The 109,603-nt window shown below is 62.9% G+C and carries 108 protein-coding genes and 1 pseudogene; 45 read left to right on the plus strand and 64 right to left on the minus strand.

What is annotated here, in order from left to right:
• The 5 genes from FFS60_RS12475 to FFS60_RS12495 all read right to left on the minus strand — a co-directional run.
• On the minus strand, positions 1–1,262 hold a 1,262-nt coding region (locus tag FFS60_RS12475), incomplete at its 3' end, for a bifunctional DNA primase/polymerase (protein ID WP_137822142.1).
• A complete protein-coding gene (locus tag FFS60_RS12480) occupies positions 1,259–1,891 on the minus strand; it encodes a hypothetical protein (RefSeq protein WP_137822143.1) in 633 nt (210 codons plus the stop codon). The genes FFS60_RS12480 and FFS60_RS12475, both read right to left, overlap by 4 nt.
• Entirely contained in the window at positions 1,878–2,135 is a 258-nt protein-coding gene (locus FFS60_RS12485; RefSeq protein ID WP_137822144.1) for a TraR/DksA C4-type zinc finger protein, read from the minus strand. Before FFS60_RS12485 ends, FFS60_RS12480 begins: the two co-directional genes overlap by 14 nt.
• Positions 2,128–2,616 carry a phage regulatory CII family protein gene (locus tag FFS60_RS12490; protein ID WP_137822145.1) on the minus strand — a complete coding sequence of 163 codons (489 nt, stop codon included), beginning with the start codon at positions 2,614–2,616 and terminating at the stop codon, positions 2,128–2,130. Before FFS60_RS12490 ends, FFS60_RS12485 begins: the two co-directional genes overlap by 8 nt.
• A gap of 164 nt (positions 2,617–2,780) precedes the next feature.
• Positions 2,781–3,038, minus strand: a complete 258-nt coding sequence (locus tag FFS60_RS12495) for a YdaS family helix-turn-helix protein (protein ID WP_137822146.1) — start codon at positions 3,036–3,038, stop codon at positions 2,781–2,783.
• Positions 3,039–3,144: 106 nt separating this feature from the next.
• Here FFS60_RS12495 and FFS60_RS12500 point away from each other — a divergent pair, with 106 nt between their 5' ends.
• From FFS60_RS12500 to FFS60_RS12545, 10 genes are all read left to right on the plus strand, one after another.
• Positions 3,145–3,906, plus strand: coding sequence for a S24 family peptidase (locus tag FFS60_RS12500; protein WP_256658077.1), 762 nt, complete (start codon positions 3,145–3,147; stop codon positions 3,904–3,906).
• A gap of 142 nt (positions 3,907–4,048) precedes the next feature.
• Positions 4,049–4,231, plus strand: a complete 183-nt coding sequence (locus tag FFS60_RS12505; protein WP_036997018.1) for a hypothetical protein — start codon at positions 4,049–4,051, stop codon at positions 4,229–4,231.
• Complete coding sequence (locus tag FFS60_RS12510) at positions 4,228–4,521, plus strand: hypothetical protein (RefSeq protein WP_028627491.1); 294 nt, start codon at positions 4,228–4,230, stop codon at positions 4,519–4,521. Before FFS60_RS12505 ends, FFS60_RS12510 begins: the two co-directional genes overlap by 4 nt.
• Positions 4,518–5,090 (plus strand): deoxynucleotide monophosphate kinase, encoded by a 573-nt coding sequence (locus FFS60_RS12515; RefSeq protein ID WP_137822147.1) that lies wholly within the window; start codon positions 4,518–4,520, stop codon positions 5,088–5,090. The genes FFS60_RS12510 and FFS60_RS12515 overlap by 4 nt, the downstream gene beginning before the upstream one ends.
• 10 nt (positions 5,091–5,100) lie before the next feature.
• Positions 5,101–5,385, plus strand: coding sequence for a hypothetical protein (locus FFS60_RS12520; protein WP_137822148.1), 285 nt, complete (start codon positions 5,101–5,103; stop codon positions 5,383–5,385).
• Positions 5,382–5,762 carry a hypothetical protein gene (locus FFS60_RS12525; RefSeq protein WP_137822149.1) on the plus strand — a complete coding sequence of 127 codons (381 nt, stop codon included), beginning with the start codon at positions 5,382–5,384 and terminating at the stop codon, positions 5,760–5,762. Before FFS60_RS12520 ends, FFS60_RS12525 begins: the two co-directional genes overlap by 4 nt.
• Positions 5,759–5,998 (plus strand): pyocin activator PrtN family protein, encoded by a 240-nt coding sequence (locus FFS60_RS12530; protein ID WP_028627487.1) that lies wholly within the window; start codon positions 5,759–5,761, stop codon positions 5,996–5,998. Before FFS60_RS12525 ends, FFS60_RS12530 begins: the two co-directional genes overlap by 4 nt.
• Positions 5,999–6,056: 58 nt before the next feature.
• Positions 6,057–6,401 (plus strand): hypothetical protein, encoded by a 345-nt coding sequence (locus FFS60_RS12535; protein WP_028627486.1) that lies wholly within the window; start codon positions 6,057–6,059, stop codon positions 6,399–6,401.
• 42 nt (positions 6,402–6,443) lie between these two features.
• Complete coding sequence (locus FFS60_RS12540; RefSeq protein WP_137822150.1) at positions 6,444–7,268, plus strand: DUF2303 family protein; 825 nt, start codon at positions 6,444–6,446, stop codon at positions 7,266–7,268.
• A gap of 72 nt (positions 7,269–7,340) precedes the next feature.
• On the plus strand, positions 7,341–7,841 hold the full coding sequence (locus FFS60_RS12545; RefSeq protein ID WP_028627484.1) for a hypothetical protein: 501 nt from the start codon (positions 7,341–7,343) through the stop codon (positions 7,839–7,841).
• A gap of 95 nt (positions 7,842–7,936) precedes the next feature.
• Here FFS60_RS12545 and FFS60_RS12550 read toward each other — a convergent pair whose 3' ends face one another.
• Entirely contained in the window at positions 7,937–8,527 is a 591-nt protein-coding gene (locus FFS60_RS12550) for a hypothetical protein (protein WP_137822151.1), read from the minus strand.
• 79 nt (positions 8,528–8,606) lie between these two features.
• On the opposite strand from FFS60_RS12550, the pseudogene FFS60_RS29040 reads away from it, so the two are divergent.
• From FFS60_RS29040 to FFS60_RS12575, 6 genes and pseudogenes are all read left to right on the plus strand, one after another.
• A pseudogene (locus FFS60_RS29040) lies at positions 8,607–9,041 on the plus strand (DNA cytosine methyltransferase); the annotation flags it as partial.
• A gap of 22 nt (positions 9,042–9,063) precedes the next feature.
• Positions 9,064–9,369 carry a hypothetical protein gene (locus tag FFS60_RS29045; RefSeq protein ID WP_256658079.1) on the plus strand — a complete coding sequence of 102 codons (306 nt, stop codon included), beginning with the start codon at positions 9,064–9,066 and terminating at the stop codon, positions 9,367–9,369.
• Complete coding sequence (locus FFS60_RS12560) at positions 9,366–9,836, plus strand: hypothetical protein (RefSeq protein ID WP_137822153.1); 471 nt, start codon at positions 9,366–9,368, stop codon at positions 9,834–9,836. Before FFS60_RS29045 ends, FFS60_RS12560 begins: the two co-directional genes overlap by 4 nt.
• A gap of 16 nt (positions 9,837–9,852) precedes the next feature.
• Positions 9,853–10,053 (plus strand): excisionase, encoded by a 201-nt coding sequence (locus tag FFS60_RS12565; protein ID WP_028627479.1) that lies wholly within the window; start codon positions 9,853–9,855, stop codon positions 10,051–10,053.
• A 172-nt stretch (positions 10,054–10,225) separates the two neighbouring features.
• A complete protein-coding gene (locus FFS60_RS12570; RefSeq protein ID WP_028627478.1) occupies positions 10,226–10,426 on the plus strand; it encodes a hypothetical protein in 201 nt (66 codons plus the stop codon).
• Positions 10,417–11,682: a site-specific integrase gene (locus FFS60_RS12575; RefSeq protein ID WP_256658078.1), complete on the plus strand. Its 1,266-nt coding sequence runs from the start codon at positions 10,417–10,419 to the stop codon at positions 11,680–11,682. Before FFS60_RS12570 ends, FFS60_RS12575 begins: the two co-directional genes overlap by 10 nt.
• On the opposite strand, the gene FFS60_RS12580 is transcribed toward FFS60_RS12575, so the two are convergent.
• A complete protein-coding gene (locus FFS60_RS12580; RefSeq protein WP_137822155.1) occupies positions 11,666–12,874 on the minus strand; it encodes a PIN-like domain-containing protein in 1,209 nt (402 codons plus the stop codon). The genes FFS60_RS12575 and FFS60_RS12580 overlap by 17 nt on opposite strands.
• A 261-nt stretch (positions 12,875–13,135) precedes the next feature.
• On the opposite strand from FFS60_RS12580, the gene mutS reads away from it, so the two are divergent.
• Positions 13,136–15,703 carry a DNA mismatch repair protein MutS gene (mutS, locus tag FFS60_RS12585; protein ID WP_137822192.1) on the plus strand — a complete coding sequence of 856 codons (2,568 nt, stop codon included), beginning with the start codon at positions 13,136–13,138 and terminating at the stop codon, positions 15,701–15,703.
• Positions 15,704–15,843: 140 nt separating this feature from the next.
• Positions 15,844–16,167 carry a ferredoxin FdxA gene (gene fdxA, locus FFS60_RS12590; protein ID WP_028627474.1) on the plus strand — a complete coding sequence of 108 codons (324 nt, stop codon included), beginning with the start codon at positions 15,844–15,846 and terminating at the stop codon, positions 16,165–16,167.
• A gap of 535 nt (positions 16,168–16,702) precedes the next feature.
• Here fdxA and rpoS read toward each other — a convergent pair.
• The 8 genes from rpoS to FFS60_RS12630 form a co-directional block, all read right to left on the minus strand.
• Complete coding sequence (gene rpoS, locus FFS60_RS12595) at positions 16,703–17,707, minus strand: RNA polymerase sigma factor RpoS (protein WP_028627473.1); 1,005 nt, start codon at positions 17,705–17,707, stop codon at positions 16,703–16,705.
• Between the two features lie 107 nt (positions 17,708–17,814).
• A complete protein-coding gene (locus FFS60_RS12600; protein ID WP_081667941.1) occupies positions 17,815–18,687 on the minus strand; it encodes a peptidoglycan DD-metalloendopeptidase family protein in 873 nt (290 codons plus the stop codon).
• A 160-nt stretch (positions 18,688–18,847) separates the two neighbouring features.
• Positions 18,848–19,483, minus strand: a complete 636-nt coding sequence (locus tag FFS60_RS12605) for a protein-L-isoaspartate(D-aspartate) O-methyltransferase (RefSeq protein ID WP_171016522.1) — start codon at positions 19,481–19,483, stop codon at positions 18,848–18,850.
• Positions 19,484–19,524: 41 nt separating this feature from the next.
• Positions 19,525–20,274 (minus strand): 5'/3'-nucleotidase SurE, encoded by a 750-nt coding sequence (gene surE / locus FFS60_RS12610; RefSeq protein WP_028627470.1) that lies wholly within the window; start codon positions 20,272–20,274, stop codon positions 19,525–19,527.
• The gene (gene truD, locus FFS60_RS12615) at positions 20,262–21,320 is read right to left on the minus strand and encodes a tRNA pseudouridine(13) synthase TruD (RefSeq protein ID WP_028627469.1); all 1,059 of its coding nucleotides are present in this window, start codon (positions 21,318–21,320) and stop codon (positions 20,262–20,264) included. The genes surE and truD overlap by 13 nt, the downstream gene beginning before the upstream one ends.
• Entirely contained in the window at positions 21,317–21,790 is a 474-nt protein-coding gene (gene ispF / locus FFS60_RS12620) for a 2-C-methyl-D-erythritol 2,4-cyclodiphosphate synthase (protein ID WP_028627468.1), read from the minus strand. The genes truD and ispF overlap by 4 nt, the downstream gene beginning before the upstream one ends.
• 53 nt (positions 21,791–21,843) lie before the next feature.
• Complete coding sequence (gene fghA, locus FFS60_RS12625) at positions 21,844–22,689, minus strand: S-formylglutathione hydrolase (RefSeq protein WP_028627467.1); 846 nt, start codon at positions 22,687–22,689, stop codon at positions 21,844–21,846.
• Between the two features lie 66 nt (positions 22,690–22,755).
• On the minus strand, positions 22,756–23,868 hold the full coding sequence (locus tag FFS60_RS12630; RefSeq protein ID WP_028627466.1) for an S-(hydroxymethyl)glutathione dehydrogenase/class III alcohol dehydrogenase: 1,113 nt from the start codon (positions 23,866–23,868) through the stop codon (positions 22,756–22,758).
• Between the two features lie 103 nt (positions 23,869–23,971).
• Between FFS60_RS12630 and FFS60_RS12635 the strand changes: the two genes are divergently transcribed.
• Complete coding sequence (locus tag FFS60_RS12635) at positions 23,972–24,886, plus strand: LysR substrate-binding domain-containing protein (protein ID WP_028627465.1); 915 nt, start codon at positions 23,972–23,974, stop codon at positions 24,884–24,886.
• Here FFS60_RS12635 and ispD read toward each other — a convergent pair.
• The 23 genes from ispD to rpsB all read right to left on the minus strand — a co-directional run bounded on the left by ispD (position 24,862) and on the right by rpsB (position 50,655).
• Positions 24,862–25,572, minus strand: a complete 711-nt coding sequence (gene ispD, locus FFS60_RS12640; protein WP_137822156.1) for a 2-C-methyl-D-erythritol 4-phosphate cytidylyltransferase — start codon at positions 25,570–25,572, stop codon at positions 24,862–24,864. The two genes, FFS60_RS12635 and ispD, sit on opposite strands and share 25 nt — an antisense overlap.
• Complete coding sequence (gene ftsB / locus FFS60_RS12645) at positions 25,569–25,853, minus strand: cell division protein FtsB (RefSeq protein WP_028627463.1); 285 nt, start codon at positions 25,851–25,853, stop codon at positions 25,569–25,571. The genes ispD and ftsB overlap by 4 nt, the downstream gene beginning before the upstream one ends.
• A 163-nt stretch (positions 25,854–26,016) precedes the next feature.
• Positions 26,017–27,306: a phosphopyruvate hydratase gene (gene eno / locus FFS60_RS12650; RefSeq protein ID WP_137822157.1), complete on the minus strand. Its 1,290-nt coding sequence runs from the start codon at positions 27,304–27,306 to the stop codon at positions 26,017–26,019.
• Positions 27,307–27,450: 144 nt separating this feature from the next.
• Positions 27,451–28,296, minus strand: a complete 846-nt coding sequence (gene kdsA, locus FFS60_RS12655; RefSeq protein ID WP_028627461.1) for a 3-deoxy-8-phosphooctulonate synthase — start codon at positions 28,294–28,296, stop codon at positions 27,451–27,453.
• Positions 28,297–28,299: 3 nt separating this feature from the next.
• Positions 28,300–29,931, minus strand: a complete 1,632-nt coding sequence (locus tag FFS60_RS12660; RefSeq protein ID WP_028627460.1) for a CTP synthase — start codon at positions 29,929–29,931, stop codon at positions 28,300–28,302.
• A gap of 176 nt (positions 29,932–30,107) precedes the next feature.
• The gene (gene tilS, locus FFS60_RS12665) at positions 30,108–31,421 is read right to left on the minus strand and encodes a tRNA lysidine(34) synthetase TilS (protein WP_137822158.1); all 1,314 of its coding nucleotides are present in this window, start codon (positions 31,419–31,421) and stop codon (positions 30,108–30,110) included.
• A 73-nt stretch (positions 31,422–31,494) separates the two neighbouring features.
• Positions 31,495–32,445: an acetyl-CoA carboxylase carboxyl transferase subunit alpha gene (accA, locus tag FFS60_RS12670; RefSeq protein WP_028627458.1), complete on the minus strand. Its 951-nt coding sequence runs from the start codon at positions 32,443–32,445 to the stop codon at positions 31,495–31,497.
• A gap of 127 nt (positions 32,446–32,572) precedes the next feature.
• Positions 32,573–36,097: a DNA polymerase III subunit alpha gene (gene dnaE / locus FFS60_RS12675; RefSeq protein ID WP_028627457.1), complete on the minus strand. Its 3,525-nt coding sequence runs from the start codon at positions 36,095–36,097 to the stop codon at positions 32,573–32,575.
• Positions 36,098–36,203: 106 nt separating this feature from the next.
• Positions 36,204–36,806, minus strand: a complete 603-nt coding sequence (rnhB, locus tag FFS60_RS12680) for a ribonuclease HII (protein WP_028627456.1) — start codon at positions 36,804–36,806, stop codon at positions 36,204–36,206.
• Entirely contained in the window at positions 36,806–37,939 is a 1,134-nt protein-coding gene (lpxB, locus tag FFS60_RS12685; RefSeq protein WP_028627455.1) for a lipid-A-disaccharide synthase, read from the minus strand. The genes rnhB and lpxB overlap by 1 nt, the downstream gene beginning before the upstream one ends.
• Before the next feature lie 4 nt (positions 37,940–37,943).
• Positions 37,944–38,720 (minus strand): acyl-ACP--UDP-N-acetylglucosamine O-acyltransferase, encoded by a 777-nt coding sequence (gene lpxA, locus FFS60_RS12690; RefSeq protein WP_028627454.1) that lies wholly within the window; start codon positions 38,718–38,720, stop codon positions 37,944–37,946.
• On the minus strand, positions 38,717–39,157 hold the full coding sequence (fabZ, locus tag FFS60_RS12695) for a 3-hydroxyacyl-ACP dehydratase FabZ (protein WP_028627453.1): 441 nt from the start codon (positions 39,155–39,157) through the stop codon (positions 38,717–38,719). The genes lpxA and fabZ overlap by 4 nt, the downstream gene beginning before the upstream one ends.
• A 48-nt stretch (positions 39,158–39,205) precedes the next feature.
• The gene (gene lpxD, locus FFS60_RS12700) at positions 39,206–40,264 is read right to left on the minus strand and encodes a UDP-3-O-(3-hydroxymyristoyl)glucosamine N-acyltransferase (RefSeq protein ID WP_371926418.1); all 1,059 of its coding nucleotides are present in this window, start codon (positions 40,262–40,264) and stop codon (positions 39,206–39,208) included.
• A 2-nt stretch (positions 40,265–40,266) separates the two neighbouring features.
• Positions 40,267–40,770 (minus strand): OmpH family outer membrane protein, encoded by a 504-nt coding sequence (locus FFS60_RS12705; protein ID WP_028627451.1) that lies wholly within the window; start codon positions 40,768–40,770, stop codon positions 40,267–40,269.
• 42 nt (positions 40,771–40,812) lie between these two features.
• On the minus strand, positions 40,813–43,176 hold the full coding sequence (bamA, locus tag FFS60_RS12710) for an outer membrane protein assembly factor BamA (protein ID WP_028627450.1): 2,364 nt from the start codon (positions 43,174–43,176) through the stop codon (positions 40,813–40,815).
• 74 nt (positions 43,177–43,250) lie between these two features.
• Positions 43,251–44,603, minus strand: coding sequence for a sigma E protease regulator RseP (rseP, locus tag FFS60_RS12715; protein ID WP_028627449.1), 1,353 nt, complete (start codon positions 44,601–44,603; stop codon positions 43,251–43,253).
• Between the two features lie 40 nt (positions 44,604–44,643).
• A complete protein-coding gene (gene ispC, locus FFS60_RS12720; RefSeq protein ID WP_028627448.1) occupies positions 44,644–45,834 on the minus strand; it encodes a 1-deoxy-D-xylulose-5-phosphate reductoisomerase in 1,191 nt (396 codons plus the stop codon).
• Positions 45,831–46,646 (minus strand): phosphatidate cytidylyltransferase, encoded by an 816-nt coding sequence (locus FFS60_RS12725; protein WP_028627447.1) that lies wholly within the window; start codon positions 46,644–46,646, stop codon positions 45,831–45,833. The genes ispC and FFS60_RS12725 overlap by 4 nt, the downstream gene beginning before the upstream one ends.
• The gene (gene uppS / locus FFS60_RS12730; protein ID WP_028627446.1) at positions 46,640–47,401 is read right to left on the minus strand and encodes a polyprenyl diphosphate synthase; all 762 of its coding nucleotides are present in this window, start codon (positions 47,399–47,401) and stop codon (positions 46,640–46,642) included. Before uppS ends, FFS60_RS12725 begins: the two co-directional genes overlap by 7 nt.
• A gap of 14 nt (positions 47,402–47,415) precedes the next feature.
• On the minus strand, positions 47,416–47,973 hold the full coding sequence (gene frr, locus FFS60_RS12735; RefSeq protein ID WP_028627445.1) for a ribosome recycling factor: 558 nt from the start codon (positions 47,971–47,973) through the stop codon (positions 47,416–47,418).
• Entirely contained in the window at positions 47,970–48,713 is a 744-nt protein-coding gene (gene pyrH / locus FFS60_RS12740) for a UMP kinase (protein WP_028627444.1), read from the minus strand. The genes frr and pyrH overlap by 4 nt, the downstream gene beginning before the upstream one ends.
• Positions 48,714–48,917: 204 nt before the next feature.
• On the minus strand, positions 48,918–49,787 hold the full coding sequence (tsf, locus tag FFS60_RS12745; protein ID WP_028627443.1) for a translation elongation factor Ts: 870 nt from the start codon (positions 49,785–49,787) through the stop codon (positions 48,918–48,920).
• Positions 49,788–49,914: 127 nt separating this feature from the next.
• Entirely contained in the window at positions 49,915–50,655 is a 741-nt protein-coding gene (gene rpsB, locus FFS60_RS12750) for a 30S ribosomal protein S2 (RefSeq protein WP_028627442.1), read from the minus strand.
• A 264-nt stretch (positions 50,656–50,919) separates the two neighbouring features.
• Between rpsB and map the strand changes: the two genes are divergently transcribed.
• The 7 genes from map (at position 50,920) to FFS60_RS12785 (ending at position 58,900) form a co-directional block, all read left to right on the plus strand.
• Positions 50,920–51,702 carry a type I methionyl aminopeptidase gene (map, locus tag FFS60_RS12755; RefSeq protein ID WP_028627441.1) on the plus strand — a complete coding sequence of 261 codons (783 nt, stop codon included), beginning with the start codon at positions 50,920–50,922 and terminating at the stop codon, positions 51,700–51,702.
• A gap of 29 nt (positions 51,703–51,731) precedes the next feature.
• Positions 51,732–54,434: a [protein-PII] uridylyltransferase gene (locus FFS60_RS12760; RefSeq protein ID WP_137822160.1), complete on the plus strand. Its 2,703-nt coding sequence runs from the start codon at positions 51,732–51,734 to the stop codon at positions 54,432–54,434.
• A 76-nt stretch (positions 54,435–54,510) separates the two neighbouring features.
• Positions 54,511–55,707: a succinyldiaminopimelate transaminase gene (gene dapC, locus FFS60_RS12765; protein ID WP_137822161.1), complete on the plus strand. Its 1,197-nt coding sequence runs from the start codon at positions 54,511–54,513 to the stop codon at positions 55,705–55,707.
• Positions 55,708–55,726: 19 nt separating this feature from the next.
• The gene (locus FFS60_RS12770) at positions 55,727–56,074 is read left to right on the plus strand and encodes an ArsC family reductase (RefSeq protein WP_028627438.1); all 348 of its coding nucleotides are present in this window, start codon (positions 55,727–55,729) and stop codon (positions 56,072–56,074) included.
• Positions 56,075–56,182: 108 nt separating this feature from the next.
• Positions 56,183–57,217, plus strand: a complete 1,035-nt coding sequence (gene dapD, locus FFS60_RS12775; protein WP_028627437.1) for a 2,3,4,5-tetrahydropyridine-2,6-dicarboxylate N-succinyltransferase — start codon at positions 56,183–56,185, stop codon at positions 57,215–57,217.
• Between the two features lie 76 nt (positions 57,218–57,293).
• Positions 57,294–58,499 carry an aminotransferase class V-fold PLP-dependent enzyme gene (locus FFS60_RS12780; RefSeq protein WP_137822162.1) on the plus strand — a complete coding sequence of 402 codons (1,206 nt, stop codon included), beginning with the start codon at positions 57,294–57,296 and terminating at the stop codon, positions 58,497–58,499.
• Positions 58,496–58,900: a SufE family protein gene (locus FFS60_RS12785; protein WP_137822163.1), complete on the plus strand. Its 405-nt coding sequence runs from the start codon at positions 58,496–58,498 to the stop codon at positions 58,898–58,900. Before FFS60_RS12780 ends, FFS60_RS12785 begins: the two co-directional genes overlap by 4 nt.
• A gap of 115 nt (positions 58,901–59,015) precedes the next feature.
• Here the strand turns inward: FFS60_RS12785 and tcdA are convergent, their stop codons facing one another.
• Entirely contained in the window at positions 59,016–59,819 is an 804-nt protein-coding gene (gene tcdA, locus FFS60_RS12790; RefSeq protein WP_028627434.1) for a tRNA cyclic N6-threonylcarbamoyladenosine(37) synthase TcdA, read from the minus strand.
• 152 nt (positions 59,820–59,971) lie between these two features.
• Between tcdA and FFS60_RS12795 the strand changes: the two genes are divergently transcribed.
• The 5 genes from FFS60_RS12795 to FFS60_RS12815 all read left to right on the plus strand — a co-directional run bounded on the left by FFS60_RS12795 (position 59,972) and on the right by FFS60_RS12815 (position 66,356).
• Positions 59,972–61,123, plus strand: a complete 1,152-nt coding sequence (locus tag FFS60_RS12795; protein WP_028627433.1) for an iron-containing alcohol dehydrogenase — start codon at positions 59,972–59,974, stop codon at positions 61,121–61,123.
• A gap of 207 nt (positions 61,124–61,330) precedes the next feature.
• Entirely contained in the window at positions 61,331–63,925 is a 2,595-nt protein-coding gene (locus tag FFS60_RS12800) for a glycosyltransferase (protein ID WP_028627432.1), read from the plus strand.
• A 103-nt stretch (positions 63,926–64,028) separates the two neighbouring features.
• On the plus strand, positions 64,029–65,171 hold the full coding sequence (gene dapE, locus FFS60_RS12805) for a succinyl-diaminopimelate desuccinylase (RefSeq protein ID WP_137822164.1): 1,143 nt from the start codon (positions 64,029–64,031) through the stop codon (positions 65,169–65,171).
• Entirely contained in the window at positions 65,171–65,974 is an 804-nt protein-coding gene (locus FFS60_RS12810; protein WP_137822193.1) for a putative RNA methyltransferase, read from the plus strand. Before dapE ends, FFS60_RS12810 begins: the two co-directional genes overlap by 1 nt.
• A 10-nt stretch (positions 65,975–65,984) precedes the next feature.
• Positions 65,985–66,356 carry a hypothetical protein gene (locus FFS60_RS12815; RefSeq protein WP_137822165.1) on the plus strand — a complete coding sequence of 124 codons (372 nt, stop codon included), beginning with the start codon at positions 65,985–65,987 and terminating at the stop codon, positions 66,354–66,356.
• Positions 66,357–66,430: 74 nt separating this feature from the next.
• On the opposite strand, the gene FFS60_RS12820 is transcribed toward FFS60_RS12815, so the two are convergent.
• The 5 genes from FFS60_RS12820 to FFS60_RS12840 form a co-directional block, all read right to left on the minus strand.
• Positions 66,431–66,640, minus strand: a complete 210-nt coding sequence (locus tag FFS60_RS12820) for a cold-shock protein (RefSeq protein WP_028627428.1) — start codon at positions 66,638–66,640, stop codon at positions 66,431–66,433.
• Between the two features lie 327 nt (positions 66,641–66,967).
• The gene (locus tag FFS60_RS12825; RefSeq protein ID WP_137822166.1) at positions 66,968–67,963 is read right to left on the minus strand and encodes a DUF4340 domain-containing protein; all 996 of its coding nucleotides are present in this window, start codon (positions 67,961–67,963) and stop codon (positions 66,968–66,970) included.
• 10 nt (positions 67,964–67,973) lie between these two features.
• Positions 67,974–69,809: a Gldg family protein gene (locus tag FFS60_RS12830; RefSeq protein WP_028627426.1), complete on the minus strand. Its 1,836-nt coding sequence runs from the start codon at positions 69,807–69,809 to the stop codon at positions 67,974–67,976.
• A 2-nt stretch (positions 69,810–69,811) separates the two neighbouring features.
• Positions 69,812–70,546 (minus strand): ABC transporter permease subunit, encoded by a 735-nt coding sequence (locus tag FFS60_RS12835; RefSeq protein WP_028627425.1) that lies wholly within the window; start codon positions 70,544–70,546, stop codon positions 69,812–69,814.
• Positions 70,543–71,466 (minus strand): ABC transporter ATP-binding protein, encoded by a 924-nt coding sequence (locus FFS60_RS12840; protein ID WP_028627424.1) that lies wholly within the window; start codon positions 71,464–71,466, stop codon positions 70,543–70,545. The genes FFS60_RS12835 and FFS60_RS12840 overlap by 4 nt, the downstream gene beginning before the upstream one ends.
• Before the next feature lie 231 nt (positions 71,467–71,697).
• On the opposite strand from FFS60_RS12840, the gene plsB reads away from it, so the two are divergent.
• From plsB to FFS60_RS12870, 5 genes are all read left to right on the plus strand, one after another.
• A complete protein-coding gene (gene plsB, locus FFS60_RS12845) occupies positions 71,698–74,196 on the plus strand; it encodes a glycerol-3-phosphate 1-O-acyltransferase PlsB (RefSeq protein WP_137822167.1) in 2,499 nt (832 codons plus the stop codon).
• Between the two features lie 181 nt (positions 74,197–74,377).
• The gene (locus FFS60_RS12850) at positions 74,378–74,644 is read left to right on the plus strand and encodes a hypothetical protein (RefSeq protein WP_028627422.1); all 267 of its coding nucleotides are present in this window, start codon (positions 74,378–74,380) and stop codon (positions 74,642–74,644) included.
• Positions 74,641–75,858 (plus strand): hypothetical protein, encoded by a 1,218-nt coding sequence (locus tag FFS60_RS28685; RefSeq protein ID WP_171016520.1) that lies wholly within the window; start codon positions 74,641–74,643, stop codon positions 75,856–75,858. Before FFS60_RS12850 ends, FFS60_RS28685 begins: the two co-directional genes overlap by 4 nt.
• A gap of 126 nt (positions 75,859–75,984) precedes the next feature.
• Complete coding sequence (locus tag FFS60_RS12865; protein ID WP_028627420.1) at positions 75,985–76,383, plus strand: YbaY family lipoprotein; 399 nt, start codon at positions 75,985–75,987, stop codon at positions 76,381–76,383.
• A 42-nt stretch (positions 76,384–76,425) separates the two neighbouring features.
• Entirely contained in the window at positions 76,426–77,103 is a 678-nt protein-coding gene (locus FFS60_RS12870) for a DUF4197 domain-containing protein (protein WP_137822169.1), read from the plus strand.
• Between the two features lie 108 nt (positions 77,104–77,211).
• Here FFS60_RS12870 and FFS60_RS12875 read toward each other — a convergent pair whose 3' ends face one another.
• From FFS60_RS12875 to FFS60_RS12885, 3 genes are all read right to left on the minus strand, one after another.
• On the minus strand, positions 77,212–78,369 hold the full coding sequence (locus FFS60_RS12875; RefSeq protein ID WP_137822170.1) for an aromatic ring-hydroxylating dioxygenase subunit alpha: 1,158 nt from the start codon (positions 78,367–78,369) through the stop codon (positions 77,212–77,214).
• Between the two features lie 150 nt (positions 78,370–78,519).
• The gene (locus tag FFS60_RS12880) at positions 78,520–81,636 is read right to left on the minus strand and encodes an efflux RND transporter permease subunit (protein ID WP_137822171.1); all 3,117 of its coding nucleotides are present in this window, start codon (positions 81,634–81,636) and stop codon (positions 78,520–78,522) included.
• A gap of 6 nt (positions 81,637–81,642) precedes the next feature.
• Positions 81,643–82,746 (minus strand): efflux RND transporter periplasmic adaptor subunit, encoded by a 1,104-nt coding sequence (locus tag FFS60_RS12885; RefSeq protein WP_137822172.1) that lies wholly within the window; start codon positions 82,744–82,746, stop codon positions 81,643–81,645.
• 92 nt (positions 82,747–82,838) lie between these two features.
• Here FFS60_RS12885 and FFS60_RS12890 point away from each other — a divergent pair, with 92 nt between their 5' ends.
• Entirely contained in the window at positions 82,839–83,474 is a 636-nt protein-coding gene (locus tag FFS60_RS12890; RefSeq protein ID WP_028627415.1) for a TetR/AcrR family transcriptional regulator, read from the plus strand.
• 37 nt (positions 83,475–83,511) lie between these two features.
• Here the strand turns inward: FFS60_RS12890 and FFS60_RS12895 are convergent, their stop codons facing one another.
• From FFS60_RS12895 to ppc, 7 genes are all read right to left on the minus strand, one after another.
• Positions 83,512–84,285, minus strand: coding sequence for a class I SAM-dependent methyltransferase (locus FFS60_RS12895; protein ID WP_137822173.1), 774 nt, complete (start codon positions 84,283–84,285; stop codon positions 83,512–83,514).
• 90 nt (positions 84,286–84,375) lie between these two features.
• Complete coding sequence (locus FFS60_RS12900; protein WP_137822174.1) at positions 84,376–85,203, minus strand: isocitrate lyase/phosphoenolpyruvate mutase family protein; 828 nt, start codon at positions 85,201–85,203, stop codon at positions 84,376–84,378.
• Positions 85,204–85,250: 47 nt separating this feature from the next.
• Positions 85,251–86,105: a DUF72 domain-containing protein gene (locus tag FFS60_RS12905; protein ID WP_137822175.1), complete on the minus strand. Its 855-nt coding sequence runs from the start codon at positions 86,103–86,105 to the stop codon at positions 85,251–85,253.
• On the minus strand, positions 86,105–86,449 hold the full coding sequence (locus FFS60_RS12910) for a hypothetical protein (RefSeq protein ID WP_137822176.1): 345 nt from the start codon (positions 86,447–86,449) through the stop codon (positions 86,105–86,107). Before FFS60_RS12910 ends, FFS60_RS12905 begins: the two co-directional genes overlap by 1 nt.
• Positions 86,450–86,553: 104 nt before the next feature.
• Positions 86,554–87,234 (minus strand): tRNA (adenosine(37)-N6)-threonylcarbamoyltransferase complex dimerization subunit type 1 TsaB, encoded by a 681-nt coding sequence (gene tsaB, locus FFS60_RS12915; protein ID WP_137822177.1) that lies wholly within the window; start codon positions 87,232–87,234, stop codon positions 86,554–86,556.
• A gap of 86 nt (positions 87,235–87,320) precedes the next feature.
• Complete coding sequence (adk, locus tag FFS60_RS12920) at positions 87,321–87,968, minus strand: adenylate kinase (RefSeq protein ID WP_028627409.1); 648 nt, start codon at positions 87,966–87,968, stop codon at positions 87,321–87,323.
• A 161-nt stretch (positions 87,969–88,129) separates the two neighbouring features.
• The gene (ppc, locus tag FFS60_RS12925) at positions 88,130–90,766 is read right to left on the minus strand and encodes a phosphoenolpyruvate carboxylase (protein WP_137822178.1); all 2,637 of its coding nucleotides are present in this window, start codon (positions 90,764–90,766) and stop codon (positions 88,130–88,132) included.
• A 202-nt stretch (positions 90,767–90,968) separates the two neighbouring features.
• On the opposite strand from ppc, the gene FFS60_RS12930 reads away from it, so the two are divergent.
• On the plus strand, positions 90,969–91,313 hold the full coding sequence (locus tag FFS60_RS12930) for a pilin assembly protein (RefSeq protein ID WP_028627407.1): 345 nt from the start codon (positions 90,969–90,971) through the stop codon (positions 91,311–91,313).
• A gap of 16 nt (positions 91,314–91,329) precedes the next feature.
• Here FFS60_RS12930 and cadR read toward each other — a convergent pair whose 3' ends face one another.
• Positions 91,330–91,797 carry a Cd(II)/Pb(II)-responsive transcriptional regulator gene (gene cadR / locus FFS60_RS12935; protein ID WP_028627406.1) on the minus strand — a complete coding sequence of 156 codons (468 nt, stop codon included), beginning with the start codon at positions 91,795–91,797 and terminating at the stop codon, positions 91,330–91,332.
• 75 nt (positions 91,798–91,872) lie between these two features.
• Between cadR and FFS60_RS12940 the strand changes: the two genes are divergently transcribed.
• Positions 91,873–94,053: a heavy metal translocating P-type ATPase gene (locus FFS60_RS12940; RefSeq protein ID WP_137822179.1), complete on the plus strand. Its 2,181-nt coding sequence runs from the start codon at positions 91,873–91,875 to the stop codon at positions 94,051–94,053.
• 102 nt (positions 94,054–94,155) lie between these two features.
• Here the strand turns inward: FFS60_RS12940 and FFS60_RS12945 are convergent, their stop codons facing one another.
• The 9 genes from FFS60_RS12945 to FFS60_RS12985 form a co-directional block, all read right to left on the minus strand.
• Positions 94,156–94,656, minus strand: coding sequence for an O-acetyl-ADP-ribose deacetylase (locus FFS60_RS12945; protein ID WP_137822180.1), 501 nt, complete (start codon positions 94,654–94,656; stop codon positions 94,156–94,158).
• Positions 94,657–94,686: 30 nt separating this feature from the next.
• Positions 94,687–95,010, minus strand: a complete 324-nt coding sequence (locus tag FFS60_RS12950; protein ID WP_028627403.1) for a hypothetical protein — start codon at positions 95,008–95,010, stop codon at positions 94,687–94,689.
• Positions 95,007–95,900: an alpha/beta hydrolase gene (locus FFS60_RS12955; RefSeq protein ID WP_137822181.1), complete on the minus strand. Its 894-nt coding sequence runs from the start codon at positions 95,898–95,900 to the stop codon at positions 95,007–95,009. Before FFS60_RS12955 ends, FFS60_RS12950 begins: the two co-directional genes overlap by 4 nt.
• 111 nt (positions 95,901–96,011) lie before the next feature.
• Positions 96,012–97,301: a flavohemoglobin expression-modulating QEGLA motif protein gene (locus tag FFS60_RS12960; protein WP_137822182.1), complete on the minus strand. Its 1,290-nt coding sequence runs from the start codon at positions 97,299–97,301 to the stop codon at positions 96,012–96,014.
• Positions 97,302–97,308: 7 nt separating this feature from the next.
• Positions 97,309–97,863 (minus strand): hypothetical protein, encoded by a 555-nt coding sequence (locus FFS60_RS12965; RefSeq protein ID WP_028627400.1) that lies wholly within the window; start codon positions 97,861–97,863, stop codon positions 97,309–97,311.
• Between the two features lie 56 nt (positions 97,864–97,919).
• The gene (locus FFS60_RS12970) at positions 97,920–98,633 is read right to left on the minus strand and encodes a TetR/AcrR family transcriptional regulator (protein ID WP_137822183.1); all 714 of its coding nucleotides are present in this window, start codon (positions 98,631–98,633) and stop codon (positions 97,920–97,922) included.
• A gap of 196 nt (positions 98,634–98,829) precedes the next feature.
• Positions 98,830–100,335 carry a lysine--tRNA ligase gene (gene lysS / locus FFS60_RS12975; protein ID WP_137822184.1) on the minus strand — a complete coding sequence of 502 codons (1,506 nt, stop codon included), beginning with the start codon at positions 100,333–100,335 and terminating at the stop codon, positions 98,830–98,832.
• A gap of 128 nt (positions 100,336–100,463) precedes the next feature.
• A protein-coding gene (prfB, locus tag FFS60_RS12980) for a peptide chain release factor 2 (RefSeq protein WP_137822185.1) occupies positions 100,464–101,559 on the minus strand; the annotation gives its coding sequence in 2 pieces (ribosomal slippage) (positions 100,464–101,486 and positions 101,488–101,559; 1,095 coding nt in all).
• Positions 101,560–101,727: 168 nt separating this feature from the next.
• Positions 101,728–102,426, minus strand: a complete 699-nt coding sequence (locus FFS60_RS12985) for a tellurite resistance TerB family protein (RefSeq protein WP_137822186.1) — start codon at positions 102,424–102,426, stop codon at positions 101,728–101,730.
• Positions 102,427–102,630: 204 nt separating this feature from the next.
• On the opposite strand from FFS60_RS12985, the gene FFS60_RS12990 reads away from it, so the two are divergent.
• The 6 genes from FFS60_RS12990 to FFS60_RS13015 all read left to right on the plus strand — a co-directional run bounded on the left by FFS60_RS12990 (position 102,631) and on the right by FFS60_RS13015 (position 109,406).
• On the plus strand, positions 102,631–103,542 hold the full coding sequence (locus FFS60_RS12990; protein WP_137822187.1) for a LysR family transcriptional regulator: 912 nt from the start codon (positions 102,631–102,633) through the stop codon (positions 103,540–103,542).
• Between the two features lie 105 nt (positions 103,543–103,647).
• Complete coding sequence (locus FFS60_RS12995) at positions 103,648–105,153, plus strand: gamma-aminobutyraldehyde dehydrogenase (RefSeq protein WP_171016521.1); 1,506 nt, start codon at positions 103,648–103,650, stop codon at positions 105,151–105,153.
• 75 nt (positions 105,154–105,228) lie between these two features.
• A complete protein-coding gene (gene ydcS, locus FFS60_RS13000) occupies positions 105,229–106,380 on the plus strand; it encodes a putative ABC transporter substrate-binding protein YdcS (protein WP_137822188.1) in 1,152 nt (383 codons plus the stop codon).
• A gap of 252 nt (positions 106,381–106,632) precedes the next feature.
• Positions 106,633–107,658, plus strand: a complete 1,026-nt coding sequence (locus tag FFS60_RS13005) for an ABC transporter ATP-binding protein (protein WP_137822189.1) — start codon at positions 106,633–106,635, stop codon at positions 107,656–107,658.
• A gap of 1 nt (position 107,659) precedes the next feature.
• Complete coding sequence (locus FFS60_RS13010) at positions 107,660–108,610, plus strand: ABC transporter permease (protein ID WP_137822190.1); 951 nt, start codon at positions 107,660–107,662, stop codon at positions 108,608–108,610.
• Positions 108,600–109,406 carry an ABC transporter permease gene (locus FFS60_RS13015; protein WP_028627390.1) on the plus strand — a complete coding sequence of 269 codons (807 nt, stop codon included), beginning with the start codon at positions 108,600–108,602 and terminating at the stop codon, positions 109,404–109,406. Before FFS60_RS13010 ends, FFS60_RS13015 begins: the two co-directional genes overlap by 11 nt.
• The last annotated feature ends 197 nt before the right edge of the window (positions 109,407–109,603 follow it).

Raw genomic sequence — 109,603 nt, forward strand, 5'->3', positions numbered from 1 at the left:
TCCCCCGCCCCCCCGTTTTCGGAGCGGCCGTGCTCTGCGCCGGAGTCATCGGCGGATGGGGCCGGGGGAAGGTCCTGCTGCGCGGCGGCGTCGATCAGCTGCTCGACCTCATCCAGCGAATAGTCACGGGCCGGTGGCACAGGCGCACGCACCTCGCCCTCCGGCGGCGGGCTGGGCGCCCTGGGCGAACGCTTCACCTCCAGGCCCAACAGCTTCGCCGCGGCCTTCACCGCGGCGCCCTGGTCGCCACCATGCACGAGGATGCAGAACACATCGAACGGGTCATTCATATGCCCATTGGCCAGCGGGTCGGAGCCGTGGTGCGAGTACACCTTGCCCTCTTCGCTCACAGTCACCCCGGGCAAGCCCGTGGTGCTCTGCGGGCACAGCCACTTCTTCCCGCGCCGCACATAGCCGTGGGCCTTCAGCAGCGACTCGGCGTCGTAGGCCTGGTTGTACGCATCGATCACCGACGGCTTGTCACCGGCCGACGCAGAGGGGCGCTTGGGCTTGGTCTTCACCGGCGGTTTCGCCTTCGGCGCCCAGGGGCAGGCCTCCAGCGCCATGCGCTTGAACACATCCCAGTTGCGCCAGATGTTCACCAGGTCGCGGGGCAACTCCGGCAGGCCATCGGTCGAGGGCGCCGTGCGCCAGTGATAAGGCTGGCCCGTGTCCGGGTGGATCGAGGGCGGCAACACGTCCTGCACCAGGCCCGCGCGCAGCTCGAACACCGTGATGGGCGACAGCCCCTTGGCCTTCGCCCGCATCTCGGTTTCCAGCGCGGTATCGCCGGTCTCCTTCGCACGCTTGGCGGCCGCCATGGCCAGCTTGAACTTGCTGCCGTCCGGGTCATCCGGGTGCGGCCAGCTCAGCGAGTGCCGGCTGAAGTCAGCGCCCTCGGGCAGGCGGAACATCACCCGGAACCGCGCCGGGTTACCCACCACCGTGGGGTAGTCCACCGCCATGCTGTCCACGTCCAGGTCCAGCACATCGCGCAGCACCTGACGGCTGTACTCCACATGGTCCACATCCAGCGAACACAAGCGGCTGGGCCCATGGACCACGCCTATGTTGTGCTTGGGGTGCTTCTGCCAGAACGCTTCGGCCTGGTCGGCATCGACGAAGTAGCCGCCGGGCTGGTTCCAGCCGTTGCCCTTGGGGGCCTTCTCGCCCGGTTCGATGGGGACCAGAGCGAGGTTGAAGGTTTTGATGTAGCGCCGCGCCCAGGCGGCAATTGGGGTGGCGTTCCCTGCCTGGGTCATGCTGATCTCCCTCGCAACTGAAGACCTTGCGTGCTCAAGAACGAAAACACGATCATTTCCGTTTTAGCGGCGAGAGGAGTTTTACCGCAATGGAACTGGTCCAATGGTTCGAGGCCCATCAAGGCACAGCAGCCTGGGTACAAACGGCGGGTGCACTGCTGGCACTCGCTGTAGCGGTGGGCTATCCCATCGCTCAGCAAAGGCAAGCAAATAAGAAAGAGATACACGAAAAACGAGAGCGCCTCCGCCATCAGGTTGGTTTCATTCTCGCAGGGGCGCTCATCATTCGGGATCAAATGCGGACAGCGCGCAAGATTGCAGATGATGCGACTAAACCACTCATCGCTAAGCCCTATGACGAACAGGCCATAACACTTGCCTTCCATGGTCTCGATGGGTTCCCCATGCACGATCTGCCAGGCACTCAACTGGTAATAGATGCGGTAGAGCTGAAAGGTATGTGTCATCACCTCGTCCAAATTGCGGACGACATGGTAGGGACGGATCAGAAGGAGCCCATCCGCCCCATCAGCCTTTCCATTCGGTTTTTCGACGACTTGTTCGAGACGTTTGAGATGCTTCTCAACAAATGGGAAGGCCGACATTTCGATCTGATTAGCGAGATTCATTCTCGCCCCTCTTTCTGGCGCTTCCGCCGCCGCCAAAAGTGATGTGCCGACCCTCTAGATTCCCCTGGCACTCCACACAGAAACGACAACCCGGCACCGCAAGGCGCCGGGCTTCGGGAATCTCAGCCCCACACGAGTCGCAGTCCTCGGCGCTCTCGCCCTGATACCGAACCCGATTGTCGATGGCCCGTTGCAGGGCCTCGGCCTGAGCAGCCTCCGCCAGCTCGATAAAGCGCTCATCCATGCTTGCGACCCTCCATCGCGGCGCGGGCGCCGGCCATGATGCCGAGCACGGCACGGATCACCTCATTCCCGTGGAACTCCAGCTCTGCCACCTCGTAGGCCTGCCAGCGGTTGTCGTCAGCGCCCTCGTGCAAGCTGCGAACGAACATGCCCTCCTTCACCAGCAGCTCGCCCACGGCCTTCAGAGCATCGGGCGTCGCGCTCACAGGTTCTGGCCGGTACCACACCGCCCCAGCCGGACGATTCAGCGCGTCCAACAGACGTGCATCCTTGGTGGCACCAATGATCTCTTCCAGCTCGTCGGGCGTCGGCCAGCGGCGCTCCTCGTCGAGCTTCAGCTTCTTCTGCAGGGTGTCGAGATCCATGACCAGGTCATGGGCCAGGGCGGTGATCCCGCCGTGATAGTCGCGCCCGGCGCGATACAACGCCTGGCGGAGAGAAAATACCGGACCCGAGTCCGGCAAAAGGTCAACGCGGCTCATAACCGTAAAAGCCCCCTTTACGGTGTAGCCATCGAGCGGGACGCGCCCTACTCTATGACCACGACCGATGCATGTGCTGTGTCGTCGTAAGCCGAAGCAAGGAGGTCAGAGTCCTTGCCAGGCACCCCGCCGGCGCGGGAGGTCAGAGTCCCGCGCCGGCAACTTCAAGCAGCGTGAGGAGACTGAAGTCCTTCAGGCATACAGAACACATCTGGCCGGAGTTCTTCGCGCGGAACACCGCAAAGCATTTCCACTCGCAGCACGAACTCCGCAGGTAGCTCCCCCTTCTTTAGCCAGTAGGAAACCAACTGCTGGGAGATAGGCCGCTCGGGGGTCGATACCAGTTGCGCAAAGGCAGTCTGTCCGCCTGCTTCCTGAATCGCCTTCGCGAACGCCTCCCGCTTTTGATCGGAGATGTTCATAGGAACCTCAACTCAACGTGCTCGCCATCAATTTACGTGCTTTTTTGTAGACACTCAACAAATTTATGCGTTTGAAGGTTAACAAAGGATTTTGTAGCCTCCCTGCATGATCAATCTCGATTACACCCCCAGCCCCGCAGCCCTGCTCTTCAAACAGAAGCGCGAGGAGCTAAAGCTCACTCAGGCCGAAGTCGCCGATCTGACCACGAAGCGATTACCTGCTGGCGAAAAGCTCACTCAGCAGTCGTATGCCGCCTTGGAGAAAGGAAAGTCGCAGACATCGCGCTTCGGTCTCGCAATCGCCACCGTGCTAGGCGTGCTGCCTGAGTACATGCGAATAACCGGCGGCACACTTGAACCGCAAGAAAATCCCGACAGAGACACCGAGGCTGCAATGCTGGGCCCGGTCTCCGTTTGGGATGACAGCACACCTCTGGAAGACGATGAAGTAGAGGTTCCCTTGCTCAAGGAAGTAGAGCTGGCGGCGGGATCAGGCCGCACCGCAATTCGAGAATCCAGCGGCGCAAAGCTGCGATTCGGAAAGTACACACTGCGACGCCTGGGCGTGCAGCCGGAGAGCGCCGTATGTGTTTCGGTGTACGGCAACAGCATGGAACCCGTGCTGCCACATGGAAGCACCGCTGGCGTGGACAGAGCTAACACCTCCATTAAGGACGGCGATATCTACGCTCTCAGCCACAACGGCCACTTGCGCGTGAAGCTGCTTTACAGGCTGCCAACAGGAGGTATCAGGATGCGTAGCTACAACCGCGAAGAGCATCCAGATGAGGAGTACAGCCAGGCTGATATTGCAGCCCAAGAGATTCAGATCATCGGACGGGTGTTCTGGTATTCGGTGCTCCGCTAGGCCAGCCAACAAGCCAACAAGCCCGCTAATGCGGGCTTTTTTGTTGCCCTACAAAAAGAACAAACAAAAAATGCTGTTGTATTTAACGTGTTTTCTTGTAATCTGGACGCGTACCCACCTCTGACCCCTGGAGTACGCGACGATGCAAACGACACAGCACAGCTCCACCCGTTGCCAGGTCCACCTGCACCCGGCAGCCACCAACCCCAGCTTGATCTTCGAGATCCGCCGCCAAGCGCGTGACGCTGGCCTGCCCTTCATTGGCACTCAGCAGCGCCGCAACCGCACCTCCGGTACCGGCCCGTTCGGGGGCGATGCGGCATGAACGCCACCATCCCCGAAGCTATCCAGGCCGGCTGGCGGTCGACGCTGAGTTACTACCTCCGCGAGTGCCGTACTTCGCGTTTCGATTCCGCCTCCAGCAACGCCTTCTACATCGTACTGGGCATGGTCTCGTCTGCCCGCTCGCTCAACGCCATTACCGAGCAGGAACGGGACCGCCTCTGCGAGCTGAATCTGAACGCCTCCAACTTTCGCAGCCACGAACTGCGCGAGAAAAAGTTTCCCTACACCCATCGCCCCACCCCGACCATCGCGCAGGAGCAATCCGCATGAACCAACTGATCATCGGCCTGCATGGCCGCGCCCGTTCCGGCAAAGACACCGTGGCCCGTTACCTGGCCGTCCACCTCTCCCTGCTCAGCTACGCCTTCGCGGAGCCGCTGAAGCAGGTCCTGGCCGAGCTCTTCCACCTGACCCAAGCCCACCTGGAGGGCGACCTCAAGGAGCTGGCGCTGCCCGGCATCGGCAAGTCACCGCGTGAATTGATGCAGTTGCTCGGCACCGAGTGGGGGCGCGACCGGGTCCACCCGCAGCTCTGGCTGCTGCTGGCCGAGCAAAACCTGCAACTGCTGGCTGAGCATCACCAGGATATGAAGGGCGTGGTGATCCGCGACGTGCGTTTCGAGAACGAGGCCGACTGGCTGCGCAGCAAGGGCGGCATCATCGTCCACCTCCAGCGCCCCGACGCCCAGCAGGTGGCCGGCCACAGCTCCGAGAACGGGCTCGCCATCGCACCGGACGACCTGGTTATCCACAACGACGGCAGCCTGTCCGAGCTGTACGACAAGCTCGATGCCCTGATCACCCGGCTGCACCACCGCGCCATCCAGCAGGCAGCCTGAGGCCACGGCCATGAACCGGACCATCCGAGAAGCTGCCCAGGTGCTGGGGGTGCGCGAGCGCGACCTGCGCAACCACCTGCGCGACTCCAAGGCGCTGAACCGTGACGGCAGCCTCGCCGCCAAGCACATCGGCGGCGGGAACCTGTTCATGGACCCGCGTTCCCGCTGGGTTGAGGCCACCAAGAGCTACCAGCACTACGCCGTACTGATGGTCACCGAGGCGGGTATCGCCTGGCTGGCCAAGCGTCTCGGCATCGAGATCACCATCACCAAGGACAAGGACGCAGCGGCATGAGCCAGCCACGACCAACCGCCGTCGACCACGCCGTGGGCGTGCTCAAGCTCGTCGGCCTGCACATCGACCACCCCACCGTCATCAACCAGAAGCTGGTGCGGGACGCCAGCACTGAGGCCATCGAGCGCCTGCAGCAGCAAGTCGCCCCGGCCGCCCACCACCTGGCTCTGCTGTACGCCCGGTTGGTGGAGCGCACCCCGCCAGGCTACCTGCCCTACGTCACGCTCACCCAGGACCCACTGCGCCCCTACGGCGCCGTGATCACCGACGCCAACGACAACGTGGTCGCCCGCCAGCTGGGCAAGAGTGTCGACAGTCTCGTCGAGCTCATTTCAGCCCAGCTCCCAAGGAAGGGGCGCGGGGAGACCCATGGATGAGCGACACCCTCAGCCAACTGATGCAGCAGTGGAAAGCCAGCAGCCTGACGCTCACCCAGGTCAGGGAGCACTACTTCCCGCACATCAAGACCGACAAGCACCTGCGCAAGCTCATCCGCCAGCAGAAGGTGGACCTGGCGGCCTACCAGCACAGCGAGTCCAGGCTCGCATGCTGGTGGGTGCGCCTGAAGGACCTGGCCGACTTCCTCGACAAGCAATCCGAGAAGGCGGCGTAACCGGCGCCCGACCGCTCCGGGCAACTCTCTGACGATCCACAACCACGAGGCACAGCACATGAAAGCCACTGATACCGCCGAGTTCATCAACTCACTCAACGCGGGCGTGTTCGCCCAGCAGGTCGGCAAGGCCCTCTCCGACGTCGCCTTGGGCGTTGTCGAGTTCGGCAAGCAGGGCCAGGTGACCCTGACTTTCAAGCTCAAGCAGATCGCCCAGAGCCAGCAGGTAGCCGTGACCCACACCCTGGACTACGTGCAGCCGACCAAGCGAGGCAAGAAGCGCGAGGACACCACCCTGGACACCCCGCTTTACGTGACGGCAGAAGGCCTCCAGCTGTTCCTGACCAATCCCACGGCGCAACTCTTCACCGAGAGGGATGCGCCGGTCCACGCCCGCACCTGATCCCTGTTCCACCCAATCTCTGACATCACAAGGAACTGAACCATGCTGCAAAAAGACACCCTGCAACTGATCCTCGCCAACGCCCTCGCCGCAGCAGGCCAGCAGATCACCATCGCCGACGGCGCCACCCTGGCCGTGCTACCGGAGGCGGTGAAGCTGAACAACCTGGAACCGTTCCAGCCCGGACGCAATCGCTTTCGAGGTGCGCTGACCACACACTCCATCACGGACTTCACCAAGTATGTGTCGGCTCACACCACCGAGACTCAGCGCCCGGCCGGCTTCGTCGACCAGGACCAGATGAGCGCCGCCATCATCTTCAACCTGGGCAATGACAAGGTACCTGGCCACGGCGACGACTCCGCCACCCTGACGCTGAAGCAGACCGCCGCCTACGCCGGCCTGCTGGCAATCCTCGGACGCGGGCTGTCGCAGCAGGCCCTGGCCGAATGGCTGGAAGACTGGATGCCGCACCTGGTGGCCAGCGCCGGTGACGACTCCATCGGCATGCCGGCGGCGATAAACGCCGTGCGCCGCATGAGTATCAAGGCTTCCAGCCAGCGCGACAGCGTGGTGGGTGACTTCGCCGCTAGCCGCAGCGCGATGGACGAGATCGAAGCCCGCAGCCTGGACACCCTGCCCACCACCTTCGTGTTCACCACCGCGCCCTTCGATGGCCTAAGCGCAGCCAGCATCACCCTGCGCCTGTCCGTCATCACCGGCCGCGACGAACCCCTGCTGAAACTCCGCTGGGTGGGTGAAGAAGCCCAACGCGAAGAGTTCGCCAAGGAGTTCAAGGACGTGCTCGAGCAACAGGTAGGCGGCCTGGTACCGCTGACCATCGGCACCTTCAACCTCGGCAAGTAAGCCACCGTTCAAGCCCCGCTGCCGGACTCTGACAGCTATTCCCGGCGGCGGGCACCTACGAGGACACAGCACATGCAAGAAGCAACCATCATCCAACTGTTGGCCGCCGCACTGGTCATCACCCTATTCGCCTGGCCCCTGATCGCCACTCGCATGGCTGCCACCGCCCGGGCCAATGGCTACGACGAAGGCCACAAGATCGCCCGCGAAGCCAACGCCGAACGCATCCACCTGCTCAACATTGACCTCGTCGAACTGGCCCGCAAGCGCGAAGCGGACAAGACCGGCCACCGCCTCGAGCGCGACCAGCTCATCCAAGACGCAGACCAACGCATCGCTGAATACGCGCGTCGCTCCAATCCATTCAACGACCAAGACCTGGCCACGCTGGCCGCCGCCGTGAGAAGCCTGGAACTGGCCCGCGACACCTTTGCCGGCCTACAAGCGCTGGATAAGCAGGCCGAGTCGGCTCGCCAAGCAGTCAGCATGCGCAACATGCACGACCGGTTGAAGTCTGCCCTGGAGGCACAAGCCCACCCGGCAGAACACATCAACATGGAGGCCGCAGCATGATCATGGGTAACGTCGACGATGCAAGGAATGACTTGGCGATTGCATTTCTTGACTGCACCAAATGGCTATTCGGGGGGAGCCAACAACTTCTGTTTTCATTCCAATGGAATGTGGGCCTCCTCATAGTGACGGATGAGGCGCCCCACCACATCCAGAAGTACGCCCATGCCCTTGGTCACCAGCTGAAGATCATGGTGCGTGAGATCGGTCCCACTCACCAAGCGCCTTTGAACCCTGATAATGTCCTTTGCCGCGCGTTTGAACTCAAGCCAAGCCAGAGCAACCTCTGCAACGGAAATCTGTTTGAACTCAACCTGTTCAAGCAAACTCGCCGACTCATCCAATATCTCAAATGCGTGCGAAGTGTCAGCTCCCCTAAGGAATCCCTCAATCAAGATGTTCCCGACCCCCCTCTGCGCTTCGGTTACAAATCGAACGACCCCGATCACCTTTTTCAGAGTTTCCCGGTCCTGTTGACGAGCTTCGCGCGCGCGCGCTTTGCTTTCATGATTTGCGACCACAACTGCAACAATAATCGCCAGCACAGAGCCAACAGCTTGAACCCAAGCGGCACCAACCTCGGAATACGGCGCGCCAAGATAAACCAAGTATCCCAAGGCAAGCAGCGAAACCACCCCGGGGACCGAAAGCACAAACTTCACCATCCAGCTAAAGCTAATGCCCACAAATTTGCCCTCGCATTCAGTCGAAGCCTCATAGAACTCGGCGCAGCACTCCCGTACTCAAGTAATAGCGGAGGGTACCGTGAATGAGCTGGCTCTTTTCGCGGGCGGTGGTGGAGGAATTCTCGCCGGCCAACTCCTCGGCTATCGGACCATCTGTGCCGTTGAGCGTAATGCCTACGCCGCACAAATTCTGGCGCAGCGACAAAACGATGGAGCCCTCCCAGCTTTCCCAATTTGGTCTGACGTGTGCAGTTTTGACGGCAGACCGTGGAGAGGAATTGTTGACGTCATATCTGGCGGCTTTCCGTGCCAGGACATCTCCGCCGCAGGCCCAGGTGGTGGAATCCTTGGGCCGCGCTCAGGGCTCTGGAAACAAATGGCACGAATCATCGACGAAGTACGACCCTACGAGGTCGACCTGGAGAACTCACCGCTGCTTGTGGGACGAGGACTTGCCGTGGTCCTCGGTGATCTTGCCGACATGGGGTATGACGCTCACTGGTGTGTTATGGGAGCCAGGCACCTCGGAGCCCCCCATGCCCGCGATCGAATCTGGCTGGTCGGGAGAGCTGTTCCCCACCCCCTCCGTCGCCATGGTGAAAGGATCATCGAAGAAATCACTCACCCGGGTGAATGGCAAAACGAGGCTGCGCAATCGCTTGGATTATTGGGTGGAGCGAGATGGCCTGCGTGGCCGCCTGAACCCTATTTTCGTCGAGTGGGTCATGGGCTGGCCGCCCGGGTGGACCGACTTACAGCCCTTGGAAATGGACAAGTTCCGAGAGTGGCAGCAGCAGCATTCGCCTATCTCGCAACAAGTAGGCAGTGAGGTGGCAGCATGAGCAAGCGCAAGCCATACAACCACCGCGCCCGGCTTCACGCCTACTTCAAGGCAATGCTGAGCAGCAACCACGTGGCGGTGGTCGATGCCGAGGGCAGCGGCGTCCAGACGCTGATCAACTGGAAGAAGGCGGCCCTGATCACCTCGAAGGGCCGCACCGCCATCGTCGACGCGGTATGCGATATCCCGCACCACTGGTGCATCTACTTGGCCGCGCTCTGCCGCGACCACGAGGGCAAGCGCTACATGAAGGCGGTCGAGGTGACGCCGCAAGGTGTCTACCTCGCCAAAGACCTTGAGCAGGTCATTGAGACCTACAGCGTCGAACTGCGAGACGGCTGCAACCCCAAGCACCTGCAAGGCATGGCCTGGATCGCGATCCCCGGCCCGGTGTCGCTGGAAGAGGCCCAGGCCGACCGCATCTTCGACGCCGTCAGCGCCTGGCCGGCATCCTCACAAGCCGCATGAACAGGAGCCGCCAATCATGAGCACACCACGTTGGGTCCTGATCAAGCGCGCCGCGGAGCTGACCGGCTACAGCGAAGACGCCATCCGGCACAAGGTAAAGAACGGTACCTGGGCACAGGGCCGGATCTGGAAGAAGGCACGCGACAACCGCGTATTCATCAACCTGGAAGAGGTGGACAAATGGGTGGACAGCTCACCGCAAGAAGCGGCGGCCTGACACCGTACCACGAGCCCCAAGAATGCAACCCCTCCAGCAATGGCCGCTCCAGGGGTTGCATATTTCAAAAAGAGTGCAGGCTGTTAATCCGACGAACGGTCGCGGCGCCCCTTTAGAACGGTGCACCGGCCGTTATCACTGAATAGGTAGCAGTGAAAAAAAAGGACCGCACATGCCGCACGTTCCCCATATCCAACAGCAGTTAAAGCAGCACACCGCCAGGCTGGAATCATTGGCACATGCCATTCAGCTCTTACCTTCCAATGATCCCCGGCACCCAATCCTGTGCTCGGTCTTGAAGACTGAAATCGAGAACATGGAAGACCACCTGCTGGACCTACTGGACTCAGCGATGAGGGATAAATCCAATTGAGTAATCCACTACAGACGGAACTCGCCAAGCACAAGGGCGTCGAGATCCACGGCAACAGCCTTCGCATCACTTTCATGTGGCGCCGCATGCGCTGCCGGGAGACTCTGGGCCTGCCGGTCACCAAAGCTAACATCCGACACGCCGCCCAACTGCGCGCGGCTGTGCTCCACGACATCAAGATGGGGACTTTCGACTACGCCCGGCACTTCCCCGAGTCGAAACACGCTGCCAACTTCAGCAATACCCGCAACGAGCGGCTAAAGGCCCTGGCCGAGCGGTACCAGGCGCTGAAGGCAGTGGACATTACCCCGGACACCGAAAGCCGCTACGCCACCGCAATGAATGTTTGCCTGGATCTGCTGGGCCCGGATCGGCTGGCCAGCGTTCTGTTGCCCGAGGACATCCAAAAGCTTCGGGTCGACCTGATCGAAGAGCGGGCTACCTCCACCGTCAATCACTACCTGGCGGCCCTGGCGGGCTTTCTCGCCTGGTGCGAGAGCAACGGGTACAGCCGGCCGGGCCTGGCTGCCGCCTGCACCCGGTTCGAGATGAGCGACCGTGAGCCGGACCCGCTGACGCAGGAGGAATTCGATTCGCTGATCACCAAGGGCTGCCTGCACCGGGTAGACAGCGCCGCGATCACTTTGGCGGTGTACACGGGCCTGCGCCCCGGCGAGCTCTGCGCCTTGGCCTGCGAAGACATCAACCTCGATTCCGGCACGCTTCAGATACAGCGCGCCATAACAAGCCGCGGGACATTCAAACTACCGAAAACCGGCAAGCCGAGGACGGTGATGCTGCTCCCGCCAGCGCTGGAGGCCTGCCGCACCCTGTTGCAATGGGCCACCGGCCGTAAGCCACTGGCCGTAACGGTCCACCTGACCCGCCACGAAAGTCGCACCGTGGCCATCACGCCCCTGCTCACGCCCGGCACGCTGGCCCGCAAGAAGCAGGTCAATCACTGGTTTGTCCCGACCGCTTGGAATACTAAGTGGGCGGCTATCCAGAAGCGCGCCGAGATCCGTCCGCGCCGCCCCTACCAGACACGACACACCTATGCCTGCTGGTGCCTTACGGCTCGAGGAAATCTTGCTTTCATTTCCAAGCAGATGGGCCACAAGGACTTCACCATGCTGGTGGAGGTCTACGCGAAATGGATGGATGATGAATCACCCTTCGAACTAGAAAGAATCTGGAAAAACATCAAGAAAAACCGAACACCTCAAAGCTCTACCGACTTCAAGGCTCTAGGTTAGATTGATACCTATAATGAGAAAGTAGCGATTCAACGCGCTCAAGCTCGCTTGTTAATGCAGATATCTGATGCGCAAATGACTCGCGCTCAGCCAACTGAGAATAGTATTCCTCGGACCCAACCACTGGCCCTTTTAAATTTAATTCCGATGTCGCCTCACGATAATTATCCTTCATGAAGGCCAAGGAAACCCACAAGCTTCGCCTCGCACGCTCTAACTCCGCGAGCTTTTCATCCAACCCTCTTGAATCCCGAACAAAATTACCACCAACCCAACCAGACTCATCCAAAGGGACGGAAGAATCAACCATCAGATTCTGAGACCGCACCTCCTCGATCTCTTGGACTGCATCCACCGATGCCTCACGCTTCAAGTAACCATTCGCGAGAGTCAAAAATCTATCAGGATGATACATATAAAAATCACGACCAACCTCCCGTGCGAATTCTTCCATCAGCTCAGGCCTAGGCCCAATAGTTTTCCCTTGAAAACGCTGCCACCAGTCCTCCTTACCATCATCAGTAATCAGCACGACCGCCCGTGACTCCGCCTTTGCCTTACCAATAATTTGCTTCCAAACAATTAGATCTCCAAAGGGCCTACAGCGCTCAGAAAAAACCTCCGCATCTCCAGATTTCACCTTGAAATCGGAATAGCCTGGTGGAATTTTTTGTTTATACCTCGCAGCCCCCTCCTCCAAAATCTGCTCAAGCACTGATTTCTCGTACGGCTCCCCAACCTTACCATCTAGCAATTTAACAATTAAACTTTTAATATCATCGTCAACAACCCTTTCCGAATGTACCTCCCTATTAATCGACAGCTCTCCAACAAGCGCATCGAATGCCGCATAGCATTGAGACAAAACCTCCATACTTACAAATGGATGCTGCCTTGAATTATCAAGCTCACGCCGAAGTCTCTCCACATCAGAAATGGTCGAATCATACTTCTTCTTCTGCTGATCAATGACATCGAGACGGTTATTCAAGAACTCCTCTGCTGCTCTATTCGGCACCCACAGCCGATCCCCATACGCCTCAAGGACATCTACCAGCGCCGACCTAGTCGCATCAGAGTACCGATATAAATTGAGCAGAATATTTGCATCCAGCACAAATAAACACTCATCCCACAGAGTAGAAAAGTCCACGGACTCACTAGCAAAGTAGCCAGGAAACATGCTGCGCATAGGTCAAGCTCCTTGAGACCATAGCCATGATCGGATAGACCGACGTTACACCAGAAATCAATGAGCTAAACAGCTCGAATATGACGTAACCGACCGTGATAACCTTGCAACGAGCATCAGCAGCAAACTGGCAGCAGGCTTGCAACGCCCCGGACCGGCTGTTCGCCTACAAAGGGACACAAGGTCAGGCGAGGTCCACAAAGCCCCAATTTTGCCCCATAATTTTCAACCAATCATTCTAAGTGACTGATGGCAATAGATATTTCTGATCTCAGCGAACACACCCCGATGATGCAGCAGTACTGGAAGCTGAAAAACCAGCACCCGAACCAGCTGATGTTCTATCGCATGGGCGACTTCTACGAGATCTTCTACGAGGACGCCAAGAAGGCTGCCAAGCTTCTCGACATCACCCTGACTGCGCGCGGCCAATCGGCCGGCAAGTCCATCCCCATGGCGGGCATCCCTTTCCACTCGGTGGAGGGCTATCTGGCCAAGCTGGTCAAGCTTGGCGAATCCGTGGTGATCTGCGAGCAGATCGGCGATCCGGCCACCAGCAAAGGACCGGTGGAGCGCCAGGTTGTCCGCATCATCACCCCTGGCACCATCAGCGACGAAGCGCTGCTGGACGAACGCCGCGACAACCTGCTGACTGCCGTAGTGGGCGATGAACGCCTGTTCGGCGTGGCGGTGCTGGATATCACCAGCGGCCGTTTCAGCGTTCAGGAAATCAAGGGCTGGGAGAACCTCCTGGCAGAACTGGAACGCCTCAATCCCGCCGAACTGCTGATCCCGGACGATTGGCCCCAAGGGCTCCCGGCCGAAAAACGTCGAGGGGTCCGCCGTCGCGCGCCGTGGGATTTCGACCGCGACTCAGCGAAAAAGAGCCTCTGCCAGCAGTTCGGCGTTCAGGACCTCAAAGGCTTCGGCTGCGAAACCCTGACCCTGGCCATCGGCTCCGCCGGCTGCCTGCTGGCCTATGCCAAAGAAACCCAGCGCACCGCCCTGCCCCACTTGCGCAGCCTTCGCCATGAGCGCATCGACGATACCGTGATCCTCGATGCTGCCAGCCGCCGCAACCTGGAGTTGGACGTCAACCTTTCCGGTGGCCGCGACAATACCCTGCAGTCGGTGATCGACCGTTGCCAGACCGCAATGGGCAGCCGCCTCCTGAGCCGCTGGCTGAACCGCCCGTTGCGCGACCGCGGCGTGCTGGAGGCCCGTCAGGATGCCATCGACTGCCTGCTGGATCGCTATCGCTTCGAAAACCTGCAACCGCAGCTGAAGGAAATTGGCGACGTCGAGCGCATCCTCGCTCGCATCGGCCTGCGCAATGCGCGTCCCCGTGACCTCGCGCGCCTGCGCGATGCCCTGGCCGCCCTGCCGCAACTGCAAGGCGCCATGACCGAACTGGAAGCGCCACACCTGCAGGACCTGGCCGGCAGCATCCGTACCTATCCCGAACTGGCCGACCTGCTGGCCCGCGCCATCATCGACAATCCGCCGGCGGTCATTCGCGACGGTGGCGTGATCAAGACCGGCTACGACGCCGAGCTGGACGAACTGCAGGCACTGAGCGAAAACGCCGGCCAATACCTGATGGACCTGGAAGCTCGGGAAAAGGCCCGCACCGGCCTGCCCAACCTGAAGGTCGGCTACAACCGCATCCACGGCTACTACATCGAGTTGCCACGCGTGCAGGCCGAGCAGGCCCCGGCGGACTATATCCGCCGCCAGACGCTGAAGGGAGCCGAGCGCTTCATCACCCCGGAGCTGAAGGCCTTCGAAGACAAGGCACTGTCAGCCAAGAGCCGGGCCCTGGCACGGGAAAAGATGCTCTACGATGAACTGCTCGAACTGCTGATCGAGCAGTTGGCCCCGCTGCAGGATACGGCCGGAGCCCTCGCCGAGCTGGACGTGCTGAGCAACTTCTCCGAGCGCGCACTGAACCTCAACCTGAACCGACCACGCTTCGTCGACGAACCCTGCATGCGCATCAGCGAGGGCCGCCACCCGGTAGTGGAACAGGTGCTGGATACGCCCTTCGTAGCCAACGACCTGGACTTGGACGATGCCACCCGCATGCTGATCATCACCGGCCCGAACATGGGCGGTAAGTCAACCTACATGCGCCAGACGGCCCTGATCGTCCTGCTAGCCCATATCGGCTGCTTCGTGCCGGCGGCCAGCTGCGAGCTATCGCTGGTGGACCGTATCTTCACCCGTATCGGTTCCAGCGACGACTTGGCTGGCGGCCGATCCACCTTCATGGTCGAGATGAGCGAGACCGCTAACATCCTGCACAACGCCAGCGCCAGCAGCCTGGTGCTGATGGACGAAGTGGGCCGCGGCACCAGCACCTTCGACGGCCTGTCATTGGCCTGGGCGGCGGCTGAACACCTGGCCCGCCTGCGCGCCTTCACGCTGTTTGCCACCCACTACTTCGAACTGACCGTACTGCCGGAAAGCGAGTCGGTAGTGGCCAACGTCCACCTGAACGCCACCGAGCACAACGAGCGCATCGTCTTCTTGCACCACGTGCTGCCCGGTCCGGCGAGCCAAAGCTACGGCTTGGCGGTGGCGCAACTGGCGGGAGTGCCTGGCGATGTGATCCAGCGTGCTCGCGAACATCTGGCGCGACTGGAAACTACCAGCCTGCCCCATGAAACCCCACGCCAGAGCCCCGGCCAACCGGGTGCCCCCATGCAGAGTGACCTCTTCGCCAGCCTGCCTCACCCGGTGCTGGACGAATTGGCGAAGATCAAGCCGGATGATCTGACACCCCGCCAGGCGCTGGAGCTGTTATATACATTGAAGTCACGCATCTAACCCCTGAACCGCACAAGCTGCTAGAATCCCGCGCGCTCTGGAATGCACCCGGGAATCAGCCTGCCCGGTGCCGTGAGTTCCCGAGCCGAGAAGCCTGATACAGAAGGCTTCCGAGCCGCCGCTTGAGGAGAAGAATAGAAATGACCTTCGTCGTCACCGACAACTGCATCAAATGCAAATACACCGACTGTGTGGAAGTCTGTCCGGTGGACTGCTTCTACGAAGGCCCGAACTTCCTGGTCATTCACCCGGACGAGTGCATCGATTGCGCACTTTGCGAGCCTGAGTGCCCGGCGCAAGCCATCTTCTCCGAGGATGAAGTGCCTGAGGATATGCAGGAGTTCATCGAGCTGAACCGCGATCTGGCCGAAGTCTGGCCAAACATCACCGAGAAGAAGGACGCCCTCTCCGACGCCGAAGAGTGGGATGGCGTCAAAGGCAAGCTGGAACACCTGGAGCGCTGATCCACTTCGGTAGCCCCAACGCAAAAAGGCCCGCATCTGCGGGCCTTTTGCTTTCCTAGGGACGAAAAAAGGGGCGGGGGATACCCGCCCACTCTTTTGTCCCTATTCCCTGTATTCCTTGCTCATCATCCTGATGAATCGCATCCGGCGATGTCCTTGGTCGATGTCCTTATCAACCTGCATACATCCTGTACGCAGGAGTGATATTAGCGATCCGGGAGTACCGAGCAAGTTGCTGAGCCGGTGCTTAGAAGAGTGGAAGGGTTATCAGACAAAACAATAAAAACCTTATATTTCAATATCTTGAACCTGAACCCAGCACATATCCCACCATTCACGAGCAGGAACTTCCTCTGATTACGTACACAGCTTGTAAGCAATGACTTACACAGCAATGCATAAAAGAGAACCTTTGTGATTCCAGCCGAAGCGGCCGTCTCCCCTCCTCCCAAAAGGGAAACGAGCGGCCGGGGCTCCCACCAGCAACACATAAAAAAGCCCGGCTTAAACCGGGCTCTTTCGAATCGCTAACTCACTACTGGAACAGCGCATCACTGGACAAGCCATTCTTTTCCAGGATTTCCCGAAGACGCTTCAGCGCTTCGACCTGAATCTGTCGCACCCGCTCACGGGTCAGGCCTATTTCCTGGCCCACTTCCTCAAGCGTACAGCTTTCATGGCCCCGCAGACCAAAGCGACGCACTACCACTTCGCGCTGCTTGTCAGTCAGCTCGGACAACCACTGGTCGATGCTCTGCGAGAGGTCATCGTCCTGTAGCAGTTCGCAGGGGTCGGTGGGGCGGTCATCGGTAAGGGTATCCAGCAGGGTCTTGTCCGAGTCAGGCCCGAGGGACACATCCACCGAAGTCACCCGCTCGTTGAGACCGAGCATGCGCTTGACCTCATCGACCGGTTTTTCCAGCAGGTTGGCGATTTCTTCCGGCGAAGGCTCGTGATCCAGCTTGTGGGTCAGCTCTCGAGCAGCACGCAGGTAGACGTTGAGTTCCTTGACCACATGGATCGGCAGGCGGATCGTTCGGGTCTGGTTCATGATGGCCCGTTCAATGGTCTGACGGATCCACCAGGTCGCATAGGTAGAGAAGCGGAAGCCCCGTTCGGGATCGAACTTTTCCACCGCCCGGATCAGACCGAGGTTGCCCTCTTCGATGAGGTCGAGCAGCGAAAGACCACGATTGACATAGCGTCGCGCGATCTTCACCACAAGGCGGAGGTTGCTTTCGATCATGCGTTTGCGCCCGGCAGGGTCTCCGCGCTGCGCCAGGCGCGCAAAGTGCACTTCTTCTTCCGGGGTTAGCAGGGGGGAAAAGCCGATTTCGTTGAGGTACAGCTGAGTCGCGTCTAGCGCGCGGGTGTAGTCGATGTACTTGTGTTGCTTGGGTGAGCTTGAATGTCGGGATTTCGCGGTGGGCGGAGGCGCGTCGCTCTCCTCGCTCAACGCATCATCCAAAATAACGCCCGGCTCCAGAAGGAGCAGCTCGTCATCGACGTCAAACTCCGGCGCTTCTTTATTGAGTGCCATTGTTGTTGTCCCTTGCTGAGTTCGACAACAAGCCCTGGCGATGCCTTATATCCCTGGCGCCGCCCGAGCCCGTCCTTACCACGTGGTGGAACGGGCTGAAAAACGGATCAACGACGAGGCAGGTATTGCAGCGGGTCTACAGGCTTACCTTGACGGCGAATCTCAAAATGAAGCTTCACCCGGTCAGTCCCCGTTGAGCCCATCTCGGCAATTGTCTGCCCGACCTTGACCTGCTGTCCCTCCCGCACCAGCAGCCTACGGTTATGACCATAGGCGCTTACGTAGGTATCGCTGTGTTTGATGATGACCAATTCGCCGTAGCCCCGTAATCCACTTCCGGCATAAACAACTGATCCATCTGACGCAGCCAAGACAGGCTGGCCTAATTCCCCAGCGATATCAATCCCTTTATTCAAACTGCCGTTTGACGAAAAACGCCCGATCAGAGGACCACTCGCCGGCCACACCCACCCGGCTGCAGAGCGCGGAATAGAGGCGTTCGGCGTAGATGCCTGCACTGCCGCCACGGTTTTCTGAGGCTGCGACTGCGGGCGGACAGTCGGCTGCTGGGGCGGCACGGGCGGGCGGCTGGAAACGCTGCTACCCGCCCTTGGATTGGTCACCACAGGTGCCGTGGCAACTGCCGTAGGACGGGTCTGACCAGGCTGGCCATCGAAACGGATGATCTGCCCAGGGCGAATCACGTACGGAGAGGGGATTCCATTGCGCGCGGCCAGAGCTTTCCAATCCCAGCCGAAGCGAAAAGCTATGGAATAGAGGGTGTCACCGCGCTGGACGCGGTACTGGCCGCTGGTAACGGGTTGCCGCTGCACGGCAGAGTTCGCCCCCGAGTGGTTGCGGTCGACCACGCCGACGCTGCTTTTCTGGGTGCTGGTACAGCCGGCGAGCAAGACGCCAACGGCAACAGCGGGCAACCAGATGAGCCCATTCCCCATGCGAATCCACTGCCGAATGGCCATTAGGCTCACTCTTGTCCCCTTTCCCAACGTTCCTAATACTTGATTATTGTGCCGGAAATATCCGGTCGAGCCAGCCGCCTGCCGCACAAAGTACAGCAGGTGGACAGCTTGGCGATGCATCAGAAAGTTACCTGCGACGCAGGTTCCCCCGACGGCGAGCTCAGGCCAGGGGTCCGCTGAGCAGCGGTACGAAGCGCACCGCATCGAGCACATGACGGGTGAAGCCCTGCTCTTCACGAATGATCAGCATCAGTTGCTGGACGTCGCCAGCGCCCACCGGGATCACCAGGCGTCCGCCCGGTGCCAGTTGATCGAGCAATGCCTGCGGGACGTCCGCCGCGGCAGCAGTCACTATGATGCCATTGTAGGGTGCCAGCGCTGGCCAGCCTTCCCAACCGTCGCCCCAACGGAACACCACGTTGCGCAGGTTGAGCACCGCGAGGCGTTCCTTGGCTTTGTCCTGCAGTACCTGGATGCGCTCGACAGAAAACACCCGCTCAACCAGCTGCGCAAGAATCGCAGTCTGATAACCCGAACCGGTACCGATCTCCAGCACCTTGTCCAGCGGGCCAGCGGCCAGCAGAAGTTCGGTCATCCGCGCAACCATGTAGGGCTGCGAGATGGTCTGGTTGTGCCCAATCGGCAGCGCGGTGTCTTCGTAGGCGCGATGGGCCAAGGCCTCATCGACGAACAGGTGACGCGGTGTCCGGCGAATGGTTTCGAGTACGCGGGCGTTGGACAGCCCTTCCTCGTACAGACGCTGGATAAGGCGCTCACGGGTGCGCTGGGAAGTCATGCCGATCCCGCGCCGGATCAGGTCGTCCTGTTCCCGGGGCATTAGAGCAGGCCCTCCAACCAGCTATCGAGGCTCTGGAAAGCCTCGTTGAAAGTCCGATCGAGTTGCAGGGGCGTGATGGACACATAACCTTGCATCACCGCATGGAAATCCGTCCCCGGCCCACCGTCTTCGGCGTCACCGGCTGCGGAAATCCAGTATCCCTCCTTACCCCGGGGATTGACCACCTTCACGGGCGCTGCAGCCCGCGCTCGATGGCCCAGCCGGGTCAGTTGGATACCACGGATACGCTCCAGCGGCAGATTGGGGATATTTACATTGAGCACGGTGCGCGGTGGCAGGTCGAGCCGGTCATGGGCGGCCACCAGTCGGCGGGCGATGTGCGCGGCAGCGGGCAGGTTGTCCGCCTGACGCGACAACAGTGAGAAGGCGAACGCCGGCAGCCCGAGGAAGCGCCCTTCCAGAGCGGCGGCCACGGTACCGGAATAGAGCACGTCATCCCCGAGATTGGCTCCGAGATTGATGCCCGACACCACCATGTCTGGCAAATGCTCAAGCATACCGTTGAGCCCCAGGTGGACGCAGTCGGTCGGCGTGCCATTGAGGCTGATGAAACCGTTATCCAGCGTGCTGGGGTGAAGCGGGCGGTCCAGCGTCAGAGAGCTGCTGGCACCACTCTTGTCCTGGTCTGGCGCAATGACCACGCAGTCGGCGTAATCCTTGAGCGTGCCATGTAGAGCGGCGAGACCCGGGGCATTCACCCCGTCGTCGTTGGAAATCAGAATGCGCATGGGTTTTCCGTCTGCCCCGCCGGCAGCAGATCGACGAGCTCACGCACCACTGCGGTGGCGAAGCATCCAGCCGGCAGGACGAATTCCAGTTGCAGAACGTCAGGCTCGGGATAATGCCACGTCAGGCCGCCAATGGGGAGGCGGAGGATGCGCCGTTCGTGCGCCATTCGCGCTTCCGCCAACCAGTGGCAAAGTGCCGGCTCGGCCGCGGCCACCGCCGCCTCGAGCGTTTGCGCCTGTCCCTGGACGGGCGATGGTCCTTCTCCCCATTGCGGACCGGTCGGGTGCAGATCGAGTTGCGCCAAGCGCGGGTCGCTGCATTCAGCCTCGCCTGCCGGGAAGAAACTGCGACTGTCGGTGAAGGCCAACAGGTCACCTACCTGGGCCTGGTTCCAGGTGCCCGCGGCGACGCGCTCGGCCAGCACCCGGTTGAACAGGTAGCTACGTCCGGCCGAGAGCAGCCGCGAACGCAAGTTGCGCTGTACCGGCAGCTCCTTGCGCTCGGCGAAGGCGCGAGCGTCGACCACGTTGCCGCCACCATGCCCGAAGCGCTGCAGGCCGAAATAGTTGGGCACACCTGCTTCCGCCAGGCACTTCAGGCGCGCGTCGATCGCCTCACGATCCGCCTCCAGACGAGTCAAACGAAGGATGAAACCGTTAGCCGAATGGGCGCCACGCTGCAGCTTTCGCTTGTGGCGCACAATCTTGAGGATGCGCAGGTTGGCATTCTCGGCAGCGGACAGGTCTGGATCGGCCTTGCCTGGCAGGTGCAGGCTGAACCACTGTCGGGTCAATGCCTGCCGATCCTTTAGTCCAGCGTAGCTGACCACTTTCAGCGGTACGCCAGCAGCACGGGCAATGCGCCGGGCTGCTTCCTCGGTGTTCAGCTCGCGCTTTTCCACCCAGAGCCAGAGATGCTCGCCTGCACCCTCCAGCGGAATGTCCAGCACTTCATCGACCTGAAAATCCTCAGCCACGGCCTTCAGTTGAGCCCGTCCCAGAGGTTCGCCATGGGCGCGCGGGCCCAGCAGTTCGAGTTCGGTCATGCCGGCAGCAACAGGGCCACCGCATGCACGGCAATGCCCTCCTCGCGACCGGTGAAGCCCAGCTTCTCGGTAGTAGTGGCCTTGACGTTGACCTGGTCCAGCTCTACCCCCAGGTCAGCGGCGATGTTGGCGCGCATGGCCTCGATATGAGGGGCCATCTTCGGTGCCTGAGCAACAATGGTTCCGTCCACGTTCCCCACCTTCCAGCCCTTGGCCTTCACCAGCGACAGCACGTGACGCAGCAGCGCGCGGCTGTCGGCACCCTTGAACTGTGGATCGGTGTCCGGGAAATGCTTGCCGATATCCCCCAGCGCCGCAGCGCCTAGCAAGGCATCGCAAAGCGCGTGAAGCAGCACATCGCCGTCGGAATGGGCGACGAGCCCGAACTTGTGGGGGATGCGCACGCCGCCCAGGGTGATGAAGTCACCTTCACCGAAGCGGTGTACGTCGTAGCCGTGGCCAATTCGCATAAGGAAGAACGCCCTGAAAAGTCAGGGCGTGATTCTACCTGCTTTGGTTGTGCTTAGGCTTTCAACGCCTCCGCATGGTGCCGCAGGTGATCGCCGACGAAGCTGGCGATGAAGTAGTAGCTGTGGTCGTAACCCGGCTGAAGGCGCAGGGTCAGTGGGTGTCCCGCCGCCTTGGCCGCCGCTTGGAGGGCCTCAGGCTTGAGCTGATTGGCGAGGAAGTCATCGCGATCGCCCTGGTCCACCAGAATCGGCAAACGTTCAGAAGCCTCGGCCAACAGCACACTGGCATCCCATTCACGCCAACGGGTACGGTCCTCGCCCAGATAACGGCCGAAGGCTTTCTCACCCCAGGGGCAGGCCATGGGATTACTGATCGGCGCGAATGCCGACAACGACTGATAGCGTCCCGGGTTACGCAGGGCACAAACCAGCGCGCCGTGACCGCCCATGGAATGGCCGCTGATCCCGCGCCTCTCGGAGACCGGGAAGTTGGCCTCGATCAGCGCCGGCAACTCATGCACCACGTAGTCATGCATGCGGTAATGGCGCGCATAGGGCTCCTGGGTGGCATTCAGATAGAAGCCGGCGCCCAGGCCGAAATCCCAGGCGTTGTCCGGATCACCGGGTACATCTGCACCACGCGGGCTGGTATCCGGGGCAACGATAATCAACCCCAGTTCCGCCGCCAGGCGCTGCGCGCCAGCCTTCTGCATGAAGTTCTCATCGGTGCAGGTCAGCCCCGACAGCCAGTAGAGCACTGGCAACTTCTCGCCTTGCTCCGCCTGGGGCGGGAGGTAGACGGCGAACACCATGTCGCAGTTCAGGCTGGTAGAGCGGTGACGGTAGCGCTTGTGCCACCCGCCGAAGCTCTTGTTGCTGGAAACGATTTCAAGGGTCATGGAGCGATCTCCGTCAAAGCCGCGCCCGAAGCTGGATGCCTTGCCTGCCTCGGGCTGCCCGTCTGATTAGTAGTGGACGACCGAACGGATGCTCTTGCCTTCGTGCATCAGGTCGAAGGCCTTGTTGATGTCGTCCAGCCCCATGGTGTGGGTGATGAAGGTATCCAGCGGGATTTCGCCCTTCTGCGCCTTGTCCACATAGCTCGGCAGCTCGGTACGTCCCTTCACGCCGCCAAAGGCCGAACCGCGCCACACGCGACCGGTCACCAGCTGGAACGGACGAGTACTGATTTCCGCACCGGCCGGCGCCACGCCGATGATGACGGACTCGCCCCACCCCTTGTGGCAGCACTCGAGCGCCGCGCGCATCAGGTTGACGTTGCCGACGCACTCGAAGCTGTAATCCACACCGCCATCGGTCATTTCGACGATGACGTCTTGGATCGGCTTGGCGTGGTCCTTCGGATTGACGAAGTCGGTGGCACCCAGTTCACGGGCCACGTCGAACTTCTCCGGATTGATGTCGACGGCGATGATGCGCGAGGCCTTGGCCATCTTGGCGCCGATGATCGCGGCCAGACCGATGCCGCCCAGACCGAAGATAGCCACGGTGGCGCCCTCTTCAACCTTGGCGGTGTTGAGCACGGCGCCGATACCCGTGGTCACACCGCAGCCCAGCAGGCAGACCTTCTCCAGCGGCGCTTCTTTCGGAATCTTCGCCAGGGAGATTTCCGGTAGCACGGTGTACTCGGAGAAAGTGGAGCAGCCCATGTAGTGGTAAATCGGTTGGCCGTTGTAGCTGAAGCGGCTGGTGCCATCCGGCATCAGGCCCTTGCCCTGGGTGGCGCGTACTTTCTGGCACAGGTTGGTCTTGCCGGATTTGCAGAATTTGCACTCACGGCATTCGGCCGTGTACAGCGGAATCACATGGTCACCCACGGCCAGCGAAGTGACGCCCTCGCCCACGGCTTCGACGATGCCGCCCCCCTCATGGCCAAGGATGCAGGGAAACACGCCTTCGGAGTCAGCGCCGGACAGCGTGTAGGCATCGGTGTGGCAGACGCCGGTGGCCACGATCCGCACCAGGACTTCGCCGGCCTTGGGCGGTGCCACGTCGACTTCGACGATTTGCAACGGCTGGTTGGGCGCAAACGCCACAGCGGCACGGGACTTGATCATGGTCATTCTCCAGCTGATTGAAATGGCCAAGGAGTGTAGTTGAGCTGCCTATGGTAAATAATCAGCCACAAAGCAAAACATTATTGCAGTGGAGGGATAATCAATGAGTCGGTGGGAAGGCCTGGACGAGTTCGTTGCGGTCGCAGAGTCAGGCCAGTTCACTGCAGCTGCCGAGCGTCTGGGCATCTCGTCGTCCCATGTCAGCCGACAGATCGCCCGCCTGGAAGAACGCCTGCAGACGCGGTTGTTCTATCGAAGCACCCGCAAGGTCGCCCTCACCGAGGCTGGACAAACCTTCCTGCAACATTGCCAACGTCTGATGGATGCGCGCGAGGAAGCCCTGCGCGCGGTGAGCGACCTGACCAGCGAACCCAAGGGCTTGCTGCGCCTGACCTGCGCGGTGGCCTATGGCGAGCGCTTCATCGTGCCGCTGGTCAACGAGTTCATGGCGCGCCATCCGCAGTTGCGTGTGGATATCGAGCTCAGCAACCGTGCCCTGGACCTGGTGCACGAAGGGCTCGACCTGGCGATACGCCTGGGCCGCTTGCAGGATTCGCGGCTGGTGGCCACACGCCTGGCACCGCGGGTCATGTACCTGTGCGCGGCGCCTTCCTACCTTGAACGTTACGGTCGCCCCCACAGCCTCTCGGAACTGGCCCGGCACAATTGTCTGGTTGGCAGTGCCGACCATTGGGACTTTCTGCAGCAGGGGCGCGAACACGCCATCCGCATCCATGGCAATTGGCGCTGCAACAGCGGCCAAGCAGTGCTGGATGCAGCCTTGCGCGGTTTCGGCCTGTGCCAACTACCTGATTACTACGTGCTGGAGCACCTGCGCAGCGGCGCATTGGTGTCTCTGCTGGAACAACATCGACCGCCAAACACAGCGGTGTGGGCACTTTATCCACAGCAACGCCACCTCTCGCCCAAGGTGCGGCAACTGGTGGATCTGCTGAAAGAAGGGTTGGCCGAACGGCCTGAGTACGCGCTGGATCAGCCGCGCGTCGACCAGCGCTGACGTAACCAGTCGAGGTCTTCGGGGCGCGTGATCTTGAGGTTGTCGGCGCGCCCCTCCACCAGCCTGGGTGCGTTCCCCGCCCATTCCATGGCGGACGCTTCGTCAGTGATGGCGACACCGGCGACCAGGGCATCGGCCAGGGCCCGATGCAGAGCGCCAAAGCGGAACATCTGCGGCGTATAAGCCTGCCAGATCAGGCTGCGATCGACGGTTTCCGCTACCCGGCCGTCGGCACTGGCGCGCTTCAAGGTGTCCCGTGCCGGGACGGCGAGCAAGCCACCCACTGGATCATCGGCCAACTCGGCCAGCAGCAGATCAAGGTCGAAACGTGACAGGTTCGGCCGCGCCGCATCATGCACCAGCACCCAATCATTCGCGCGGGCGCCGCGCTCGGCCAGACGCAACAGTGCGCTTAGCACCGAATCCGCGCGCTCCTTGCCACCGTCGGCACGGATGATGCGCTCGTCGCTGGCGCAGGACAGCGCAGGCCAATACGGATCATCCGCCGAAAGGCTGATCACCAGCCCCTTGAGCTGAGGGTGATCGAGGAAACAGTCGAGGCTGTGCTCGAGAATGGTTCGCCCGGCAAGCTCAAGGTATTGCTTGGGACGGTCGGCACGCATGCGGGCACCGACGCCAGCGGCTGGGATCACTGCCCAGAAGAAAGGGATATCGGCCTGGTTCATTCGGAAATCTGGTAGAGGGTTTCGCCTTCCTTGACCATGCCCAGTTCATGACGGGCACGCTCTTCGACAGTTTCCATACCCTTTTTAAGCTCCATCACTTCGGCCTCCAGGATACGGTTGCGCTCCAGCAGGCGTTCGTTCTCACCTTGCTGCTCGGCAATCTGTTGCTGTAGATCCTGGACCTGCGCCAGGCTGCCGTCGCCCACCCAGAGGCGATACTGCAGGCCCGCCAGCATCAGGATCAGGACAACGAACAACCAGTAAGTGTTTGGGCGAGTCATTTTGCCAGGGAGTATCCATGCGAAAAGGGCAGCTTGCGCTGCCCTTCTACCAGTCCCTGCCGGCCGGGCAGGTTGAAATCAGGTGATGACGCGCAGTTTACATGAAGTAAAGAGGCATTCAGCGGCTGATTTCAACCCGGCCTGACCGATTGCAGCTGCGGACTTAGCCGCGGAACTCGGCACGGCCGCGGTAAGGCGCCTTGCCGCCCAGCTGCTCTTCGATACGCAGCAGCTGGTTGTACTTGGAGACGCGGTCGGAACGGCACAGGGAGCCGGTCTTGATCTGACCGGCGGCGGTGCCTACGGCAAGGTCGGCGATGGTGCTGTCTTCGGTCTCGCCCGAACGGTGGGAGATCACCGCGGTGTAGCCGGCAGCCTTGGCCATCTGGATGGCTTCCAGAGTCTCGGTCAGGGAGCCGATCTGGTTGAACTTGATCAGGATCGAGTTGGCAATGCTCTTCTCGATGCCTTCCTTGAGGATCTTGGTGTTGGTCACGAACAGGTCGTCACCCACCAGCTGCACCTTGGCGCCGATCTTGTCGGTCAGGTCTTTCCAGCCGGCCCAGTCGGACTCGTCCATACCGTCTTCGATGGAGATGATCGGGTAGCGCTGGGTCAGACCAGCCAGGTAATCAGCGAAACCGGCAGCGTCGAACACCTTGCCTTCGCCGGCCAGGTCGTACTTGCCGTCCTTGAAGAATTCGCTGGAGGCGCAATCCAGTGCCAGGGTCACGTCAGTGCCCAGCTTGTAGCCGGCATTGGCGACGGCTTCGGCGATAGCGGCCAGAGCGTCTTCGTTGGAAGCCAGGTTCGGCGCGAAGCCACCTTCGTCACCTACGGCAGTGTTCAGGCCACGGGCCTTCAGCACGGCTTTCAGGTGGTGGAAGATTTCGGTGCCCATGCGCAGGGCGTCGGCGAAGTTCTTGGCGCCAACCGGCTGAACCATGAACTCCTGGATGTCGACGTTGTTATCGGCGTGCTCGCCGCCGTTGATGATGTTCATCATCGGGACGGGCATGGAGTACTGACCCGGCGTGCCGTTCAGGTCGGCAATGTGAGCGTAGAGCGGCACGCCCTTGGCCTGGGCAGCGGCCTTGGCGGCGGCCAGGGACACGGCGAGGATGGCGTTGGCGCCCAGCTTGGCCTTGTTCTCGGTACCGTCCAGTTCGATCATGGCGCGGTCCAGGGCTTTCTGATCGACAGCGTCCTTGCCCAGCAACAGATCGCGAATCGGGCCGTTGATGTTGGCTACGGCCTTCAGTACGCCCTTGCCCAGGTAACGGCTCTTGTCGCCATCACGCAGTTCCAGTGCCTCGCGGGAACCGGTGGAAGCACCGGACGGCGCGCAAGCGCTACCGATGATGCCGTTCTCGAGGATCACATCGGCTTCCACAGTGGGGTTGCCACGGGAGTCCAGAACCTCGCGGCCCTTGATGTCGACGATCTTTGCCATTGTTGTTAGCACTCCAAAAGTTGACGAAAACGCTCAGCAGAAAGTGAGGCGATTCGCCGGGCCTCGGGGTCGGCTGACCCGGCGAATGTCCTGACCGATCGGTCAGATTGTGCCCACGCGGCACTTTACCGGAGAAAGACCGGTTCAGGCAGTCTCGATCGGCGGAAAACTCTTGACCAGGTCGTCCAGCTGCTTGAGCTGGGACAGGAAGGGCTCGAGTTTGTTCAGGCGCAGCGCGCAAGGGCCATCGCACTTGGCGTTGTCCGGGTCCGGGTGGGCCTCGAGGAACAGACCGGCCAGGCCCTGGCTCATGCCGGCCTTCGCCAGGTCGGTGACCTGGGCACGGCGGCCGCCAGCGGAGTCGGCGCGTCCGCCCGGCATCTGCAAGGCGTGGGTGACGTCGAAGAATACCGGGTACTCGAACTGCTTCATGATGCCGAAGCCGAGCATGTCCACGACTAGGTTGTTGTAACCGAAGGAGGAGCCGCGCTCGCAGAGGATCAGGCGATCATTACCGGCTTCCTCGCACTTGGTCAGGATGTGTTTCATCTCCTGGGGCGCAAGGAATTGGGCTTTCTTGATGTTGATCACCGCACCGGTCTTGGCCATGGCCACCACCAGATCGGTCTGCCGGGACAGGAAGGCCGGCAGCTGGATGATGTCGCATACCTCGGCCACTGGGGCTGCCTGGTAGGGCTCATGGACGTCGGTGATCACCGGTACGCCGAAGGTTTTCTTCACTTCCTCGAAAATCTTCATGCCCTCTTCCAGGCCCGGGCCACGGAAGGAGTTGATCGAGGAGCGGTTGGCCTTGTCAAAGCTGGCTTTGAACACGTAGGGGATACCGAGCTTCTCGGTCACCCGCACGTATTCTTCGCAAACCTTCAGGGCCAGGTCGCGGGACTCCAGCACGTTCATGCCTCCGAAGAGCACGAACGGCTTGTCGTTGGCGATATCGATATTGCCGACGCGGACGATCTTCTGCGCCATGGGTCAGGCCTTCTTCGCTTTCTGCGCCAGAGCGGCGTTGACGAAGCCGCTGAACAGCGGGTGGCCGTAACGCGGGGTGGAGGTGAACTCCGGGTGGAACTGGCAAGCCACGAACCACGGATGATCCGGAGCTTCCACGACTTCCACCAGGGCACCGTCGCCAGAACGACCGGTGACCTTCAAGCCGGCTTCCTGCAATTGCGGCAGCAGGTTGTTGTTCACTTCGTAGCGGTGGCGATGGCGCTCGACGATCTCGTCCTTGCCATAGCAGTCATGGACCAGGGAGCCGTTTTCCAGCTGGCAGGCCTGAGCGCCGAGGCGCATGGTGCCGCCGAGGTCAGAGGCTTCAGTACGGATTTCGGTAGCGCCGGTAGCGTCTTCCCACTCGGTGATCAGGCCCACGACCGGATGGCCGCTGGATTTATCGAATTCGGTGGAGTTGGCGTCGGTCCAGCCCAGTACGTTACGGGCGTACTCGATCACCGCCACCTGCATGCCAAGGCAGATGCCAAGATAGGGGATCTTGTTCTCGCGGGCATAGCGCACGGTGGAGATCTTGCCTTCCACACCACGCAGGCCGAATCCGCCCGGAACCAGGATGGCGTCAACGCCTTCCAGCAAGGCAGTGCCCTGGGTTTCGATGTCTTCGGAATCGATGTAGCGCAAGTTCACCTTGGTGCGATTCTGGATACCGGCGTGGCTCATCGCTTCGATCAGCGACTTGTAGGCGTCCAGCAGCTCCATGTACTTGCCGACCATGGCGATGGTGACTTCGTTCTCGGGGTTCAGCTTGGCATCCACCACGCGGTCCCACTCGGAGAGGTCGGCACTGCCGCATTGCAGGCCAAAGCGCTCGACGACGATGTCGTCCAGGCCCTGGGCGTGCAGCACGGACGGAATCTTGTAGATGGTGTCGACGTCCTGCAGGGAGATCACCGCGCGCTCTTCCACGTTGGTGAACAGGGCGATCTTGCGGCGGGAGGAGAGGTCGACGTCATGGTCGGAACGGCAGATCAGCACGTCCGGCTGCAGACCGATGGAGCGCAGCTCCTTCACCGAGTGCTGGGTCGGCTTGGTCTTGGTCTCGCCAGCGGTGGCGATGTAGGGCACCAGGGTCAGGTGCATCAGCATGGCGCGCTTGGCACCCACTTCCACGCGCAACTGGCGGATGGCTTCGAGGAAAGGCTGGGACTCGATGTCGCCGACGGTGCCGCCGATTTCCACCAGGGCCACGTCCGCACCAGCGGCGCCCTTGATGATGCGGTGCTTGATCTCGTCGGTGATGTGCGGAATCACCTGGATGGTGGCACCCAGATAGTCACCACGGCGCTCCTTGCGCAGCACATCGGCATAGACGCGGCCGGTGGTGAAGTTGTTGTTCTGGGTCATGGTGGTGCTTACGAAGCGCTCGTAATGGCCCAGGTCGAGGTCGGTCTCGGCACCGTCTTCGGTCACGAAGACTTCACCGTGCTGGAAGGGGCTCATGGTACCCGGGTCCACGTTGATGTACGGGTCCAGCTTGAGCATGGTGACCTTCAGCCCCCGCGCTTCCAGAATGGCGGCCAAGGATGCCGAGGCGATGCCTTTCCCCAAAGAAGAAACAACACCGCCCGTGACGAAGATGTAGCGCGTCATGAAAAACCCTAGAAGTCTGCGTTTAGGCGGAAAGCCGCCGGGGAAAGCGATGAAGGGCTATGGCCTTCAACCATGGAGCGCCACTGGGGCGCTGCTTCAAAAGCAACAACCGCCGATTCCGAAGGAATCAGCGGATGCTATGTAAGACGGGAGCGTAGTCTACCGGAAAGACCCTATCAGCTCAAACCTTGGTCATTCGTCGGTGGGGTCCAGCGCAGACGCCAGTGGCCCGCCTGCGGACCGTCCAACCCCGGCAGATTGGCCACGGCCAGCAGTTCTCCTTCGACGAAGAGCAGCGGCAATCGGCCACGGGCAAAAGCGGGCAGCCGCGACTCATTGAGCAGCCGCTTGAGGTCGCGACGCCCTCGCTCTGCTATCTCCAGCACCTCACCTCCTTGCCGATAGCGAACCTCGAGCCGACCAGTCGGCGCCTCGCCCTGCAACGCCAGCCGGCCATTACCGGGCAGCTCGAGCGGTTGAGTGGGAGCGTGCCAGGCAAGATTCGAAACCGGTGCGGCGAGCCAGTCCCCGGATAACCACCACAACCGTCCGTCGGCACGTTGAAGTTCGCCCCGCGCCAGACGCCAGACCGGCGCCGAATCGACGGCGGCATCACGCAGGTTTTCCCATCCCGCCCAATGGCCGCTGTCGGGAAGGGGCGTCAGCTTCGCCAGCCAGTAACGCAGTGCATTGCGTTGCCGAGCTGGCGACAGGCCGACCAGCACCTGCAAATCCAGGGACGGCAGGGGCAGCCAGGGGAAATCAACGCAGTCTCGTGCGTTTTCGAGATCCGCGTGCGCCAACTCGCCGAGCAGGGTTTCTGCCTCGGCCAAATGTTCGGCACTACGCGCAAGGGTTTCCGCCACCCTTGGCCATCGAGCTTGCAGTACCGGGAAGATACGGAGGCGGAGGAAATTGCGGGATAGCGACGTGTCGGCGTTGCTCGGGTCTTCCACCCACTGGAGCCCTTCGGCACGAGCGTAGGTTTCCAGCTCGGCACGGGCTGCGCGCAGCAATGGCCTGACCAGGGTGCCCTGCCCCAACGAGCGGCTTTCCGGCATACCTGCCAACCCACGCACGCCAGCCCCTCGCAGCAGGCGGAAGAGCAGCGTCTCGGCCTGGTCGTCACGGTGCTGGGCACTGAACAGTACCTCCCCGGCGCCCAACTCATCGATGAAAGCGGCATATCGCGCATCTCGCGCGGCCCTTTCCAGGCTGGGCCCGGAATCTACCGTTACCCGCAACACCTGCAGCGGAACGCCCAGTTCATCGCAAAACCGCTGGCAATGGTTCGGCCAGGCATCGGCCGCGACCTGAAGGCCGTGATGGACATGGATGGCAGAAAGCGGCGGCAGGGCTTCGCGACGGGCGAGGCGCACCAGCAGATGAAGGAGGACAGTGGAGTCGAGTCCGCCGGAGAAGGCGACGCGCCAGGCCGGCGCATGGCGCCACGGGGCCAGGGCGGACAACAGGCAGGATTCGAGGGACATGGGAGGCTCGGGTAACCGACTCGGGCCCCAAGCATAAAGCCGGGGCCCGAGACGCGCAGCCTGAAGCGAGGGGTCAGGCTACGCCGTAGCTCATCAGGCGGTCATAACGACGCTTCAGCAGATCCTCGTTGCTGAGCTTCTGCAGCATCTTCAACTGCTCGGAGAGCTCCGCGCGGATGGACTCGGCAGTGGCTGCTGGATCACGGTGGGCACCGCCCAGGGGCTCGGCGATCACCTTGTCGACAATGCCCAGGCCTTTCAGGCGCTCGGCAGTGATGCCCATGGCCTCGGCCGCATCCGGCGCCTTCTCGGCGGTTTTCCACAGGATGGAGGCGCAACCTTCCGGCGAAATCACCGAATAGGTGGAGTACTGCAGCATGTTCAGACGATCACAGACGCCGATGGCCAGCGCGCCGCCGGAACCACCTTCACCGATCACGGTGGCGATGATCGGGGTCTTCAGACGAGCCATGACGCGCAGGTTCCAGGCAATGGCTTCGCTCTGGCCACGCTCCTCGGCATCGATGCCCGGATAAGCGCCGGGGGTGTCGATGAAAGTGAGGATCGGCATCTTGAAGCGTTCGGCCATTTCCATGAGACGGCAGGCCTTGCGGTAGCCCTCGGGGCGCGGCATGCCGAAGTTGCGACGGACCTTCTCGCGCACCTCACGGCCCTTCTGGTGGCCGATGATCATGACCGGCTCGTCGTTCAGACGGGCAACGCCGCCAACGATGGCCGCGTCGTCGGAGAAGTGACGGTCGCCGTGCAGTTCGTCGAACTCAGTGAAGATGTGCTCGATATAGTCAAGGGTGTAAGGCCGACGAGGGTGGCGCGCCAGCTGGGCGATCTGCCAGCTGGAAAGGTTACCGAAGATGCTCTCGGTGAGTGCGCTGCTCTTCTCCTGCAGGCGGGAGATCTCGTCGGTGATGTTCAGGGCGTTGTCGTTACCGACCAGACGCAGCTCCTCGATCTTGGCTTGCAGATCGGCGATGGGCTGTTCGAAATCCAGAAAGTTCGGGTTCATAGGCTTCCGTCGTGCGCTTGGGGCCAGGCGGCTGGTTCCATTTGGCGCCCTACCTTAAGGGATCGGGCGCGTTCGGGTCGAGATCAAATCGAAATCGGGCCTCTGCGGGCGTGCTGTCACGTTCGCATCAGCGGTAGTGCAGGAAGACGTTGTCGCGCCCGAACTGGTCACGCAATGCCTGAATCAAAGCGTCGGCCGGCGCTATTCGCCAGTCGTCGCCGAACTGCAGCAGGGCCTTCGCGTCGTTACCGCTGTAGTCCAGGGTCAGCGGGCAAGAGCCACGATGACGACCGCAGAGTTCCGCCAGCCAGCGCAGGCGATCGCCCTGAAGGGCACTGAAGTCCACCTTCATGCGCAAGCTCTCGGCCAGGCCGGTGCGCGCCTCCTCTAGGCTGAGCACACGCTTGGCACGCAGGCGCAGACCACCAGAGAAGTCATCGTGACTGACCTCCCCTTCCACTACGACCAGGGCGTCCGTCTGCAGCAGGCCGTGGGCGGCGTTGAAGGCTTCGGCAAAGAGAGAAGCCTCGATACGGCCGGAACGATCGTCGAGGGTGATGAAGCCCATCTTGTCGCCTTTCTTGTTCTTCATCACCCGCAGGTTGACGATCAGACCGGCGATGATCTGGGTGTCCCGCGCCGGCTTCAGCTCGACGATGCGCTGGCGGGCGAAGCGGCGGACCTCACCTTCGTACTCGTCGATCGGGTGACCGGTCAGGTAGAGGCCCAGGGTGTCCTTCTCGCCCTTCAGGCGTTCCTTGAGGGAAAGCTCCTTAGCCTTGCGATGGTTGGCGTAGACGTCCGCCTCGGGCTCAGCGAACAGCCCCCCGAAGAGGTCCATGTGGCCGCTGTCATGGCTGCGCGCAGTTTGCTCGGCAGCCTGGATGGCTTCTTCCATGGCGGCCAGCAACACCGCACGGTTGCGGTCGATGCCAGCCTGGTAGGCCTTGGCCTCGTTGCTGAAGAACGGCCCCAGGCGATCAAGGGCACCGCCACGAATCAGCGCCTCGAGGGTCCGCTTGTTGATGCGCTTGAGGTCGACGCGGTTGCAGAAGTCGAACAGGTCCTTGAAAGGTCCACCCTCGGCTCGGCACTCCGTGATGGCCTCCACCGGGCCTTCACCCACGCCCTTGATGGCGCCAAGGCCGTAGACGATCTGGCCATCTTCATCGACGGTGAAACGGTACTCGGAGTTGTTCACGTCAGGGGCGACGATGCGCAGCTTCATGTGCCGGCATTCTTCGATCAGCGTCACCACCTTGTCGGTGTTGTGCATATCCGCAGTGAGCACCGCGGCCATGAAGGGTGCCGGGAAGTGCGCCTTGAGCCAAGCGGTCTGGTAGGAAACCCAGCCGTAGGCGGCGGAGTGGGACTTGTTGAAGCCGTAGCCGGCAAACTTTTCCACCAGGTCGAAGATGTTGCCCGAGAGGTTCGGGTCGATGCCGTTGTTCGAGCAGCCTTCAATGAAGCCGCCGCGCTGCTTGGCCATTTCCTCGGGTTTCTTCTTACCCATGGCACGTCGCAGCATGTCGGCGCCACCAAGGGTATAACCGGCCATCACCTGGGCGATCTGCATCACCTGCTCCTGGTACAGGATGATGCCGTAGGTCGGTTTGAGTACGGGCTCCAGCCCCGCATATTGGTAGTCAGGGTGCGGGTAGGAGAGCTCGGCGCGGCCGTGCTTACGGTTGATGAAGTCGTCCACCATGCCTGACTGCAGGGGGCCCGGACGGAACAGGGCCACCAGTGCAATCATGTCTTCCAGGCAGTCGGGCTTGAGCTTCTTGATCAGTTCCTTCATGCCGCGCGATTCAAGCTGGAAGACCGCCGTGGTCTCCGCCTTCTGCAGCATGTCGTAGGTTTTCTTGTCGTCGAGCGGGATACGGTCGATGTCCACCAGCGGCAGGCCATGCTTCTCCTGCTCGCGGTTGATCATCTCCATGGCCCACTTGATGATCGTCAGGGTGCGCAGGCCGAGGAAGTCGAACTTCACCAGGCCGGCGGCCTCCACATCGTCCTTGTCGAACTGGGTCACCAGGCCAGCGCCCTCTTCGTCGCAGGCGATCGGCGAGAAGTCCGTGAGCTTGGTCGGCGCGATCACCACACCACCGGCGTGCTTGCCTGTACCCCGGGTAATGCCTTCCAGCTTCAGGGCCATGTCCCAGATTTCCTGGGCTTCTTCGTCCACCTTGAGGAAGTCGCGCAGCGCTTCTTCCTGCTTGAACGCGGCCTCCAGGGTCATGCCCACTTCGAAGGGGATCATCTTCGACAGGCGATCGGCCAGGCCGTAGGACTTGCCCTGTACCCGCGCCACGTCGCGCACCACCGCCTTGGCCGCCATGGAGCCGAAGGTGATGATCTGGCTTACCGCGTTACGCCCATACTTGTCGGCAACGTAGTCGATCACCCGGTCGCGGCCGTCCATGCAGAAATCGACGTCGAAGTCGGGCATGGAGACCCGCTCAGGGTTGAGGAATCGCTCGAACAGCAGGTCGTAGGCCAGCGGATCAAGGTCGGTGATCTTCAGTACGTAGGCCACCAGCGAGCCCGCACCCGAGCCCCGGCCCGGCCCCACCGGCACGCCGTTGTTCTTGGCCCACTGGATGAAGTCCGCAACGATCAGGAAGTAACCGGGGAAGCCCATCTGGATGATGGTGCCGAGTTCGAACTCCAGTCGGTCGATGTAGAGCTGCCGCTTCTCTTCGTAGTCAGGCGTGGTGTCCTTCGGCAAGAGCACGGCCAGCCGCTCTTCCAGGCCCTCGAAGGAAGCATGACGGAGGTAGTCGTCAATGCTCATGCCGTTGGGCGTGGGGAAGTCGGGCAGGAAGTGCTTGCCCAACTGGACCTCTATATTGCAGCGCTTGGCGATCTCGACTGTATTTTCCAGCGCTTCGGGGATGTCGGCGAACAGCTCGGCCATCTCCTCAGGGGACTTGAGGTACTGCTGATCGGAGTAGTTACGCGGCCGACGCGGGTCGTCCAGGACCCGGCCTTCGCCGATGCAGACACGGGTCTCGTGGGCCTCGAAATCGCCGGGCTTGAGGAAGCGCACATCGTTGGTCGCCACCAATGGAGCGCCGCAGCGCTCGGCCAGGGCAACCGCGGCATGCACATGTTCTTCGTCCAGGACGCGGGAGGTACGCTGCAGTTCCAGGTAGAAGCGATCCGGGAAGGCGACCTGCCACTCGGCCAGAAAGGCCTCGGCGCCGGCTTGGTCGCCATTGAGCAGGGCCATGCCGATCTCACCTTCCTTGGCACCGGACAGGGCAATCAGGCCTTCGGCAGCTTCCTTCACCCATTCCCGCTGGATGATCACCAGACCATTGCTCTGGCCTTCGGTCCAGCCACGGGAGATGAGTTCGGTCAGGTTGCGGTAACCCTTGGCGTTCATCGCCAGCAGGGTCATGCGGCTCAAGGGCCCGTCCTCGAAGGGACTGGCCAGCCAGATATCGGCCCCGCAGATGGGTTTGATGCCACCACCCATGGCGGTTTTGTAGAACTTCACCAGCGAGCACATGTTGCTCTGGTCGGTAATCGCCACCGCCGGCATACCCGCTCCCGCCACGGCCTTGACCAGCGGCTTGACCCGCACCAGGCCGTCTACCAGGGAGTACTCGGAATGCAGACGCAGATGGACGAAGGAAGCGGTCATGGAAGTCCTATGCATAACGCGAAAACGACAAGGCCCGGATTGTACCGGGCCATCGGATAAAGCTACAGGCTTGGGGCAAGGTCGCGGACGGGAGCGACAACAGGCCTCAGCGGCCGCCCTCGATCAGCTCCCGAACCGGGCCGAAGGAGCGTCGATGGATGGGCGTCGGTCCCAGGCGACGCAAGGCCTCAAGGTGGACCGGCGTGGGATAGCCCTTGTGCCCGGCGATGCCGTAGCCGGGATAGAGCGCCTCCAGCTCGGCCATCTCACGGTCGCGACTGACCTTGGCCAGGATAGAAGCAGCAGCAATGGCCGGCACCTGGCTATCGCCCTTGACCACAGGCGCGCTGGGAACCTTGAGCTTGGGGCAACGATTGCCATCGATCAGGGCCAATTTCGGCGTAACGCTGAGGCCCTCCACGGCGCGCTGCATCGCCAGCATGGTGGCATGGAGGATGTTCAGCTTATCGATCTCCTCCACCTCGGCACGGGCAATGCACCAGGCGAGGGCCTTCTCTCGGATCTCGTCGAACAGCGCATCCCGGCGGGCTTCGGAGAGCTTCTTCGAATCATTGAGACCAATGATCGGCCGTGCCGGATCGAGAATGACCGCGGCGGTAACCACCGGACCGCAGAGAGGACCACGGCCGACTTCGTCGACGCCGGCCACCAGTTCTTCTACCAGGCTGAAATCCAGACCGAGCTGCATCAGGACACTCCAATCAGTTGCAGGACGGCATCGGCCGCCTGGCGCGATGCGTCCTGACGCAGGGAACGGTGAATGACATCGAAGCCATGGGTCTGCACCTCGCCGTCATCCAGCAAGGGCGAAACAGCCTGGGCCAGGGCCTCGGGCGTCGCGGCATCCTGCAGCAGCTCAGGCACCAGCAGGCGCTGGGCCAGCAGGTTAGGCAGGGACACGTAGGGGCTCTTCACCAGGCGCTTGAGAATCCGGTAGGTCAGCGGTGCAACCTTGTAGGCCACTACCATTGGGCGCTTGTACAGCAGGGCTTCCAGCGTGGCGGTGCCGGAGGCGATCAGTACCGCATCACATGCGGCCAGGGCCTCGTGGGAACGACCATCGAGCAGTTTCAACGGCAGGTCGCGACCGGCGACCATCGCCTCGACCTGTGCGCGCCGCTCTGGACTCGCGCAGGGCAATACAAAGCGAATGCCGGGGCGAATCGAACGCAGGCGTTCGGCGGCGTCGAGGAACAAGCCCCCCAACTTGCCAACTTCACCGCCCCGGCTACCCGGCAACAACGCCACCACGGGCGAGTCCTCGGGCAGATCCAGCGCGAGCCGCGCAGCCGCGCGATCGGCCTGCAAGGGAATGGCATCGGCCAGTGGGTGGCCGACAAAGCGCACCGGCACCCCATGCTCGTCATAGAACCGCGCTTCGAAGGGGAACAGCGTGAGCATCAGGTCGCAGCCTTCGCGAATTTTCAACACACGCTTCTGCCGCCAGGCCCAGACCGAGGGGCTGACGTAGTGCACGGTCTTGATACCGGCGCGTCGAAGCTTGAGCTCGACACCCAGGTTGAAGTCCGGCGCGTCGATGCCGATGAAGACGTCGGGACGCTCGTCGATCAGGGTGTGGATCAGACGCTTACGGCGCGCCAGCAACTCGGGGAGACGCCCAAGCACCTCCACAAGGCCCATGACTGCCAGGCGTTCCATGGGGAAATAGGATTCCAGTCCCTCCGCCTGCATGCGCGGGCCGCCAACGCCAATGAACTGCGCGTCAGGATGGCGCACCTTGAGCGCCTGCATGAGGGTGGAACCAAGGATGTCGCCGGACGCCTCGCCGGCAACCAGCGCGATGCGCAAAGGACGATTCATGGGCTCAGCGGGTAATGCCGCGGGTCGAGGACTGGATGGAGTCGCGGAAAACGGCAACTTCCGGGAACTGGTCAGAGGTCTCGGCGAGTTCGGCCAGTGCCTGCTCGACGGTCAGCCCCTGGCGGTAGACCACCTTGTAGGCACGACGCAGTGCGGCAATCGCTTCGGCACTGAAACCACGACGGCGCATACCCTCGAAGTTCATGCTGCGGGCCTCGGCCGGGTTACCAAAGACAGTGACGTACGCCGGCACGTCTTTGCCGATGGCCGTGCCCATGCCCGAGAAGCTGTGGGCGCCGATGCGGCAGAACTGATGCACCAGGGTGTAACCGGAGAGAATCGCCCAGTCGTCCACATGTACATGGCCGGCCAGCGCGGTGTTGTTCACCAGAATGCAATGATTCGCGATCACGCTGTCGTGACCGATATGAACATAAGCCATCAGCAGATTGTGGTCGCCAATGGTGGTCTCGGAGCGGTCCTGCACAGTGCCACGATGGATAGTCACGCCTTCGCGGATCACATTGTGGTCACCAATCACCAGGCGAGTAGGCTCACCCTTGTACTTCAAGTCGGGAGTGTCCTCGCCCACCGAAGAGAACTGGTAGATGCGGTTGTGCTTTCCGATACGGGTCGGTCCCTTGATGACCACATGCGGTCCGACCACGGTCCCCTCGCCGATTTCCACATCGGGTCCAATGATCGACCAAGGGCCGACCTGAACGCCATCCGCCAGCTTCGCTGCCGGATCGATAATGGCGCGAGGGTCAATCAAACTCATAGTTTGCGTTCCGCACAGATGATCTCGGCCGAGCATACTTCCTTGCCATCTACGCTGGCATTGCAGTCGAACTTCCAGATGCCGCGTTTGACGCTGAGGAACTGCGCACTGAGGATCAGTTGATCGCCCGGCAATACCGGCTGGCGGAAGCGCAGTTTGTCGGAACCCACGAAGTAGTAGAGGGTGCCGTCAGCTGGTTTGACGTCGAGCATCTTGAAACCGAGGATGCCGGCCGCCTGGGCCATCGCTTCGATGATCAGCACACCCGGCATGATCGGGTGCTGCGGGAAATGGCCGTTGAAGAAGGGCTCGTTGATGCTGACATTCTTGTAGGCGCGAATGCGCTTGCCTTCAACATCCAGCTCCACCACTCGATCCACCAGGAGGAAGGGGTAGCGGTGCGGCAGATATTCGCGAATCTCGTTGATGTCCATCATGTTCCTGGAGCCTTTTCAAAGTATTGGGGATGCGCGGCGCTACGTAAATCAGGCTTCTGATGAAGCATCCCCGCCCGGGGTCACTGCCGCCAGGCGTTTTTCCAGTTGCTGCAGACGACGCGCCATGTCGTCCAACTGGCGAATACGGGCAGCGCTCTTCTTCCACTCCGCGGCGGTCTGCATCGCGGTACCGGAAGAGTAGGCACCCGGCTCGGTGATATTGCGAGTCACCATGGTCATACCGGTGACGAACACGTTGTCGCACACCTCAATGTGGCCAACCATCCCCACACCACCGGCGATCATGCAATTGCGGCCAATCTTGGTGCTGCCGGAAATACCGACACAGCCGGCCATGGCGGTGTTGTCACCAATCTGCACGTTGTGCGCGATCATGATCTGGTTATCCAGCTTCACGCCATTGCCGATCAAGGTATTGGACAGGGCACCGCGGTCGATGGTGGTGTTGGCACCCACCTCGACGTCGTCACCCAGGACGACACCGCCGATCTGCGCGATCTTCTGCCAAACGCCCTTCTCGTTGGCAAAGCCAAAACCTTCGCCACCGATAACGGCGCCAGACTGAATCACCACGCGCTTGCCGATGATCACATCGTGATAGAGGGTCACACGCGGAGCCAGCCAGCCACCTTCACCGATCACGGTGCGCGCGCCGATCACGCAATGAGCGCCCAACGTCACCTCGGCGCCGATCTGTACGCCGGACTCGATTACCACATAGGCACCGACGCTAGCGCTCGGATCGACCTTGGCATCCTCGGCGACCACGGCGGTCGGATGAATGCCCGGTTGAGCCTTGGGCTTGGGGTCGAACAGATGGGAAAGCTCAGCGTAAGCCAGGTAGGGGTTGGCCACGACCAGAGCGCTGCCGCTGTAACCCTCGGCATCGGCCGGGGTCAGCAATACGGCGGCGGCGCGGGTATCGGCGAGGAACTTGCGATACTGCGGATTGGCCAGGAAAGTGAGTTGGCCCGGACCGGCCTCCTGCAGGGTAGCCAGGCCACTGATCGCTGTGCCTTCGGCACCACACAGGGTGGCACCGAGGCGTTCGGCCAGTTGGCCGAGAGTGAAGACCGGGGCAGTCATCATCAACGCTGCTGGTTCATGCGCTCGATGACTTGGCGGGTGATGTCGTATTGCGGCTTGACGTCAACCACGGCACCACGCTCCAGCACCAGGTCAAAGCTACCCTTCTTCAGGACTTCTTCAACGGCCTTGTCCAGCTTCGGCTTCAGTTGCTTGAGCATGTCGCGATCGGCAACAGCTTTCGCTTCGTTCAGCTCCTTGGACTGGAACTGGAAGTCACGGGCCTTTTGCTTGAATTCGAGCTCCAGGCGCTCACGCTCGGCCTGCTGCATCTTCTCGCCGTCTTTCACCAGACGGTCCTGAATGCGCTTGGCGTCGCTTTCCAGGGTCTTCAGCTTGTTCAGTTGGGGGCCGAACTTTTTCTCTGCATCGACGGCGTATTTCTTGGCCGCGTCGGATTCCAGCAGGGCCATTTGATAGTTCAGAACCGCAATCTTCATTTCCGCGAAAGCCGGAGTCGCCATCAAGGCAGCGGCAACCAGAACGAATTGAGTCAACTTACGCACGATGCAACTCCTGCAACACATACTGTTGTCTTGATGAAACACTTAGAAAGTCTGGCCCAGGGAGAACTGGAACACCTGGGTATCAGCATTGTCCGGCTTCTTGACCGGCATGCCCAGACTGAAGCTCAACGGGCCCAGCGCAGTAATCCAGGTCAGGCCTACACCCACCGAACTCGCCAAGTCACCTGCGTTGATGCTGCTGCAGTTGGTTGCGGTGGACGAGCAGCTGGTGTCGAACACGTTACCCACGTCCCAGAACAGCACGGTTCGAAGCTGGCGCTGATCCTTGACGAATGGCAGCGGGAAGAGCAGCTCCACACCACCCTGGATCAACACGTTGCCACCGAAAGGCAGCGGATCCTGATCCGGGTCGGCCGCGGTCCCTTCGTTGCCCGTTACAGCCTGGCCACGACTGGGTGTGCTGCGCGGCCCCAGGCTGCTGTCTTCGAAGCCGCGTACGGAGTTGAAGCCACCCGCGAAGTAATGCTCGTAGAACGGCAGCTCGGAGGTGGAACCATAGCTGTCGCCATAGCCCAGTTCGGTGTGCCAACGCAGTGCCGTGTTCTGGGTCAGCGGAGTGAACAGCTGGCCACGGTAGTCGAGCTTGTAGAACGACAGGTCGCTACCCGGAATGGTGCTTTCCAGCACCAGGCTCTGGGAATGGCCGCGCGTAGCCATTACGCCCTTGTTCAGGGTCGATTCGGACCAGCCGATCGAGCCCTTGAAGTTGGTGTAGCTATCGCCTTCTTCCTCAAGGAAATCGAAGATCTCGTCGACGGTGTAGATACCGGTGTTGATCTTGTCCTGCTGCACGGTCAGGCCATAGGTCAGGCGCGCAGTTTCGCTGATCGGATAACCGATGCTGACACCGGCACCGTAGCTGTCCACCGCATAGCTGGATACGTCGGTGTCGAGGTCATCGTAGTCGGTACTGCGGTAGAAGGCGTTGTAGCCCAGACTCACGCCATCCGGAGTCCAGTAGGGGTCGACAAAGCCGAAGTTGTAGCGGGTCTGGTACTCGGAACGGGTCAGACCGATGCTGACCTTGTTACCGGTACCCAGGAAGTTGTTTTGGCTGATGGAACCGCCGAGGATCAGACCGGCGCTCTGGGCGAAGCCCACGCTCGCGGTGATGGAGCCGGACGGTTGCTCTTCCACGGTGTAGTTCACATCGACCTGGTCATCAGTACCCGGCACCTGCGGGGTCTCGACGTTGACCTCCTTGAAGAAGCCGAGGCGCTCCAGACGAGTCTTGGACTGGTCGATCAGGTAGGTCGACGCCCAGCCGCCTTCCATCTGGCGCATTTCGCGACGCAGCACTTCGTCTTCAGTTTTGGTGTTGCCACGGAAATTGATGCGATTGACGTAGGCGCGCTTGCCCGGGTCCACCACGAACGTGATGGAAACGGTGTTGTCCTCGTCATGGGCTTCCGGCACGCCGTTCACGTTGGCGAAGGTATAGCCCTCGTTACCCAGGCGGCGGGTAATCAACTCAGACGTGGTCGTCATCACCTTGCGTGAGAAAACTTGCCCCTGCTGTACCAGCAGCAGCTTCTTCACTTCGTCCTCGGGCACCTTCAGGTCGCCGGAGAGCTTCACGTCGCGAACGGTGTACTTCTCGCCCTCGTCCACGTTGACGGTGACGTAGACGTGCTTCTTGTCCGGGGTGATGGATACCTGCGTGGAAGAGATATCCATGTTGATGTAGCCGCGGTCCAGATAGTAGGAACGCAGACGCTCCAGGTCGCCGGAAAGCTTTTCGCGGGCGTACTTGTCGTCGTTCTTGAAGAAGGACAGCCAGTTGGTGGTCTTCAGCTCGAACAGGTCGATCAGATCCTCATCGGAGAAGACCGTGTTACCGACGATGTTGATGTGCTGGATGGCTGCGACCGAGCCTTCGTTGATCTTGATCTTGAGCGCCACGCGGTTGCGCGGCTGCGGGATCACGTCAGCCTCGATCTCGGCGGAGTAACGGCCCTGGGCCACATACTGGCGCTGCAGTTCGTTACGCACGCCTTCGAGGGTCGCGCGCTGGAAGATTTCCCCGTCAGCCAGGCCGGACTGTTTCAGGCCCTTGAGCAGGTCTTCGGTGCTGATGGCCTTGTTGCCCTCGATCTCAATGCTGGAGATCGACGGGCGCTCGACTACGGTGATAACCAGCACGTCGCCTTCGCGGCCCAGTTGGATATCCTGGAAGAAACCGGTCTTGAACAGGGCGCGGGTGGCCTCGACGAGGCGGCGGTCATCAGCTGTGTCGCCGACGTTGAGTGGCAGTGCGCCGAATACGCTGCCAGCGGATACCCGCTGCAGGCCATTGACGCGAATGTCGGAGATGTTGAAGGACTCGGCGTGAACCTCGGCGATCATGAGTGCGGCAAGCACCGCAGGTAGCAGCAGGCGTTTCATGAAGTCCTTTTTTATTCCAACCGGTAATAAAGAATCTGCCGCACAAGGCGGCAGACTCGGCATTCAGTGACTTGTTACAGACGGCTCAGATCGTTTACCAGGGCGAGCAACATCACCCCCACGACTAGACTGATACCGATCTGCACCCCCCAAGCCTGCACCCGTTCTGACAATGGACGACCTCGCGCCAATTCGATCAGATAAAACAGCAGGTGCCCCCCATCCAGGACAGGGATTGGCAACAGATTGAGAACCCCCAGGCTTATGCTCAGATAGGCGAGGAAGTTAAGGAAATCCCCCACCCCGGACTGGGCCGAAGCGCCCGCCACTTTAGCAATGGTTATCGGCCCGCTCAAGTTTTTTACCGAGAGCTCGCCGAGCAACATTTTCTTTAGGGAATCCAGAGTTAGCAGGCTCATGGACCAGGTCCTGGCCACTGCCTCGGTCACCGCATCGAGCGGACCGAAACTGACCTCCCGAAGCATTTCCGCTGGCCATTCAATGCCTTTCACCCCCGCACCAAGGTAACCGCTGCGGGCTTCGCCCTCGCCACGGCTAGCCAGGGTCAGCTGAACTTCGCGAACCTGGCTGTCGCTCTCGACGCTAAGCGTGACTCGCTCGGCGGGACGCTTGCGCACCCGTTCCACCAATTGCTGCCAGTCATCAAGCGGCTGGCCGTCAAGGGCCAGCAGGCGGTCACCGACCTTGAGCCCCGCCGCCTGAGCCGGCCCTTTCGGGTCAAGCTCGGCAAGCACCGGCGGGATGGCCGGACGCCAGGGCGTGATACCCAGAGCACCAATAGGGTCAGGCTCATCGGCGCCCTTGAGCCAGGCATTCAACTGCAGCTCTCGGAACTGTTCGGTTGTGGCGCCAGCCTCACGCACGCCGACCTGGAGCGTGCCGCTTTCACCCAGGCGGCGAACCAGTTGCAGATTCACCTGGGACCAGCCGCTGACGGACTTGCCGTCCACCGAAACGATTTCCTCGCCGGCTTCCAGGCCAGCCCGGGCGGCAATGCTGTCCGACGCAACACCACCGATGACAGGCCGAACCTGCTGACTGCCGAGCATGGCCAGCACCCAGAAGAACAACAGTGCCAGGAGGAAGTTGGCGACGGGCCCGGCAGCCACGATGGCGATGCGTTGTCCCACCGGCTTGCGGTTGAAGGATTGGTCGAGCAACTCGGCCGGCACGTCCGCCTCGCGCTCGTCCAGCATCTTCACGTAACCGCCAAGAGGGATGGCGGCGATAACGAACTCGGTGCCGTGGCGATCATGCCAGCGGAACAGCGCCGTGCCGAACCCTACGGAGAAGCGCAGGACTTTGACCCCGCAGCGCCGCGCCACCCAGAAGTGACCGAATTCGTGGAACGTGACCAGCACCCCGAGAGCGACCAGGGTGCCAAGAATCATATATAGAGCGCTCATCGGTTTCCTCTGGAGCAGGTGGTCGCTTGAGAGCTACCTGCTAGCGATCTTGACGGACCAACCACTGCTGCGCGGCTGCCCGAGCACGGGCATCTGCCTGCAGCACGGAATCCAGCGTTTCGACAGCCGTCGCCGCTTCGCGGTTCAGCACTTCGTCGATGATACTCGCGATCTCGGTGAAGCGGATGCGTCTATCCAGGAACGCCGCCACAGCCACCTCATTCGCAGCGTTGAGCATGGCCGGGGCGCTTCCGCCCTCCTCCGCCGCCTGGCGAGCCAGCCGCAAGCAAGGAAAGCGCTCTTCGTCCGGGGCCTGGAAGTCCAGGCGAGCCACGGAGAACAGATCAAGCGGCGATACACCGGAATCAATGCGCTCCGGCCACGCCAAGGCGTGGGCGATGGGGGTGCGCATATCCGGATTACCGAGCTGCGCCAACACCGAGCCATCCACATAATCCACCAGGGAGTGGATCACGCTCTGCGGATGAATCACGACCTCCACCTGGGCCGGGCTGGCATCGAACAGCCAGCAGGCCTCGATCAGTTCCAGCCCCTTGTTCATCATGCTGGCCGAGTCCACGGAAATCTTGCGCCCCATGGACCAATTGGGATGAGCACAAGCCTGCTCCGGAGAAACGTCCGACAGCCGCTCCAGCGGCATCTCACGGAAGGGACCACCAGATGCAGTCAGCAGAATGCGACGCACGCCGACAGGTGCGAGCCCACGCGCGTAATCCTGCGGCAAACATTGGAAGATCGCATTGTGCTCACTGTCTATCGGAAGGAGCACGGCACCACTCTTGCGCACCGCTTGCATGAACAAGGCGCCGGACATCACCAGCGCCTCCTTGTTGGCCAACAACACCCGCTTGCCTGCCTCGACCGCCGCGAGAGTCGGTTTGAGACCCGCAGCACCCACAATGGCGGCCATCACAGCATCCGCCTGCGGGTGCGCGGCGACTTCGCAAAGCCCTTGCTCGCCCGCCAGAACGCGAGTTTGCAAACCGGCCGCCAACAGACCGCCCTGAAGGTGCCGGGCCGAATCGGCATCCGGCACTACGGCGAACTCGGGACGATGACGCAGACACAAGGCTTCCAACTCACCCAGACGGCTGAAGCCACTGAGGGCGAAAGCCCGGTATCGGTCGGGGTGACGACCGATGACATCGAGGGTGCTGAGACCGATGGAGCCGGTGGCCCCCAGCACGGTAATGCGTTGCGGCTGACTCACAGCGCACCCCAGCCGGCGGCCCAGAGCAGCGCGGCGAAAAGCGGAATGGCCGCCGTCAGACTATCGATTCGGTCCAGCACACCGCCATGGCCCGGCAAAAGATTGCTGCTGTCCTTGATGCCGGACTGGCGCTTGAACATGCTCTCGGTCAAGTCACCTACTACTGAAATCAGTACCACCAGGGCCGCACCTGCCAGGGCGAGCAGCAGCTCTGAACCGACCCAGCCGCGGTAGAAACCGACACCAGCAGTAATTAGCAGGCTGGCCAGCAGCCCGCCTATCAGGCCTTCCCAGCTTTTGCCAGGACTTACCTGAGGGGCCAGTTTGCGCTTACCGAAGGCCTTGCCGGAAAAATAAGCACCGATATCGGCCGCCCAGACCAGCACCATCACGGCTAGGATCAGCCAATTGGCCAACGGCCACTGCTTGAACAGCACCAAGCCTTGCCAGGCTGGCAACAGGATCAGCAGGCCAATCACCAGCTTGCCAGGCGTACCGCCCCAGTAGCGACTGGTTTCGGGATAGCCCAGCACGAGGACAGTCGCCGCGCCCCACCAGAGCACACCCAGCACCAGGACCAGGGGGGCCAGGGCCGGCACGAGATAGAGCCCATACAGCAGCGCCGCCACGAGCAGGCCGTAGGCGACGCGCAGGGGTTGAGGCGAAAAGCCCGCCAGGCGTGCCCACTCCCAACCGCCGAGACTTACCACGGCGCCGATGAACAGGGCAAAGGCGCCGCCATCCAGCCAGAAGAAGCCTGCAAGGGCGATCGGCAACAACACCAGGGCGGTGATGACGCGTTGTTTCAGCATTTGGCTCGGGCCTCGGCTTCTAGCTGCTCGCTGGTCTTGCCGAAGCGACGCTGTCGCTTGGCAAAGTCTGCCAGCGCCTTGCGCATGGCTTCGTGCTTGAAGTCAGGCCAGAAGAGATCGGAGAAATACAGCTCGGCATAGGCGAGCTGCCACAGCAGGAAGTTGCTGATGCGATGCTCGCCACCGGTGCGAATGCACAGGTCGGGCAGCGGAAGGTCGCCGGTGACCAGGCAACTTTGCAGCAACTGCGGGGAAATATCGTCGACTTGCAGATGACCAGCCTGGACCTCACGAGCCAGGCGCTGTGCGGCCTGGGTGATGTCCCACTGTCCGCCGTAGTTGGCGGCGACCTGAAGGACGAACTTCTGATGGCTGGAGGTCAACTGCTCAACCTCGCGCATGGCGGCCTGCAGCTCCGGGTGGAAGCGCGAACGATCGCCGATGATGCGCAAACGAATATCGTTCTGGTCCAGGCGCCGCGCCTCACGGCGCAACGCCCCCAGGAACAATTCCATCAAGGCGCCGACCTCGTCAGCCGGGCGCTGCCAGTTCTCGCTGGAGAAGGCGAACAGGGTGAGCACTTCGACGCCGGCCTCGGCGCACACCTCGATCACCGCCCGGACCGCATCCACGCCAGCCTTATGGCCGGCGACACCGGGCAGCAGGCGCTTCTTCGCCCAACGGTTGTTACCGTCCATGATGATCGCCACATGCCGTGGCACCGCGGGGTACGCGCCTTGCTGGAATTTGTCCATGACGATTCCGGACGTCAGACGGCCATCAGGTCTTTTTCTTTGTTTTCCAGAGCCTTGTCGACATCACCGACGAACTTGTCGGTCAGCTTCTGGACGTCGTCAGCGGCACGACGCTCGTCGTCTTCGCTGATTTCCTTTTCCTTGACCAGGTCCTTCAGCTGCGCAAGCGCATCACGGCGGATGTTGCGCACAGCAACACGGGCGTTTTCAGCCTCCGCACGTGCCTGCTTGGTGTAGCCCTTGCGGGTTTCCTCGGTCAGGGCGGGCATCGGCACGCGAATAGTGGTACCGGCGGTGGCCGGGTTCAGGCCCAGGTCAGAGGTCATGATGGCCTTCTCCACAGCCTGGATCATGCTCTTGTCGAACACGGTCAGGGCCAGGGTGCGGGAGTCCTCTGCGATCACGTTGGCAACCTGGCGCAGGGGAGTGTCGGTACCGTAGTAAGACACCATCACGCTATCCAGAATGCTCGGGTGCGCACGCCCGGTGCGGATCTTGGCGAAAGCATGATCCAGCGATTCCAGGGTTTTCTTCATGCGCTCCTGCGCTTCTTGCTTGATCTCGTTGATCACTTTTCGCCCTCCTCGATCAGGGTTCCTTCGGCGCCGCCGACCACGATGTTCAGCAGGGCACCCGGTTTATTCATATTGAAGACCCGCAGCGGCATCTTCTGATCACGGCACAGACAGATGGCCGTGAGGTCCATGACACCCAGCTTGCGATCCAGCACCTCGTCATAGGTCAGGTGCTCGAACTTCTCGGCATTGGGGTCCTTGAACGGGTCGGCAGTGTACACGCCATCGACCTTGGTGGCTTTCAGCACCACGTCCGCATCCACTTCGATGGCGCGCAGGCAGGCGGCCGAGTCGGTGGTGAAGAAGGGGTTGCCGGTACCGGCGGAGAAAATCACCACTTCGCCAGAAGCCAGGTGGCGCATGGCCTTGCGACGATCGTAGTGATCGGTCACGCCAACCATGGAAATGGCCGACATCACGATGGCGGGGATGTTGGAACGCTCAAGCGCGTCGCGCATGGCCAGGGCGTTCATCACGGTGGCCAGCATACCCATGTGGTCGCCAGTTACCCGATCCATGCCGGCGGCGCTCAGGGCCGCACCACGGAACAGGTTGCCGCCGCCGATCACCAGGCCGACCTGGACGCCGATACCGACCAACTGGCCGATTTCCAGCGCCATGCGATCGAGGACTTTCGGATCGATACCGAACTCCTCGGAGCCCATAAGGGCCTCACCGCTGAGTTTGAGCAGAATGCGTTTATAGCGAGGTTGGCGACCACTCACCTGCTGAGCCATTGCGTGTCTCTCCTGCGGCGCTATTTGAATTCGCGGACCTCGAAAGGCCCTGTGTACTGGCGAGTCCTGAGACTGCGCAAACGACGGTTGGTGCCCGATGACCGGAGCCCGCCGTGGAAACCACCCCGAAATGGCTCCCCAGTTTGACGAAGAGGCCGCACGCGTTAGCGGGCAGCCTCTTGCGGGGCGACAGCCGAGGCCGTCTTATTGCTTGGTAGCAGCGACTTGGGCAGCTACTTCGGCAGCGAAGTCTACTTCGACTTTCTCGATGCCTTCGCCTACTTCGTAGCGAACGAAGGAAACGATCTCAGCGCCGGCTTTCTTGGCCAGGTCACCGACCTTGATTTCCGGATCCTTGACGAAAGGCTGCTCGACCAGGCTGGCTTCAGCCAGGAACTTGGCGATGCGACCCTTGACCATGTTCTCGACGATGTTTTCCGGCTTGCCGGCGATCTTGTCGGCGTTCAGGGCCAGGAAGATTTCCTTTTCCTTGGCAACAGCTTCTTCGGAAACCTGGGTCGAGTTCAGGAACTGCGGGTTGCTGGCAGCCACGTGCATGGCGATGTCCTTGGCCAGTTCCGGGTTGCCGCCTTTCAGGTTCACGACTACGCCGATGCGGTGGCCGTGCAGGTAGGCACCTACCACATCGCCTTCAACGCGGGTCAGGCGACGGATGTTGACGTTCTCACCGGTCTTGGCAACCAGGGCCAGACGAGCTTCTTCGCGGGACTCGACCAGCGGAGCAGCGTCGGTCAGCTTCTCGTTGAAAGCCTGATCCAGGGAAGCGGCAACGAAGGACTTGAAGTCGTCCTGCAGGGCCAGGAAGTCGGTCTGGGAGTTGACTTCGATGATGACGGCAACCTTGTTGTCGTCAGCCACTTTGACAGCGATGGCGCCTTCGGCGGCGATGTTGCCAGCCTTCTTGGCAGCCTTGATGGCGCCAGCGGCGCGCATGTCGTCGATGGCCTTCTCGATGTCGCCTTCAGCGGCGGTCAGGGCCTTCTTGCAATCCATCATGCCCAGGCCGGTACGCTCGCGCAGTTCTTTAACCAGGGCTGCAGTAATCTCTGCCATGTCGCAATCCTCTTGAATAGGTTTTCAACCATTCAGCCCAGAAATCCGGGCATTCACAATTCGGAGGTGGCAAAAAGGGGGCCTAGCCCCCTTCTTGCGCACCGGGTAACGCTAGACGGCTGTCAACTCAGCCTTCTGCGGCCTCGGAAGCAGCTTCTTCGACGAACTCGTCAGGGCCACCAACGGCATTCTGACGGCCGCGGATTACAGCATCAGCAACGCTGGCCAGGTACAGCTGAACGGCGCGAATGGCGTCGTCATTACCCGGGATGACGTAGTCAACGCCTTCCGGGCTGCTGTTGGTATCGACAATACCGATAACCGGGATGCCCAGCTTGTTGGCTTCGCTAATGGCGATGCGCTCGTGGTCAACGTCGATCACGAACAGAGCGTCCGGCAGGCCGCCCATCTCCTTGATACCACCCAGGCTGCGCTCGAGCTTCTCGAGGTCGCGGGTGCGCATCAGGGCTTCTTTCTTGGTCAGCTTGGCGAAGGTGCCGTCCTGGGACTGGGTTTCCAGCTCGCGCAGGCGCTTGATGGACTGACGGATGGTCTTGTAGTTGGTCAGCATGCCGCCCAGCCAGCGGTGATCGACGTACGGGGAGCCGCAACGAGCAGCTTCTTCGCGAACGATCTTGCCAGCGGAACGCTTGGTGCCGACGAACAGTACCTTGTTCTTGCCTGCAGACAGTTTTTCAACGAAGGACAGGGCCTCGTTGAACATCGGCAGGGTTTTTTCAAGGTTGATGATGTGGATCTTGTTACGCGCGCCGAAAATGTACTTGCCCATTTTCGGGTTCCAGTAACGGGTCTGGTGGCCGAAGTGCACACCGGCCTTCAGCATATCGCGCATGTTGACTTGGGACATTTCTATTCCTCGATAAGTCGGGTTAGGCCTCCACGTATCCCAATATCCAACCCTTTCGGGCACCCAGGAGATCGTGTCGATACGTGTGTGGGTTTGTGCTTTCGGACAGTACGCCCGTAAAGCGGCGCGTTTTATAGCACAAAAAGCAGACCCAAGCTACTGGAACGATACGCCGCAAAACAGGCTGCTTCCTGCTAGCCGCTTATGGCTTGCGGCTTGAAGCTGTTAATATCAAGCCTTTTCCGTTTGCGCCCGAGACCCAATATGACCGTCACCATCAAGACGCCCGCAGAAATCGAGAAAATGCGCGTTGCCGGCCGCCTGGCCGCCGAAGTGCTGGAGATGATCGGCGAGCATGTCAAACCCGGCGTGACCACCGAGGAACTGGATCGTATCTGCCACGACTACATCGTCAATGTGCAGCAGGCCATCCCCGCCCCCCTCAACTACAAGGGCTTCCCCAAGTCGATCTGCACCTCGGTCAACCATGTGGTGTGCCATGGCATCCCCAACGAGAAGCCGCTGAAGGATGGCGACATCCTCAATATCGACATCACCGTCATCAAGGACGGCTACCACGGCGACACCAGCAAGATGTTCCTGGTGGGCAAGGCGCCGGAGTGGGCCGACAAGCTCTGCCGCGTAACCCAGGAATGCATGTACAAGGGCATCCAGCTGGTGAAGCCCGGTGCGCGCCTGGGCGATATCGGCGAAGTGATCCAGAAGCATGCCGAGAAGCTCGGTTACTCGGTGGTCCGTGAATACTGCGGCCATGGCATCGGCGCGGTATTCCACGAAGAGCCCCAAGTCCTGCACTACGGCCGCGCCGGCACCGGCATGGAGCTCAAGGAAGGCATGACCTTCACCATCGAGCCGATGATCAACCAGGGCCGCCCGGAAACCCGCCTGCTGGGTGACGGCTGGACCGCCATCACCAAGGACCGCAAGCTTTCCGCCCAGTGGGAGCACACCGTCCTGGTGACTGCCGATGGCTACGAGATCCTCACGCTGCGCAGCGACGATACGCTGGCGCGCACCTCGCCCTGATCACCGACCTATATAAGGAAAGCCGCCCCATGCCGCAGGTGGATCCCGAGTTGTTCGACCGCGGGCAGTTCCAGGCGGAACTGGCCTTGAAGTCCAGCCCCATCGCTGCCTTCAAGAAAGCCATACGCCAGGCCCGTGAAGTGCTCGACAACCGTTTCACCCACGGTCGCGACATCCGTCGCCTGGTGGAGGACCGCGCCTGGTTCGTCGACCAGATCCTGCGGGCGGCATGGGAGCGCTTCGACTGGAGCGAGGACGCCGACATCGCCTTGCTGGCGGTCGGCGGCTACGGGCGCGGCGAGCTGCACCCCTTCTCCGACATCGACCTGCTGATCCTGCTGGACAGCGCTGACCACGAAGTTTTTCGCGAGCCCATCGAAGGCTTCCTCACCCTGCTCTGGGACATCGGCCTGGAAGTCGGCCAGAGCGTACGCTCGGTAGCCGAGTGCGCCGAAGAGGCCCGCGCCGACCTGACGGTGGTCACCAACCTGATGGAAAGCCGCACCATCGCCGGCCCGGAGCACCTTCGCCAGCGCATGCTGGAAGTCACCAGCCCCGAGCAGATGTGGCCGAGCAAGCACTTCTTCCTCGCCAAGCGCAACGAGCAAAAGGCACGTCACGCCAAGTACAACGACACCGAATACAACCTGGAACCCAATGTGAAGGGCTCCCCTGGCGGGCTGCGCGATATCCAGACCATTCTCTGGGTCGCCCGCCGCCAGTTCGGTAGCCTCAACCTGCATGGCCTGGTGCAACAGGGTTTTCTGGTGGAAAGCGAATGCAGCATGCTCGCCTCCAGCCAGGAGTTCCTCTGGAAGGTACGTTACGCCCTGCACATGCTGGCCGGCCGCGCCGAAGACCGTCTGCTGTTCGACCACCAACGCAAGATCGCCGCCCTGCTCGGCTTCGAGGACGGTGACGACAAGCTCGGCATCGAGCGCTTCATGCAGAAGTACTACCGGGTGGTGATGGGAGTTTCCGAACTCAGCGACCTGATCAACCAACATTTCGAGGAAGTCATCCTCCGCGCCGGCGAAACCGGCCAGGCGCAGCCGCTGAACAGTCGCTTCCAACTGCGTGACGGCTACATCGAGGTGACCCACCCCAACGTCTTCAAGCGCACCCCCTTCGCCATGCTGGAAATCTTCGTGCTGATGGCCCAGCACCCGGAGATAAAGGGCGTGCGCGCGGATACCATCCGCCTGCTGCGGGACAGCCGCCACCTGATCGACGACGATTTCCGCAAGGATATCCGCAACACCAGCCTGTTCATTGAGCTGTTCAAGTCTGCCCAAGGCATCCACCGCAACCTGCGGCGGATGAACCGCTACGGCATTCTTGGCCTGTACCTGCCGGAGTTCGGCCAGATCATCGGGCAGATGCAGCACGACCTGTTCCACATCTATACGGTGGACGCCCACACCCTCAACCTGATCAAACACCTGCGCAAGCTGAAATGGCCGGAGCTGGCAGAGAAATTCCCCCTGGCCAGCAAGCTCATCGACAAGCTACCCAAGCCGGAGCTGATCTACCTCGCCGGGCTCTACCACGACATCGGCAAGGGCCGCGGCGGTGACCATTCCGAGCTGGGCGCCGTGGACGCCGAGATATTCTGTGCCCGCCACCATCTCCCGCTATGGGATTCGCGCCTGGTGGCCTGGCTGGTGCAGCACCACCTGGTGATGTCCACCACCGCCCAGCGCAAGGACCTCTCCGACCCGCAGGTGATCTACGACTTCGCCCGCCTGGTGGGCGACCAGACCCGTCTGGACTACCTCTACGTGCTCACCGTGGCCGACATCAACGCCACCAACCCGAGCCTGTGGAACTCCTGGCGCGCCAGCCTGCTGCGTCAGCTCTATACCGAGACCAAGCGCGCCTTGCGCCGCGGCCTGGAGAACCCGCTGGACCGCGAAGAGCAGATCCGCCAGACCCAGTCCGCCGCCATCGACATCCTGGTACGCAACGGTATCGACCAGGACGAGGCCGAGCAGCTCTGGTCGCAACTGGGCGATGACTATTTCCTGCGCCATACCGCCAATGACGTGGCCTGGCACACCGAGGCCATCCTCCAGCATCCGGCCGGCAACGATCCCCTGGTATTGATCAAGGAAACCGCCCAGCGCGAGTTCGAGGGCGCCACCCAGATATTCATCTACGCACCGGACCAGCACGACTTCTTCGCCGTGACCGTGGCCGCCATGTCGCAGTTGAACCTGAACATTCACGACGCGCGGATCATCACCTCCACCAGCCAGTTCACCCTCGACACCTACATCGTGCTCGATGCCGATGGCGGGCGGATCGGCGAGAACCCGGCGCGCATCCGCGAAATCCGCGAAGGCCTGATCGACGCCCTGAAGAACCCGGACGAGTACCCGGCCATCATCCAGCGCCGCGTCCCGCGCCAGCTCAAGCATTTCGCCTTCCCGCCGCAGGTGACCATCTCCAATGACGCCCAGCGCCCGGTAACCATCCTCGAATTGATTGCCCCCGACCGCCCCGGCCTGCTGGCGCGTATCGGGCGCATCTTCCTGGAGTTCGACCTTTCGCTGCAGAACGCCAAGATCGCCACGCTGGGCGAGCGGGTGGAAGACGTCTTCTTCGTCACCGACGCCAACAACCAGCCGCTTTCCGACCCCGAGTTCTGCCTGCGGCTCCAGGAGGCAATCGTCTCCCAGTTGTCCCAAGCCAACGGACAGAGCCTGGACCCGGCGCGGATAAAAATCTGAACCCGTAGGGTGCAATAAGGCCGCTGGCCGGATTGCACCGATTCACCCACGACCTCCCTGTTGACGCCCTACAACCATGAACGAAGCCTTGAACCAACTGCAGCCCTACCCCTTCGAGAAACTCCGCGCCCTGCTGGCCGGCGCCCAGCCACCGGCGGAGAAGAAGGCCATCGCCCTGTCGATCGGCGAGCCCAAGCATCGCTCCCCGGCCTTCGTCGCCGAGGCCCTGGCGGCCAATCTCGACCAGTTGTCGGTCTATCCCACCACCCTGGGTATCCCGGCCCTGCGCGAAGCCATCGCCCAGTGGTGCGAGCGCCGTTTCAAGGTACCGGCTGGCTGGCTCGAGGCCGCTCGCCACGTGCTGCCGGTGAACGGTACCCGCGAGGCGCTGTTTGCCTTCACTCAGGCAGTGGTCAACCGCACCGACAACGGCCTGGTGGTCAGCCCGAACCCCTTCTATCAAATCTACGAAGGTGCAGCCCTGCTGGCCGGCGCCGAGCCCCACTACCTGCCGTGCCTGGCGGAGAACGGCTTCAACCCGGACTTCGACGCCGTTCCAGCGGACGTCTGGCAACGCTGCCAGATCCTCTTCCTCTGCTCGCCGGGCAACCCCACCGGCGCGCTGATCCCGTTGGACACCCTGAAGAAACTGATCGCCCTGGCCGACGAACATGACTTCGTGATCGCTGCCGACGAGTGCTACAGCGAGCTTTACTTCGACGAACAGAACCCGCCGGCCGGCCTGCTCACAGCCTGCGCCGAACTGGGCCGCTCGGACTTCAAGCGCTGCGTGGTTTTCCACAGCCTGTCCAAGCGTTCCAACCTGCCCGGCCTGCGCTCCGGCTTCGTCGCCGGCGACGCCGATATCCTCAAGTCTTTCCTGCTGTACCGCACCTACCACGGCTGTGCCATGCCGGTGCAGACCCAACTGGCCAGCGTCGCCGCCTGGAACGACGAAGTCCACGTACGTGCCAACCGCGCGCTGTACCGCGAGAAGTTCGATGCCATGCTGGATATCCTCGGCCCGGTTCTGGACGTGCAGCGCCCGGACGGCGGCTTCTACCTCTGGCCGAAGACTCCGGTGGACGACGAAACCTTCACCCGTGAACTGTTCGCCCGTGAGCACGTCACAGTGGTCCCCGGTTCCTACCTGTCGCGCGCCGTGAATGGCTTCAACCCGGGTGCCGGCCGAGTGCGCATGGCCCTGGTGGCCCCGCTGGCCGAGTGCGTCGAAGCCGGCGAACGTATCCGCGCCTTCATCAAGGGACTGTGAGCCTCAAAGGAACGACACGATGAGCATCACCCTCTACGGCATCAAAGCCTGCGACACCATGAAGAAAGCCCGAACCTGGCTCGAAGAGCAGGGCGTGAGCTACAGCTTCCATGACTACAAGGCCTCGGCCATCGACCGCGCCAACCTGGAGAAATGGTGCGCCGAGCACGGCTGGGAAACCGTCCTGAACCGCGCCGGCACCACCTTCCGCAAACTGGATGACGCGCAGAAGGCCGACCTGGACCAAGACAAGGCCATTACCCTTATGCTGGCCCAGCCGTCGATGATCAAGCGCCCGGTGCTCGACCTGGGTGATCGCACCCTGGTCGGCTTCAAGCCGGACCTCTACGCTGCCGCCTTCAAGTAACCATGACTACCGCCCAGGCGTTCATCCCACTTGCCAGCCGTGCGCCGGAACCTGCGTGCACGGCTATGCGCAACGCCTGATCAACACCCTTCAGCAAGAGGAATCCTCATGTCCAACGCACTCTTCAGCATCGCCTTCGGCGTCGGCACCCAGAACCGCCAGGGCAACTGGCTCGAAGTCTTTTACGCCCAGCCCCTGCTCAAGCCCTCGGAACAATTGGTAGCTGCCGTCGCCCCGGTGATCGGCTACAGCGCCGGTAACCAGGCCATCGCCATCAGCAATGCCCAGGCCACCCAGCTGGCCACTGCCCTGAAGGACATCGACGCCACCCAGGCCGCGCTGCTGACCCGCCTGGCCGAGAGCCAGAAACCGCTGGTCGCCACCCTGCTGGCCGAAGACGCCGCACTGACTTCCACGCCTGAGGCCTACCTCAAGCTGCACCTGCTGTCCCACCGCCTGGCCAAGCCCCATGGCCTGAACCTGACCGGCATCTTCCCGCTGCTGCCAAACGTGGCCTGGACCAGCCAGGGCGCCGTCGACCTGTCCGAGCTGGCCGGGCGCCAGCTGGAAGCCCGCCTGAAGGGCGAGCTGCTGGAAGTCTTCTCCGTGGACAAGTTCCCGAAAATGACCGACTACGTGGTTCCGGCCGGCGTCCGCATCGCCGACACCGCCCGTGTGCGCCTGGGCGCCTACGTGGGTGAAGGCACCACCGTGATGCACGAAGGCTTCATCAACTTCAACGCCGGCACCGAAGGCCCTGGCATGATCGAAGGCCGCGTTTCCGCGGGCGTCTTCGTCGGCAAGGGCTCGGACCTGGGCGGCGGTTGCTCCACCATGGGCACCCTGTCCGGCGGCGGCAACATCGTCATCTCCGTAGGCGAAGGCTGCCTGATCGGCGCTAACGCCGGCATCGGCATCCCGCTGGGCGACCGCAACATCGTCGAAGCTGGCCTGTACATCACAGCCGGCACCAAAGTGGCCCTGTTGGACGACCAGAATCAGTTGGTGAAAGTCGTCAAGGCGCGCGACCTGGCCGGCCAACCGGACCTGCTGTTCCGCCGCAACTCGCAGAACGGCGCGGTCGAGTGCAAGACCAACAAGACCGCGATCGAGCTGAACGAAGCCCTCCACGCCCATAACTGAAACTAAGCTTGAAGCTGGAGGCCCGAAGCAGATTGGCTTCCAGCTTCCCTTCCCGCCTCCAGCGTTCAAGCGTGCCATGTCCCTGACTTCTCCCTGGCGTTCCGACTTCCCTGCCCTTTCGGCCCTCGCGGCCGAGGGACAGACCTACCTCGACAGCGCCGCGACCGCACAAAAGCCCCAGGCTGTACTGGACGCCCTGCTTGGCTACTACGCCAGTGGTGCCGCCAATGTGCATCGCGCCCAGCATCTGCCTGGCGAGCGCGCCACCCGGGCCTTCGAAGGTACCCGCACCCATGCGGCGCACTGGTTGAACGCGGCAAGCCCGGCGGAAGTCCTCTTCACCCGTGGCACCACGGAAGCCATCAACCTGTTGGCCTATGGCCTGGAGCACCTGTTCCACCCCGGTGACGAGATCGTTGTCAGCGCCTTGGAACACCACGCCAATCTGCTGCCCTGGCAGCAACTGGCACTGCGCAAGCAGCTCAAGCTGGTTGTACTGCCGCTGGACGACCGAGGCCGGATCGACCTGGAGCGGGCGCGCACGCTGATCGGTCCACGCACCCGCCTTGTAGCGGTAAGCCAGCTCTCCAACGTCCTCGGCCGCTGGCAGCCGCTGACCGAGCTGCTGCCCTTGGCGCGCAGCCAGGGTGCCCTGACCGTAGTGGACGGTGCCCAGGGCGCAGTCCATGGCCGCCACGACGTACAGGCGCTGGGGTGCGATTTCTACGCGTTCTCCAGCCACAAACTCTATGGCCCGGACGGCGTTGGTGTGCTCTACGGCCGCAGTGATGCGCTGGCACGCCTGAAACACTGGCAGTTCGGTGGCGAAATGGTGCACACCGCCACCTACCAGACGGCCGACTTCCACGGCGCGCCCCTGGGCTTCGAGGCCGGCACCCCGGCCATCGCCTCGGTAATCGGCCTGGGCGCCGCGCTGGAGTACCTGAACAGCCTGGACGCTGCCGCCGTCGCCGGCCACGAGGCTGCCCTGCACGCCAAGCTGCTGGCCGGACTGGCCGCCCGAGACGGCGTACACCTGCTGGGCGAACCTCAGCTGGCCCTGGCCAGTTTCACCATCGAGGGTGTGCATAACGCCGACCTGGCCCACCTGCTCACCGAGCAGGGCATTGCCGTGCGTGCTGGCCATCACTGCGCGATGCCGCTAATGCAAAACCTCGGCCTGCAGGGCGCCATACGTGCCTCTCTGGGCCTCTATAACGACGGCGAAGATCTGGAGCGCTTCTTCAGTGCCCTGGACAAGGCTATGGAACTGTTGCGATGAGCCTGCCGGAACCAGCCCGCAAAGCCCTCGATGCCTTCACTGCCGCGGGTAGCTGGGAACAGCGCGCGCGCCTGCTGATGCAATGGGGCGAGCGACTGGAAGCCCTGACCGACGCCGAGCGCAGCGACGCCAACCGGGTACATGGCTGTGAAAGCCAGGTCTGGCTGGTGGGAGAGATGCGCGATGGCCAATGGCACTTCCGCGCTGCCAGCGATGCTCGGCTGATCCGAGGCCTGCTGGCGGTGCTGCTGGCACGGGTCGAGGGCCTTGCGGCCGAAGAACTGGCGACTGTCGACCTGGCGGACTGGTTCAACCGACTGGGACTGGGCCGGCAGTTGTCGCCATCACGCAGCAACGGCCTGAATGCCGTGCTCAAGAAAATGCGCGAGATGCCCCTGTAGAAGGGGCCAATTCATTCGCCAAGACACAAGGCAGATATTCCGTAGGATGGGTAGAGCCCGCGAAACCTATCTACCGGGGTCCACATGGGTTTCGTTCCTCAACCCATCCTACGCGTCAGGATGCGGTTCGTTCCGACGGCCTGCGCGCTCCGGCCACCAACTTATCCACAGCCCTTGCCGCCGCCACCATGCCGAAAGTGGCGGTCACCATCATCACCGCGCCAAACCCACCGGCGCAGTCCAGCTTCACGCCTTCACCAACGAAGCTCTTCTGCTGGCACACCGAACCGTCCGGCTTCGGATAACGCAGCTGCTCAGTGGAGAACACGCAGGGCACGCTGTAGGTGCGTCCCGGCGTGCGGGAGAAGTTGTAGTCGCGGCGCAGCGTGGAGCGCACCTTGGCCGCGAGGGGGTCGTTGAAGGTCTTGTTCAGATCGGCGACCTGGATCTGGGTCGGATCGACCTGGCCGCCGGCGCCGCCGGTGGTGACGATCTGGATCTTGCGCCGCTTGCACCAGGCAATCAGCGCCGCCTTGGCCGCCACGCTGTCGATGCAGTCGATCACCGCATCCATCTCCGGGGTGATGTACTCGGCCATGGTCTCGCGGGTGACGAAGTCGGCCACGGCATGGACCACGCAGGCCGGGTTGATGCCGCGAATGCGCTCTGCCATCACATCCACCTTGGCCTTGCCCACGGCACCTTCGATGGCATGCACCTGGCGATTGGTGTTGGTGATGCAGACGTCGTCCAGGTCGAACAGGGATATTTCCCCCACCCCGGAGCGCGCCAGGGCCTCGGCCGCCCAGGAACCCACGCCGCCGATGCCGACCACAGCCACATGGGCCGCCTGCAACCGGGCAAGTCCTTCCAGGCCATAAAGCCGGGCAATACCGCCGAAACGCTCGTCTGTACTCATGCCAATCACTCCCATCGCCAACCTTCGGGCGGGCGCGCATTATAGGAAGCGCGATCCCTCGGCCCAAGTCCATCGCCGCTGAATGGTGGCCCATAGATTCGGTCACGGTCCGCCAGGGCTATAGTCGCCCGATAACGACAAGGGAGCCGGTCATGCGCAATTTCACCTTCTACAACCCCACCCGCATCCACTTCGGCGAAGGCCAGATATCCAAACTGACGCGCGATGTTCCGGCCGGCAGCCGGGTGCTGGTCACCCACGGCGGCGGCAGCATCTTCCAGAACGGCGTCTGGCAGCAGGTGGAACAAGCGCTGGCAGGCCATCAACTGACCCGATTCGGCGGCATCGAAGCCAATCCGCAGTTCGACACCCTGGTCAAGGCCGCCCAATTGGCCAGGACCGAGCAGTGCGACTTCATCGTCGCCGTGGGGGGCGGTTCGGTGATCGATGGCAGCAAGTTCATCGCCGCTGCCGCGTGCCACGACGGCGACCCGCTGGAGCTGCTCAGCGGCAAGCGCATCACCGCCGCCCTGCCCATGGGTTGCGTCCTGACGCTGGCCGCCACCGGCTCCGAAAGCAACCCACACGGCGTGGTCACCCATGTCGCCCGCCAAGAGAAGCTGCCCTTCTCCAGCGCCCTGCTCTACCCGCGCTTCGCCATCCTCGACCCGCGCACCACCTTCAGCCTGCCTGCACGGCAGATCGGCAACGGCGTGGTGGATGCCTTCGTCCACACCATCGAGCAGTACCTGACCTACCCGGCCGATGCACCCCTGCAGGACCGTTACGCCGAAGGCCTGCTGCTGACCCTGATAGAGGAAGGCCCGAAGGCACTGACCAACCCCGAGGACTATGCCGTGCGGGCCAACCTGATGTGGTGCGCCACCCAGGCCCTGAATGGCCTGCTCGGCTGCGGCGTGCCGCAGGATTGGTCGACCCACATGATCGGCCACGAACTGACCGCGCTCTACCACATCGACCACGCCCAGACCCTGGCCGTGGTGTTGCCCGCACTGCTAGCAGAGCGCCGCCAGGTCAAACGCGAAAAGCTGCTGCAATACGCGACCCGCGTCTGGGGCCTCAAGGAAGGGGACGAAGAGCAACGCATCGATGCCGCGATCCAGGCCACCCGCGACTTCTTCAAACGCATGGGCGTGCCCACCCGTCTGTCTGAACACGGCCTGGACGCCGATGTGATCCCCCAGGTGCTGGCACAACTGGAGCGCCACGGCATGACCGCCCTGAGCGAGCGCCGCGACCTCGATCTGGAAGCCAGCGAACGCATTCTTCTCAGGGCGCTGTGAGGCTGACCTGGAACAATCCGAAGCGGCTTTTTGCCACATTGGCCGAACTTCTGAAGCCTCAGGCAAACAAACGAACAGTCGGAGACAGCCATCTGGCCCTCCAGCTGGTTGCAATCTATACAGCTGTTGGGCGCCGGGGTAGGATTCGCGCCGTCCAGCAACCCGCTGGCCCTACCCTAGTTCCAAGCTTCGGAACCCTTGACCTCTATGCCATCGCGTAAATTTGGACTCAACCTGGTGGTCTTCGTGGCAGTTGCCGCGTTGTTCACCGGTATCTGGGCACTTTACAACCGCCCGGTCACCGCGCCGGACTGGCCGGAACAGATCTCCGGCTACTCTTTCTCGCCCTTCCGCGCGGATCAGAACCCCCAGCAAAACCGTTACCCCAACGACGAACAGATCCGTCAGGACCTCGAGCTGCTGAGCAAGCAGACCGACAACATCCGGACCTACTCGGTCGACGGCACCCTGGCGGACATCCCTCGTCTGGCCGAAGAATTCGGCCTGCGGGTGACCTTGGGCGTCTGGATCAGCCCGGATGAAGAGCGCAACGAGCGCGAGATCGCCAAGGCCATCGAAATCGCCAACACCTCCCGCAGCGTCGTTCGCGTGGTCGTAGGCAACGAAGCCCTGTTCCGCCGCGAGATCAGCCGCAAGGACCTGGTGGTCTACCTGGACCGCGTTCGCGCCGCCGTGAAAGTGCCGGTGACCACGTCCGAACAGTGGCACATCTGGCTGAAGTACCCGGAACTGGCCAAACACGTGGACCTGGTTGCGGCCCACGTGCTGCCGTACTGGGAATTCGTGCCGATGGAGGACTCCACCGAGTTCGTCCTGGAGCGCGCCAAGGACCTGAAGAAGGCCTTCCCGAAAAAGCCCCTGCTCCTCTCTGAAGTGGGTTGGCCGAGCAACGGCCGCATGCGCGGCGGCGCCGACGCCTCCCAGGCCGACCAGGCCATCTACCTGCGCACCCTGGTCAACGCCCTGAACGCCAAGGGCTACAACTACTTCGTGATCGAAGCCTTCGACCAGCCGTGGAAGGCCAGTGACGAGGGCGCGGTGGGTGCCTACTGGGGCGTCTACAACCTGGAACGCCAGCCGAAATTCGCCTTCGAAGGCCCGGTGATTGCCATCCCACAATGGCGCATGCTCGCGGTGGCCTCGGTAGTCATGGCGCTACTGGCCCTGGCCCTGATGTTGATCGACGGAAGCGCCCTGCGCCAGCGCGGCCGCACCTTCCTGACCTTCGTCGCCTTCGCCGGCGGCTCGGTACTGGTGTGGATCGCCTACGACTACAGCCAGCAGTACAGCACCTGGTTCAGCCTGACGGTCGGCCTGTTACTCGGTGTCGGCGCCCTCGGCGTGTTCATCGTGCTGCTGACCGAGGCCCACGAACTGGCCGAAGCCGTCTGGGTACGCAAGCGCCGACGTCCCTTCCTGCCGGTACTGGCCGACAGCGCCTACCGCCCGAAAGTCTCGGTGCACGTGCCCTGCTACAACGAGCCTCCGGAGATGGTCAAACAGACCCTCGACGCCCTGGCCAACCTCGACTATCCGGACTACGAAGTCCTGATCATCGACAACAACACCAAGGACCCGGCCGTCTGGGAACCGGTGCGCGACTACTGCGAGCAACTGGGCCCGCGCTTCAAGTTCTTCCACGTTGCCCCGCTGGAAGGCTTCAAGGGTGGCGCGCTGAACTACATCCTGCCGTACACCGCACCGGACGCCGAAGTCGTGGCGGTGATCGACTCCGATTACTGTGTCGACCGCAACTGGCTGAAGTACATGGTTCCGCACTTCGCCGACCCGGAAATCGCCGTGGTGCAGTCGCCGCAGGACTATCGCGACGGTAACGAAAACACCTTCAAGAAGCTCTGCTATGCGGAGTACAAGGGCTTCTTCCATATCGGCATGGTCACCCGCAACGACCGCAACGCCATCATCCAGCACGGCACCATGACCATGATCCGTCGCAGCGTGATGGACGAGCTGAAATGGGCCGACTGGACCATTTGCGAAGACGCCGAACTGGGTCTGCGCGTGTTCAAGAGCGGGTATGCGGCGGCCTATGCGCACGAGAGCTTTGGCCGTGGACTGATGCCGGACACCTTCATCGACTACAAGAAGCAGCGTTTCCGCTGGGCCTACGGCGCCGTCCAGATCATGAAGGGGCACGCCCGCAGCTTGTTCCTGGGGCAGGACTCCAAGCTCAAGCAAGGCCAGCGCTACCACTTCATTGCAGGCTGGCTGCCCTGGGTCGCCGATGGCCTGAACATCTTCTTCACCATCGGTGCCTTGCTCTGGTCCGCGGCGATGATCATCGTGCCGCAACGGGTCGACCCGCCACTGCTGATCTTCGCCATCCCGCCGCTGGCGCTGTTCTTCTTCAAGGTGGGCAAGATCGTGTTCCTCTACCAGCGCGCGGTGGGGGTCAACCTGAAGGATGCCTTCTGCGCCGCGGTAGCGGGGCTCGCGCTCTCGCACACCATCGCCAAGGCCGTGCTCTACGGCTTCTTCACCAAGAGCATTCCGTTCTTCCGCACGCCGAAAATGCGAACCAATCACGGGCTGCTGATGGCCCTGGCCGAAGCCCGCGAAGAGGTCTTCGTGATGCTGCTGCTCTGGGGCGCGGCCATTGGCATCGCCATCGTCCAGGGCATGCCCAGTCCGGACGTGAAATTCTGGGTGGCCATGCTGCTGGTGCAGTCGCTGCCCTACCTGGCGGCGCTGATCATGGCCCTGCTCTCCTCCCTGCCAAAGAGCCAGGAGGAGCAGGAAGAAGAAGTCGCTACAGCCTGATAGCGAGCGAAACCCTTAAACGGCGGCCATTGGCCGCCGTTCTTGCTTTAAGATAACCGCCTTTTCACCCTGTCAGTTTCCGCGCTGCTTTCCGGAGCCTTCCATGCCTGCCCTGTCCCCCACCCTCGAACTCGCCTGCGAGCTTATCCGTCGCCCCTCGGTCACCCCGGTCGACGAAGGCTGCCAGGACCTGATGATGCGCCGACTGGAAGCCGCGGGCTTCCGCATCGAGCGCATGCGCATCGAGGACGTGGAGAACTTCTGGGCCATCCGTGGCGGCGACGGCCCGGTGCTCTGCTTCGCGGGTCATACCGACGTGGTGCCCACTGGCCCGGTGCAAGCCTGGCAGCATCAGCCATTCGATGCCCTGATTGACGAGCAGGGCATGCTCTGCGGCCGTGGTGCGGCGGACATGAAGGGCAGCCTGGCAGCCATGGTGGTGGCAGTTGAGCGTTTCGTCGCCGAGCACCCGCAACACAAGGGCGCCATCGCCTTCCTCATCACCAGTGACGAGGAAGGCCCCGCCCACCACGGCACCAAGGCCGTGGTCGAGCGCCTGGCCGCCCGCGGCGAGCGCCTGGACTGGTGCATCGTCGGTGAACCGTCGAGCACCTCGCTGGTAGGCGATGTGGTGAAGAACGGCCGACGCGGCTCCCTGGGCGGCAAGCTGACCGTACGCGGCGTGCAAGGCCACGTGGCCTACCCGCACCTGGCGAAGAATCCCATTCACCTGATCGCCCCGGCCCTGGCCGAACTCGCTGCCGAGCACTGGGACGACGGTAACGCCTTCTTCCCGCCCACCAGTTTCCAGGTCTCCAACCTCAATTCCGGCACCGGCGCCACCAACGTCATCCCTGGCGAGCTGGTGGCGGTATTCAACTTCCGCTTCTCCACCGAATCCACCGTGGAAGGCCTGCAGCGCCGCGTCGAGGCCATCCTCGACAAGCACGGCCTGGACTACCACCTGGAATGGGCCCTGTCCGGCCTGCCCTTCCTCACCCAGCCGGGTGAGTTGCTGGACGCGGTGTCCGCCAGCATCAAAGCCATCACCGGCCGCAATACCACCCCGTCCACCAGCGGCGGCACCTCCGATGGCCGTTTCATCGCCACCATGGGTACCCAGGTGGTCGAACTCGGCCCGGTGAACGCGACAATCCACCAGGTCAACGAACGCGTGCTGGCCAGCGACCTGGACCTGCTGGCTGACATCTACCAGCAGACCCTGGTCCGCCTGCTCGCCCAATGATGCTCATCTGCCCCCTCTGCCAGGGCGCGCTGAGCGCCCACGACCGGGGACTGGTATGCCCGGCCAACCACAGCTTCGACCGCGCGCGCCAGGGCTACTACAACCTGCTGCCGGTACAGCACAAGAAAAGCCGTGACCCGGGCGACAACGCCACCATGGTCGAAGCGCGTCGGCGGTTCCTCGATGGCGGCCACTACGCGCCGCTGGCCAACCGCCTGGCTGCGCTCGCGGCCAAGTACGATCCCGAGCGCTGGCTGGATATCGGCTGCGGCGAAGGCTATTACACCAGCCAGTTGGCCATGGCCCTGCCTGCGACCGACGGCTACGCCCTGGATATCTCTCGTGAAGCGGTGAAACGCGCCTGCCGCCGCACCCCGCAGCTGCATTGGCTGGTGGCGAGCATGGCGCGAGTGCCCCTGGCTGATGGCAGCTGCCAATTGCTGGCCAGCGTCTTCAGTCCGCTGGATTGGCAGGAGGCGTTGCGCCTGCTAGCGCCCGGCGGTGGCTTGCTGCGCATGGGGCCAACCCGCGGCCACCTGCTGGAGTTGCGCGAGAAGCTCTACGACGAGGTCCGCGACTACGACGATCAGAAGCACCTGGCGCAGATCCCGACAGGCATGCGTCTGGCCCACAGCGAGACCTTGACCTATCGCCTCCACCTGGCCGACTCGGAGGCTCGCGCCGACCTGTTGGCCATGACCCCGCACGGCTGGCGCGCCAATGCCGAGCGCCGTGCAGCCGTGGTGGCAGAAGCCTTCGATGTGACGGTGTCCATTCGCTACGATTGGATCGAGAAAGTTTAGGGAGTTTCCCATGCGCCAACCCGATATCGAGATTTACCTCAAGGACACCGACCAGGAAGCCGTGACTGCCTGGCTCAACGAGGCGCTGGGTGCCTGCACGCCCTGGCAGCAAAAGGGGCAAACCTTCAAATGCCTGGCGGGAAGCATCCCGGTCACCTGGCTGCCGAAGGCCGTCGGAAAATGGAACAGCCTCTACCTGGAGAGCGACGCCACGCCTTGGGACGATGATCTGGGTTGCGCCCGTGCAGCCTTTGCGGCCCTCGGGGTCGAAATCCGCTGCGCGCCAGGTGGCTGGCAGGAAACGCAGGGCGAAGAGGATGCCGACCGCTGGATCAAGGTGAATGCAGAAGGCGAGCAGGAATTCATCTGGCGCACCGATTGAAAAACCGGCTGCCCGGATACAGGCATCACAAAAAGCAAAAGGCCCGTCACTGACGGGCCTTTTGTTTTCGAGTCTCAGACCCTGGCGACGTCTTCCGCCTGCAGGCCTTTCTGACCCTGGATCACGGAAAACTCCACTTTCTGGCCTTCCAGCAGAGAGCGGTGCCCCTCGCCGCGGATAGCGCGGTAGTGAACGAACACATCAGGACCGCTTTCGCGCTGAATGAAACCATAGCCCTTGGCGTCATTGAACCACTTGACGGTTCCGACCTCACGATCAGCCATTACTGCTCTCTCCAACTCGCAATTTTGTTGTTTGCCCCCTTTAGTGGGGGTTTCGACGGTGCGGTAAAGACGTTCTTCTTGTTATATCCAACCCCGGCGGAATCAAGCTTGGAGCGGGTATTCGAATGGCGTTCTTTTTATGACCGCGATCGGAGTATACGACAAGAGTTCGCGCTGAAAAGCACTTTTTTATGACAGTGCAGAATGGCCGTGCCACGCGGGCTGGACGCCCTTTTTTGGTTCTTTCGAAGTACAAAATGGGGCATAAGGAAAGGCGGAAATGAACGGTCCATTGTCCGATTTACCGCCTTCCTTCACTAACTTGCACTACTTGGCGGTAAGTACATCCTCGAGCCTCTTGGCCAGTGCCTGATAGTGGAATGGCTCCAGTCGATAGGCCCAATCCAGTTTACCCGGCACCTGGTCGTTGCTCAGCTTCTGCCTGTCCTTGAGTACCAGCCAGGGTTGCTCGCCCTGGCCGTAGACCTCACCACGCAACTCGCCACCGTCGAAGGTGGAAAGGCTGAACGCCAGCATCGGTTTGCCCTTGAACTGCACCTGCGCCAAGGGAGCGTTGTCGGCGAATTCCAGGCCAGCGAAGAGGGTGGCCATACCATTGGCTGCAGCCTCGTAGGCCAGACGGCGCCCCTTCGGCAATTGCTTGAGCTTGAGATTGGGTTCCTCAGCCGAGTCGCGGTAGACGGTCAGGCGGCTGCCGTTCGGATAGACGACCTCCACCTGCCGGACACTGGCAAACGGAATCTCGATCACTCGGCGGTCCAGCCAGTTGAGTTCGGTCTGCGGCATCGGCATGGCCTGGTCGACCAGCCACACCTGGTTGTCACCGTAGCGACGAACCAGTTGTCCTTTGCCCTGCTGTGCCGGCTTGCCGACCAGCAAGTCCAGAGGCGCTTCGCTGCCGCGTTCCAGCGTGATCCGCGTACCCTGCTCCTCGACGCTGCCCTTGTCGGCCAGGCCGACACGGCCATGCAATCCAGGGTTAGCGGTCTTGGCTTCCACCTTGCGCGCTTCCGTCAGCGCCCGTAGCAAGGCCGCCACGGGTTGTCCCGCTGCCGGGTAGTCGGCCTTGGCCGGCAGTACCCAGACGCCGTCCTTACGCACCAACTGCAGATCGGGCTGCCCGGGCAATCGCACGTCCAGCGCAGTCACCGCTGCCGATTCGCCTTGCAGCTCGGGCAGCCATAACTCGCGGCTGGCGCTGGGCGGCTGCGGTTGAGGCCGCGAGCCGTCCTGCTGGATGACGTAGGCCGCAGTCAGGCCGGCGGCCAGCAGGGCAAGAAAGATCAGTCCTTTGCGTCCCATGCTGTCCCCCTTATGCCTTGCGCCGACGGCGCCAGAACCACAGCACCAGCACACCCAGGGTCAACACCAGCGGCACCAGGGCGATATTGATGAATTTCAGGGTGCGTCCCAGGTCTTCGATGCTGGCATTGAGCTGGAAGCGCACATCGCGCAGTTCCTTGCGAATGCGCAGCTTCTCCTGGATGAACTGCTGCAACGCAGCCTGTTGTTCCGGGGTCAATTCCAGGGCCTTGGCAGGGTCCTGGCTCTGCTGCAGCGATGCCAGCTTCTGCTCGGTGTCGGCCAGCCGCTGCTGGAGCTCCTGCTCCTGTTCGCGGAACTTCACCTCGGCGTCGCGCTGGAGATTCTCCACGACGTCGAACGGACGGCTGAAGCGGCCGCGGGAGCGCACGCTGATCAACGCATCGGAACCGGCCAGGTTATCCAGCGCGTTGATGGCGAAGCCGGAGTTATCGGCCCAGGGTTGCGGTACACGCTGGCCGAAGAAGTCCTGCACCTGCACCCACATGCGGTCACTGAGGATATCGGTGTCAGCGACGGCGATCACATTGATGTTCGCTGCCGACTTCAGCCCATCCTTGCGTCCTTCGACACCGTTGGGGAAAGCCGACTCCGCCGGACCACTGATGCGTGCGGCCACCGCGTAGCGCTCACCCGTGGGTTTGAGTTCGCGGATCAGCTCCTCGGGGTCAGCAAGCATGCCGAAGCGCTGCACGTCGAACGGCATCGAGTACTCGGAGCTCTGAATCAGCGGCACGAAGTGGGTCTTGGCGCCATCCAGCGGTTTCAGAATACCGGCAGTGGCTACGGTGATGTTCTCCAGACCGGCCGTGCTGACATCGCTCTGGTCGAGGCTGTGCCTGGGCAGGTTGAGCCACGCGGCATGACGCGCGGGCGGCTTGTCCTGGCCCATGCTGACCGACATGGCATTGGCGCCGTCGCCCAGCACCTTGCCAGGCACCATCTGCAGGCCCCAGGCCTTGAACAGGGAATCCAGATCGGAGGACTTGTCGCCGCCTGGCTCGCCCGGCATCTCCATACCGGTGTCGGCCTCGCTCCAAGGGTCGACGAAGGCCAGCAGCTTGCCACCGCGCAGGACGAACTGGTCAATGGCGTACTGGGTTTGCTCTGGCAGGTTCTTCGGGTGCACCAACAGCAGCACCGAAACCTTCTCGGGAATCTGGTCGATGTCGCTCTTCAGGCTCTCGATCTGGAACAGCTGACGGATCTCCTCCATCACCATCCAGGCCGGGGTCGGCTGGCGGCTCATCATGTCGAAACCGCCATTGAGCTGCAGCCCGGAGAGCACACCCACCACCGGTCGCTCCGGCTTGGCCAGGCTCTGCACCAGGCGACTGATCTCGTACTCGAGGAACTCCTCCTGGTCCAGCGGGAAGAACGGGATGATCTGGGTGTCGTCGACGCCGTTGGTACCGGCCAGCCCAAAGTAGACCTGGTCGCCCCCCTGCTGCAGCGGCACAGCCTGCAGACCGAATTCGGCGGCCTTGTCCTCGTCCTCGGAGAAGGGTTCCGGGTCGACGATATGCAGCTTGATCTTGCCGTCGGCGGCCCGCTCATAGGCCTTCAGCATCTCTTCCACGCGCCGCGCGTAGTTGCGCAGTACCACCAGATCCTTGGCAGTCTTGTCGGAGTAGAAGAAGTAGAGGTTGATGGGCTCGTCGATCTCGCCAAGGATCTTCTTCGTCCCGTCGGAGATGGTGTAGAGCTTCTGTTCGGTCAGGTCGACCCGCGCGTTGGTCAGGGTCAGCCCGGCGAGCATGTTGAACGCCAGGAAAGCCAGGGCGATCAACAGCAGCCCGGCACTGGAATACATCAGTTTCTTCATGTTCAGTCGGCCTTCTTCAGATCGACCACCACGGCGGTGGCGGCTAGCCAGGCGGCGATCAGGGTGACGAAGTAGAGCAGGTCACGCAGGTCGATCACGCCCTTGCTGATGGCATCGAAACGGGTCAGGAAACTCAGCGAGGCCACGGCATCCAGCAGCCACTGGGGTGCCCAGGCGCTGAACGCATCAAGCACCAGCGGGAAGCCGCTGACGATGAACAGGAAGCACACGCTGACGGCGAGGATGAAGGCGATCACCTGGTTCTTGGCCAGCGCCGACATGCACGATCCAATGGCGAGGAAGGCACCCGCCAGCAGCCAGCTGCCGATATAGCCGGTAATGATGGCGCCATTGTCCGGCTCGCCCAGGTAGTTGACCGTGAGCACCATCGGGAACGTCAGCAGCAGCGCCAGCCCGGAGAACGCCCAGGCAGCGAAGAACTTGCCGGTGACCGCTTCGAAACGGGTGATGGGGAGGGTCATCAGCAACTCGATGGAGCCGGACTTGCGCTCCTCGGCCCAAAGGCGCATCGCGATGGCCGGCACCAGGAACAGGTAGAGCCAGGGGTGAAAATTGAAGAACGGCGCGAGGCTCGCCTGGCCGCTTTCGTAGAAGCCGCCCAGGTAGAACGTGAAGACCCCGGAGAGCACCAGGAAGATCACGATGAATACATAGGCCAGCGGGGTGGCGAAGTAGCTCGCCAGCTCGCGTTTGAAAATCACCGGCAATTGCCTCATGCCGCTTCTCCCCGGGTCAGTCGGCGGAATACTTCGTCGAGACGGCCGCGCTCCACGTCCAGCTCCTTCACTTTCCAGCCACGCTGGTGGATCAACTGATTCACCTGCGGGAAGATCACCTCACCCGGCTTGGCCAGGATGGTCAGGCCACCTTCGATGGCGTTCTCCTCGATACCGGCAACGCCCGGCAGTACGGCCAGGGCGAGCATGTCCAAGGGCTCCTCGGCTACCAGGGTGACCGCCTGGTGATAGCGCGAACGGCTTTCCAGTTCGAACGGCGTGCCGTCTGCCACTACCTTGCCGGAAGCGATCACCAGGGCGCGGGTGCAGACCGCCGCGACCTCTTCGAGGATATGGGTGGAGATGATCACGATCTTGTCGCGAGCCAGGCTCTGGATGAGCTGGCGAACCTGATGCTTCTGGTTCGGGTCGAGGCCGTCGGTCGGCTCGTCGAGAATCAGCGCGCGCGGGTCGTGGAGTATGGCCTGAGCCAGGCCGACACGACGCTTGAAGCCCTTGGAGAGCGTCTCGATGGACTGGCCAAAGACACTCTCGAGCTCGACCTGGCCCACCGCCCGGCTTACCCGTGACCTTTTCTCGGCACCGCGATAGCCACGGACCTCGGCAATGAACTCGAGGAAGCCGCGCACGGTCATGTCGCCGTAGCACGGGGCACCTTCAGGCAAATAGCCGATTTCCCGCTGGGCCCTGAGTGTCTGGGTCTGGATATCGAAGCCGAAGATGCTCGCGGTACCGGAGGTAGGCGCAAGGAAACCGGTAAGCATCTTCATCGTGGTGGATTTGCCTGCGCCGTTGGGGCCCAGAAACCCCAGCACCTCCCCAGGTGCGACGCTGAAGGACAGATTATCCACGGCAGTATGGTGCGCAAAGCGCTTGGTCAGATTTGTTATCTCGATCATGGCCTCTAGTCCCGAAGGGAGCAGCCCCTGGCCATGCTGGCCACCGGGGCCTTGCAAAACGCTGGCGGACTATAAGGAGTCCCCCGCAGGCATTGCAAGACAGCCACTTGTGCGAAAAGTTGCAGGAATATTCGGTTAGAAACGACAGCCAGTGGCTTTTTGCGACCCGGCGGCGAATACGGCAAACTAGCCGCCCCGAGCAATCGCTCGTTTCACAGCATTACCCCCGTCATGACCCGCTCCCCCTTCCGCCGCCTTGCCTTTGGTGCCCTGCGCCGCCTGCTCTACCTCTGGGTGCGCTCGGAGACCATCAACCAATCCGCCTTCACCTTGAAGCTCGACCGCAGCAAGCCGGTGCTCTACGTGCTGCAGCAACCGTCGGCCAGCGACCTGGCGGTGGTGGACCGGGAGTGCACCAAGGCCGGCTTGCCTCGTCCGGTGCTGCCGGTGGCGGTGGGTGACCTGCTGGAGCCAGCCGCGTTCTTCTACCTGTCGCCGGAGCCGGGCTGGCTTGGCGGCCAGGACAAGCGCGGTGCCTCCCCCACTCTGGTACGGGTGTTGGGCGCCATTCAGCAGAACGCGGTGGAAGATGCGCAGATCATCCCGGTGACGGTGTTCTGGGGGCAGTCGCCTGATCGCGAAACGAGCCCATGGAAGCTGCTGTTCGCCGACAGCTGGGCGGTAACCGGACGCCTGCGCAAGCTGGTCAGCATCCTCATCCTCGGCCGCAAGACCCGCGTGCAGTTCTCCGCCCCGATCCACCTGCGTGAGCTGGTGGAACAGGACAAGGGCCCGGAGCGCACCCTGCGTATGGTCAACCGTATCCTGCGGGTGCACTTCCGCAATCAGAAGACCGCAGTCATCGGCCCCGACCTTTCCCATCGCCGTAACCTGGTCAAGGGATTGGTGCGCGCGCCCATGGTCCGCCAGGCCATGGCCGAGGAAGCCGAGCGCGAGAAGATCAGCCTGCCCACAGCCGAGGCCCTGGCGCTGAAGTACGGCAACGAAATCGCCTCCGATTTCGCCTACACCGCCATCCGTTTCCTCGAGGTCGTGCTGTCCTGGTTCTGGAACAAGCTGTACGAAGGCATCAAGGTCAACCATATCGAAGGCGTGCAAGACATCGCCCAGGGCCATGAAGTCATCTACGTGCCCTGCCACCGCAGCCATATCGATTACCTGCTGCTGTCCTACCTACTGTTCCGCAACGGCCTGACCCCGCCGCACATCGCTGCCGGCATCAACCTCAACATGCCGGTGATCGGCGGCTTGTTGCGCCGTGGCGGCGCGTTCTTCATGCGCCGCACCTTCAAGGGCAACCCGCTGTACACGGCTGTGTTCAACGAATACCTGCACACCCTGTTCAGCCGCGGCTTCCCGGTGGAGTACTTCGTCGAAGGTGGGCGCTCGCGCACGGGGCGCATGCTGCATCCGAAGACTGGCATGCTCGCCATCACCCTGCGCAGCTTCCTCCGCTCCTCGCGTCTGCCCATCGTCTTCGTGCCGGTATACATCGGTTACGAGCGCGTGCTGGAAGGTCGCACTTACCTGGGTGAGTTGCGCGGTGCGAGCAAGAAGAAGGAATCCATCTTCGACCTGTTCAAAGTCATCGGTGCACTGAAGCTGCGCTTCGGTTCGGTGGCGGTGAACTTCGGCGAACCGATCAAGCTGGCCGAGTTCCTCGACCAGCAGCAACCGGACTGGCGTACCCAGGAGTTGGGCCCGCAGTTCCGCCCAGCCTGGCTCAACGACACCACCAATCAGTTGGCCGTGCGCATTGCCCGCCACCTCAACGACGCGGCGGCGATCAACCCGGTCAACCTGGTGGCCCTGGCACTGCTCTCCACCAGTCGCCTGGCCCTGGACGAACGCGCCCTGACCCGTGTGCTCGATCTCTACCTGGCGCTGCTCCGCGCCGTCCCCTATTCGCCCCACGCCACCCTGCCGGAAGGCGATGGCCAGGCGCTGACCCAGTACGTGCAGAGCATGAACCTGCTGGCCGAGCAGAAAGATGCGCTGGGCAAGATCCTCTATCTGGACGAGCAGAACGCCGTCCTCATGACCTACTACCGCAACAACGTGCTCCACGTGTTCGCGCTGCCGGCGCTGCTGGCGTGCTTCTTCCAGAGCAGCGCGCGAATGAGCCGCGAGCAGATCCTGCGTTATACGCGCGCGCTCTATCCCTACCTGCAGGCCGAGCTGTTCATCCGTTGGGACGCCAGCGAGGTGGAAGGCGTGGTCGACCAATGGCTGGCCGCCTTCGTTGAGCAAGGCCTGCTCAAAGTCGAAGGCGACGTGTATGTGCGCCCGGCACCGAGCTCGCGACAGTTCGTCCTGCTGACGCTGCTGGCCCGTGCCATCGTCCAGACGCTTCAACGCTTCTACATGGCCATCGCCCTGCTACTGAACGCAGGGCAGAACCAGTTGAGCGCCGAGGAACTGGAAGACCTCTGCACCGTCATGGCGCAGCGCCTGTCGATTCTCCATGGCCTGAACGCCCCGGAGTTCTTCGACAAGAGCCTGTTCCGTCACTTCATCCAGACCCTGCTGGACCAGCGCGTCCTGCGTCGCGACGAAGCCGGCAAGCTGAGCTACCACGAGTTGCTCGGCGAGTTGGCTGAAGGCGCCGCCAAGCGCGTGCTGCCGGCGGAGATCCGCCTGTCTATCCGCCAGGTAGCTCTCGATCGCCAGACCGAGGCCGAGCCGGAAGCCCCGGCAGAAGCTGGCTGACCCTTGCAGTACCAGGCCTCCGGGCCTGGCGCCTCCTTTGCGCTGCCCGACTAAGACCGTTCCCACATCACAATAAGACCGCTCCCGGCAGGCGTGCCGGGGTCCCCTCCGTACCATTCGGCGCTGCGCCGCCTCGGACATCCGAGCGCACCACCAGTCCCGAACATGGAAGACCCCGCCCATGCTGCTGAGAACCATCACTGTCGAGAAAGACACCGGAGAGGTGGTCAACGCTGCCGTCCTGTGCAGCTTCGCCATCCCCCTGATCGACCGCAACATCCTCGTCTACACCCTCAACGAAGAAGGCCGCAACGGCACCTCGAAGGTCTACGTGGCCAGCGCCGTGCCCCAGGAAGACGGCTATCACCTGGCCGGCCTGGAGTCCGAACAGGAATGGCAGTACGCCGTGCAGGTCCTCAAGCAGATCACCAAGGGGGATGAATCGTGAGCACGACTGAAAAGCTGGAATTCCACTTCGTTCAGCTCAAGGGTGAGATCACAGGCGGCGACCAGAAGCCAGCCGTGACAGGCTCACACCACAACCTGGCCATCAACCGGTCCGCGGTGAACAGGCTGATTGCCACCCGCGAAAGTGCCAACACCGGTGAGCCACTGCCGTCCACCCGTCCACCGCTGGTGGAGGAAGCCGTCATCACGGCAGCCCCGCCCTCCCCCATCGACAGCCGCTCCCTTGGCGTGGACTTCAGCCTGAGCTTTCCCGCCATCGCCGACACTCCCGTTGCGGAGCCCACCCAGATCGCCGAGGAAGCCCCGGAACTGATCTCGCACGAGCAAACTGACGTACACGCCAGTGATGTGGACGCTGTTGATGACGCGCCTTCCTCGGCAGCTCCCTTCGAGACTGAGCCTGAGCCCCAACCAGAACCAGAACCAGAACCAGAACCGCAGCCTGAACCTGAACCCCAGCCTGAGCCACAGCCCAGCATCGAGGCTGAACGCCCCCTCGAAATCGAGGACATACGACATTACATCCCTCAGCCTGTGACGCCCTCACCGATGACCAACACCGAGACCGAAGTAGCGGTCGAGCGCTCCGCAGATACTCCCCACGCGGCGTTCCTCGGCAGCGATACCGACAGCGTCCTGTACGACGTGCAGAGCACCCTCGACTCCCTCGCAGACATGGCCAAAGGCCTGACCCAGCAGAAACTGGACGCGCTGAAGCATCAGGAAAACCTGGAGCAACGCAAGTCGCAGCTGCAAGAGAAGGAGCGCCTCCTCGCGGACAAGGACGAACAACTGCGGCTGCTGGAAGCACGCCTTACACGCGAAGTCTCCAATCTGGAACGGAGCGCCGAGGACAACGCGCGCGCCCTCGCCGAGCGCAGCGCCGCCCTCAAGGCCCTGGCCGAAAGCGTCGAAGCGCGCGACCGCGGCACCGCCAAGCTTGCCGAAAGCCTGCGCCTGGAGAAGCAACGCAACGATGAGCTGGCCGAGTCCCTGGGGCGCCGTGCCGAAGCCTTGGAGGAGCGCGAGGCCGCGCTCAATCGCAAGGACGACGAACTGGCCGAGAAACTCAAGCAACTGATCGCCGCCAAGGACCGTTTCCGCGCCTTGGTCAAGGCCTTCAACGAAACGGTGCAGTTCAACGACACCCTCAACTCCATATCCAGCACGGCACTGGACGACAATCCGCACTGACCCCACAGCCACATCGCCCCCACCCGGGGCGATGTCATTTTCGGGCGTCTTGACCTGGCACCATGGCTCATCGTGCGTGGCCTTCTATAGTGGCATCTGTCGATCCCGCATGACCCCGAGGTCCTGATGAAAGCACTGTCCGTGATCCTTGCCGGTAGCCTGCTGGTTGCCTGCGCCGGCCATCCCGCCAGCGAAACTCGCCAACTGGAAGGTGAGGTCTTCTACCTGCAACGCATGGCCCTTCCCCCGGCCGCGACCCTCAGCGTCAGCCTCCAGGACGTATCGCTGGCCGATGCCCCGGCCGTGGAACTGGCCCGCCAGCAGGGACCGATAGAGGGCCAGGTGCCGCTGGCCTTCCGGCTCGACTACGACCCCGCCAAGGTCCAGGCCAACCACCGCTACGCGGTGAGTGCGCGCATCGAACTGGACGGCAGGTTGATGTTCATCAGTACCGAGCAGCACTCGGTTAAACTCGACGGCTCCGACCCGCAGCCACTTCGCATCAAGGTCGATCCGGTCCGCTGAGCACAAACAGACCGTCCTCCCCCTAGCCACAAGGATGCAGCAATGATCCGCTTTGCCACCCTCTGCGCCGGCCTCGCCCTGTCTGCAAGCGCCTTCGCCCTGTCCATCGCCGATCTCAGTCAGTCGGATGCCACTGGCGGCCTGAAGGACGCGCTGACCCAGGGCGCCAAGGTCGCCGTCCAGCAATTGGGCAAACCGGGCGGCTTCGCCGAAAACCCGGACGTCCGCATCGAACTTCCGGGCAACCTCGGCAAGGCCGCCAGAACCATGAAGATGATGGGCATGGGCGCCCAGGTGGAACAGCTCGAAGACACCATGAACAAGGCCGCCGAAGCCGCAGTACCGCAGGCCCAGGCAATGCTGGTGGACGCCGTGAAGAAGATGACCGTGCAAGACGCCAAGGGCATCCTCAGCGGCCCGGATGACGCCGCCACCCAATACCTGAACACGTCCAGCCGCGACCAGCTGCGCGCCAAGTTCCTGCCCATCGTCAAGCAGGCCACCGACAAGGTGGGTCTGGCCCAGCAATACAACAGCTTCGCCGGCCAGGCCGCGAGCTTCGGCGTCGTGGATGCCAAGAGCGCCAATATCGAAAGCTACGTGACCGAAGAAGCCCTGGACGGCCTGTTCAAGATGATTGCCGAGCAGGAGGCCAGCATCCGCCAGAACCCGGCAGGTGCCGCCACTGGTCTGGCGAAGAAGGTGTTTGGAGCGCTTTGAGCCTCAACGAGGTACGGATGAGCCCGGCGTGATGCCGGGCTTTTTCTTTGAACGACCAACAAGCGCCAGTGAATGAGCGGCATATCGGATTGGCAATCCGGCGTGAAATCACTTTGCCAACACCGCCACGCGCTCATCCGCCAACGCTTCATCCAGCCCCTGGTGGAACCAGCGCAGCGCCTGCTCGAAACGCCCATGCCAGAGCCGGTCGCTGGCGCCGGCCTGAATCCCGGCCTGCACCCGTGCCGCCATGGCGAAGTCCTCCTCCAGCGCCGAGTAGAGAATGGCGTTGTTCTTCTCGAAATAACGCTGCGCCTTCTCCGTCGCCGGAGCTTCCGGCAGCAGAGTGTGGCCTAGCACGCGGGTGGCGAGGGGGCCGTCTGGGAACACAGTGGAGAAGTCGATGTGGTCCGGTTCCACCAGTACCAGGGTGTTGGGCCAGAGGAAATACAGCAGGTTACCGTGGTGCCTCAGGTTCCAGTCACGTTCAGGCTGATCGAGAACCTCACGCAAGTTGCGCTTCACGTAGTAGTTGCGGATATGCCGGCCGAAGCGCTCGAACAGCCCCAGGTTGGGCCAGAACAGGTGATCGATGGTGGCCTGGTGCGCCCTGGAGACGTGGTAATTCTCCAGGAAAGTGTCGATGGTCAGCTTCCAGTTCACCGGCCGGTGAATGTCCCGGGGATCGAAGACCACATGCTCATCCAGGGCGAAGCTGTCGAAGTCGGCCAGGATCTGCTCACCGAAGAAGGCATCCATGTCCAGTGCCGGCCCGGGTGAGTGGCGCGCCCATATGGCGCCGAAGCGCTCGGCCACCGGTACCTCAGTGAGGTTCAGGCAAGCCCGGTCTATGCCCTCGAAGCCATAGCCATGGGGGATGCCGCGCAGTTGGCCGTCCGGGTTGTAGGACCAGGCGTGATAGGGGCAGACGAATACCCGGTTACGCCCGCAGGCATCACCCACCAACTGAGTGCCCCGGTGCTTGCAGACATTGAGAAACGCGCTCAGTCGGCCGTGCTCATCGCGGGTCAGCAGCAGCGGCGCCAGGAGGTCGCGGGTGACGAAATGACCGGGTGGAACCTCGCTGGAACGAGCCACCAGCAGCGGTTCACGGCGCAGAACCTCGTCGCGCTCGCGGCGGTATCGCTGTTCATCGAGATAGACGTCCACCGACAACGATGAAGGCGCGTCGAGGCATTCGGATACGCCCCGTTCCACCAGTGCCAGGGTTCGCTTGAGCAATTCCACCTGGGTCGCATGCTGCATGGGCACCTCTTCTTGTGGCGATTGGCGGTAGCGAGCCCGGCCAGTCTCTGCCTGGCAGGCGACGACGCCAAGGGCCGGAGAGGAAGTGGCCGCAGGATTGGCAGAAACAGCCCATACACATGAAAAAGGCCCCCGAAGGGGCCTTTGTCGTCAGTGGCTGGGTTGGACGTCCGGTGCCCGCACCGGCCTTGTCTGTTCGGCTTCCGCCGGCTTGACCCGGAACCAGGCCGCATAGAGCGCGGGCAGGAACAGCAGGGTCAGGGCAGTGGCGACGATCAGGCCGCCCATGATGGCCACGGCCATGGGACCGAAGAACACGCTGCGCGACAGTGGGATCATCGCCAGCACCGCCGCCAGGGCGGTTAGGACAATAGGCCGGAAGCGTCGCACCGTGGCCTCGATGATGGCATGCCAGCGATCCAGACCCTGGGCGATGTCCTGCTCGATCTGGTCCACCAGGATGACCGAGTTGCGCATGATCATCCCAGCCAGGGCAATGGTGCCGAGCATGGCGACGAAGCCAAAGGGCTGGCGGAATACCAACAGGAACAAGGTCACGCCGATGAGCCCCAAGGGCGCCGTCAGGAAGACCATGGCCGAGCGCGAGAAGCTCTTCAGCTGCAACATCAGCAGCGTCAGCACGACCACGATGAACGGCGGCATGCCGGCGTTCACCGACTTCTGCCCACGAGCGGAGTCTTCCACCGTACCGCCGACTTCCAGCAGGTAGCCGTCCGGCAGTTCGGCGCGGATCGGGTCCAGCGTCGGCGAGATGTCCTTGACCAGACTCGCCGGCAGGGACTTGTCGTAGATATCGGCGCGCACCGTGACCGTCGGCAGGCGGTTGCGGTGCCAGATGATGCCTTCCTCGAAGCCGTACTCCAGGGTGGCGATCTGCGACAGCGGCACGCTCTGGCCATTGTCGGTGGGCACGGCCAGGCTCGGCAGCAGGGCCAGTTCCTGGCGTTCACGCACGGTCCCGCGCAGCAGGATCTCGATCAGCTCGTTGTCCTCGCGGTACTGGCTCACCGGCGCGCCGGTCAGCGAACTCTGCAGGAAGCGCGAGAGATCGGCGGTAGTCACACCCATGGCGCGGGCGCGGTCCTGGTCGATATTCAGCCGCACCACCTTGCTCGGCTCTTCCCAATCCAGGTGCACGTTCACCACATGGGGGTTCTCACGCACCTTGTCGGCCACCTGGCGGGCCAGTGCGCGGACTTCGTCGATGTGTTCGCCAGACACGCGGAACTGCACCGGGTAGCCCACCGGCGGACCGTTCTCCAGGCGCGAAATGCGGCTGCGCAGGGCGGGGAATTCGTCGTTCAGCACCTGGATCAGCCAGCTGCGGATTTCCTCGCGGGACTCGATGGATTTGGCCAGCACCACGAACTGGGCAAAGCTGGCCGCCGGCAGTTGCTGATCCAGCGGCAGGTAGAAGCGTGGCGAACCGGTGCCGACATAGGCCACGTAGTTATCCACACCCGGATGCTCGCGCAGCAGCTGTTCCAGACGCTTGACCTCAGCCTCGGTGTTGGCCAGGGACGAACCCTCGCCCAGTTTGAGATCGACCATCAGTTCCAGGCGACCCGAGGATGGGAAAAACTGCTGGGGAACGAAACGGAACAGGGCGATGGAGGCCACGAAAGCAGCCAGGGTCAGCAGGATCACGGTCTTGCGTCGCCGCACACACCACTCCACCACGCGACGGACCCGCTGGTAGAAGGGCGTGCCGTAGGGATCGTGGCCCTTGTCGCTGCCGCCGTGCTTCTTCGCGTGCAGCTTGGCCAGGTCGGGCAGCAGGCGGTCACCCAAATAGGGCACGAACACCACCGCGGCGATCCAGGACACGACCAGGGCGATGGTCACCACCTGGAAGATCGAGCGGGTGTACTCGCCGGTGCCGGATTGCGCGGTGGCGATGGGCAGGAAGCCGGCGGCAGTGATCAGGGTGCCGGTGAGCATGGGGAACGCCGTGCTGCTCCAGGCGAAGCTCGCCGCCTTGAGACGGTCATAGCCCTGCTCCATCTTGATGGCCATCATCTCCACCGCGATGATCGCGTCGTCCACCAACAAGCCCAGTGCCAGCACCAGGGCGCCGAGCGAAATCTTGTGCAGGCCGATGCCGAGGTAGTACATCGCGGCAAAGGTCATCGCCAGTACCAACGGGATCGACAGCGCCACCACCAGGCCGGTGCGCAGGCCCAGGGAGAAGAAACTCACCAGCAGCACGATGACAAGCGCCTCGGTGAGCACGCGAACGAACTCCCCGACCCCGGTCTTCACCGCTGCCGGCTGGTCCGACACCTTACGCAACTGCATGCCGGCCGGCAGGTTCTCCTGCAGGCGGGCGAACTCGCCCTCCAGCGCCTGGCCAAGCACCAGGATGTCGCCGCCGGACTTCATGGACACCGCAAGGCCGATGGCGTCCTCGCCCATGAAGCGCATGCGCGGCGCTGGCGGGTCATTGAAGCCGCGACGAACCTCTGCCACATCGCCAATGCGGAAAGTGCGGTCACCCACGCGAATGGGGAAGTCGCGAATTTCCTTCACCGAATCGAAACGGCCGGAAACACGCAGCTGCACACGATCGCTGGGCGTCTCGAAGAAACCGGCGGTAGCGACCGCGTTCTGCTCCTCCAGGGCTTGCTGCACTGCGGCGAGCGGCAGCCCCAGGGTGGCCAGCTTCACGTTGGACAGTTCGATCCAGATCTTCTCGTCCTGCAGGCCGAGCAGCTCCACCTTGCTCACATCCTTGACCCGCTGCAGCTGCAGCTGGATGCGGTCGGCGTAGTCCTTGAGCACGGCGTAGTCGAAACCTTCACCGGTCAGCGCGTAGATGTTGCCGAAGGTGGTGCCGAATTCGTCGTTGAAGAACGGTCCCTGGATGCCCGGCGGCAAGGTATGGCGAATGTCGCTGATCTTCTTGCGGACCTGGTACCAGAGCTCGGGAATCTCGTTGGAATGCATGGAGTCGCGCGCAATGAAGGTCACCTGCGACTCACCGGGACGGGAGAAGGAGACGATCTTGTCGTACTCGCCGGTCTCCATCAGCTTCTTCTCGATGCGTTCGGTGACCTGGCGGGAGACTTCCTCGGCACTGGCGCCCGGCCAGTTGGTGCGCACGACCATGGCCTTGAAGGTAAAGGGCGGGTCTTCGCTCTGCCCCAGCTTGGTGTAGGAAATGGCCCCGACAATGCCCAGCAACAGCATGATGTAGAGGACGATCTGGCGATTCTGCAGCGCCCAGGCGGACAAATTGAAATTCACGGCGCCTTACTCCTTGGCCAACAGCTTCACCGAACGGTTGGCGCGGTCCACCGGCCGCACCTGCTGGCCTTCGCGCAGCACCTGCACGCCGGCTGCCACCACCCAGTCATCGGGTTGCAGGCCTTCGAGCACGGGCACGCGGTCTTCGCCATAGGGACCGACGCGCACCAGGCGACGCTTCAGCGTGGAGTCCTTGGGATCGACCACCCAGACATAGGGCTGGCCCGCTTCGGCAGTCAGTGCCGACAGCGGTACGGAAAGCGGCACCGCGCCGTTGCTGCGGATGAACACGCGAGCGCTCTGGCCCAGTTCCGCCGGGACCTTGTTGTCGGCGAAGGCGACCCGTGCAGCGAAAGTACGGGACTGCGAATCAGCGGCCGGTGCCAGTTCACGGATGCGTGCCGGGTAACGCTGACCGGGCAGCGACCAGAGCTCAACCGCCACATCCTGGCCAACCTTGAAACGGTCGATCGCGTGTTCCGGCAGGCTGATCAGGACTTCGCGTTCACCATCGACGGCCAGGGTGAAGACGGTCTGGCCGGCGGCCACCACCTGTCCGACTTCCGCGCGACGGGCGGCGATCACGCCATCCCGGGAAGCACGCAGCACGGTGTAGGCCGCCTGGTTGCTGGCGACGTTGTGCTCGGCCTTGATCTGCTTCACCCGCGCCTCGCCGGCGCGGAAGGTGTTTTCCACGTTGTCGTACTGGGAGCGGCTGATCATCTGGCGATCCAAGAGGGTGCGGTAGCGATCACGCTCGGCGCGCACCAGCGTGAGGTTGGCCTCAGCCGCAGCCACCTGGGCCCGGCTAGCCTCCAGTTGCAGGCGCACGTCCTGTGGGTCCAGCTCGGCCAGGGCCTGATCCTTCTTCACCCGCTGGCCCACTTCCACCAGGCGCTTGGCAATCTTTCCACCGATGCGGAAGGCCAATTCCGGCTCATAGCGCGAACGCACTTCGCCCGGGAAGGTATCCACCGCATCTGCCGCCGGTTCGGGCTGCACCACCATGGCCGGACGAACCGCCTGTTGAACAGGCTCCCCATTGCCGCAGGCCGCGATCAGAAGAGAGAGGGAAAGGGGCAGAGCGAGGGGCAAGGCATGGCGAAACATGATGAATGACCTTTCGCGAAGAACAGCTGGAATATTTATACTGCTGGGTATAGTAAAAATAGCAAACTCACCAGTCCAGTATTTATAAAGAAATGTCAGACAATTCATTTCCAACCAACGGCCCAGGCCGTCCGAAAGATCCGGTAAAGAGAAAGGCCATTCTCGAAGCCGCGAAGAATCTTTTCCTAAGGAACGGCTACGACGGCAGCAGCATGGACGCCATCGCCGCCGAGGCCGGCGTGTCCAAGTTGACCGTGTATAGCCACTTCACGGACAAGGAGAGGCTGTTCTCCGCCGCGGTGAAGGCCAAATGCGAGGAGCAGCTGCCAGAGCTGCTGTTCGAGCTACCGGCCGACGCCAGCATCGAGAGCGTGCTGCTGAACATCGGTCGCAGCTTCCATCAGTTGATCAACAGCCGCGAATCCCTCGAGCTGCACCGGGTGATGGTGGCCATGGCCAACCAGGATCCGAAGCTGTCACGGATGTTCTACGAGGCGGGACCGCTGCAGATCCTGCAGGAGATGACCGGGCTGCTGGCCCACGCCAACGAGGCCGGCAAACTGCGCATCGACCATCCACAGAACGCCGCGGAGCACTTCTTCTGCCTGATCAAGGGCGGGCACAACTTCCGCCTGCTGATCGGCTGCGCGGCGGCGCTGGAGGGGGAAGAGGCCGAGTTGCACGTACGGGAAGTGGTCGAGCTGTTCATCAGGGCCTACCGGCCCTGACGGAAATGGCACGGAACTTCGAGGCCCTTGGCTGGCCTCAGGCTTCGAGCTTTTTCTTCGGATAGATGTCGTAGCGGCTGGATTTACCCTCCAGCGCATAGCTCGGCTTGGCGCCCTCGATGATCGGCGCCTTGCGTGGGCGCTTCACCACCACTCGGTGGCTGGCCAGGGCCAGGGCGGCCCCCAGCAGCGCCGGCGCATCCTGGTCATCGCCCACCAGCGGACGGAACAGGCGCATTTCCTTTTTTACCAGGGCGCTCTTGTCGCGGTGCGGGAACATCGGGTCCAGATAGATCACCTGGGGCGCCTCCCCCTGCCACCCCCGCATCAACTCGATGGCGTTGCCCTGCAGCAGGCGCATGCGCGCGACGATGGCGGCTGTCTCCAGGTCCCGTCCGGCGCGGGCCAGACCGTCTTCCAGCAACGCGCCGATCAACGGCTGGCGCTCGATCAGGGTCATCTCGCAGCCCAGGGTGGCCAAGACGAAAGCATCGCGGCCCAGGCCCGCGGTGGCGTCCAGCACCTTCGGCCGAATACCCGGCTGCACGCCAACGGCCTTGGCGATCATCTGCCCACTGCCACCCCCGAATTTGCGCCGGTGCGCTGCCGCTCCTTCGACGAAATCCACCCGCACCGGGCCTGGCGAATCAGGCCCCAGCTGCAGCAGTTGCAGACCGTCACCACCGAGCTGAAGGGCGAAATCTGCCTCGCCTTCCCGCACCAGCCCCAGGCGCGCAGCCCAGGTCTCCAGCGCTTCGGCATAGGCCGGTTCAAGGGCTTCTGCCCTTACCCTGACGGATTCTTCACTCATGGACCTACACGCCTGACCGGAAAACCCGCGCATTCTGCCAGAGCCGGCAGCCAGCGTCCCCATCCGCCCAAGCGGGAGAGGAGCCTCGGCTCAGGGCCGGAACAGGTCGTTGATGCGATCGAACGGAATGGCTTGCTCCATTGCCGCCAGGTTGCCCTGGTGCAGTTCTTCGGCGGCATGGAAAAACGCCCCATAGGCCACCCGCGCCAGATTGGAACCTACGCTCACCCGCTTGACCCCAAGTTCGGCCAGTTCCTCCAGGCTCAGCTTCAGACCAGGTGACCCCACCAGCACATTCACCGGCCGTGGCGCCACGGCATGCACCACTTCATGGATCTGTTGGCGAGTGGTCAAGCCCGGTGCATAAAGCACGTCAGCCCCCGCCTCGGCATAAGCCACCAGGCGACGCAGGGTGTCGTCCAGGTCAGGACGCCCGTGGAGGTAGTTCTCCGCCCTGGCCGCCAGGGTGAAGGGGAATCCAAGGCGATGGGCGGACTCCACTGCGGCGCGAATGCGCTCGACCGCCAACTCCAGCGGGTAGATGGGATCGTCACTGCGACCGCTGGCATCTTCGATCGAGCCGCCCACCAACCCGACTGAAGCAGCCGCACGAATGGTCGCGGCGCAGTCTTCAGGACGATCGCCATAGCCATTCTCCAGGTCCGCCGCCACCGGCAGGGGCGTGGCCTCGACTATGGCGCGGGCATTCGCCAGGGCTTCGTCCCGGCTGACATTGCCCTCCGCATCACGCCGGCCGAGGGCGAATGCCAGGCCGGCGCTGGTGGTGGCCAGGGCGGCGAACCCCAGATGGGCGAGCATCTTCGCCGAACCGGCATCCCAGGGATTGGGCAAGACGAACAGGCCGGGAGCGCGGTGCAGAGCGGCGAAGGCTTCACCGCGTTGCGCTTGGGTGGTCATGGCAGGCTCCGGAGTCATAGGCAGAAGCCGATAGCCTAGCCCAAGGCTCAGAGGAGGCCGAGTTGTTCGGCCGGCGGTTGCGGCAGCACCAGGGCCGGCAGTCCGGGCAGGCGCTTGCACAGGGCGGCATGGAAGCGCAGGGCCTGGGCTGCAGCAAGATGATTGTCCGGAGTGTGCAGGAAGACGTTGGGCGTGAGGCCCTGTTCGATCCAGCCGGCGACCTTGTTCAGCCAGGGCTCGAGGAACGGCTGGTTGGCGTCCAGGTCCGGCCCACCGATGAAGCGCACTTGTGGACGGGTACTGAAGGCTGTGGGCCGCACGGGTACCCGGGGCTTCTTCGCCTGCGCATGGAGCACCGCCGGGTCCTGGGAACGGACGCTGAACAAGGCCCGCGAGTCCAGACAGATACGCTCCACGCCGCGTTCATGCAGCAGGCGATTGAGCATACGCTCGGCGTCGCCCTTGTCGAAGAACGCCGGGTTGCGTACCTCCACGGCAATGGGGTGGTGACTGAATTCATCAAGCCAGGCCGCCAGCTCCCCCAGGCGTGCGGGTCCGAAAGCCGCTGGCAGCTGAAGCCAGAGCGGCATGAGGCGCGGGCCCAGTGGCGAAAGGAGCTGGAGGAAAGTGTCAGTGGCGGCGAACTGGTCGCGTAGATCACCTTCATGACTGATGTCCCGAGGCATCTTGGCGCAGAAGCGGAACTGCTCCGGCATGGTCTGCGCCCAGCGCTGCAAGGTGTCGGCGGCAGGCCGCGCATAGAAGGTCGTGTTGCCCTCCACTGCGTTGAACACCTGGCAGTAGTGCCCCAGGGTGTCGGCGGGACGCAGGTCGGTGGGATAGAAGTTGCCGCGCCAGGCTGGCTCGTTCCACGACGGGCAGCCCAGGTGATAGGGCAACATCAGGCGTAGAGGTCGAGCCCGAGCACCTCGGGGGCGTCGTATTCGGCGGCGAAACTGGCGGTGGCGCTGTAGCTGGCGATGGCCTGCGCAGCACGGTTACTGAGAGTGCGCTGCTGTTGGATCAGGTCCTGCGGGCGCAGCGGCAGGCTGTCGCCGGAGCTATTGCTGGCCTGGACACGACGGGGCTGGGCGGTCTGCTCGTAGCCTTGGGTAGAAGACGGTGTGCTCGGCTGCTCGCGGCGGGCCTCCGCTTCACGCTGGATCTCGCGGAAAGGCGTGACCGCGCTGCCCTGACGGGGGCTGCGCTCCAGCGGATAGGAAGAGGTGAAGCCATCGATGCGCATCGGTTACTGCTCGGCAGTGCTGGCGTTTCGAAAGGAGTGCCGGTGGACTCTAGCCACCCGCCCCGGCGTTGGCAATCCGGGACGGAGGGCCGACAGGCTCAATTCTAGCGCGGCGCCTTGGGCGTGGCGACGTTGTCGCGCAGATAGACCGGCTGCGCCTGATCGGCGGGCAGGCCTTCACTCCGCGCCCAAGCGAAGCGGGCCAAGGTCAGCAGGTCTTCGGCATGGGGCAATAAGGCCGGTGACTGACCGCAGACCTGAACCGGAATCCGCGCGGCAAAGGTGCCCCAGCCGGTGCCCGCGCCGTACCAGTCACCACTGGCATCGCGCGGCAGCTGGGCCTTTTCCGGCGGCAGCACGGCTTCCGCGCCAGCCAGGCGCATTTCTCCGGCCTCCAGGCGATAGCAGCCCCAGTAGACCTCGTCCATGCGCGCGTCGATGGCCGCAGCCACCTGATCGACACCCTGCTCACGGTGGGAACGCTGAGCCAGCACGGCCAGATCGGAAACTGGCAGCACTGGACGATCCAGGGCAAAGGCCAGCCCCTGGACGACACCGATGGCGATACGCACGCCGGTGAAGGCCCCTGGCCCGCGACCGAAGGCGATGGCATCCAGCGCCGCCAGCGGCAATCCGGCTTCGGCCAGCAGGGTCTGGATCATCGGCAGCAGACGCTGGGCGTGCAGGCGCGGGATCACCTCGTAGTGGCTGAGCACCTTGCCGTCATGCAACAGGGCAACGGAGCAGGCTTCGGTGGCGGTATCCAGGGCCAGCAGAGTGGTCATCGATCAGTCCAGACGCAGGAAAAAAGGCGGGCATTATAAACGCCAACGGCCCGCAAGCGGGCCGTTGGTCAGATACGAGCTACGTCTCAGCTGAGCGCGGCCAGTACCTTGCCAGTGATCTCTTCCACCGAACCAACGCCGGCGATGGCGCTGTACTTCGGGGTGCCTTCAGCGGCAGAGAGCTTCTGGTAGAAATTTACCAGCGGCTTGGTCTGGGAGTGGTAGACGGACAGGCGATGACGCACGGTCTCTTCCTTGTCGTCATCGCGCTGGATCAGGTCTTCACCGGTTTCGTCGTCTTTACCGGCGACCTTCGGCGGGTTGTGCTCGGTGTGGTAGACGCGACCGGAGGCCGGGTGCACACGGCGGCCGGCGATGCGGCTGACGATTTCCTCGTCGTCCACGGCGATCTCGACCACGTGGTCGATGCTCACGCCCGCTTCCTTCATGGCTTCAGCCTGGGGAATGGTGCGCGGGAATCCGTCGAAGAGGAAGCCGTTGGCGCAGTCGGGCTGGGCGATGCGTTCCTTGACCAGGTTGATGATCAGGTCATCGGAAACCAGGCCACCGGCATCCATGACGCTCTTGGCCTTCAGGCCGAGCTCGGTACCAGCCTTGACGGCTGCGCGCAGCATGTCGCCGGTGGAAATTTGCGGAATGCCGAACTTCTTGGTGATGAAACCGGCTTGAGTACCTTTGCCGGCACCAGGGGCCCCCAGCAGAATCACGCGCATCGATGTGCTCCTCAAAGATTTTATTTTCAGATCGGTCGGATTCGCCTCATGGGGCCAATCTCAGAATAGGTTTTCGGCGTCGCTGTCGGGCCAAAAGGACGTTCAAGATACACAGCGCCCCTATAGCGCACAAGACGCCGGAAGTAGGGGCTGGAACCGCCTCAACCGGTGTTGCGCAACCCGGCTGCGATACCCGCCACACTCACCAGAAGGGCCTGTTCCAGAGGGCCTTCGACATGTTGCTCACAGCGCCTGGAACGGGCCAGGAGCTCGGTTTGAAGCAGGTGTAGAGGGTCAAGGTAGGTATTGCGCACACTGATGGCTTCGCGGGTCTCCGGGCTCTGTGCCAGAAGCTCGGACTGACCGGTCAGAGCCAGTACCGACGTGCACGCCTGCGACAATAGGTCGCGCAACTGCGCACCCAGGGATTTCAGCTCCCCAGACACCAGTCGCTCGTCGTAGAGGGCGGCGATATTGGCGTCGGCCTTGGCCAGGACCATTTCCAGCATGTCGATTCGGGTGGCGAAGAACGGCCAGCGCTCACGCATTCGCGCCAACAATGCGGTTTCGCCGCGTTGCTGGGCGTTGGCCAGGGCGGCCTCCCAGCCCAGCCAGGCCGGCAACATCAGGCGTGTCTGGGTCCAGGCGAAGATCCACGGAATCGCTCGCAGGCTCTCCACACCACCCGCGCGACGCTTGGCCGGGCGGCTTCCCAGGGGGAGGCGGCCCAGCTCCTGCTCAGGTGTGGCCTGGCGGAAATACTCGACGAACTGCGGATGCTCTCGCACGACCGCGCGGTAGGCGGCCACGCCATCGGCAGCCAGGCGGTCCATGGCGGCACGCCAAGCCGGCTCGGGCTCCGGCGGCGGCATCAGGGTCGCCTCCAGCACGGCGGCCAGGTAGGTGTTCAAGTTCTGCTCAGCGATACCGGGCAGGCCGAACTTGAAGCGGATCATCTCGCCCTGCTCGGTGGTACGGAATCGCCCTGCGACTGAACCCGGCGGTTGCGACAGGATGGCTGCATGGGCAGGGCCACCGCCGCGCCCCACGGTGCCACCGCGACCGTGGAACAGCAGCAACTCCACCTGATGTTCGCGGCATATCTCCACCAACCGTTCCTGGGCGCGGTACTGGGCCCAGGCGGCCGCCACGGTCCCGGCATCCTTGGCCGAATCGGAGTAGCCGATCATCACCTCCTGCGGGCCATGCAGCCGCGCACGGTAGCCAGGCAGACCCAGCAGGCGATCGATGGCCGGGCCGGCGTTGTCCAGGTCAGCCAGGGTTTCAAAGAGTGGCACCACGCGGATCGGCCGTTGCAACCCGGCTTCCTTGAGCAACAGTTGCACCGCCAGCACGTCCGAAGGCGCCCCGGCCATGGAGATCACGTAGGAACCGAGGGACGCAGCCGGCGCATTGGCCACCACCCTGCACGTGGCGAGCACTTCGGCGGTGTCGGCCGAAGGACGGTAGTGCGATGGCAGCAACGGACGTCGGTTGTCCAGTTCGCGCTGGAGGAACGTCAGACGGTCCTCTTCATCCCACTCGGCGTAGTTGCCCAGCCCCAGATAGTCAGTGATTTCGTCCAGCGCGGCGGCGTGACGCCCGGCGTCCTGACGGATGTCGAGGCGCACCAGGAACAGGCCGAAGGTGGCCGCGCGACGCAAGCAATCGAGCAGCGCGCCGTCAGCGATAACGCCCATGCCGCAGCTGTGCAACGAGTGGTAGCAAAGCTCCAGGGGCTCCAGCAGTTGGCTGTTCTCATGAAGCACGTCCGCGCTCGGTGGTACATCCCTGTCCAGTGCCGCTTCGGCCCAGGCGCGGGTGGCGCGAAGGCGATCACGCAATTGCTTGAGCACCGCTCGATAGGGTTCTGGATGAACGCCCACCCGCACCCGCAGCTCATCGCTGGCCTGCTGCATGGACAGCTCGGCGGCCAGATGGTCGATGTCACGCAGATAGAGGTCGGCTGCCATCCAGCGGGCCAGCAGCAGCACCTGGCGGCTGATGGCGGCCGTGACATTGGGGTTGCCGTCGCGGTCGCCGCCCATCCAGGAAGCGAAGCGCAGAGGCGCGGCAGTCAGTGGAAGACGCAGCCCGGTGGCCTCATGCAGCACCTGGTCGACATGCCGAAGCACATTGGGTAATGCATGCCACAGGGAATGCTCGATCACTGCGAAGCCCCATTTCGCCTCGTCCACCGGTGTCGGCCGGATGCGGCGGATCTCCTCGGTGTGCCAAGCCTCGGCAATCAGGCGCAGAAGGCGCAGGCGCGTCCGCTCGTGCTCGGCGTCGCTCAAGTCGGCGTGGTCCTGGACGGCCAGTTGCGCCGCCATGGCGTCGTACTTCTGGATCAGCGTTCGGCGGGCAACCTCGGTGGGATGGGCAGTCAGCACCAACTCGATATCCAGGCGCCCCAGCTGCCGGGCCAGCTGTTCCGGGCCATGACCGGCAGCGAGCAGGCGCTGCAGCAAGTCGCCCAGCACACGATCTTCGAAAGGTTGCGGTTCATCCGGGCCGCGCCGGCGGATGCGGTGGTACTGCTCGGCAATATTGGCCAGGTTGAGGAACTGGTTGAAGGCACGAGCCACCGGAAGCAGTTCATCGTCTGTAAGCCCGTCGAGGGTCTCGATGAGCTGGCGCTCACCTTGGGCCGAGCCTTTGCGCGCAGCCTTGGCGCCCTTGCGGATACGCTCGATCTTGTCGAAAAAGGCCTTACCCAGCTGGGTGCGGATGGTATCTCCGAGCAGTTCACCGAGCAGGTGGACATCCTCACGCAGGCGCGCGTCGATTTCGGCCATTACCGTCTCTCCGTTCTGTATGCGGCCTCCAGATTGCCCAGCGCGCCATACAGATACAAGGGCGCGACGAACGGCGTATCCAGGCGCGTCGGCAAGCTAGTCTGAAGATTAGCCGCCATCACGAATGACGACTCCCGGGCGGCAGAGATCGCCCGGTGCTTCGCAGTCACCCACCACCACGTGGGTAAAGGATGAGGTGTCTATGAAGATCCGAGAACTAGCCCGCCATTGGGAGCAGAACGCCAAGGGTCGCCTGACCCGCAGCGAGTACAGCATTCACCTGGACCTGGAGTCCGCCGCACGCCTTGCCGCGCTGTCCGAGATGTATCCCAAGCGCAGCGTCGAGGAACTGATCGGCGAACTGGTAGGCGCCGCCCTGGAAGAGTTGGAAGCCAGCTTCCCCTACGTCAGGGGCAGCCAGGTGGTCGCTACCGATGAACAGGGCGACCCGCTCTATGAGGACATCGGGCCGACACCGCGTTTCCTGGCCCTTTCACGCCGTTACCTGCAACAACTCAGCGATCAGCGCGACAGCACCAACCACTGATCGAGCGCTGGGGTCGTCACCCTCGTCGATGCACGCCCGGTACGTGCAGGTGGCCGGCGTGCGCGCATTCCTCGCTGGTCACCGGCGGCGGCCCCGGTTGCTCCAGCTCGCGGAGAATGCCGCAGGCTTCGCTTGCGCCCTCCCCGCTGCAGCGCGCGCGCAGGTCATGAAGCTGGTCGCGCAATGACTGCAGCTCAGCGATGCGCACCTCCACATGGTGCAGGTGTTCCTCGATGAGCCGGTTGGCAGTGCCGCAATCGGCCTCGGGACGATCGCGCAAGGCCAGCAGGGCGCGGATTTCCTCCTGGGTCATGTCCAGCGAGCGACAGTGGCGGATGAACGACAGCCGCTCGACGTGGACCGTGTCGTACTGCCGGTAGTTGCCCGCGCTGCGCGAGGGCGCCGGTAGCAGGCCTTCGCGCTCGTAGTAACGGATGGTTTCCACCGGGCAGCCGGTGAGAGTGGCCAGTTCGCCGATCTTCATTGCCGGACTCCGCTTGACTCTGTAGTTGCTACAGGGTGTGCAATGGCCACCGAAGCGTCAAACAGGAATTGACCCATGAGCCACCATTGCTGCCACGACCATGAGCATGCGCCCCGCTCCGCCGCACCGGAACTGGCCGCCGTCGCCGCTACCGCCGAACCGCGCTGGAGCAGCCTGCGCATCGATGCCATGGACTGCCCCACCGAAGAGCGCCTGATCCGCGATGCCCTGGGCAAGGTCCCGGCCATCGAAGAACTGGAGTTCAACCTGATGCAGCGCCTGCTGCGCGTGCGTCACCGCTTCGACGATGTGGAACCGCTGCAGCGCCTGATCGAGAGCCTCGGCATGCAGGCCGTGCCGCTGCGCGAAGGCGCTCCCGCCAGCGCCCCGAAAGAAGCGCAGAAGCCCTGGTGGCCGCTGGCCCTGGCCGGTCTGGCCGCACTGGCGGCGGAAGTCTGCGAGTGGTTCACCCTCACGCCCGAGTGGGTGGTAGCGGCCCTCGCCATCCTCGCCATCCTCGGCGCCGGCCTGCCCACCTACCGCAAGGGCTGGATCGCCCTGAAGAACCGCAACCTGAACATCAACGCCCTGATGAGCATCGCCGTCACCGGTGCGCTGCTGATCGGCCAGTGGCCTGAAGCGGCCATGGTCAGCGTGCTGTTCGCCATCGCCGAACTGATCGAGGCGCGCTCCCTGGAGCGAGCGAGGGACGCGATTCGCGGCCTGCTGCAACTGGCCCCCGAGCAGGCCACGGTATTCGAGGCCGGCCAGTGGCGTGAACGCCCGGCGCGCGACGTAAAGCCCGGCGCCCGCGTGCGGGTACGTCCCGGTGAACGCATCGCCCTCGACGGCGAAGTGCTGAGCGGCCGCTCCAGCGTCAACCAGGCGCCGATTACCGGCGAGAGTCTGCCGGTGGAAAAAGACCTGGGCGACCCGTTGTTCGCCGGCACCAGCAACGGCGAGGGCGAACTGGAATACCGCGCCACCCGCGCCGCCGACGACAGCACCCTGGCGCGCATCATCCACGCCGTGGAAGCCGCCCAGGGCTCGCGGGCACCGACCCAGCGCTTCGTCGACCAGTTTTCGCGCATTTATACGCCGGTGGTGATCCTCATCGCCGTACTCACCGCCCTGCTGCCGCCCCTGCTGTTCGACGGCGCCTGGCTGGACTGGCTGTACCGCGCCCTGGTGCTGCTGGTGATCGCCTGTCCATGCGCCCTGGTGATTTCCACCCCGGTGACCATCGTCAGTGGCCTGGCGGCGGCGGCCCGTGGCGGCATCCTGATCAAGGGCGGCGTGTTCCTGGAGCTGGGCCGCAAGCTGGCCTGGATCGCCCTGGACAAGACCGGCACGCTGACCGAAGGCCGTCCTCGCCAGACCGACATCCAATTGCTGCACGCGGATGAACGCGATCCCCGAGCTGTGGCCGCCAGCCTGGCGGCGCGTTCGGACCACCCCGTGTCCCAGGCCGTAGCCCGTGCCGCCGAAGACGACGGTATAGCGCTCTACGCTGTGGATAACCTGGCCGCCCTGCCCGGTCGCGGCGTCACCGGCCTGATCGAGGGCCGCACCTATCAACTGGGCAATCACCGCCTGGTCGAAGAGCTCGGCCTCTGTTCATCGGCGCTGGAAGCGCGCCTGGACGCCCTGGAAACCCAGGGCAAAACGGTGGTGGCGCTGTGCGGCGAGGACACCGTGCTGGCCCTGTTCGCCGTCGCCGATACAGTGCGTGACAGCAGCCGCGAAGCCATCGGCCAGCTTCATGAGCTGGGCGTGAAGACCCTGATGCTTTCAGGCGACAACCCGCACACCGTGCAGGCCATCGCCAGCCAGGTGGGGGTGGACGATGCCCGTGGCAACCTGCTGCCGGAAGACAAGCTGGCGGAAATCGGCCTGCGCCAATCCTCAGGCGTGCCGGTGGGCATGGTGGGAGACGGCATCAACGACGCCCCGGCCCTGGCACGTGCCGACATCGGCTTCGCCATGGGCGCCGCCGGCACCGATACCGCCATCGAAACCGCCGGCGTTGCCTTGATGGACGATGACCTGCGCAAGCTGCCGCAGTTCATACGCCTGTCGCGCCGGACCCACGCGGTGTTGATGCAGAACATCACCCTGGCGCTGGGCATCAAGGCAGTGTTCCTCGCGCTGACGCTGATGGGCCAAGGCACCCTGTGGATGGCGGTGTTCGCCGATATGGGCGCCAGCCTGCTGGTGGTGTTCAACGGGATGCGCTTGCTGAGGGCGGCACCTTGATGAGAACACCTGCGAAACCCATCGATCCGATGATGGGTTTCGCTCCGCTCTACCCATCCTACGAAAGAGGTCCGGCAAGACAGGCCGTTCGCTCCCAGCAGCCTACTTCAGGGTGTCCTGATAGATCTTCACCATGTCCGCCCCAAAGGCCACCAACAGCACCTCATGCAGACGGCTGCCCGCCGGCCGCGGCCGCTGCAGCTCGGCCACAGCGATTCGCGCCGCCGCCTCCAGCGGATAGCCATACACCCCGCAACTGATCGCCGGAAAGGCGATGCTGGCCAGCCCTTCGGCTTCGGCCAGGGCCAGGCTGTTGCGGTAGCAGTTGGCGAGGAGTTCGGGTTCGCGGCGAGTGCCGCCGTGCCAGACCGGCCCGACGGTGTGGATCACGAAGCGCGCCGGCAGGCGGAAGCCCGGGGTGATGCGTGCCTCGCCTGTAGGGCAGCCGCCTAGCGTGCGGCAGTGGGCGAGGAGCTCGGAGCCGGCGGCCCGGTGGATGGCGCCGTCGACGCCACCGCCACCAAGCAGCGAACTGTTGGCGGCATTGACGATGGCGTCGACGCTCAGGGTGGTGATATCACCCTGCCAGATTCGAATGTCCATGACGGGTACCTCCAAACGGAGGCTAGCCCCTTATTTGACCTCTTGCGGGGTCTCCTGACCCATGCAGCGCACGGCCTTGCGCTTGTTGTCCACCAACACGCCGGTCAGGCCCTTCTGCTGGGTGTCGAACAGCACCAGCACGCCGTCGATGCACTGGGCGACCTGCGGGGCAGCTTCCAGGGAAACCTTGTAATCCTCGCCCGGGATGGTCTTGAGCATGGTGAAGTCGGACAGCAACAGGGCGTCCTCCGGCTTGGCGAAGTGAAGGTAGCCGTAGTACCAGAGCACCATCACGGTGCCGACAATGCTGCCGATGCCGGTGAGGATCAGCGGAATGGGGTTGCGTTCGCTCATTGGGGACTCTCTGTATTCGGGACTTCAGCCAGCCGGCGCAGTCCGACGAAGCCTTTCGGGTCTTCGAGGTAAAGCAGCATGACCTGTCGCCAGGTGGGATCGGCGAAGGTCTGCACATGGCCGCCGCGGACCGGCTGGAACACCCGCGGCGGGGGCGCAGCTTGATACAAGCGCACGCCGTTGGAAAGAGGCACCACCGGATCGTCGATGCTGTGGTAGATCAGCATGGGCAGGCCTTTCAGCCCGCCGATTGCGCGGATAGCGCTGTCACTATCCGGAATCAGGAAGGACAGCGGGACCTGCAGCGGCCAGGTGACCAAAGCGTTGGAGAGGCTGTATTGGGCCACTTCGCGGTAGCTGGCGGGCACGCCGTCCAGCACCAGCGCCCTGAGTTGCTCGCGCCGAGCAGGGTGTTCGGCAAGATAATGCACCGCCAGCGCGCCGCCGATGCTCTGCCCCAGCAGCACGACCGGCTTGCCCTGGACTTCCGGCGCCTGGTCGAGCCAGGCGAAGGCGGCCTCGATGTCCTGGTAGATCGCCGGCAGGCTGGGCGAGCCTTCGGAGCGGCCATAGCCACGGTAATCCAGTAGCAGCACCTGGTAACCCTGCGCCGGCAACCACCAGCTGCCGCCCAGGTGGGTAGCGACATTGCCGCCATTGCCATGCAGGTGCAGCACCGTGCCCTTCACGTCCACACCCGGTTTGGCTGGCAACCACCAGGCATGCAGGCGCGTACCGTCAGCGGCGGTCAGGCTGATGTCGCGGTACTCCAGCTTGGCCTTCTCCGGGGTGAAGGGCAGGTAGCGGTCGGGGTAGAAGAGCAGCGCGCTGCAGCCTTGCAGGAGCAGGACGAAGAGGATCGGCAAGAGGCGGGAACCGGGCATGTGCATTTCCTTCCTGAAACATCACAGGCCAGCCCTGCGGGCTGGTTGGCGAATGAATTCGCCGCTACAGGGTTCGTGCCGCCTTGCAGGGGGAGTGCCTTCGCCCCTGCAGGCTGGTCAGAGGATGTTGGCGTAGTCCGCCTCGATGCGGTCCAGGCTCAGGTGGTTGAGGAAGTTGGAGAAGCACATCCAGGCCGACAGCGCGTTGAGGTCGCGGAACTGCGGCGGCAGGTACTTGGGTGGTACCACCAGCCCCTCGTCCACCAGTTGGCGCAGGGTGCGGGTGTCTTCCAGGGTGGTCTTGCCGCAGAACAGGAGAGGGATCTGCTCCAGCTTGCCTTTGCGCACGGCCAGCTGGATGTAGTTGTAGATCAGGATGAAGCCCTTCAGGTAGGACAGGTCCTTGGTGAAGGGCAGCCCGCCCGGCAGCGAGCCACGGAAAGCACGGCTGGCGTTACCGTAGCTCTCTTCCATGCTGCAACCCTGCTCGCGGTAGAAATGGTAGATCTCGAGGAAGTCCGCGCCCTCCTCCGCCATGTGGATGGCGCGGGTGCGGTTGGTCAGCCGGCGCAGGCGAGTCGGGTAAGAGGCGAAGGCGATGACCTCCATCAGGATCGCCAGGCCTTCCTGGGTCACGGTCGACGACGGCGGGCCCTTGGAGAGGAAGGTGCAGATCGGCTGATTCTGGCCGTTCAGGGTGGTCCCCACGTGTACCAGCCCTTCGTGGACTTCCAGGGCACGCACGTCGCGCTCGTTGAACATGGCGTCGGCACGCACCTTGATGTAGTCCGCCCCGGCCGCGGCATCCGCGACTATGCCGTCAGACTCGAACACGCGGATGGTGTCGTCGCCGAACACGGCCGCCAGCCGACTCTGCAGCAAGCCCACGGCGTCCTTGGCGGTGAGGGTCTTGGCCTCGTCCTTGAGGTCGCCGCGATGGGCGATGTTGTTCAGGTAGTCCGAGAGCATCAGGCCGAGGTCGGCCAGGGTCGGGTCGCCGGCATGGAAGGCGTCGGAGGCGGCACCATAGAGTTCCTGGGAGATCAGGCCGAAATCCGCGGTGCCGCGTGCTTCGAGCATGCGGATGACCATGCGGTACTCCTTGCACATCCGCCGCATGATCTGCCCCACCGGGTTGAACTGGCCCAGGTGACGGGTGATATCGCGCTCGATGTTCTGGAATTCCAGCTTCTTCTCGACCGAGTCGAAGGCCAGTGGACGGCTGTCGTAGTAGGCGCGGTCCACTGGGGGCATGACCTTGCCCTTGTGCTTGAGGAAGCCCTGGCGGACGCTGTCGTCCCACTTCACGGCGTCCAGCACGCGGATCGGTGTCTGCGCCTGGACGATACGGTCCGATAGCGCGCGAATGGTCTTCTGGTAATCGTCTGGCAGCTTGCGGCGGGTCATCGGTGGCTCACTCCTCGGTCGCGCGCTGGTACCGCGCCACTTCGACGAAAACGTCGGAGTTGGCGGGGTCGTCCAGCCAGCCGAAGACCACATCCAGCGGGCTGGTGATGAGCACGCCGTCGCCTTCCGGCATTTCCACGACCTGCCCCTGGAATTTGCCGTCCTGCATTTCCTGCTCGAAACGTTCGACATCCAGGTTGTAGACCACCAACTCGTTGTCGGTGGTCAGCTCGAATCCGGCGATGGCGAAGTTGGCACCGAGCCTCTTCGGCAGACCGGCCGAAAGGTACCAGCGGCGTCCATGGTGGGCGACGGTGAAGCCGAACTCCTCCATGCCCTCCAGGTTGTCCTTGCTGCCCTCGAAGCTGCGTGCCTTGTACAGGTTGGAGCCGGCGCGGCTGACCTCCAGGTACTGGCGCTCGCCCCACTCGTCCTTGCGGGTCCAGTCCCCGAGAAGTGGCATGGGTGCCGGCTCGTTGGCCGGGATCGGATCCTTGAAGGTGACCAGGCAGCCGCCCAACAGCAGGAAGGACAGGGCAACCACGGCACGCCAGACTTTCATTTCGCTCTCCTTGTGATAACGAAAAACCCCGCCTCGGCGGGGTTCGATCTATGCGCCTACAGTCCCATCACCAGGTAAAGGTAGCGTTTCAGGACGGCCCGCATCTCGTCGATGTCGAGGTTTTCCACCCCGTCGAGGAGGCCCTGATATTCCATCCGCAGAATGACGGCCGTCAACACCTTGGCGTCTTGAGTTGGCTCGGCCGAGCCCAGCACCTGGAAGAAATGCTCCGCGCCCTGCGACAGTATCCTGCGATGTGCGTCAGCAAGATTACGCAGGCCGGCGTTGAGCAGCGCTTCCTGGCGGAAGGCGTGTTCGGCGAGCAGTTGGTCGCGGTTTTCCTCCAACTGGCTGCGCACGTACTGGATGGCCAGCTCGACGATCTGGTCGGTCATCGCCCGGCGCGAGTCACCGTCGCGGCTGAGCACCGCAGCCATGGCCTGGAGGTCGTCCTCCACGCTGGCCCAGAAGGCCGCCATCACCGCCGAACTGCGCTCCACGAACTGGGCGAAGGTGTCGGTGATGAGGTCGTTGATGTCCTTGAAGTAATAGGTGGTGGCCGATAGCGGCACCTGGGCCTCGGCGGCCACGGCGCGATGGCGTACGGCACGCACGCCGTCACGGACGATGATGCGCATGGCGGCATCGAGGATCGCCTGGCGGCGCTGTTCGCTGCCCTGGCGGCTGGCCTTGCGGCCCTGGTACTTCACGCTTTCGGCTACCGCGCAGGCCACGCGGGCGGCACTGTCACTGCGGGACGTCTGGTTCAAGACAGGAAACCCTCCGATCTCACTCAAGGTGAAAGTGTTGACCATTTATCCGGCTATTCAATGCTGGGATGGGCAAGATTAAGGCTCTGTCGACCCTGACGAGCGCCAACTAGGAGCGGCGCCGGGGCAAAAGGTTCGCGCGCCGCACGGCAGCCAAGAAAAAACCGCCCGAAGGCGGTTTTTTCTTGCTCCTGCATCAAGCCTGCGGCCGCATGTGCGGGAACAGGATGACGTCTCGAATAGACGGCGAATTGGTGAGCAACATCACAAGACGGTCGATACCGATGCCTTCACCTGCGGTGGGCGGCATGCCGTACTCCAGGGCGTTGACGAAGTCGGCGTCGTAGTGCATGGCCTCGTCGTCACCAGCGTCCTTCTCCTTGACCTGCAGCATGAAGCGCTCGGCCTGGTCTTCGGCGTCGTTCAGCTCGGAGTAGGCGTTGGCGATCTCGCGGCCACCGATGAACAGCTCGAAGCGGTCGGTGACGCTCGGGTCCTGGTCGTTGCGGCGCGCCAGCGGCGACACTTCGAAGGGGTACTGGGTGATGAAGTGCGGCTGCTCCAGCTTGTGCTCCACCAGTTCCTCGAAAATCATCACCTGCAGCTTGCCCAGACCTTCGTGGCCGAGGACCTTGGCACCGGCCTTCTTGGCGATCTCGCGGGCCTTCTCGACATCGTTGAGGTCGGCGGCGGTGATTTCCGGGTTGTACTTGAGGATGGCGTTGAACACGGACAGGCGGACAAACGGCTCGCCGAAGTGGAAGACCTTGTCGCCGTAGGGCACGTCGGTGCTGCCGAGCACCGCCTGGGCCAGCTCGCGGAACAGTTCCTCGGTCAGGTCCATGTTGTCTTCGTAGTCGGCATACGCCTGGTAGAACTCGAGCATGGTGAACTCGGGGTTGTGCCGGGTCGAAACGCCTTCGTTACGGAAGTTGCGGTTGATCTCGAAGACCTTCTCGAAACCGCCGACCACCAGACGCTTGAGGTACAGCTCCGGCGCGATGCGCAGGAACATGGCCATGTCCAGCGCATTGTGATGGGTCGCGAACGGCTTGGCCGCAGCGCCACCGGGGATGGTCTGCAGCATCGGGGTTTCCACTTCGAGGAAACCGCGGTCACTGAGGAAGCGACGGATGTGGGCGATCACCTGGGAACGCACGCGGAAGGTGTTGCGGGTTTCCTCGTTGACGATCAGGTCGACGTAACGCTGGCGATAGCGCTGCTCGGTGTCGGTCAGGCCGTGGTGCTTGTCCGGCAGCGGGCGCAGCGACTTGGTCAGCAGGCGCACGCTGGTCATCTCGACGTACAGGTCGCCCTTGCCGGAACGGGCCAGGGTGCCTTCGGCGCCGATGATGTCGCCCAGGTCCCAGGTCTTGATCTCGGCCAGGGTCTCTTCGGGCAGAGTCTTGCGGTTCACGTAGACCTGCAGGCGGCCGCTGCTGTCCTGCAGGACGATGAAGGAACCACGGTTGAGCATGATGCGACCGGCGACCTTGACCGGGATGGCGGCTGCTTCCAGCTCTTCCTTGGTCTTGTCGGCGTACTCTTTCTGCAGGTCCGCAAAATAGTTGTCGCGGCGGAAGTCATTCGGGAAGGCGATGGCCTTGGCTTCACGCACGGCAGCAAGTTTTTCCTTGCGTTGGGCGATCAGCTTGTTTTCTTCCTGTTGCAGTTCGTGCTGGTCGAGTTGTTGGTCGCTCATGGTCGTTCTATCTGCCTGGCGTCTGTTTCAATTTGGGTAACCGTAGGACCGAGAGGGCGACTCGCCCTTGCTCGCGAAGCGTTCGATGCTATTCGCGAGCAAGCCCGCTCCTACAAAAGTGTGGTGCGTCAAAGCCCTTGCTTGAGGCTGGCCTCGAGGTATTCGTCGATATCGCCGTCCAGCACCTTGTCGCAGTCGCTACGCTCGACGCCGGTACGCAGATCCTTGATCCGCGACTGGTCGAGTACATAGGAACGGATCTGGTGGCCCCAGCCGATATCGGACTTGGTGTCTTCCAGCGCCTGCGAGGCTGCGGTGCGCTTCTGCATCTCCTGCTCGTACAACTTGGCCCGCAGCATCTTCATGGCGGTGTCCTTGTTGGCGTGCTGGGAGCGCTCGTTCTGGCAGGCCACCACGGTGTTGGTCGGTACGTGGGTGATACGCACCGCGGAGTCGGTGGTGTTCACGTGCTGACCGCCCGCGCCGGAGGAGCGGTAGGTGTCGATGCGCAGGTCCGCTGGGTTGATCTCGATTTCGATGTTGTCATCGATTTCCGGCGAGACGAACACCGCGGTGAACGAGGTGTGGCGACGGTTGCCGGAGTCGAAGGGGCTCTTGCGCACCAGTCGATGCACGCCGATCTCGGTGCGCAGCCAGCCAAAGGCATACTCGCCCTTCACATGGACGGTGGCACCCTTGATGCCGGCGACTTCGCCTTCGGACAGTTCGATGATGGTGGCGTCGAAGCCGCGCTTGTCGGCCCAGCGCAGGTACATGCGCAGCAGCATGTTGGCCCAGTCCTGGGCTTCGGTACCGCCGGAGCCGGCCTGGATGTCCAGGTAGGCGTTGTTCATGTCCATCTCGCCGCTGAACATGCGGCGGAATTCCAACTTCTCGAGAATCTCGCGCAGGCGCTCGACTTCGGCAGCGACGTCGTTCACTGCAGCTTCGTCGTTCTCCTCGACCGCCATGTCCAGCAGGTCGCGGGAATCGGCGAGGCCACCGGTGAGGTCGTCCAGGGTTTCGACGATCTGCGCCAGCTGGGCGCGTTCGCGGCCGAGATTCTGGGCGTACTCGGGGTTGTTCCAGACGTTGGGATCTTCGAGTTCGCGGTTTACTTCGACGAGACGATCATGCTTCTGATCGTAGTCAAAGATACCCCCGAATAGACAGGGTGCGATCGGAGAGGTCCTTGATGCTGTTCAGAATCGGGTTGATTTCCATGGCGGAAGCTCTCGCTGGCAAAACTTTCGGAAAAGCCGGCGAGTATACCCGAGTCACTGGAGGCCGGCAGCATGCCAGCCGCGATTTGCGCCGATCCGGCGACGCGCGGGAGCCCTGTGGGAGCGATTTCAATCGCGAATGAATCCGCTCCCACTCAGGTGGTGTCGGTCAGACGAGTTCCTGGCGCACCTGCCGCTCCAGTTCGACCTTGAGTCCCGGATCGAGCCGCAGCTGACGAGCCAGCTCTTCCAGGTAGGCACGCTCCATGAAGTGCTCTTCGTCCACCATCAGCACGCTGGCCAGGTACATCTCGGCGGCCATTTCCGGGGTGGTGGCCGCGCGAGCCACGTCGGCGGGGTCCAGCGGTTTGTTCAGTTCGGCGTCCAGCCAGCGGTGCAGTTCCGCGTCCTGGGTCAGCTTGCCCAGTGCTTCTTCTATGAGCTGGCGTTCACGTGCATCCACATGCCCATCGGCCTTGGCGGCCGCCACCAGCGCCTTGAGAATGGCCTGGCTGTGCTGCTCGGCCTGGGGCGCGGGCAGGCGATCGAGGGTCTGCGGTTCGCTTGTTGGCGCGTTCGGCTGCTGGGCCTGCCAGTTGCCATAGGCCTTGTACGCCAGCACGCCAAGCGCAGCCAGGCCGCCATAGGTCAGCGCCTTGCCGCCCAGTTTGCGCGCACTTTTGTTGCCCAGCAGAAGACCCAGTGCGCCTGCCGCCAGAGCGCCACCGCCCGCCCCCTTGAGCAGGCTGCCGAGATCGCCGTTGCCAGACTTGCCGCCCGAGAAGCCTCCCGATTTGCCGCCGGCTTTCTGTTGCAGCAGCTCCTGGCCGGATTTGAGCAGTTGGTCGAGCAGTCCGCGGGTGTTCATCGAAGCCTCCAGATAAGTCCAAACCCAAAGATCGACCGACTCTAGCCGCTGGGATTCCCCGCGGCAGTTCGCAGTGTGCTTCGAGATATTGCTGCGGGTCCGCAAGGTAGCGGGATTGACGGATTCCATCTAAAAAAGCGAAATACTTGTTCAGATTTCGATATTCCCTATCCATCGGCCGCCATCCAGACGCGAACCACGCCCATGATGACCCTCCGCCAGATCCGCCACTTCATCGCCGTCGCCGAGACCGGCTCCATCTCCGCCGCGGCCCAGGCGGTGTTCATTTCCCAATCGACCCTGACCCTGGCCATCCAGCAACTGGAGGAAGAAATCGGCGTCAGCCTGTTCAATCGCCACGCCAAGGGCATGTCCCTGACCCATCAGGGGCATCAGTTCCTGCGTCAGGCGCACCTGATCCTGGCGACAGTAGAGAACGCCAAGCGCAGCCTGCAACAGAGCACCGACCAGGTGGCCGGCAGCCTCACCATCGGCGTGACCAGCCTGGTGGCCGGTTACTACCTGGCCGACCTCATCACCCGTTTCCAGCGCGCCTACCCCAACGTGAAAACCCGGGTGGTCGAAGACGAGCGCCCCTACATCGAGCATTTGCTGGTCAGCGGCGAGATCGATGTGGGCGTGCTGATCCTCTCCAACCTGGAAGACCGCCACGCCCTGCAGACCGAGGTCCTGACCCATTCGCCCCATCGTCTCTGGTTGCCGGCCCAGCACCCGCTTCTGGAGCGCGACAGCATCAGCCTGGCGGACGTGTCCGGCGAGCCGCTGATCCAGCTCAACGCCGACGAGATGGGCCTGCACACCCAGCGCATCTGGTCCCGCGCCGGCCTCACGCCCCAGGTGACCTTGCGCACCGCGTCGGTGGAAGCGGTGCGAAGCCTGGTGGCAGCGGGCCTCGGCCTGTCGATCCAGCCGGATATGACCTACCGCCCCTGGTCGCTGGAAGGCGACATCATCGAGGCCCGCCCGCTGGTGGACCTGGGCGCCCCACTGGACGTGGGCCTGGCCTGGCGGCGCGGTACCGCCCGTCCGCCCCTGGTGGACCCTTTCCTTACCGTGGCGCGGGAACAGCCGAACAACCGCAGGCCTTCGATTTAATCGAACGCCACTTTCAATATTTAGAATTTGTCGACCCCAGGCCCGGCCTCTAGTCTCTGCTCCCCATAAGCAGAGGCATGCCGGGCCCACCCAGGGAGCACCGGGATGACTGAAGAACAAAAAACCGAGAAGAAACGAGCCAGCAAGATGACCGGCGCCGCCAGCACACCGACCCTGCACACCGAACTGCTGATCGACGGCCAACTCGTTATCGGCGAAGGGTTGGCCGAGCCGATCATCAATCCCGCCAGCGGCGAAACCCTGGTAGCCATTGCCGAAGCGTCCATCGAGCAGGTGGAAGCCGCCGTCGCTGCTGCCCATCGCGCCTTTTCCAGTTGGTCACGTACCACGCCCGCACAACGCGCCACCGCCTTGCTGGCCATCGCCGACGCTATCGAGAAGCGCGCCGACCCGCTGTCCCGCCTGGAAGCCCTGAACTGTGGCAAGCCGCTGCACCTGGCGCGCCAGGACGACATCCCCGCCACTGCTGACGTGTTCCGCTTTTTCGCCGGCGCCGTGCGCTGCCAGCAAGGCCAGCTCGCCGGCGAGTACATTCCCGGCCACACCAGCCTGGTGCGCCGCGATCCGGTCGGCGTGGTGGCCTCCATCGCACCCTGGAACTACCCGCTGATGATGGCGGCCTGGAAGATCGCCCCGGCGCTCGCTGCCGGCAACACGCTGATCTTCAAGCCCTCCGAGCACACCCCGCTGTCGATCCTGGCCCTGGCGCCGGCATTGGCCGAAATCCTCCCGCCGGGGGTGATCAACATCCTCTGCGGCGGCGGCGACAGCGTCGGCAGCCAGTTGGTGAGCCACCCGCGCGTGCGCATGGTGTCGCTCACCGGCGACATCGTCACCGGCCAGAAGATCCTGCAGAGCGCCGCCCGCACCCTGAAACGCACCCACCTGGAACTGGGCGGCAAGGCACCGGTGATCGTCTGCAACGACGCCGATCTCGACGCCGTGGTCCAGGGCGTGCGCACCCATGGCTACTACAACGCCGGCCAGGACTGCACCGCTGCCTGCCGCATCTACGCCCAGGCCGGCATCCACGACCGCCTGGTGAGCGAACTGGGCGAGGCCGTGGCCAGCCTGCGCTTCGCCCGCAAGCGCGACCAGGACAATGAAATCGGCCCGCTGATCAGCTCGCGCCAGCGCGACCGCGTGGCCAGTTTCGTCGAACGCGCCCTGGGCCAACCGCACATCGAACGGGTCACCGGCGCCGCGGTGCATTCCGGCGCGGGTTTCTACTACCAGCCCACCCTGCTGGCCGGCTGCAAGCAGCAGGACGAGATCGTCCAGCGCGAAGTCTTCGGCCCGGTGGTCACCGTCACCCGCTTCGACGACCTCGCCCAGGCCGTGGACTGGGCCAACGACTCCGAGTACGGCCTGGCCTCCTCCGTCTGGACCCAGAACCTGGACAAGGCCATGCAGGTCGCCGCGCGGCTGCAGTATGGCTGCACCTGGATCAACACCCATTTCATGCTGGCCAGCGAGATGCCCCATGGCGGGCTCAAGCGCTCCGGCTACGGCAAGGACCTGTCCAGCGACTCCTTGCAGGACTACAGCGTGGTGCGCCACATCATGGCCCGCCACGGAAACGACCTCTAAGAGAGATAAAAGGCCCTGAAGGCCGGCATCACCTGCTTGATCTGCCCCGACCAATAACGAAAAAGAGGGAACATCATGTCCGTGCGCAAAACCGCCCTGCTCAGCGCAGTGGCCACCGCGATCCTGGCCAGCACCAGCCTCCAGGCCGCCGACGCCCTGAAACAAGTCGGAGCCGGCGAAGGCCAGCTCGACATCATCGCCTGGCCCGGCTACATCGAGCGCGGCGAGTCGGACAAGAACTACGACTGGGTTACCCAGTTCGAGCAGGACACCGGCTGCAAGGTCAACGTGAAGACCGCCGCCACCTCCGACGAGATGGTCAGCCTGATGGCAAAGGGCGGCTACGACCTGGTCACCGCGTCCGGCGACGCCTCGCTGCGCCTGATCTACGGCAAGCGCGTACAGCCGATCAATCCGGAGCTGATCCCCAACCTGAAGAACCTCGACCCGCGCCTGAAAGACGCGCCCTGGTTCACCGTCGAGGGTAAATCCTACGGTACGCCCTACCAGTGGGGCCCGAACCTGCTGATGTACAACACCAAGGCCTTCAAGCAGGCGCCGGACAGCTGGAGCGCCGTGTTCGAGCCCCAGCAACTGGCCGACGGCAAGGCCAACAAGGGCCGCGTGCAGGCTTACGACGGCCCGATCTATATCGCCGATGCCGCTCTCTACCTGAAGTCTGCCAAACCGGAACTGGGCATCCAGGACCCCTACCAGCTCACCGAAGCGCAGTACGCCGCCGTGCTCGACCTGCTGCGCAAGCAGCACAGCCTGGTACACCGCTACTGGCACGACGCGACCGTGCAGATGAGCGACTTCAAGAACGAAGGCGTGGCCGCCTCCAGCACCTGGGGCTACATGGCCAACACCCTGAAAGCCGAAGGCCAGCCAGTCGCCACCGTGTTCCCGAAGGAAGGCGTCACCGGTTGGGCCGACACCACCATGCTGCACGCCGAGGCCAAGCACCCGAGCTGCGCCTACAAGTGGATGAACTGGTCGCTCGAACCCAAGGTCCAGGGCGACGTCTCTGCCTGGTTCGGCGCCCTGCCGGCCGTGCCCGCCGGCTGCAAGGCCAGCGCCCTGCTCGGTGCTGAGGGTTGTGCCACCAACGGCTATGACCAGTTCGACAAGATCGCCTTCTGGAAAACCCCGCAGGCCGAGGGCGGCAAGTTCGTCCCCTATAGCCGCTGGACCCAGGACTACATCGCGATCATGGGCGGTCGCTGAACTGGCTGCGCGACCTGATGGCGGCGTTGCGTCCTCACTCGGCGCTTCGCCTACCAGAAGGTATGTCTCGCGCCTCGCTGCGGGGCGCCTTGCCCTCAGGCCGCTCGCTCAGTCCAGCCCTTAGCACGATGAAACCTTCCCTCTCCCTCTGGGAGAGGGAGTTTGTCCGCACCACCTGAAATTCCCGCAGGGCTTCCACCGCGAAGCCCCGCCCAAGTCATGTCTTTTTTTGCGTCACCGGAGCACCGCACCATGACACTTGCTGTCCAGTTCACCCAGGTTTCCCGCCAGTTCGGTGAGGTCAAGGCCGTCGACCGGGTATCCATCGATATCAAGGACGGCGAGTTCTTCTCCATGCTCGGCCCATCCGGCTCGGGCAAGACCACCTGCCTGCGCCTGATCGCCGGCTTCGAGCAGCCCACTTCAGGCTCCATCCGCATTCACGGCGAAGAGGCCGCCGGCCTGCCGCCCTACGAGCGCGATGTGAACACCGTGTTCCAGGACTACGCGCTGTTCCCGCACATGAACGTGCGCGACAACGTCGCCTACGGCCTGAAGGTAAAAGGCGTGGCCAAGGCCGAGCGCCTGGCCCGCGCGGAGGAAGCCCTGGGGATGGTCGCCCTGGCTGGTTACGGCGAGCGCAAGCCGGCGCAGCTTTCCGGCGGCCAGCGCCAGCGCGTGGCCCTGGCCCGTGCGCTGGTCAACCGTCCGCGCGTGCTGCTGCTGGACGAGCCGCTGGGTGCGCTGGACCTCAAGCTGCGCGAGCAGATGCAGAGCGAGTTGAAGAAGCTGCAGCGCCAGCTCGGCATCACCTTCATCTTCGTCACCCACGACCAGGGCGAAGCGCTGTCCATGTCCGACCGCGTGGCCGTATTCAACAAGGGCCGCATCGAACAGGTGGACACCCCACGCAACCTTTACATGAAGCCGGCGACCCCCTTCGTCGCGGAATTCGTCGGCACCTCCAACGTCCTGCGCGGCGACCTGGCGCGCCAACTCACCGGAATCAACCAGCCCTTCTCCATCCGCCCCGAGCACATCCGCTTCGCCAGCGGCGCGCGCAACGGCAGCGATGTGGAGATCAGCGGCCTGCTGCACGACATCCAGTACCAGGGCGCTGCCACCCGCTATGAGATCCGCCTGGATAACGGCCAGAACCTCTGTGTCAGCCTGGCCAACAGCCAGTGGCAGGACGCCGCGCCGCTGCACCAGCAGGGCCAGGTGGTTACCGCCCGCTGGGCTCGCGATGCCATGGTCCAGCTGACCGAGGGTGCGTGACATGGAACTGACCCTCAACGCCGAGCGGCCGCGCGCCGCCAATGGCCTGATGCGCAGGTTGTCGAGCCTGCTCTACCGCCGCCCGACCCTGTACCTCTCCCTGCTGCTGGTGCCGCCGCTGCTGTGGTTCGGCGCGATCTACCTGGGCTCGCTGCTGACGCTGCTCTGGCAGGGTTTCTACACCTTCGACGACTTCACCATGGCGGTGTCGACGGACCTCACCCTGGCCAACTTCGCCGCGCTGTTCCAAGCCGCCAACTTCGACATCATCCTGCGCACCTTGAGCATGGCCGTGGCGGTCTCCATCGCCAGCGCCGCGCTGGCCTTCCCTATCGCCTACTACATGGCGCGCTACACCACGGGCAAGACCAAGGCGTTCTTCTACATCGCGGTGATGATGCCCATGTGGGCCAGCTACATCGTCAAGGCCTACGCCTGGACCCTGCTGCTGGCCAAGGGCGGCGTGGTGATGTGGTTCGTCCAGGCGCTGCACCTGGAGCCGCTGCTGGAACTGCTGCTGGGTGTTCCCGGCGTGGGTGGCAGCACGCTGTCGACCTCGCACCTGGGACGCTTCCTGGTGTTCGTCTACATCTGGCTGCCGTTCATGATCCTGCCGATCCAGGCCTCCCTGGAGCGCTTGCCGCCATCGCTGCTGCAAGCCTCGGCCGACCTTGGCGCACACCCGCGCCAGACCTTCATGCAGGTGATCCTGCCGCTGTCCATCCCGGGCATCGCCGCGGGCTCCATCTTCACCTTCAGCCTCACCCTGGGCGACTTCATCGTGCCGCAGCTGGTGGGCCCGCCCGGTTACTTCATCGGCAGCATGGTCTACGCCCAGCAGGGCGCCATCGGCAACATGCCCATGGCCGCCGCCTTCACCCTGGTACCGATCGTGCTGATCGCCGTGTACCTGTCCATCGTCAAACGCCTGGGGGCCTTCGATGCACTCTGAAAAAGCCTCTATGGGCCTGAAAGCGGCCGCCTGGGGCGGGCTGGCCTTCCTGCACATCCCGATCCTGATCATCTTCCTGTACGCCTTCAACACCGAAGACGCCGCCTTCAGCTTCCCGCCGCAGGGCTTCACCCTGCACTGGTTCAGCGTCGCCTTCGGCCGCGCCGACGTGCTGGAAGCGATCAAGCTGTCGGCGCAGGTGGCTGCCATCGCCACCCTGATCGCCATGGTGCTCGGTACCCTGGCAGCGGCTGCGCTCTACCGCCGCAGCTTCTTCGGCAAGGAAGGCATCTCGCTGATGCTGATCCTGCCAATCGCCCTGCCCGGCATCATCACCGGCATCGCGCTGCTGTCGGCGTTCAAGGGGCTGGGCATCGAGCCAGGCCTGCTGACCATCGTCATCGGCCACGCCACCTTCTGCGTGGTGATCGTCCACAACAACGTGATCGCGCGGTTCCGCCGCACCTCCCATAGCCTCATCGAAGCCTCGATGGACCTGGGTGCCGACGGCTGGCAGACCTTCCGCCACATCATCCTGCCGAACCTCGGCTCGGCCCTGCTGGCAGGCGGCATGCTGGCCTTCGCGCTGTCTTTCGACGAGATCATCGTCACCACCTTCACCGCCGGCCACGAACGCACCCTGCCGATCTGGCTGCTCAACCAGCTCAGCCGCCCGCGCGACGTCCCCGTGACCAACGTGGTGGCAATGCTGGTGATGCTGGTGACCATGCTGCCCATCCTCGGTGCCTATTACCTGACCAAGGGTGGCGAGGGCGTGGCGGGTAGCGGGAAGTAAGAGTTCAAGGCCTGCACCCTCTCCCTCGCTTTGCTCCTCTCTCCCTCAGGGAGAGGGGCCGGGGGTGAGGGCAACGAGGCTCAGTGTACTGGTCTAATTCTCGTGGACACCTCGATAGGGGATGATCATCCCCAACGAGGACCCAGAAAGACATGACATCACGTACCCGTAGAAGCTTTGACACCGCCTTCAAGTTG

Origin of the sequence: Pseudomonas sp. D(2018), from assembly GCF_005502555.1 — a bacterium.
Classification (GTDB): Bacteria; Pseudomonadota; Gammaproteobacteria; order Pseudomonadales; family Pseudomonadaceae; genus Metapseudomonas; species Metapseudomonas resinovorans.

What these genes read in the sequence shown, in the direction of transcription:
- FFS60_RS12480 (WP_137822143.1), bottom strand. Translation starts at nt 1,891, where the DNA reads ATGAATCTCGCTAATCAGATCGAAATGTCGGCCTTCCCATTTGTTGAG.
- FFS60_RS12485 (WP_137822144.1), bottom strand. Translation starts at nt 2,135, where the DNA reads ATGGATGAGCGCTTTATCGAGCTGGCGGAGGCTGCTCAGGCCGAGGCC.
- FFS60_RS12490 (WP_137822145.1), bottom strand. Translation starts at nt 2,616, where the DNA reads ATGAGCCGCGTTGACCTTTTGCCGGACTCGGGTCCGGTATTTTCTCTC.
- FFS60_RS12495 (WP_137822146.1), bottom strand. Translation starts at nt 3,038, where the DNA reads ATGAACATCTCCGATCAAAAGCGGGAGGCGTTCGCGAAGGCGATTCAG.
- FFS60_RS12500 (WP_256658077.1), top strand. Translation starts at nt 3,145, where the DNA reads ATGATCAATCTCGATTACACCCCCAGCCCCGCAGCCCTGCTCTTCAAA.
- FFS60_RS12505 (WP_036997018.1), top strand. Translation starts at nt 4,049, where the DNA reads ATGCAAACGACACAGCACAGCTCCACCCGTTGCCAGGTCCACCTGCAC.
- FFS60_RS12510 (WP_028627491.1), top strand. Translation starts at nt 4,228, where the DNA reads ATGAACGCCACCATCCCCGAAGCTATCCAGGCCGGCTGGCGGTCGACG.
- FFS60_RS12515 (WP_137822147.1), top strand. Translation starts at nt 4,518, where the DNA reads ATGAACCAACTGATCATCGGCCTGCATGGCCGCGCCCGTTCCGGCAAA.
- FFS60_RS12520 (WP_137822148.1), top strand. Translation starts at nt 5,101, where the DNA reads ATGAACCGGACCATCCGAGAAGCTGCCCAGGTGCTGGGGGTGCGCGAG.
- FFS60_RS12525 (WP_137822149.1), top strand. Translation starts at nt 5,382, where the DNA reads ATGAGCCAGCCACGACCAACCGCCGTCGACCACGCCGTGGGCGTGCTC.
- FFS60_RS12530 (WP_028627487.1), top strand. Translation starts at nt 5,759, where the DNA reads ATGAGCGACACCCTCAGCCAACTGATGCAGCAGTGGAAAGCCAGCAGC.
- FFS60_RS12535 (WP_028627486.1), top strand. Translation starts at nt 6,057, where the DNA reads ATGAAAGCCACTGATACCGCCGAGTTCATCAACTCACTCAACGCGGGC.
- FFS60_RS12540 (WP_137822150.1), top strand. Translation starts at nt 6,444, where the DNA reads ATGCTGCAAAAAGACACCCTGCAACTGATCCTCGCCAACGCCCTCGCC.
- FFS60_RS12545 (WP_028627484.1), top strand. Translation starts at nt 7,341, where the DNA reads ATGCAAGAAGCAACCATCATCCAACTGTTGGCCGCCGCACTGGTCATC.
- FFS60_RS29045 (WP_256658079.1), top strand. Translation starts at nt 9,064, where the DNA reads ATGCCCGCGATCGAATCTGGCTGGTCGGGAGAGCTGTTCCCCACCCCC.
- FFS60_RS12560 (WP_137822153.1), top strand. Translation starts at nt 9,366, where the DNA reads ATGAGCAAGCGCAAGCCATACAACCACCGCGCCCGGCTTCACGCCTAC.
- FFS60_RS12565 (WP_028627479.1), top strand. Translation starts at nt 9,853, where the DNA reads ATGAGCACACCACGTTGGGTCCTGATCAAGCGCGCCGCGGAGCTGACC.
- FFS60_RS12570 (WP_028627478.1), top strand. Translation starts at nt 10,226, where the DNA reads ATGCCGCACGTTCCCCATATCCAACAGCAGTTAAAGCAGCACACCGCC.
- FFS60_RS12580 (WP_137822155.1), bottom strand. Translation starts at nt 12,874, where the DNA reads ATGCGCAGCATGTTTCCTGGCTACTTTGCTAGTGAGTCCGTGGACTTT.
- fdxA (WP_028627474.1), top strand. Translation starts at nt 15,844, where the DNA reads ATGACCTTCGTCGTCACCGACAACTGCATCAAATGCAAATACACCGAC.
- rpoS (WP_028627473.1), bottom strand. Translation starts at nt 17,707, where the DNA reads ATGGCACTCAATAAAGAAGCGCCGGAGTTTGACGTCGATGACGAGCTG.
- FFS60_RS12600 (WP_081667941.1), bottom strand. Translation starts at nt 18,687, where the DNA reads ATGGCCATTCGGCAGTGGATTCGCATGGGGAATGGGCTCATCTGGTTG.
- FFS60_RS12605 (WP_171016522.1), bottom strand. Translation starts at nt 19,483, where the DNA reads ATGACTTCCCAGCGCACCCGTGAGCGCCTTATCCAGCGTCTGTACGAG.
- surE (WP_028627470.1), bottom strand. Translation starts at nt 20,274, where the DNA reads ATGCGCATTCTGATTTCCAACGACGACGGGGTGAATGCCCCGGGTCTC.
- truD (WP_028627469.1), bottom strand. Translation starts at nt 21,320, where the DNA reads ATGACCGAACTCGAACTGCTGGGCCCGCGCGCCCATGGCGAACCTCTG.
- ispF (WP_028627468.1), bottom strand. Translation starts at nt 21,790, where the DNA reads ATGCGAATTGGCCACGGCTACGACGTACACCGCTTCGGTGAAGGTGAC.
- fghA (WP_028627467.1), bottom strand. Translation starts at nt 22,689, where the DNA reads ATGACCCTTGAAATCGTTTCCAGCAACAAGAGCTTCGGCGGGTGGCAC.
- FFS60_RS12630 (WP_028627466.1), bottom strand. Translation starts at nt 23,868, where the DNA reads ATGATCAAGTCCCGTGCCGCTGTGGCGTTTGCGCCCAACCAGCCGTTG.
- FFS60_RS12635 (WP_028627465.1), top strand. Translation starts at nt 23,972, where the DNA reads ATGAGTCGGTGGGAAGGCCTGGACGAGTTCGTTGCGGTCGCAGAGTCA.
- ispD (WP_137822156.1), bottom strand. Translation starts at nt 25,572, where the DNA reads ATGAACCAGGCCGATATCCCTTTCTTCTGGGCAGTGATCCCAGCCGCT.
- ftsB (WP_028627463.1), bottom strand. Translation starts at nt 25,853, where the DNA reads ATGACTCGCCCAAACACTTACTGGTTGTTCGTTGTCCTGATCCTGATG.
- eno (WP_137822157.1), bottom strand. Translation starts at nt 27,306, where the DNA reads ATGGCAAAGATCGTCGACATCAAGGGCCGCGAGGTTCTGGACTCCCGT.
- kdsA (WP_028627461.1), bottom strand. Translation starts at nt 28,296, where the DNA reads ATGGCGCAGAAGATCGTCCGCGTCGGCAATATCGATATCGCCAACGAC.
- FFS60_RS12660 (WP_028627460.1), bottom strand. Translation starts at nt 29,931, where the DNA reads ATGACGCGCTACATCTTCGTCACGGGCGGTGTTGTTTCTTCTTTGGGG.
- tilS (WP_137822158.1), bottom strand. Translation starts at nt 31,421, where the DNA reads ATGTCCCTCGAATCCTGCCTGTTGTCCGCCCTGGCCCCGTGGCGCCAT.
- accA (WP_028627458.1), bottom strand. Translation starts at nt 32,445, where the DNA reads ATGAACCCGAACTTTCTGGATTTCGAACAGCCCATCGCCGATCTGCAA.
- dnaE (WP_028627457.1), bottom strand. Translation starts at nt 36,097, where the DNA reads ATGACCGCTTCCTTCGTCCATCTGCGTCTGCATTCCGAGTACTCCCTG.
- rnhB (WP_028627456.1), bottom strand. Translation starts at nt 36,806, where the DNA reads ATGCAGCTCGGTCTGGATTTCAGCCTGGTAGAAGAACTGGTGGCCGGC.
- lpxB (WP_028627455.1), bottom strand. Translation starts at nt 37,939, where the DNA reads ATGAATCGTCCTTTGCGCATCGCGCTGGTTGCCGGCGAGGCGTCCGGC.
- lpxA (WP_028627454.1), bottom strand. Translation starts at nt 38,720, where the DNA reads ATGAGTTTGATTGACCCTCGCGCCATTATCGATCCGGCAGCGAAGCTG.
- fabZ (WP_028627453.1), bottom strand. Translation starts at nt 39,157, where the DNA reads ATGATGGACATCAACGAGATTCGCGAATATCTGCCGCACCGCTACCCC.
- lpxD (WP_371926418.1), bottom strand. Translation starts at nt 40,264, where the DNA reads ATGACTGCCCCGGTCTTCACTCTCGGCCAACTGGCCGAACGCCTCGGT.
- bamA (WP_028627450.1), bottom strand. Translation starts at nt 43,176, where the DNA reads ATGAAACGCCTGCTGCTACCTGCGGTGCTTGCCGCACTCATGATCGCC.
- rseP (WP_028627449.1), bottom strand. Translation starts at nt 44,603, where the DNA reads ATGAGCGCTCTATATATGATTCTTGGCACCCTGGTCGCTCTCGGGGTG.
- FFS60_RS12725 (WP_028627447.1), bottom strand. Translation starts at nt 46,646, where the DNA reads ATGCTGAAACAACGCGTCATCACCGCCCTGGTGTTGTTGCCGATCGCC.
- uppS (WP_028627446.1), bottom strand. Translation starts at nt 47,401, where the DNA reads ATGGACAAATTCCAGCAAGGCGCGTACCCCGCGGTGCCACGGCATGTG.
- pyrH (WP_028627444.1), bottom strand. Translation starts at nt 48,713, where the DNA reads ATGGCTCAGCAGGTGAGTGGTCGCCAACCTCGCTATAAACGCATTCTG.
- tsf (WP_028627443.1), bottom strand. Translation starts at nt 49,787, where the DNA reads ATGGCAGAGATTACTGCAGCCCTGGTTAAAGAACTGCGCGAGCGTACC.
- rpsB (WP_028627442.1), bottom strand. Translation starts at nt 50,655, where the DNA reads ATGTCCCAAGTCAACATGCGCGATATGCTGAAGGCCGGTGTGCACTTC.
- map (WP_028627441.1), top strand. Translation starts at nt 50,920, where the DNA reads ATGACCGTCACCATCAAGACGCCCGCAGAAATCGAGAAAATGCGCGTT.
- FFS60_RS12760 (WP_137822160.1), top strand. Translation starts at nt 51,732, where the DNA reads ATGCCGCAGGTGGATCCCGAGTTGTTCGACCGCGGGCAGTTCCAGGCG.
- dapC (WP_137822161.1), top strand. Translation starts at nt 54,511, where the DNA reads ATGAACGAAGCCTTGAACCAACTGCAGCCCTACCCCTTCGAGAAACTC.
- FFS60_RS12770 (WP_028627438.1), top strand. Translation starts at nt 55,727, where the DNA reads ATGAGCATCACCCTCTACGGCATCAAAGCCTGCGACACCATGAAGAAA.
- dapD (WP_028627437.1), top strand. Translation starts at nt 56,183, where the DNA reads ATGTCCAACGCACTCTTCAGCATCGCCTTCGGCGTCGGCACCCAGAAC.
- FFS60_RS12780 (WP_137822162.1), top strand. Translation starts at nt 57,294, where the DNA reads ATGTCCCTGACTTCTCCCTGGCGTTCCGACTTCCCTGCCCTTTCGGCC.
- FFS60_RS12785 (WP_137822163.1), top strand. Translation starts at nt 58,496, where the DNA reads ATGAGCCTGCCGGAACCAGCCCGCAAAGCCCTCGATGCCTTCACTGCC.
- tcdA (WP_028627434.1), bottom strand. Translation starts at nt 59,819, where the DNA reads ATGAGTACAGACGAGCGTTTCGGCGGTATTGCCCGGCTTTATGGCCTG.
- FFS60_RS12795 (WP_028627433.1), top strand. Translation starts at nt 59,972, where the DNA reads ATGCGCAATTTCACCTTCTACAACCCCACCCGCATCCACTTCGGCGAA.
- FFS60_RS12800 (WP_028627432.1), top strand. Translation starts at nt 61,331, where the DNA reads ATGCCATCGCGTAAATTTGGACTCAACCTGGTGGTCTTCGTGGCAGTT.
- dapE (WP_137822164.1), top strand. Translation starts at nt 64,029, where the DNA reads ATGCCTGCCCTGTCCCCCACCCTCGAACTCGCCTGCGAGCTTATCCGT.
- FFS60_RS12810 (WP_137822193.1), top strand. Translation starts at nt 65,171, where the DNA reads ATGCTCATCTGCCCCCTCTGCCAGGGCGCGCTGAGCGCCCACGACCGG.
- FFS60_RS12815 (WP_137822165.1), top strand. Translation starts at nt 65,985, where the DNA reads ATGCGCCAACCCGATATCGAGATTTACCTCAAGGACACCGACCAGGAA.
- FFS60_RS12820 (WP_028627428.1), bottom strand. Translation starts at nt 66,640, where the DNA reads ATGGCTGATCGTGAGGTCGGAACCGTCAAGTGGTTCAATGACGCCAAG.
- FFS60_RS12825 (WP_137822166.1), bottom strand. Translation starts at nt 67,963, where the DNA reads ATGGGACGCAAAGGACTGATCTTTCTTGCCCTGCTGGCCGCCGGCCTG.
- FFS60_RS12830 (WP_028627426.1), bottom strand. Translation starts at nt 69,809, where the DNA reads ATGAAGAAACTGATGTATTCCAGTGCCGGGCTGCTGTTGATCGCCCTG.
- FFS60_RS12835 (WP_028627425.1), bottom strand. Translation starts at nt 70,546, where the DNA reads ATGAGGCAATTGCCGGTGATTTTCAAACGCGAGCTGGCGAGCTACTTC.
- FFS60_RS12840 (WP_028627424.1), bottom strand. Translation starts at nt 71,466, where the DNA reads ATGATCGAGATAACAAATCTGACCAAGCGCTTTGCGCACCATACTGCC.
- plsB (WP_137822167.1), top strand. Translation starts at nt 71,698, where the DNA reads ATGACCCGCTCCCCCTTCCGCCGCCTTGCCTTTGGTGCCCTGCGCCGC.
- FFS60_RS12850 (WP_028627422.1), top strand. Translation starts at nt 74,378, where the DNA reads ATGCTGCTGAGAACCATCACTGTCGAGAAAGACACCGGAGAGGTGGTC.
- FFS60_RS12865 (WP_028627420.1), top strand. Translation starts at nt 75,985, where the DNA reads ATGAAAGCACTGTCCGTGATCCTTGCCGGTAGCCTGCTGGTTGCCTGC.
- FFS60_RS12870 (WP_137822169.1), top strand. Translation starts at nt 76,426, where the DNA reads ATGATCCGCTTTGCCACCCTCTGCGCCGGCCTCGCCCTGTCTGCAAGC.
- FFS60_RS12875 (WP_137822170.1), bottom strand. Translation starts at nt 78,369, where the DNA reads ATGCAGCATGCGACCCAGGTGGAATTGCTCAAGCGAACCCTGGCACTG.
- FFS60_RS12885 (WP_137822172.1), bottom strand. Translation starts at nt 82,746, where the DNA reads ATGTTTCGCCATGCCTTGCCCCTCGCTCTGCCCCTTTCCCTCTCTCTT.
- FFS60_RS12890 (WP_028627415.1), top strand. Translation starts at nt 82,839, where the DNA reads ATGTCAGACAATTCATTTCCAACCAACGGCCCAGGCCGTCCGAAAGAT.
- FFS60_RS12895 (WP_137822173.1), bottom strand. Translation starts at nt 84,285, where the DNA reads ATGAGTGAAGAATCCGTCAGGGTAAGGGCAGAAGCCCTTGAACCGGCC.
- FFS60_RS12900 (WP_137822174.1), bottom strand. Translation starts at nt 85,203, where the DNA reads ATGACCACCCAAGCGCAACGCGGTGAAGCCTTCGCCGCTCTGCACCGC.
- FFS60_RS12905 (WP_137822175.1), bottom strand. Translation starts at nt 86,105, where the DNA reads ATGTTGCCCTATCACCTGGGCTGCCCGTCGTGGAACGAGCCAGCCTGG.
- FFS60_RS12910 (WP_137822176.1), bottom strand. Translation starts at nt 86,449, where the DNA reads ATGCGCATCGATGGCTTCACCTCTTCCTATCCGCTGGAGCGCAGCCCC.
- tsaB (WP_137822177.1), bottom strand. Translation starts at nt 87,234, where the DNA reads ATGACCACTCTGCTGGCCCTGGATACCGCCACCGAAGCCTGCTCCGTT.
- adk (WP_028627409.1), bottom strand. Translation starts at nt 87,968, where the DNA reads ATGCGCGTGATTCTGCTGGGGGCCCCTGGTGCCGGCAAAGGTACTCAA.
- ppc (WP_137822178.1), bottom strand. Translation starts at nt 90,766, where the DNA reads ATGGCCGAAATCGACGCGCGCCTGCGTGAGGATGTCCACCTGCTCGGT.
- FFS60_RS12930 (WP_028627407.1), top strand. Translation starts at nt 90,969, where the DNA reads ATGAAGATCCGAGAACTAGCCCGCCATTGGGAGCAGAACGCCAAGGGT.
- cadR (WP_028627406.1), bottom strand. Translation starts at nt 91,797, where the DNA reads ATGAAGATCGGCGAACTGGCCACTCTCACCGGCTGCCCGGTGGAAACC.
- FFS60_RS12940 (WP_137822179.1), top strand. Translation starts at nt 91,873, where the DNA reads ATGAGCCACCATTGCTGCCACGACCATGAGCATGCGCCCCGCTCCGCC.
- FFS60_RS12945 (WP_137822180.1), bottom strand. Translation starts at nt 94,656, where the DNA reads ATGGACATTCGAATCTGGCAGGGTGATATCACCACCCTGAGCGTCGAC.
- FFS60_RS12950 (WP_028627403.1), bottom strand. Translation starts at nt 95,010, where the DNA reads ATGAGCGAACGCAACCCCATTCCGCTGATCCTCACCGGCATCGGCAGC.
- FFS60_RS12955 (WP_137822181.1), bottom strand. Translation starts at nt 95,900, where the DNA reads ATGCACATGCCCGGTTCCCGCCTCTTGCCGATCCTCTTCGTCCTGCTC.
- FFS60_RS12960 (WP_137822182.1), bottom strand. Translation starts at nt 97,301, where the DNA reads ATGACCCGCCGCAAGCTGCCAGACGATTACCAGAAGACCATTCGCGCG.
- FFS60_RS12965 (WP_028627400.1), bottom strand. Translation starts at nt 97,863, where the DNA reads ATGAAAGTCTGGCGTGCCGTGGTTGCCCTGTCCTTCCTGCTGTTGGGC.
- lysS (WP_137822184.1), bottom strand. Translation starts at nt 100,335, where the DNA reads ATGAGCGACCAACAACTCGACCAGCACGAACTGCAACAGGAAGAAAAC.
- FFS60_RS12985 (WP_137822186.1), bottom strand. Translation starts at nt 102,426, where the DNA reads ATGAACACCCGCGGACTGCTCGACCAACTGCTCAAATCCGGCCAGGAG.
- FFS60_RS12990 (WP_137822187.1), top strand. Translation starts at nt 102,631, where the DNA reads ATGATGACCCTCCGCCAGATCCGCCACTTCATCGCCGTCGCCGAGACC.
- FFS60_RS12995 (WP_171016521.1), top strand. Translation starts at nt 103,648, where the DNA reads ATGACTGAAGAACAAAAAACCGAGAAGAAACGAGCCAGCAAGATGACC.
- ydcS (WP_137822188.1), top strand. Translation starts at nt 105,229, where the DNA reads ATGTCCGTGCGCAAAACCGCCCTGCTCAGCGCAGTGGCCACCGCGATC.
- FFS60_RS13005 (WP_137822189.1), top strand. Translation starts at nt 106,633, where the DNA reads ATGACACTTGCTGTCCAGTTCACCCAGGTTTCCCGCCAGTTCGGTGAG.
- FFS60_RS13010 (WP_137822190.1), top strand. Translation starts at nt 107,660, where the DNA reads ATGGAACTGACCCTCAACGCCGAGCGGCCGCGCGCCGCCAATGGCCTG.
- FFS60_RS13015 (WP_028627390.1), top strand. Translation starts at nt 108,600, where the DNA reads ATGCACTCTGAAAAAGCCTCTATGGGCCTGAAAGCGGCCGCCTGGGGC.